Source organism: Streptomyces johnsoniae, from assembly GCF_031845565.1.
Lineage (GTDB): Bacteria > Actinomycetota > Actinomycetes > Streptomycetales > Streptomycetaceae > Streptomyces > Streptomyces johnsoniae.
On sequence record NZ_JAVREV010000022.1, the window covers coordinates 1 to 115,343 of the forward strand.

A 115,343-nucleotide genomic window follows, 5' to 3' on the forward strand; every position below is an offset into this window, starting at 1 on the left:
GGGGGGGGGAGCCCTGATCACTCGCTGATCCGAACGACCGGGCCTAGCCGTCCTGGAGCCGGACCGCCGCGCGCCCGGACGCCGGGTCGCGCTCCAGCACCACGTACCGGCTGAGGGCGGCGAGAGCGACGAGGCAGCCGCTCATCTCCATACCCTCCTCCACGATCGTTCCCAGCACGAGCACGATGCTGTAACCGTTCCCTTGTGCCCAGCCGTTGAACGCCTCGGTCAGCAGCGCCCCGCCCAGATACACCGCCAGCGCGCCCAGCAGCCCGTTCCGCAGGTCACTCGGGAGCTTCCGTGCCCACAGCACGGCGCACACGGTGCCCGCCGCCGCGAGGATGGCGCCCGGCAGGACCCAGGCGTGCGTGGGCAGCGAGACGCCGGCCCACTCCTTCCACGACCGGCCGACCTCGCCGAGGCGTTCATGCAACGAGATGGTCTCGTCGATGCTGAGCAGTGCGGTCGCGGCGGCAAGACCCAGCCAGGACAGCCGCCCGGGGCGCGTGCCGGGCCCGCTGAGCAGCGCGGCGGTCAGCGCCATGCCCGCCACGGCCAGCAGCAGTGTGCTGTTCCACCAGGTGGCCAGGTTGGCCTCGAAGTCGACGTTCACCAACCAGCGGACGGTCGGGATGGGGTCGTAACGGTTGTATGCGCGCGTGGCGAGGTCGGCGACGAGTATGGCTGCGGTGGCGCCCGCGGCGAGCCACAGGATGCGGCGGGCCGGCGGTCTCGCCAGCTCACCCGCGAGCCGGTCGCGGGTTTGAGGATCGGTCATACGCACGGAGGGTAGCGGTCTGATCAAAGGACGAAGTGCTCGGGGCGCCCGTATGGTGCTCCTTGCGACAGACTTCCTGCGACCGTGCGAACGCGGCGAATTCGGCCCGGACTCCTGGGCTGAAGCGCGCTCGCGACGGCTACCTGGAGTGCGGCGGCAGCCGCGCTCACCCGTGCCACACGGCAACTTCCCTGTCATCCCGAACGAGCCGACCAGCACGGACCGACTCGACCGACTCGACCGGCACTGCCGGCCCGTCCGTTCCGCGCTTCGGACAGCGGTCGGAAGTTCGTCGCGGCCGGGATCGGGATGGAACAGGACGACTTCCCCGCCCTCTCGACGTTCATCGTGATCGTGGCCCCCACCCACGCTTCGCCGCGGAGTTCCGAACCGTAGGAGGCCTGGTCGCACGCCGATGACGGCATGGCCGCCACCATCGCCGCCGCCCATCACGTCTCCAGCCGTCACGTGCGGCGTCTCTTCCGGCAGCAGGGAACGGTGTGGCGGCGTACATCCGCCACCAGCGCCTGGAACGCGCCATCGCCGCGCGCGGGGGTCCCTCCGTCCCGAGGTTTTTCACCCCGCTGAGCACACGCCGTCCCTGTCGCGGCGGCGGGCGGCCACCGACCACGGTCGGTGCGGCACGGACCGGCGGTTCGTGGGGTTCCGCGAGCCCGGCGAGCATCCGGGGCGATCCGCCGCAGCACCCGCTCGGCCAAATGCCCCTACGTGCCGCGTCCCACCTCGTTTGTGCGTTGTGTGCGCGTCATATGTTCGGCAAGCACAGCAAGGGGCGGATCTCCTGCGCCTACCGGCCCGGGCGTGGATACGCCGGCCATCCCGAAGCGGTGTGAGTCCGCCCCCATGGCAGCCGGGACCGAACCGTGAACATTCAGGTGGCCATCAGTGGAGCCCTGGCCACCCGTGTGGCGGAGATCACCACCACGGCGGGGGTTTCGGCCGCCCCGGGGTCGTCGACCAGCCCTCTGCATGGTGCCCCCGGCAGGACTCGAACCTGCGGCCAAGTGCTTAGAAGGCACCTGCTCTATCCACTGAGCTACGGGGGCCGGTCATGGTCATGGCGTGGGACGGTGGCCCCTCAGTGACCTCGCCGCGCACAGGATAGAGCTTCGAGGGGTTCGTCCCGGTTGCTTCACGGCAACACCCACGTGTGGAGATCCAGTGAAGCAGCCCTGATAATCGCAGGCGAGTGCGATACGCGCAGCGATTTTGGTGGCCTCCGCGAGGGGTGTTGCGCACTCGTTATGCCGGAGCCGCGGCGCCGGGTGCCCGGTTTGGGGCGCGTTCGGCGGAATATGCTTTTGAAACTGCTCGAAATTAGGCATTCTGCGCATGTGGCGATCTTGGACGCACGGCCCGAACTGCTGGACGCGCTGACCGTACTGCGGGAGCGTCTCGCTGCCGTGCGCTTCCCGCTTGAACTGCCTGGGGCCGAGCGCGCCAGGCGCTCGGCGGCGGAGCTGCTGGCCCAGCTCGACGGCTACCTGCTGCCGCGGCTGCGCCGGCCGGAGGCGCCGCTGCTCGCCGTCGTCGGGGGCTCGACCGGGGCGGGCAAGTCGACGCTCGTGAACTCGCTCGTCGGGCGGCGCGTCACCGAGGCCGGGGTACTGCGGCCCACCACCAGGATGCCGGTGCTCGTCTGCCACCCGGACGACCAGCGGTGGTTCGACGGGCGCCGCGTTCTGCCGCAGCTGGGCCGGGTGTGCGGCCCGCGGCAGGAGAGCGACGGGCAGACCGCGCTCTCCGTCGTCACCACCCGCGCCCTGCCCGCAGGGCTCGCCCTGCTGGACGCCCCGGACATCGACTCGCTTGTCGCCGGCAACCGCGACCTGGCAGCCGATCTCATCTGCGCCGCGGACATCTGGGTGCTCGTCACCACCGCGGCCCGCTACGCCGACGCCGTTCCCTGGCACCTGCTGCGCAGCGCGCAGGAGTACGACGTCACCCTCGCCACCGTGCTCGACCGGGTGCCGCACCAGATCGCCGCCGAGGTCTCGCGGCACTACGGGGCGCTCCTGGAACGTGCCGGGCTCGGGGCGGTGCCGCGGTTCACCGTTCCCGAACTCCCGGAGTCCGCGGGCAACTCGGGGCTTCTGCCCGCCACCGCCGTCGCCGGGCTGCGCGAGTGGCTCGGCCGCCGCGCCCAGGACCCGGAGGCGCGCGCCGCCGCCGCCGCGCGCACCGCCGCGGGGGCGCTGGCCTCGCTGCGCGGACGCGTCGCCGACCTCGCCGGGGGGTGCGCCGCTCAGTACGCGGCGGCCGTGCGCCTCGACCAGCGGCTCGCCGACGCCTACGCCGAGGCGGACCGCCGCGTGCGTGCCTGCCTGTCCGGCGGCGGGCTGCTGACCGGTCAGGCGCGGGCGCACTGGCTGGCGTTCCCCGAGGACGCCAGCGCCGAGGAACTGATGGACGCCCTCACGCAGGCCCTGACCGGGCTGCTGGTCGAGGCGGTGTCCGCGGCCGACGAGCACACCGGCGCCGCCTGGCACCGCGAGCCGGGCGCCCCCGAGGGCGGCGAGGACTGCGCGGAGGCGGTCTCCGAGCGCACCGGCGTTCTCGTGCGGCGGCTGCGGCGCTGCCTGGAGGAGCTGGCCGAGGAGGCCAGGGCGGCCGTCGGGACGGCGCGCGGCGAGCCGGGCGACGAGGGCGAGACCGCCGCGCTGCTCGCGGCGGCCCTGCTGGGCGGCAAGACCGGCGGCGTCGCGCAGCAGTCGCTGGCCGGCATCCTCGGCTCCCGGCACGCGGCGCGGCTGAAGGACCAGGGGGCCGCCGAGCTGCGCCGGTGCCTGGACCGGGTGCTGACGGCGGAACGGCTGCGGCGCGGCGCGGCGCTGCACCGGCTGGCGATCACCGCGGAACCGCAGGTCGAGCTGATCGCCGCGCTTTCGTCCGTGACCGAACTGTCGTCCGCGACCGATCGATGAATCGATGAGGAGACAAGCCATGGCGGAGACGGAAACGGCGACAGGGGACGACGGTGCGCTGCGCGTCCGGCTCGGCGCGCTGCGGGAGTTGGTCGGGCTCTCCCGTACCCGGCTCGACGACGACGTGCTGGCCGAGGCCGGCCGGGTGCTCGACGAGGCGTCCGCGCGCGAACGGCTGCCCAGGACGTACACCACGGTCGCCATCGCGGGGGCGACCGGCAGCGGCAAGTCGACCTTGTTCAACGCGCTGGCGGGCGCCCAGCTCTCCGAGGCGGGCGTGCGCCGCCCCACGACCGCGACCGCCGTGTCCTGCACCTGGGACGCCGGGCGCGAACAGGGCCCCGACGGCCTGCTCGAACGGCTCGGCATCCCGGCCAGGGCCCGCCGCAGGGCGCACGTCGTCGACACCGGCCTGCGCGGGCTGATCCTGCTCGACCTGCCCGACCACGACTCGGTGGACACCGCGCACCGGGACCAGGTGGACCGGCTGCTGGCCCTGGTGGACGCCGTCATCTGGGTCGTCGACCCGGAGAAGTACGCGGACGCCGTGCTGCACGAACGCTACCTGCGGGCGTTCGCCGGGCACGCCGACGTGTCGCTGATCGTGCTCAACCAGACGGACCGGCTCTCCGGCGAGGCCGTGGACGCGGTCCTCGACGACCTGCGGCGGCTGCTCGACGAACGCGGCGTCGCCCTCGGCGAGCACGGCGAGCCGGGCGCCGGGGTACTGGCCGTCTCCGCGCTCACCGGCGACGGCGTCGCCGAACTGCGCCGCCAGGTGGGGGAGCTGGTCACCGCCAGAACGGCGGCCGGGCGGCGCCTCGCGGCGGACGTGGACGGCGTGGCGCGCCGCCTGGGCCCGGTGTACATCGCCGACGCCGCCGAGGCGCCGCCCGGGCTGACCACGCACGCCAGGGAGGACTTCGAGGACGGCCTCGCCGTCGCCGTCGGCGCCCAGGCCGGCGGGCAGGCAGCGGAACGCGGCTGGCTGCGCCGCGCCGACCGGGCCTGCGGCACGCCGTGGGGGCAGGTGCTGCGGCGGCTCGCCGCGCACCAGGCCGAACGCCGCGGCGAGCCGCCGGCGCTCGCCGCGAAGCGGCTGCGCGCCGCGGGCCCGCCGGTGGTGGCCAGGGCCCAGGTGGAACAGGCGGTGCGGCAGCTGGCGGCGGACGCGTCGGACGGGCTGCCCGAGCCGTGGGCCAAAGCGGTGCGGGACGCGGCGGGGCACGGCGCGGCGGGCCTGCCGAGGGCGCTGGAGAGCGCGCTGGAGGCGAACCCGGCGGCGCCACAGCCCCGCCCGCGCTGGTGGTCGGCCGCCGCGGCCGGGCAGGCGGTGCTCCTGGCCGCCCAGTTCCTCGGCCTCTGCTGGCTGGTGACCGCGTTCGTCGGGCAGCCGGTCGTGGGCCGCTGGCTGCCGCTCGCCCTGCTGCTCGGCGGCTCGGTCGGCGGGCCGCTGCTCGCCTGGGGCTGCCGCATCGCGGCCCGCGGCCCGGCGCGCGCCTGGGGGCAGCAGGAGGAGTGGCGGCTGCGGCGGCTCGCGGCGGACCGCGGGCACAGCCAGGTGCTCGAACCGGTGGCCGCGGAACTCCTGCGCTACCGCGAGGTGCGCGAACGTTACGTCATCGCGGCGTCCGCGGACGGGGGAACAGGGGTGTCCGTGCCCATCGGCTGATACCCGTCATGTCCGGCCAGGAACGGCACCCCAAGGTAACGATTCGCCCTCGGAATGTGTAAGTCGCGGGCCCGGTGGGGACATTGCCGCTTTGCCTCTCTACGATCCCCGTACGCACGGGGATGTTGATGAGCGTGCGGCCGTTCGAGACGGCTGCTGCGCCCTGTGATTCCGTGGAGGGGACTTTCACATGATTTCTGCGCCCAGGCGGGTCGCCCCCCGCCTTGCGGCCACCGCCGTCGCCACCGGCCTGATCGCGGCCGGCGTGGCCGCGACCGCCGGTCCTGCGGTCGCGGACGAGAACCCGCGCAGTGGCGGCGCCACCGCGACCCTGGACGGCCTTGAGGTCAGCGACCGGGTCGAGGTCACTCACGACGGCAGGACCGAGACCTACGGGGCCGGCCTGTTCTACCTGACCGCCGAGGACGGCGGCCAGCTGAAGACGTACTGCATCGACTTCGCCACCGGAGCCCAGGACGGCGCCCGTTACAAGGAAACGGGCTGGGAGTCCTCCACGCTGCACGGGAATCCGGACGCCGGCAAGATCAACTGGATTCTCCAGAACTCCTACCCGGTGATCGACGACCTCAACGCGCTGGCCGACCAGGCCGGTGCCGAGTCGCTCACCGCCGAGCAGGCCGCGGCCGGTACCCAGGCGGCGATCTGGGAGTTCTCCGACGGCGTCGAGGCCGTTCCGGAGAACGAGAACGCCCGCATCCTCGCCGACTGGCTCGCCGGGAACGCCGCCGACATCGCCGAGCCGGGCGCCTCGCTCGAACTCAACCCGCCGCAGGTCTCCGGCCAGCCCGGCGAGATCGTCGGCCCGGTGACCGTCAGCACCAGCGCGGACGCCGTCCACGTCACCCCCGACACGGCCGCGGCCGAGCAGGGCGTGACCATCGTCGACGTCAACGGCGAGTACATCACCGAGGACCAGGCGGTCACCGACGGCACCGAGCTGTACTTCTCGGTGCCCGAGGACGCCGCGGACGGCGTGGCCGGGCTGACCGCCACCGCCACCTCGCAGGTGCCCGTCGGACGCGCCTTCACCGGCATCGACACCCGCACCCAGACCATGATCCTGGCCGGCTCCTCCGAGTCGTCCGTCAGCGCTTCCGCCTCGGTGAACTGGGCCGCCCCCGGCCAGCCCTCCGTCGCGGTGAACGCGGTCGAGAAGTGCACCGAGGGCGGGGTGGAGGTCACCGCGAGCAACACCGGTGACGTTCCGTTCACCTTCGAGCTGGACGGCGAGCAGTACGAGGTCGCCCCCGGTGAGTCCACCCCGATCGTCGTCCCGGTCGAGAACGGCCAGGAGTACGAGATCACGATCGCCAACCCCGTCGAGGGCGAGGAGAACTGGGTCTTCACCGGGGTCCTGGACTGCGAGACCGGCGATGACGGCGGTCAGGAGCCGATCGACGAGAACGAGCCCGCTCCGGCCAGCACCGGTGGCGCGGGTGACGACGGCGCCGACCTGGCCGAGACCGGCAGCAGCACCAACCCGGGCATGATCGCGGGCATCGCGGTCGTCCTGCTGCTCGTCGGCGGCGGCGCGGTGTTCTTCATCCGCCGCAGGTCCGCGGGCGCTGCCGCGCAGGACTGAGCACCACACGCCGGGCGGCTTCGGCCGCACCGTTGAACGCACAGGGGCGGGCCCGCGCGGGCCCGCCCCTTCGCGTGCCCCGGCCGCGCCCCTGCCGTGCCCTGCCGCGCCCCCTCACCCCCGCCGGAGCGAAGGCCGCCGGTTTCCGCCGCGGCAGGGGGATGCGGCAGGATGGGAGCACACGTGCCCGATGCCTGACCCACTGACTGATCTGCCGGACGGTTTCTCTTGGCTGAGTACATCTACACCATGCGCAAGGCGCGGAAGGCGCACGGCGACAAGGTGATCCTCGACAACGTCACCCTGAGCTTCCTGCCCGGGGCGAAGATCGGCGTCGTCGGTCCGAACGGCGCCGGCAAGTCCACCGTGCTGAAGATCATGGCGGGTCTTGAGCACCCCTCGAACGGTGACGCCTTCCTCACCCCCGGCTACACCGTCGGCATCCTGCTCCAGGAGCCGCCGCTCGACGAGTCCAAGACGGTCCTGGAGAACGTGCAGAAGGGCGTCGCCGAGACCAAGGGCAAGCTCGACCGGTTCAACGAGATCGCCGAGCAGATGGCGACCGAGTACACCGACGCGCTGATGGAGGAGATGGGCCGCCTCCAGGAGCAGCTGGACCACGCCGGGGCCTGGGACCTCGACGCGCAGCTGGAGCAGGCCATGGACGCGCTGGGCTGCCCGCCCGGCGACTGGTCCGTGACCAAGCTGTCCGGTGGCGAGAAGCGCCGCGTGGCGCTGTGCAGGCTGCTGCTCGAACAGCCGGACCTGCTGCTGCTCGACGAGCCGACCAACCACCTGGACGCCGAGTCCGTGCAGTGGCTGGAGCAGCACCTGGCCAAGTACCCGGGCACCGTCGTCGCCATCACCCACGACCGGTACTTCCTGGACAACGTGGCGGAGTGGATTCTGGAGCTGGACCGGGGCCGCGCCTACGTGTACGAGGGCAACTACTCGAAGTACCTGGAGACCAAGCAGACCCGCCTCAAGGTCGAGGGCCAGAAGGACGCCAAGCGCGCCAAGCGGCTCAAGGAGGAGCTGGAGTGGGTCCGCTCCAACGCCAAGGGGCGGCAGGCCAAGTCCCGTGCGCGTCTGGCGCGTTACGAGGAGATGGCCGCGGAGGCCGAGAAGACGAGGAAGCTGGACTTCGAGGAGATCCAGATTCCGCCTGGGCCGCGCCTCGGCAACGTGGTGGTGGAGGCCGACGACCTGCGGAAGGCGTTCGGCGACAAGGTGCTGGTGGACGGCCTGTCGTTCACGCTGCCGCGCAACGGCATCGTCGGCGTCATCGGGCCGAACGGCGCGGGCAAGACCACGCTGTTCAAGATGATCCTCGGCCTTGAGCCGGTGGACTCGGGCGGGGTGCGCGTCGGTGACACCGTGCAGATCTCCTACGTCGACCAGTCCCGCGCCAACATCGACCCGAAGAAGACGCTGTGGGAGGTCGTCTCGGACGGTCTCGACCACATCAACGTCGGGCAGGTCGAGATGCCGTCCCGCGCCTACGTCAGCGCGTTCGGCTTCAAGGGCCCGGACCAGCAGAAGCCGGCCGGCGTGCTGTCCGGCGGCGAGCGCAACCGGCTGAATCTGGCGCTCACCCTCAAGCAGGGCGGCAATCTGCTGCTGCTCGACGAGCCGACGAACGACCTGGACGTCGAGACGCTGTCCTCGCTGGAGAACGCGCTGCTCGAGTTCCCCGGCTGCGCCGTCGTCGTCTCGCACGACCGCTGGTTCCTCGACCGCGTCGCCACGCACATCCTGGCGTACGAGGGCGACTCGCGGTGGTTCTGGTTCGAGGGCAACTTCGAGTCCTACGAGAAGAACAAGCTCGATCGCCTCGGCCCGGAGGCCGCGCGCCCGCACCGCGCCACGTACAAAAAGCTGACGCGGGGCTGAGGACCGTGCGGCACGTCTTCCGGTGCGCACTGCGCTGGTCGGACATGGACTCCTTCGGGCACGTCAACAACGTTGTCTTCCTGCGGTACTTGGAGGAGGCGCGGATCGACTTCATGTTCCGGCTGGCGCGGCAGGCCGCCTCCGGCGCGTTCACCGGCGGGTCGGTCGTGGCGCGGCACGAGATCGACTACCTGCGCCCGCTGGTGCACCGGCACGAGCCGCTGACGGTCGAGACCTGGATCACCAAGATCGGCGGCGCCTCGGCCACGGTCGCCTACGAGATCAAGGACGACGAGACGCTGTACGCCCGTGCCGCCACCGTCGTCGTGCCCTACGACCTGGAGCGGGGCCGGCCGCGGCGGCTGAGCGCCGAGGAGCGGACGTTCCTGGAGGTCTACCTCGACGACGAGGCGGGGGGCACAGCCTGCGCATGACCGGCCACCGGATGATCCTCGCCGCCCGGGACGAGGCGGCGGATCTCGCCGCGTTCCTCGGCCGCCAGCTGCGCTGGGACAAGACCGCGGCGGCGCGGCTCCAGGCGGACGGCGAGGTGGTGGCCGTCTTCACCAGGCCCGCGCGGTTCGACGTGCTCGCGGTGCGGCCGTGCCGCCTGGACGAGCCAGCCGAGCTGGACGTGACGGTCGCGGTCGGCGCGCTGCTCGAAACCATCGACGAGGAACGGGGCGCGCTGACCGTTCCCGAGCCGGTGACGGGCCCCTCGTGGGCCGGGCTGCTGCCGCCGCGCGGCGGCTGGCGCCCGGTGGCCGAGCTGCCGCACGAGCAGGTGCGCCGGGCGGCGGCGGCCGTCGTCGCCGAGTTCAGGACGAGGACCGAGGAGCTGGCGCCGGCGGACCGCACGCGGGCCGCGCTCGACGCCATCGCCGAGGAGATCTGGTCCCGCACGCTGCCCGGCACCCCGCTGCCGCTGCGCGCCGTGCACGCCGCCCACGCGCTGGGCTTCCTGCGCGCGCCGGCGCCCGTCACGCTGCTGGACGGCGGCGCGTGGCTGCGGATGCGCACCCCGCTCGGCTCGATGGCGGCACGGCGCGGCGGTCGCCTGCCCGGCCTCGGCGTCACGCCCCTGTGATCACGCCCGGCCCCGGCCCCGGCCTCTGCCTCGGCGGTCTCTTCAACCCGGCAGCCGCCGCACCGGGAACCAGCGCGGGGGCGCCGACGGCGTGCGCCGGTTCACGACGGCCGCCGCCTGCACGGTCTCCTGGACGCGGTCGGAGGGCACCCACAAGGCCCCGTCCGCCGGGTCGGGTACGCGGCACAGCTCCAGGTGCGGGCTGCCGCCGTCGAGCGAGGCCGCGGTGAAGGCCGTGAACCGGATCGTGCCGTGCGGGCTGTTGGTGGCGGTCTCGTACAGCAGCCCGATCTCCCCGGTGAGCAGCTCCGCCAGGTCCGAGTAGCCGGCCCGCGCCGAGTTGATGGTCTTGGCCGTGGCCTGCCACGTCCCGCCCTCGTCGTAGGAGGTGCGGATCGTCATGGCGCGGCGGCGGGTCGCGACGTCGGGCACCGGCCGGGCCGGGGCCGACAGCAGCAGCCGGTTGCGCGGGTCGCCCTCGTCGGTGGCGCGCAGCCGCAGCATCGAGCCGTAGACGGGCGGGGCGGCCAGGCCCGGCACGGGCGTGAAGCCGGCCGGGTCGAACGTCTCGCCGCCGTCGTCGCTCCGCGCCTCAAGACGGTGCAGGCCGGGGCCCGGGTGCGAGCTGCGGGCGTTGACGTACAGGGCGCCCGACACCAGCTCGACGACGGTCAGTTCGCCCGGGTGCGGCAGCTCCTTCACCGTCTCCCAGACGGCGCCGAGCCGCCAGGTGAGGCCGCCGTCGTCGCTGTAGTACAGCTGCGCGCCGGACGTGCCGTCCTCGGTGTCGTGGTCGCCGGGGACGATCAGCCGCCCGGCGTGCGGCCCGCGCCGCAACTGCACGCCGTGGCCGGGGCCGACGGACACCCACGTCCAGTGCGCGGGCTTCAGCGGCCCGAGCACGCCGCCCGTGGTCCAGGTCAGCCCGCCGTCGTCGCTGTACACGCTGTGCAGGCTGCGGCCGCCCCTGGCCCGTTCGCCGTCCTTGTGCGCCCAGCCGTTGTAGGCGAACAGCACGGAGACCCGGCCGGTGGCGTCGTCCACCACCGGCACCGGGTTGCCGAAGCCGCCGGAGGTGCCGGTGCCGCGCAGCACGGTCAGGTCGCTCCACGTGTGGCCGCCGTCGAGGGACCGCTTCATCACCAGGTCGATGTTCCCCACGTCACTGCAGTCGGTGACGCGGGCCTCGGCGAACGCGAGCAGCGTGCCGTCCGGCGTGGTGACGAGGGCGGGGATGCGGAAGCAGGCATATCCCTCCGTGTGGTGCTCGAACGGGGTGGACAGGGCCTGTTCCGGCGGCGTCGGCGGCTCCGCCGGGGCCGCGGCCCCGGCGGACGGCGCGGTGGCCAGGACGGCCCACGCGACGGTGGCGAGAACGGCCGTCCAGGATGTCACGGGCGCCCACCGGCGGGCGCTCTTCCTGCGGGCCGGCATGTCCGGACCGTACAACAGCAGGACCACGGGCGGGCGGCGCGCGGTGAACGCCACGGTGGACGGCAAGTAACGGCCCCCGGCCCCCGGCAGCTACGCGGTGCGGCGCCCGGAACGCCGCTCGGGCCAGGGCCACGTCAAGGTGAGCGGCTCGCCGACGGCCAGCGAGTGCCAACGGTGCGCGCTCTCGTCCAGCCGGTCGAGGACCCCGATGACGTCGGTCTCCTTGACGCCGGCCTCCTCAAGTGCCGCCCCTGCGTTCTCCGGCATGGGGAGGCGGCCGGTGTGCACCATCCATGCGGTCAGCGCGACGCCTGCCAGTTTCTCGGACAGGGCGATGTCGCCTCCGGACATACGGTTCCTGCGGGCGCTGCGGCGCACCTGCCGCCGCGCCTGCCGCCGGTCACGGGCCTGATCGGCGAGTTCGAAGGTCTTCGCGTCGCCGCCGGCCGCCAGCTGGCCGAAAATGCCGTCCTGGAGCCCCCAATGGCCTTCCACGATGAAGTGGAGAAGGTCGTGCGGGAGATAGGGGTCGTAACCGGGGGCGGGGTCCATCACCAACGACGGTGCCATGTCGCGGTCGACTCTCACGCGGTAGCGACGTTCAGCGGTACGGGTGAAGGTGACCTGCATGCCGGGAGGCTAACGGTTTCGGTCCTGGCGAAGCACTCCATTTCCCCGGCGCCGATCCGCGGGCGACCGCGCTGGGCCGGGGACGCCGGCCGGCAGGCCCACGGCCGACGGGGCATGAGCCCGGCCGCCGGGCGGCACGGCGCGGTCTGCGACCATGGAGGGGTGACCGAGGAGCAGCAGACGTTCTATGACCAGGTCGGGGGCGAGGAGACTTTCCGCAGGCTCGTCCGCCGCTTCTACCAGGGCGTCGCCGAGGACCCGGTGCTGCGGCCGATGTACCCCGAGGAGGATCTCGGGCCCGCCGAGGAGCGGCTGGTCCTCTTCCTCATGCAGTACTGGGGCGGCCCCCGCACCTACAGCGACAGCCGGGGCCACCCGCGGCTGCGGATGCGGCACGCGCCGTTCACCGTGAACCGCGCGGCTCACGACGCGTGGCTCGCGCACATGCGGGACGCGGTGGACGGGCTCGGCCTCGCGCCCGAGCACGAACGGCAGCTGTGGGACTACCTGGTGTACGCCGCCGCGTCCATGGTCAACACCCCGGGGTAAGGCCCCTGCTACGCGCTGTCCCAGCGGAACAGGCGGGCGGCGACGGCGGTGACCACGGCGGTGAACAGCAGCAGGCCGCCCATCACCGGCAGGGCATCGCCCCAGCCGCCGCCGCGGGACAGGACGTCCTGGAGCGAGGTGTTCAGGTGCGCCAGCGGCAGGAAGTCGGCGACCGTGGAGAGCCAGCCCGGCATGTCGTCGGTCGGGAAGAAGGAGCCGGACAGGAACGCCATCGGCATGATGACGACCTGGAGCGCGCCGTTGGCCGCCTCGTCCGACTTCGCCCAGGCGCCGATCAGCAGGCCGATCGACATGAACGACAAGGTGCCGCAGGCGACGAGCGGCAGGGACAGCCACCAGTTGCCGGTCAGCTTCAGCCCGTAGTACGGCATGGTCGCCACCGCGAGGAAGATCGCGACCTGCGCGAAGGAGAACGCGAGGCTCACCCCGATACGGGCGCTGATCACCGTGCCGGGGCCGACGGGGGCCAGCCACAGCCGCCGCAGGATGCGCTTGCGGCGCCACTGGACCAGCGTGAACGCGGACATGAACGACGCACCCATGGCGATGGCCCAGCCCAGCAGGCCGGGCGTGAGGTACTGGATCGCCTTGACCGACTTGTCCTCGACCTGGTCGGTGGACAGTTCGTAGGTGGCGGGCAGCCCGGTGGCGGCCAGGTTGGCGCCCTGCACGACGGACTGCATCAGGCCCTGCACGGTGCCCGCGCGGGCCGCGTCGGCGGCGGAGTAGCGCAGCTGGACCCGGCCGTCCTCCTCCCAGACGGCCGCGTCGACGTCGCCGTCGCGCACCTCTTCCAGGGCGCGTTCGCGGTCGGCGGTCTTCTCGATGCTCAGCGCGTCGGACAGGGCGGCGAACTCCGCCTCGGGCAGATCGTCAAGGACCGCGACGTCCCCGACCTGCACGATGGCGGAACGGCTCGTCGACTCGTTCTGGAACAGCGCGCCGAACAGCGCGAGGAACATCAGCGGAAAGATCAGCATGAAGAAGACCGCGGTGCGGTCCCGCAGCAGCCCCAGGGTCATCGCCCACGAAAGGCTTCGGAACGCGCTCACTCGCGGTACTCCCGTCCGGTCAGCTGGAGGAAGACGTCCTCCAGGTTGTTCGCGCCCAGTTCGCGGATGAGGTCGGCGGGCGGCCCGACCCGGAGTATGCGGCCGGCGTCCATGATCGCGACGCGGTCGCACAGCAGCTCGGCCTCGTCCATGTAGTGCGTGGTGAGCACGACGGTGCGGCCCGTGGAGTTGATGCCGCGCAGCAGGTCCCACAGGTTGCGCCTGGCCTGCGGGTCGAGGCCGGTGGTCGGCTCGTCGAGGAAGACCAGCTCCGGGTCGTGGACCAGTGCGCAGGCGATGGAGAGCCGCTGTGCCTGGCCGCCGGACAGCTTGTCGTCGCGGACGTTCCGCTTCTCGGTCAGCCCGACCGTGTCCAGCATCGCGTCGGCCCGCTCCCGGGACGCGCCGTAGAGCGCGGCGAAGGTGTGGATCTGCTCGCGCGCGGTGAGCTTCTCGAAGAACGCGGACGCCTGGAGTTGCACCCCGATGCGGCGCAGCAGCCGCGTGCTGCGCGGCCACGAGGGCTCGCCGAGGAGGTGCGCACTGCCCTCGTCCGGCTGGCGCAGGCCCTCCACGAGCTCGAGCGTGGTGGTCTTGCCCGCGCCGTTGGGCCCGAGGATGCCGTAGAACTCTCCCCGGGCCACCTGGAACGTCACGCCGTCGACGGCCTGCACGTCCCCGTAGCGTTTGCGAAGATCCCGGGCGTCGATGGCGGCAGTGTTGTCGATCACCCGGCGAATAGTAGTACCGGGGGTGGCGTCAGCCGCGATAGAGAGTCAGCGTCGTCCAGGCACCAATATGGATACGGTCGCCTTCCTGGAGCGGCACGGGGACGAACGGCTGGATCGGGTCCTCCGCCCCGTTCACCGTGGTGCCGTTCGTCGAGTCCTGGTCCACCACGGCCCAGGTGCCGTCCTGTTGCTGGACGAGGAGGGCGTGCTGGTGGGAGACGCCCGGGTCCTCCGGCGGGTGCGACAGGTCGATGTCGGGCGCCTCGCCCGTGGACTGGCGGCGGCGGCCGATCGTCACCTGAGGGCCGCCGAGCGGCAGCCGCTGCTCCGGCGCGTAGGCGGGCAGCGTCAACTGCGCGGCCTCGGGCCCGGAGCGGCGCATCATCGCCGAGAAGTACTCCGGGTCGGGGCCGATGCTGACCAGCCAGCCCGCGGCCTGCTGTTGCGCCGGCGCCCCCGGATAGCCGGGCGGGCCGGCCGCCGGCTGCCCCGGCGGCGGCAGCATCCAGTCGCCGCTCTGCTGCGGCGGCGCCTGGGCGGGCTGCGGGAACCCGTATCCGGGCTGGCGCTGCCCGGGGACCGGCTGCGGCTGTCCCGGCGGCTGGGGCTGTCCCGGCGGCTGGGGCGCCGGGGGAGTGGGCGGTATATACGTGGTCGGCGAGTTGGTCAGGAAGTTGTACCGGCAGCCCTCGCAGAACGGCGCCTGCGCCTCGCGCGGGGTGCGGCACACCGGGCACACCTCGGCCTGCGGGATCGGCGCGGTGGCCGGCCCGCCGGGGCCGCCCGGGTAGCCGGGCGGGCTGCTGCTCTCCTGCCCGGGGAACGGCGGACGCTGGGCGCCGGTATCGCGTCCCGGGAACGGTGGCGGTGGGCCGCCTTGGTCGTGCTGTCCCGGGAACGGCGGGGGTGGGCCGCCTTGGTCGTGCTGTCCCGGGAACGGCGGGGGTGGGCCGCCTTGGTCGTGCTGTCCCGGGAACGGCGGGGGCGGGCCGCCTTGGTCGTGCTGTCCCGGGAACGGCGGGGGTGGGCCGCCTTGGTCGTGCTGTCCCGGGAACGGCGGGGGCGGGCCGCCTTGGTCGTGCTGTCCCGGGAACGGCGGGGGCGGGCGGCCCTGGTCGTGCTGTCCCGGGAACGGCGGCGGTTGCGGGGGGCCGCCGGGGGCACCGGGGAAGCCGGGGGGCGGCGGAGGCGGAGGCGCCGCGGCGGGTGCCAGCATGCGGTGACCGCACACTTCGCACCAGTCGTCGGCCACCGACTGGTGGCCGTTCGGGCAAGTCGGCATGTTACTGCCTCCCCCTCACGTCACGGGTATCTCTCGTCTTCGCTCGGCTTCTTCTTCACCCGGACCGTCTTCGTCGACCGCGTCTCCAGGGTCATCTCGTCGGCCTCGGCGATTCTGGCTTTCAGTCGAACAGTACCTGCCGCGGCATCCTCCACGTCCACCACCTTTGCGAGCAGTTTCGCCGTCTCCTCGTTACCCGAACCGTGCGCCAGTTGTACCGCGCGCCCGAGCCGGGTCGTCGCACCGGCCTCGTCGCCGCGCTTGCGCAACTCGAGTCCCTCCTTGATCACGGAGGCCAGCTCGGCCTGTCCCGTGTAGTGCGCGACCTGCGGATTGATCGTCGTCGCGGCTACGAGATCGTCCGTCCACACGGCCCTGACCAGGCCGTTCCCCAGAATCTGCGCGGGCGGGCCGCCCGGCTCCGCCGGATCGCGGACGATCAGCGCGACGCGGGCGGCGAGCATCTCGTGGCCGACGGCGGGCGCCGGAACCTCCACACAGACGTGGTAGTCGCGCGACTCGTCGCCCCACGATCCGGTGGGGTAGTCGCCGGAACGCGGCGGGGCCTCGGTGCGCCGGGCAGTGAGATCTTCCACGGTCGGTGCAACCTGCTTGACGAATCGCACGGCTGCCCCCTGCGGCGTCCACAGCCGCAGGCGGACGTCGCCGATCTCCTTGCCCATCGCCGACTCCATCATGGCGGTGAAGTCGGCCGCCAGCGCCTCCGGCTCCGCCACGATGTCCGCGGTGCCCAGCAGCGCCGACGCGATGCCGGTGACCTCCTCGACCTCCCAGTCGGTGCCCACGCCCCGCGCGTCGCACGTGAACCGGCCGGCGCAGGCGTCCAGCGCCAGGCGCAGCTCCTCCGGCTTTTCGTGCTCGTTGCGGCCGTCGGTCAGCAGGATGCCGTGCCTGATCGCGGCGGGCACGGTGCGCAGCAGCCGGTCGGCCAGCGACAGCCAGCTGCCTATCGCGGTGCCGCCGGCCGCGCGCAGGTGGCGCAGCGCGGTCCTGGCCGCGGCCCTGGTGCTGTCATCGGCGATGGCGAGCCGCCCGCCGCCGGGGTAGACCTCGGCCGCCTGGTGGGTGCCGGCGATGACGGCGAACGCGACCCCGTCCCTGAGCGTGTCGATCGCCGCCCCCGTGGCGCGGCGGGCGCCGTGCATCTTGGCGGGCGGGTAGTCCATCGAGCCGGAGCAGTCGACCATGACGACCACCGCCGCCCGCGGACCGTCGGCCGGGACCGGCAGCCCGCCGCTGCCGGTCGCGGTGACCGTCACGATCGCGTTCACCTCCTGCGCGTCCTGCGGGAGATACGCGTTCTGGTAGACGTCGACGGCGAACCGCGGCGCGTGCGACTTGACGAAGTCGGCCATGTCCTGCCTGCCCCTCCTGCGGTCGTGTCCCGCGGTCGTGCTCTCCCGAGTGAACGACCGCGGATCACGCCGTCTGAGCCCGGTCCGGCTCGGCGGGGAACGGGATGACCGCGACGGTCACGTTGTCGTGGCCGCCCGAGTCGAGGGCGTGCCGGACGAGGTGCTGGGCGCTGGGCAGCGGTGCCGAACGCGCCTTGCCGGGTACGACGTGGGCCATCTGCTCGGCGGTTTCCGCGTAGTTCCACAGGCCGTCGGTGCAGACGATGACGACGCCCGGCCGGTCCGGCTCGAACAGGCGGGTGTGCGGCTCCACTTCCACCGCGTCCGCGCCCAGCCACGCGGTGATGGCGTGCGCGCGGTGGTCGGCCATCGCCTCCGCCTCGCTGAGCAGCCCGGCGGCGACCATCTGCGCGGCCCACGAGTCGTCCTGGGTCAGCCGCGCCGGCGCGGCGCCCTCCTCCTCCGGTACCCAGTAGGCGCGGCTGTCGCCGATCCAGCCGACGACGAGGGTGCCGCCGGTGGTGACGGCGCCGACGATCGTGCACGCCGGGGAGTTGCGGCCCGGCTCGGGCTCGGTGCCGTCCTCGGCCAGCGCGTTGACCGCGTCGGCCGCGGCGAGCAGCGCGTCGTGCATGGCCTGCTTGCCGTCCGCGCCGCGCGGCAGCCGGTCGAGCAGAAACTCCTGCGCGGCCTCGGCCGCCGCCGCGGACGCCTCGTCCGGGCGGCTGGAGGAGGACACGCCGTCGCAGACGACCGCGATGACGGCGGGCGAGCCGTCGGGCAGCGCGGTCGCGGAGACGGTGAACGCGTCCTCGTTGCGGTGGTGGCGCAGGCCGAGGTCGCTGACGGCGGCCACGCCGCCGAGCGCGCGTTCCACGTGGTCGCGCTCGCCAGGCTGGGCGCGCCCGCAGCTCGCGCAGTAGCCGTCGGCGGCCACCCAGCCGTCCGGGCACACCGCGCACGGGGTCGGCGCGGGCTCCTCGGCGGCCGGGACCGGGGCCGGGGGCGCGGGGGCGTCCGCGCGCGGGTCGGCGCCGTGCGGCGTCCGCGGGTCCGCCGCCGCGGGCGGGGCGGGCGGCGCGGCGGGCGGCGGCCCGGCCGGGGCGGGGGGCGGTGCCGTGCGCGGGTCGGCGGCCCGCGGGTCGGCCGGCGGGGCGGGCGGCGCGGCGGGGGCAGGCGGCGGGGGAGGCGCGAGCGGCGGCGGGGGCGCCTGGCGCAGCGGCGGCGGCAGGGTGAAGTCGCCCTCGGTGGCGGGTCCTGAGGCGCCGGCGGCGTCGGCGGCATCATCCGCGGGCGCGGGCCCGGACGCGGGCCCGGACGCGGCGGTGCCCGCCTGCTGCTGCCTGGCGGCCGCACGCAAATCCGTACCGCAGACCCCGCAGAAGCGATCGTCGTCCTCCAACGGCTCACCGCAGCCGGGGCAGGCGGAGAGTTGGTCGAGCTGCGGCATCGTCACACCCATGTCCTGGGGCGGAAGCGATTGGCCGCCTCCACCAGTTCGGTCCGTTCAGTGCTGGTTTGCGCCAGCCGGGCGAGTCGCCGGTAGGAGCGTTCGAGACCAAGTCTGATACCCGTCTCGTCCAGCTGCGCACCCAGGAGTCGCCATTGCGGGTCGGTTTGCTGTCGGGACTGTCCGGAAGGAGGGGACAGCACCCAGTCGAGCGCGGAACCCAGCACCTCACAGGACAGCTGTTCACCTAGCCATGGTTCCAGTCCGGCGGCACGCAAACGCGTAACCTGGTCGCCCGCCGCGAGCAGGTCGGGCAGCAGGTCGTCGGCCGGTGCCCGCTGTCGCAGCCGCGCGCGCACGGCCGCGACGCGCGCCGCGGTGTAGTGCGCCGAGGTCTCCGGCACCGATTCGAGCGCCGCGACGGCCCGCGCCCGTTCCCCGGCCGCCAGCCGCACCCGCGCCAGGCCGAAGCCGGCGCTGACGTGGCTCGGGTCGGCCGTCCACACCAACTCGTAGTAGTCCGCCGCGTTGTCGAGCTGGCCGAGCACCTCGGCGCACACCGCGAGGGCCAGCTTCGGCACGACCTCGCCTGGGAACGCGTCGTACACCGCGTCGAAGGCGGGCGCCGCCGTCCGGAAGTCCCCGGCGGCCAGCGCGGCGAGCCCGCGGTACCAGACCACCCGCCAGTCCGTCGCATGCCGGTCGGCCAGCGCCGCGAGGGCCCGCTGCGCGGCCAGGTCCGCCTCCTCGCCGGTCATCTCCAGGTAGGCCCGCAGCTCCCGTACTCGCAGCTCGACCGACTCCGCCGGCGCGGAGCGCAGCGCCACCACCAGGTCGGCCGGTGCGGTCGCCATCAGCCCGGCCAGGAAGCCCGCGTTCGGGTCGCCCGAGTCGACCCGCGGCACCGGCAGCGCCAGCACGATCTGCCGCACGTCGGGCGGCACGGTCTGTGGCGCGGCTCGTGGAACGGCAGGCGGAACGGCCGGCGGCGCGGGGGCGGCCCCCGCCTGCGGCGGGGCGGCGCGCTGCCGCGGCAGGCGGGCGCCGCGCTGCGCGCCGCGCCGCCCGAGCCGCGAGACGGGGCCCTCCGCGGGCGGCACCAACTCGGTGTCGACCACCCGCAGTTCGGGGCCGAACAGTGGCGAGAGCGCGGGCTGCGGCTGCCCGGTGCGCAGCGCGACGATCTCCCGCAGCACGCCCGTCAGCTGCTCGGCCATCTCCTGCGCCGAGGCGAACCTGCGCCGCGGATCGGGGTCGGTGGCCCGCACCAGGAAGCGGTAGAACGACTCGTACTCCTGGAAGACCTCGATGTTCTCCGGCTCGGGCAGGCTGTCCGCGAACACGTTGGTGTAGCCCTGGAAGTCGAACGTCAGCACCGCCAGGGTCCTGGCCACGGTGTACAGGTCGGAGGCGACGGACGGGCCGATCTCGGCCACCTCGGGCGCCTGGTAGCCGATGGTGCCGTAGATGGCGGACTCGTCGTCGTCCATCCGCCGCACCGCGCCCATGTCGATCAGCTTCAGCTGGTCGTCCTGCTGGATGGCGTTGTCCACCTTGAAGTCGCAGTACAGCAGGTTGCGGCTGTGGAGGTAGCCCAGCGCGTCCAGGGCCTCGATGCCGTAGGCGCACGCCTGCTCCACCGGCAGCGGGTCGCGCCTGCCCTCCGGCGTACGCCGGGAGTTGGCGATCTCCTTCAGCGATTTGCCGCCGACGTACTCCATGACGATGTAACCGTCCATGGAGCCGGTGCGGCGGTCGAGGTGCTCGACGAAGTTGTAGATGCGGACGATGCTGGAGTGCTCGATCTCGGCGAGGAAGCGCCGTTCGGAGATGGCCGCCGCCATGGCGTCCTCGTCGCCGGTGTCCAGCAGGCCCTTCAGCACCACCCAGCGGTCGGACACCGCCCGGTCGATGGCCAGGTAGATCCAGCCCAGACCGCCGTGCGCGAGGCAGCCGGCGATCTCGTACTGGTCCTTGACGACATCGCCCGGCTGGAGCTTCGGGACGAACGAGTACGGGTGGCCGCACGCGGTGCAGAACCCCTCGGTGCGCCCCGGCCGCCCGCCCCGGGAACGGCCCACCGGCGCGGCGCAGTCGCTGTTCCCGCAGAACCGCTTCCGTTCCGGTACCTCCGCGTACTCCAGCACGGCGGACAGCGGATCGGGCCGCGGCACCTGCGGCATCGTCACCAGACCGGCCCCGAGCCTGGCCCGCCCCGAGGTGCCGGTGCTCGACCTGGAGCTGCGCACGGACACGGAACGGCCCGCGAGCCCCGCCGCACCGGAACGGGACAGGCGGCCGGATACCGACCTGCGCGAGAACTGCGAACGCGAGGACGCCGCGCTCCTGCTGCCCGACGTCCCGCCGGAGCGGGAATCGGAACCGGAGCCGGAGCCGGAACGGGAGCTAGAGCCGGAGCCCGCCGAGCCGGAGCTGGAGCCGGAGCCCGCCGAGCCGGAGCCCGAACTCCCTCGCGCCGCCGCGGTGTTCCCCGTCACCCCCGTCGGCGCGCCGCCGATCATCCCCTCGGCCGACACCACGGGCGCGAGACCGCAGATGCCGCAGTAAAGTTCGCCGCCGCCGACGTCCTCGTAAGCGCCGTCGCAGCCCGGCCGCTGGCACGTACGGCCGGCCGCACCCAGCTCGGTCACCGCTCAGCCCTCCCGTCCGCCCCGCCCGGGTCGGGCACCAGCACCTCGGCCGCCGCCTGCTGGTAGCGCAGCACCGCGTACTCCGCGGCCCGCAGATCGCACGGGGCGGTCCACAACAGGCGGCGGGCCACGTCGTAGCGCTCCACCAGCATCGGCTCCTCCGCCTTGCCGAGGCGCGCGGCCTTCGCCTTGTACGCGTCCAGCCGCCCGCGCAGCTCCGCCCGCACCGCCAGCGGCTCGGTGACGGCCGAGAGCGAGGCGCGGGCCCGTTCCAGCTCCTCGTCGGCCCGCTCCTCCAGCGATTCCAGCAGCGGCGACAGCCGGTGCCACTGGGCGCGCCTGCGGAAGCCGGCCGCGGCGGCGAGCTGTTCGTGCAGGATGCCCGAGGGGCCGCTGACCGCCGGCACCTCGGAGGCGGCGATCTTCGCCAGCACCTCGGTGCGGGCGGTGCGCGCCTCGGCGAGCGTGCGGTCGGCGCGCGACAGTACGTCGCGCAGCCGGATCAGCCGGTCCTCGGCGTCCTTGCGCACCCCGATGACGGCGTCGACCTCGCGCCTGATGTCGTCCAGGGCGCGGGCGGCCCGGTCATAGCGCACTGTGTCCGGCCGCCCGCCGCCGGGCGCGCTGCTGCCGCCGGCCGGCACCCAGAACGCGATCGGGTCGGAGATCACCTGCGCCCGCAGGTCCTTCAATTCCTCCGTGACCCGGTGCAGGTCGTCGCCCGCCGGGTGGCCGCCCGGCCTGACCCCGACGGAGTGGGCCAGCTCCCGCAGCCGGTGCAGCTCGGCGGCCAGCAGGTCGATCCGGGCGGGCAGCGCCGACCACACCGCGTCCGCCGCGGCGACCAGGTCGAGCACCTCGGCGTAGCCGGCGTTCATGCGCTCGACCAGCTCGGCCCAGCTCAGGTGCTCGGCCAGCCGGGCGCCGCCCGACACCGTCAGGTTCTCACCGTCCAGCAGCATGCTCAGGTGCAACAGCTCGTCCCGGCTGGGGAAACGGCGCCGCGCCCGGACCTCCCGCGCGGTGTCGAGCGCCTCCGTGCACGTGTCGAAGTAGGACCAGAGCCGGGTCACCGTCTCCGCGGCCCGTGCCCATCGCTCCCGGGTGACCCCGGTCAGGTCGGCCCCTTCGAGCAGTCTGCGGCCCGCGTGGTCCTGGAGGGCGAGCAGGGAGGACTCGATCGCCTCGTGCTCGGCGCCGAACCGCGCCAGGGCGCGGTCCACCTCCTCCCGGCTCAGCACTTTCCCGCCGGAATCCGGGGCCATCGCTCTCCCCCCTGTGGGTCCTGACCTGTCGGTCCTCGTGTCGGTCGCGGTACCGGTCCCGCCGGTACCCGGCCGGATTCCTTCCCCGGTCGGGGCCCGGTCACGGATCAGTCCCGGTACTGCGGTTGCGGCGGGGCGGGCGGCGGCTCCCCCTGCGGGTACAGGTAGCCCTGGAGCCAGCGGTCGGCCGCCTGTGCCCAGCGGCTCTGCGAGCCGCCGTCGCGGTAATCTTCCAGCACGGCGTTGACCCAGCGCACCAGGTCGACGTCGTTCAGATTCATCGCCACGCCGTAGGACTCCACGGTCAGCGGCTCGCCGATCAGCCGCATCGACGGGTCCTGCGCGATATGCCCGGCCGCCAGCGCGCTGTCGGTCATCAGGGCGTCGGCCAGGCCGAGTTGCACGTGAACGAGACAGTCCAGGTGGTTGGGCGCCGCGACCAGCTCCGCGCCGTGGCTCTCGTGTTCGAGCCAGGTCTCGGCCGTGGAACCGGCCGCGCTGCACACCGTCTTGCCCGCCAGGGACGCGTCGTAGCCGTCGATCGGCGAGTTGCGCGGTACGAGGAGCTGCTGGCCGGTCTCGAAGTAGGCCGTGGAGAACGCGACTTCCTCCCAGCGGTCGCACGTGATGGACATGGCGCGCACCACCATGTCCACCTCCTGGTCCCCGATCGCCCGGGTCCGCTGGTCGGTGGGGATCGCCAGGTACTTGACCGGGTTCTCCACGTCCTCATCGAGCACGCCTTCCTCGACCAAATCGTCTGCGATGGCCTGCACGAGGTCCAGGTCGAAGCCGACGATCTCGCCGGTCTCCGGCGAACGGTAGCCCCACAGGTAGCTGTTCTGGTCGACGCCGACGATCAGTTGGCCGCGGTCCCTGATGCGCTCCACCGCGTCGCCCGCCAGGCGCTCGGCGCGGTAACTCTCGGCCGGGTCACGGCCGTCCGCGCACGGCTCCGGCTCGGCCGCGGGCGCGATGCCGTCCTCGGCGGGCTCCGCGATCGCGTGCCCCGGCGACTTGTGCGGTTCGTCGCCCCGCGGCCCGCCGGACACCGAGCCGGCCAGCACGGCTCCGGCCAGCGTGAGGCCGGCCGCGGCGAGCAGCAGCGCCCGCCGGTCCGTGGCCCGCCGGGCACGGGCGGACGCCGGTCCCCTCCGCGCCGCACGCTTCGCACGTTCCGAACGCTCCGCACGTTCCGAACGCTCCGCACGTTCCGCCCGATCCGGCATCGTCCGCTCCCTCCGCGTCCTCACCGGTACTCCGACAATCGGCGGCCGATGCCGAGCACCGCGCCGAGCGCGCCGAGCAGCGCGAGCAGCACGGCCCCGGCGGGCAGGCCGCCGAACGCGCCGTGGCCGTCGTCGGCAGCGGCCGTGAACTCGGCCTGCTCATGCTCCACGGCCTCGCGCAGCGAGGCGTCGACCCGGTCGAAGCTCTGTCCCGTGGAGTCCTCGGAGCCGATGACGAGATCCACGGCCTCCTCGTACTCGCCGGCCTGCTCGCTCGCCCTGGCCGCCTCGTGCCGCTCCGCCCACTCGGCCGAGGCCCCGGCCGCCGCCTCGACGGGCGAACGGCCCTCGACGTCCTCCGCCAGGCCGTGCGCCTCGTCGAGCGCGCCGCCCTCCCCGCCGGCCAGCCGGCCCATGTGCTCGGCGTAGCTGTCCTCGAACTCGCTGCCGGCGCCCCGCATCACCAGCGTCATGCTCTCGTCGCCGCGCGCCCGGAGCGCCTCGACCCACGCCTCGTTCAGCACGCCGAGCGACTGCGCCGCGTCGCGGTCGGCCTCGTGCAGCGCGCCGCGGGCCAGCGTGTGCGACCCGGCCAGCCAGGCCAGCAGAACGACGGCGGCGGCCGTGGCCGCGAGCAGTCCGCGGTTGAACACCCGGTTGGTGCGCAGGAAGTGCCGGCGCTGGGCCCAGCCGAGTACGGCGAGCGCGACCGCCCCCGCGGCCAGCGCAAGCCACGGCCAGTCGCGGGCGTTCGCCAGGTCGCTCCTGAACCGTTCCGTCTCAAGCGCGTACAGGTCCTCCGCGGCGCGCAGCAGCGTCTCGTGCATCTGCTGGTCGGCGTGGCGCAGGTAGGCGCCGCCCAGCGGGTGGCCCTGCCGGTTGTTGGTGCGGGCGGTCTCCACCAGGCCGGTGTACTCGGGCAGGTGGAGACCGAGGATGCGGATGTACTCCGCGGCCTCGGCGGACTGCGAGCTGCGGGCGGCGGCCGAGGCGAGGAGCCCGGCCGCGTGGTCGATCTGCCGCTCGTAGCGCTCGCGCACCTCGGCGTCCTCGTCCGCCCCGGCCAGGAAGCCGACGGCCGCCGTGGTGTTGGCGTCGGCCAGCGAACGGTAGATCTCGGAGGCGTCCTCGCTCAGCCGCTGGCTGCTGTCCCGCACGGTGCTCGCGGCGTCCGCTCGGTCGGTGATCTCGTAGAACGTCAGCGCCCCGAACAGCAGCAGCAGTCCCGCGACGACGGCGCCGATCGTGCGCAGCCTGCCGGGCTCGGTGCGGGCCGCGGCGCGCAGCCGGGTGACCGCTTCCGCGAACGCGGTGCGGCGCGGGGGCTCGGCCGGGGGCGGCGCCGGCACCGCCGGCTGCGGCGGGGCAACGGGCGGTGCGCTCGGCGGGTGAGTCACGTTCCGGGCCCTCCCCCTCACGTTTCGGCACGGGCCACGGCCAGCAGTATGCCGGTTACGTCCGGCTGCGACACAGCCCTTGCCGGGATCTTGTTGTATTCGCGATGTACTTCGCGAGGCACGGAGCCACCGGCCCGCCGCGCGGGCGCCTCCCCGTTATCACGCGGGGGGCGCCCGCGCGGTTCCCGGTCAGAGCCGCTGGGCGAAGTGGAGGACGTCGCCGTCGCCCCGCCGAGGCAGCAGGGTGAGCCCGATGCGTTCGTAGAACAGGCGGGCGCCGGTGTTGGCCGGGCTCATGCCCAGGTGGACCCCGGGCACCCCGCGGTCCCGCAGCGCGTCGAAGAGGGTGGTGATCAGGCGGCGCCCCAGACCCTGCCGCTGGCCTTCGGGCAGCAGGTCGATGTGCAGGTGGGCCGGATACTCGGCGGCTATCTCGGGGTCGAGCATCGTCTCGGCGTGGTGCAGCAGATACCGCACGACCTCCTCCGGGCCCTCGGGCGCTCCCGCCGGCTCGGGGAACCGGTCGGCGACCCGCGGCAGCCAGCGGCTGCGGAAGGCGGCGAAGAACGCGGTGCTGTCGGCGGCGCCCACCACGTACCCGATGGCCCGTTCCCCGTTGTCCGCGACGAACGCGAGCTCCGGCTCCAGCTCGGCGTACGGCTCGGCGAAGACCGCGGGCAGCACCTGCGGATCGCGGTAGTGCGGGGTGGCGTCCTTGCCGTACAGGCCGGTTTTGACGCAGATGTCCCGCAGGGCATCGAGGTCGTCCGGCCGGTAGGGGCGGATGGTGACGGGTGAAGTCGCGGTCATGGCGGTCATTCTCACGCATGCCACCGCGCCGGCGCCCGTGAGATTCCCCCGGGGCGGGGGAGGCGGGCGGGGAGGCCCGCGGGGCGGGCGGGGCTTGCGGGGCGCCGGCCAGGGCCGCTCAGCCCTCTGCGGGTCCCGGCAGGGCGACCCCGGCGCCGCTCCCGTGCGGCCCCGCGCCGTTCCCGCCGGCCGCGCCCGCGCCGCCCGCGATGCCCGCGGCGTCGAGGGCGCGTTTGAGCCGCCAGCGCAGCTCCCGTGCCACCCGCGCCGCCTGCCCCGGCTGCGTTCTGGCCGACACCTTGAGCACCATCTCCTCGGCCGAGACCGACTCGACGCCCAGGACCTCCACGCCGTTCTCCCACAGCAGCTCGTCCCACGGCGTCTCGCCGGACAGCTCCTCGCCGGCCGCGTGCACGACCTCGCGCACCCGCTCCAGGTCGGCGTCCGCGGGCACCGACAGGTCGACCTCCGCCGTGGCCCAGCCCTGGCTGAGGTTGCCGACGCGGGCGATCTCCCCGTTGCGCACGTACCAGGTGGCGCCGCCCTCGCCGCGCAGCGTCGTCACGCGCAGCCCGATCTCCAGAACCGTGCCCGTCGCCTCGCCGACGTCGATGCTGTCGCCGACCCCGTACTGGTCCTCCAGCAGCATGAAAAGACCGGCGAGCACGTCGGCGACGACGCTGCGCGCGCCGAAGCCGATCGCCACCCCGGCGATCCCCGCGCTGGCCATCAGCGGGCCCAGCTGCACGCCCAGCTCGGAGAGCACCATCAGCGCCGCCGTGCCGAGCACCAGCACCGAGGCGGTGCTGCGCAGCACCGAGCCGATGGTCTCCGAACGCTGCCTGCGCCGCTCCGGCCCGGCCAGCAGCCCGCCGAGCGAGGGCGTGCGCCGCCCGACCCTGTCCTCCCGGTTCAGCCGCGCGATCAGCCGGGTGATGGCCCGGCGGACGACGAAGCGCACGACCAGCGCGATGACCACGATCAGCACGATGCGCAGCCCGGAGGCGAGCCAGGCTTCCCAGTTCTGTCCCATTCCGCTTCCGCTCTCTTCCGTAACCGTCCACGGTAGTCGGCGCGGGGGGCGGGGAAGGAGGGGCGGAGGAGGGCCCTGTGGCGAACGACACAATCAGTACATTTCGCGATCGTGGTGGCGCAGGCGGCCGTACGCACGACACACTGAGGGAGATCGTCCCGGCGCGAGCCACGTGCCGCCGACGGAAACGGAGGGCGTTCGTGCCACACGTCTTGGTCCTCAACGCGTCGTACGAGCCGCTGGGTGTCGTACCGGTACGCCGCGCACTGATCCTGCTGCTCAACGACAAGGCGGTGAGCCTGGAGGACTCCGGCGCGCTGATGCGGAGCTCCACGCACGCCATACCCGCCCCGAGCGTCGTGCGGCTCAAGCGCTTCGTCCGGGTCCCCTACCGCACCGCGGTCCCGCTCACCCGCCGCGCCCTGTTCGCCCGCGACGGCGGCCGGTGCGCCTACTGCGGCGGGGTCGCCACCAGCGTGGACCACGTCGTGCCGCGCAGCAGGGGCGGCCAGCACGCCTGGGAGAACGTGGTGGCGGCCTGCCGCAGCTGCAACCACATCAAGGCCGACCGGCACGTCGCCGAGCTGGGCTGGCGGCTCCGACATACGCCCGGCCCGCCCTCCGGGCTGGCCTGGCGCATCATCGGCACCGGTCACCGCGACCCGCGCTGGCTGCCGTACCTGCGCCCCTACGGAGCCGACGACGCCCTCGCGCGGATCGAGGGCAGATCGGCCTGAGCACGTTCCCGAGCACGTTCCTGAGCACGTTCCCGAGCGCGTTCCTGAGCACGATCTTGGTGCGACCCTGAGCGCGGCGCGTTCCCCGCAATATCTGGGACCCGCACCGGCTCCCGCGGAAAATTCTTCGCCGCAGGCGGCGTGAAGTGCGTCGCTTTCCCGTCGCGGGGACGGATGCGGTGGCGTTCACTGGGTAGAGCAGTACCGAGCCCACCGCCGTCAGTGAACGGAGTGACCCGTGGCCCCAGCAGCCCGGATCGAAGAAAAAATCGACGATATCGTCGACGACAGGCTGGATATTTCCGCGCTCATCCCCACGCCCGCCCCGACCTCCGCCCGCGAGGTCCCCCTGACCAGCGAGCCGCCCCTGGGCGACCTGACGCCGCTCACCGCCGAGCAGCCGCTGGCTGTCGAGCCGCCCCTGACCGCCGAGCCCAACGGGCACGGTGGCGCGGAGGCCGTCGAAGCCTGATGGAGCGGCTGTCGCGCCTCGCCGCGGCGCACGGCGTCGCGACCTCCTACGCGCCGTCCGCCGACCGCCGCGTCGACGTTCCCGAGGACACCGTACTCGCCGTACTCGCCGCACTCGGCGTGGACGCCGAGCACCCGGCGCCGCCCGGGGAAGCCCCGCTGCTGCCGCCGACCGTCGTGCGCCGCCCCGGCGGCCCGCCGCCCGAGGTGCCCGCGGGCACCGAGCTGCGCGTGGACACCGAGGACGGCGAGACCCGCGCCTACGGCGGCGCGCCGATCCCCGCCGGCTACCACACGCTGCACGCCAGCGCCCCCGACGGCCGCACCGGCCGGGCCGCGCTGATCGTCCCCCCGCCGCGCCTGCCCGGGCCGCCGGGCCGCACCCTCGGCCTCCTCGTCCAGCTGTACTCCGTGCTGTCCGCCCGCTCCTGGGGCATGGGCGATCTGGTGGACCTGGCCGACCTCGCCAGCTGGGCCGGGCACACGCTCGGCGCCGGGTTCATCCAGCTCAACCCGCTGCACGCGGCCGTGCCCGGCGCCCAGGGCGCCCCCACCGACCCGTCCCCCTACCGGCCGGGCACCCGGCGCTTCGCCGACCCGGTGCACCTGCGGATCGAGGACATCCCCGAGTACGCCTACCTCGGCCCCGAGGCCCGCCGCAGGACCGACGAGCTGCTGACCCGCGCCGCCGGGTTGCGGTCCGCCGTACTCTCCGAACGCCGGCCCATCGACCGGGACGCCGTCTGGGCGCTGAAACGGGAGGCGCTCGACGTCCTCAGACAGGTGCCGCTCGGCCCCGGCAGGCACGCCGCCTACTGCGCGTTCCTCGCCCGCGAGGGGCAGGCCCTGGAGGACCACGCCACCTGGTGCGCGCTGGCCGAGCTGCACGGTCCCGACTGGCGGAGCTGGCCGGCCGGGCTGCGCGACCCGCGTTCGCCCGCCACCGCCCGCGCCCGCGGCGACCACCTGGCGCGCATCGACTTCCACAGCTGGCTGGCCTGGCTCACCGACACCCAGCTCGCGCGCGCCCAGCGCGTCGCGCGCGCCGCCGGCATGCCCATCGGCCTCGTGCACGACCTGGCGCTCGGCGTCCACCCGCACGGTTCGGACGCCTGGGCCCAGCAGGACGTGCTGGCCACCGGCATCTCCGCGGGCGCGCCGCCCGACGCGTTCAACGAACGCGGCCAGGACTGGGGCCTGCCGCCCTGGCGGCCGGACGCGCTCGCCGAACGCGGCTACGCGCCCTACCGGGAGCTGCTCGACGGCCTGCTGCGGCATGCGGGGGCGCTGCGCGTGGACCACGTGATGGGGCAGTTCCGGCTGTGGTGGATTCCCGAGGGCATGCCGCCCGACCGCGGTACCTACGTCTCCTACGACGCCGAGGCCATGCTCGCCGTGCTCTCGCTCGCCGCCCACCGCGCGGGCGCGGTGCTGGTGGGCGAGGACCTGGGCACGGTCGAGCCCGGCGTGCGGGAAGATCTGGCGGAGCGCGGCATCGCCGGCACCTCCGTGCTGTGGTTCGAGCGGCACTGGGAACGCCGCGGGCAGCCGCCGCTCGCCCCCGCCGAGTGGCGCCGGGACTGCCTGGCCACGGTCACCACCCACGATCTGCCGTCCACCGCCGCGCGGTTCGACGGCGAACACGTGCTGCTGCGGCAGCGCCTCGGGCTGCTGCCGGCGGAGGACGTCGCGGACGCGCTGCGCGCCGCGCTGTCCGAGAGCGCCGAGTGGCTGGACACGTTCGCCCGGCTCGGGCTGCTGTCGCGGGCCGCGGGGGACGAGGAACGGATCGCCGCCGCCTACCGCTACCTGGCCCGCACCCCGGCCGGCATGCTCGGCATCTGGCTGCCCGACCTGGTCGGTGACCGGCGCCCGCAGAACCTGCCGGGGACCTGGCAGGAGTACCCGAACTGGCGGCTGCCGGTCGCGGACGGCACCGGGCGGCCCGTCGCGCTCGAAGAGCTGGCGGCCTCGGCGCGGGCCGCCCGGCTGGTGCGGGCCGTGCGGGAGGAGATGGCGGGGCCGTGAGGGGGCGGCGCGGTGGCATTCGTTACTGTGGGGGCGTGGTCAACGTGAAGAACAAGAAGCGTGGCGCCCGCGCCGTGGCGGTCTCGGCCGGCGCGCTGCTGCTGACGCTGATGGCATCCCCGGCCGCCCAGGCTCTCCAGCGCGACGACGGCGACGACCCGGGCAGCGGGCTGAGCGTCGCCGAGACGCTCGGCTACTTCGTGGTGGCCCCCATCGCGCTGTTCGCGGTGATCGCCGGCCTCGTGGTCCTGGGCGACCGCAAGCGCTGACCTCCCGTTCCGCACCGCGCGGTTCCTCACCGCCGCGCGATGAGGAGTTGCGGCGACAGCGTCTTCAGCATGGTGTCGGCCCAGCCCGCCTGCCGGCCGGCCCGCGACAGGCAGGCGCCGGACAGCTCGATGAGCCGCGCCTCGTGCGTGGCCCGCGCCGCCTGCCCGAGCATCTCCCAGTACAGCGCGTTCCCGGTGGCGGCGAGGTGGAGGCGGCGCAGGTCCGCGAGCAGCGGCGGCACGTCACCGGCCTCGTCCGTTCCCGCGCCCGCTCCCGTTCCCGCGCCCACGCCCGTTTCCGCGCCCACGCCCGTTTCCGTTGCCGTGCCCGCGAGGTCGGCGCCGTAGTGCGGCCCGGTCTCGGCCAGCAGTCCGGCGTGCCGGCGCGACCAGCCGGCGAGGTCGGTGGCCACGTGGTGGACCTCGTGTTCCGCCCGGTGCCGCGCGGCCGTGGCGAGCAGATCCGCCGCCAGTCCGGTCTCTCCGCGGTACAGAACGTTCAGCAGACCGGTCATTCCGTTCACCGTCGGGCTCCTTCCGTTCCGGCGCCGGGCTCGGCGCGCGCGACGCGCGCCGCCGCGGTCTTGAACAGTGGCTGTTTGGACACCGGGTCCCAGTCGGTGACGGTGGTCTCGTTCGCCGCCCGCCCCGGCTCGCCGGCCGGCGGCCGGTGCCCCTCCGGGGTGTCCCAGTAGCCGTAGTGGAACGGCAGGAAGACCGTCCCCCGCCGCATCTCCGCGATCCGCAGCGTGCCGCGGGCGCTTCCGCGCGGCGTGGTGACCTCCACGAGCTCGCCCTCCGCGAGGCCGTGCTCCGCGGCGTCCGCCGCCGACAGTTCGACCCACATCTTCGGTGCGGCGGCGTTCAGTTCGGGAACGCGGCCGGTTTTGGTGCGGGTATGGAAGTGGTAGATGGTGCGGCCGGTGGTCAGCCGGAGCGGGAAGTCCGCCGACGGCTCCTCGTGCGGCGGCAGGTACTCGGCCGCCTTCAGCACGGCCCGCCCCCGCGGGTTCATGGCCCGGTAGGCGTTCGCGCCGACCGAGCCGCCGGTGACGAGGTCACGGCCGTACGTCTCGCACACCTCCGGCGCCGCCCAGCTGATGCCGTTCGTGTAAAGGCGCTCCGTCCCGTCCGGCGCCCCGGGGCCGCACGGCCACGGAATGCCGCCCTCCGCGCGCAGGCGGTCGTAGTCGAGGCCCGTGTAGTCGCACGGGCGCCCGGCGCTGCACCGCTGCCACGCGGCGAACGCGGTTCGCGGGTCGTGCCAGGTGATCAGCGGGCCGCCGGTGCGGTCGCGGAAGTCCATGCGGCGTGCGTAGTCGAGGAAGATGTCCAGGTCGCCGCGCGCCTCGCCGGGCGGCTCGACGGCCTGTTCCGACAGGTGCACGGTGCGGTCCGCGTTGGTGAACGTGCCGGTCTTCTCGCCCCACGTCGCCGCGGGCAGGACCACGTCGGCCAGTTGGGCCGTTTCGGTCAGGAACAGGTCCTGCACGACCGTGAACAGCCTTTCCTGCGCAAGGATCGACCGGATGCGTGCGAGTTCGGGCAGGGAGACGGCCGGGTTGGTGCCGCTGATCCACAGCATGCGCAGCGAGCCCTGCTCCGCGTACCGGAAGATCTGCATGGCCGGGGTCGGCGGCGCCCAGTGCGGAATCGTCTCGGGGTCCACGTTCCACACGCGGGCCAGATCGGCGACGTGCTCCGGGTTCTCCCAGTTGCGGAAGCCCGGCAGATCGCCGTTGGCGCCGCACTCGCGCGTGTTCTGCGCGGTGGGCTGCCCGTTCATCTGGAGGACTCCCGCGCCGGGGCGGCCGATCATGCCCAGCAGCAGGTTGAGGTTGTTGACCTGCACCGAGGCCGCCGTGGCCTGGTGCGACTGGTAGAAGCCCTGGAGCACGGTGGACAGCAGCCGCCGCGCGCCGCCGAGCAGCCGGGCCGCCTCGGCGATGTCCGCGGCCGGAACGTCGCAGACGCCCGCCGCCCACGCGGGCGTGCAGTCGGCGACCGCGGCACGCAACTCCTCGAAGCCGACGGTGTGTTCGTCGACCCAGCGGCGGTCGACGCGGCCGGTGCGGATGATCTCGTGCAGCAGCGCGTTCAGCAGGGCCAGGTTGGTGCCCGGCCGGGGCGCGAGATGGACGTCGGCGCGCCGTGCGACCGGCGTGGTCCGCGGGTCCACGCACAGCAGCCGCGGCGGGTCGGCGCCTTCGAGCCGGTCGAGCATCCGCATCCACAGCACGGGCTGCGTCTCGGCCACGTTGTGCCCGAACAGGGCGATCGTGTCGGCGTGGTCCACGTCGGCGTAACTGCCCGGCTGGCCGTCGCAGCCGAACGTCTCCTTCAGTGCCTCCGCCGAGGTGGCCGTGCACAGCCGGGTGTTGCCGTCCAGGTGGTTGGTGCCGATGCCCGCGCGGGCGAGGACCGCGAGAGTGTAGGTCTCCTCCAGGAACAGCTGTCCCGTGGTGTAGAAGCCGATCGACGCCGCGCCGCGTTCGGCCAGCAACTCCGCTGACCGTTCGGCGACAAGACCCATCGCCGTGTCCCAGTCCGTCTCCACGAGCCGGCCCCCGCGGCGCACCAGCGGCCGGGTGAGCCGGTCGGGGGAGGCGTTGGCCTGCCACCCGTACAGGTCCTTGGGGCCGAGCCGCCCTCGGTTCACCCGATCGAGTGATCGTCCGCGGACCCCGACGATGCGGCCCTCGCGTACCGCGATGTCCATGGCGTCGCCGTTGGAGTGCAGCAGCGAAGCCGAGGGCACCCACCGCTCCACCGCGTCCTCGTCCACCCCGGGCGCCAGCCGGGTGTCCACCCGCACCGGCCATGCGGTGCCCGCCGCGTAGGGGGTGCGCGCACCCCACGGGTCAGCGATCCGATCCTCCTGCGCCGTCATACCGCAAACCTCCGCCGTCGACTCCCGCGCCCGCCGCCGTCCGGCCGGGCCGCGGGCCGGTTACCCGCCCGCGGTGCCATCGAAAACCGGCGGGCGCCTCCCGGGCCGCCGACGGGCGGGCGGCCCGGCGCGGACCACCCGGAAGGCGGCGGGGCCACCGGACGGGCCGGGGGAGCGGCTAAAACGCGGGGGAGTGCTGACGTACGGCGCAACGGCAGCTAGCCTGCCCTGAGTTGATCTACGCGAGTGGAGGGTTTTGATGGGCGCGGTGAGTGGCGAAAGCCCGGTGGAGCCGGCGGATCTGCGGACGGACCAGCCGCATTCGGCCCGTATGTACGACTACCTGCTCGGCGGCAAGGATCATTACGCCATCGACGGCCAGGCCGCGGAGAAGGCACTCGCGTCGTTCCCGCTGCTGCGGACCGCCGCGCGGGAGAACCGCAAGTTCCTCGGGCGCGCGGTGCGGCACCTGGTCAGGGAGGCGGGGATACGGCAGTTCATCGACCTCGGCTCCGGGCTGCCGACCGCGGAGAACGTTCACCAGGTCGCCCAGGCGGAGGACCCGGACGCGCGGGTCGTGTACGTCGACAACGACCCGATCGTCCTCGTCTACGGCGGTGCGCTGCTGGCCAGGGACGCCCGCACCGCCGTGATCCAGGGCGACATCCGCGACCCGCGCGCGGTGCTCGACCACGCCGAGACGCGCCGGCTGATCGACTTCGACCAGCCGGTCGGCGTGCTGGCCGTCGCCGTGCTCCACTTCGTCGGCGACGACGAGGACCCGGCGGGCATCGTGCGCGTCCTGCGCGAAGCGGTGCCCGCGGGCAGCCACTTCATCCTGTCGCACGCCACCGCCGACATCGCCCCCGAAGCGGCGCTGGGCGTGCAGACCGCCTACCGCGCGCAGGGCGTTCCGCTGACGCTGCGCGGCAAGGACGAGTTCGCCGCGTTCTTCGACGGCCTGGAACAGGTGGAACCCGGCATCCAGGTGGTCTCCGACTGGCAGGCCACCACCCCGGAAGCCGAACGCCCCGACCACGCGGACGTCTCCTGGTACGGCGGCATCGGCCGCCTCCCGTCCTGAAGCCCCCGCCCCCCGCCCCCTGCCCCCGGCGGCCCGCCCGTGTGCGGACGGACCGCCGTACGCTCTCTCCAGCAGGGCGGTCGGCCCGGGGGCGATCCGCACCAGCGCGGTGTGATGGTTGTTGCGGATCGCCTGTCGCAGGGCTGGTGATGCCGGGCGCCACGACAGGCGCGCCGTTTCTCCCCGCCGTCTTCGCGGATCTGTGCCGGTCGCGCGGTGGTGTCACGTTCTCCTGTCATTTTCCGCCGTTGCCGTGAGCGGACACACGCTCGGTCATGAGTGACTACTCCCCGGGGTGGGAAGCTCCGGAGAGTCAGCCTCAGCTGGCTCATCGGGGAGTCCGGCCGCGGGGCACTGATTGGCGGAGGGGCAGATGGCGTTGAGGTTCATCGGGAAGGACCCTGAGTCGGGCGATCATGGTTCGCCGGCCGTGTGGGTGGAGGAGACCACGCTCGATCTCTTGCTCCAAGGGGTGGAGGTGGACGGAGCGACCGCGGCCGCATGCGGCGCGGATGTCTCATTGCCGAAGCATGAGACGATCGTGCGGGTTCCGCAGCGGATGTTCCCGCTGCTTCGGGAGGCGCTGGATGTCGCAGAGCATCGATGACTTCGCCACGCTGCTTCGCTCGGCGAAGCGCTCAGCGGTGCACTTGGAACTGCGCGATGTCTACGACATCGGCAACGAGACGGAGGGGTTCCGAGCCTGGCGTGAGGGCCACCGTCTCGACCCGGAAGACCAGGAGAACTGGTGGCGGCCGTGGCTCGACCTGGTGCAGGAGGTCACCAACCAAGGCGTGCTCATGCGTCGGGGCAGGGTCGTCTCCGAGCCGCCGTCCGAGTACATCCGCTACGAGCACAGCTTCACCTTCACCAACGTGACTGCCGGCGAGGCCGTTCGTTGGCTTCCGCGCCGGGACGCCTGCGACCTGCTACTGCCGGGGAACGACTTCTGGTTGTTCGATGACCGGCTGGTCCAGTTCAACATTTTCGATGGCGACGGGCGTTGGACGGCCACCGAGCAGACGGAGGAGCCGGGGGTGGTGAGCGCTTGCTCCGCCGCCTTCGAGGCGGTGTGGCAGCGAGCCGTCCCGCACTTGAAGTACCACATCTAGCCAACTGATCAGCCAGGTCATGCCGTCATCGCCGTTGTCCAGCGCTCGGGCTGCCCGCGCCGAGATCGCGCAGCGCCTGTCTCAACTCCGGCAGGACGCCGGCCTGACCGGTGTTGACCTGGCTGGTCGCTGCGGTTGGTCGAAGTCGAAATCCTCTCGGATTGGCCGGGGCATTACGCCTCCCTCAGATGTCGATATCCGGGCCTGGTGCGCGGCGTGCGGTGCGGAGGACCAGGCAGAGGACATCATCGCTGCCTCGCGCTCCGCCGAGTCGATGTACACGCACTGGCAGCAGTTGCATCGTCGTGGGATGCGGCACGTACATCAGAAGACGATGCCGCTTTACCAGCGAACGCGATACTTCCGGGTCTATGCGTCAAACCTCATGCCTGGCCTGCTCCAGACCAGGGAGTATGCCGCAGGAGTCCTCCGTTCCATCACTGATTTCCAGCAGACGCCCGACGATGTGGATCAGGCAGCTGAAGCCAGGATCACCCGTTCACGGGTCGTGTACGAGGGGAATCATCGATTCGCTCTGTTGATCGAGGAGGGTGTCCTCCATCATCTTGTCTGCGATGCTGACGTCTTGGCGGATCAGTTGAGAACCCTTTTGGTGCTCATGAAGCGTCCGAACGTTTCATTGGGGATTATTCCCATGCGGACGCGCCGTGTCTTGTGGCCTTTGGAAGCCTTCTATGACTTCGACGAATCACTCGTTGCTGTTGAGACGTTGACCGCTGAGATCAACGTCATCCGCCCCAGGCGAGGTGCAAACGTATCTGAAAGCCTTCGCCCGTCTGTCTCAAGGGGCGGTCAGGGGGGCGGACGCTCGCGCCCGGATCTGCGAGGCGATTCGCCTGCTGGGCTGAAGCCGTGCAACCAGATGCAACTTCGTCGCACAACGTCCTCGTGTAGTCCTACCTTGGTGATGGCGCCGGAAGTAGCTGGACCGGCCGGCGCTTTCCTGCACGGAAGGTAATTCCGTGATGCTCGCTGCCCAAGGAGGATGATGCGATGAGCAACCTCTATGGCGTTCCCCTGGATGCGGGAGCGTTGTTCACGAATTACTGCGGCGGAAATCTCGGTGGTGAACACGAGACATGTGTCGAAATCACCCAGATCCCCGGCGCGTCCATCGGCTACGTCCTACGTGATGGGAAGCCGGAAGGCGTCGGCCGAGAACTCCGCTTCTTTGCCGATGAGCTGGACGACTTCGTTCGCGGGTACGCCCGCGAACGCGGTTTGACGCTCTAGCCCGCGAAGTTTCACGCAGAGGCGCCGCCCCAGGAGCATCCTGAGGCGGCGCACATCCATACGAGGACACCAGCATGAACTGGGCAGGGCATTGGCGCGGCTATGGTCCATGGGTCGGCAGCCGTGACACCTACGGCAAAGAACACTTCCGACGACCCGGTCTTCTTCCCCATGACGAGCAGAGCCGAGCATTCCTCGCGCAGGCGATCCCGCCCATGATGACCGGGCACTGGCTGCTGCGCCGTGAGGAGACTGCGGCCGAACGCACCTGGACCGACGCCGACCTCGCCGTTAGATGGTTGAACAAGCTATATGTGGAATACCCGCCCTTTTCACGGGACGACGGCAAACGTGCCTACACGGATTTGAAGACCAAGCTTGACTACGCCCGCGACGCCCTTCCCAGGGGCGTTGACGTGGCATGGGTGCACTACAACCGGTTGAGCAACCTTGTCTCGTTCTCGGTGGTCTGCTGCCCGAACCACTTCCATCCGGGTATCCCGTGCCCTCGCCCCCTGCACTAGTGCAAGGAGGAGCTGTGTCGCTGCGACTGTTACTGAGCGACGATCCGGCCGAGCTTCTGCGAGCCTGGCCGCATGACCCGATCCTCTATCGGCGAGGACGGACAGAGCTGGACGACACCGTCACGCTGCCGTTGCTCTACACCTACATCGACCACGCGCTCCTCGACCCCCGGTACGTGGCCGCGCTGAAGGACGGTCTCGCCGTCCACCCGGGGCGGTACACCCGGGACGGTCAACTGCTTCCCGCTAAATTGCGGGCGCTCCACGAGGGTGGGCACACCGTCAACCTCCGTGAGGTCCAGCGGGCCATCCCCTACCTGGCGGAGCTCTCGGCGAACCTTCGCCGGGAGACCGGATACCCCAACAACGTCAGTGCCATCATCACGCCCCCGGGCAGTCAGGGCCTCACGCACCACTGGGATCAGTTCACCGGCATCATCACGCAACTCGTCGGCCGTAAGAGATGGCCCCTTTGGCGCCCGGTGGTGGACCGACCTACAGGCGATTACCAGGCATCGCCCAGCACGTGGACCCCTGAACTGCAAAAACGCCTGGAGCAGTCACAAGCCGATCTGGCCTTCACTCTCACTCCCGGCGACACACTCGTCGTTCCCCGCGGGTGGCTCCACAGCCCTCATGCTATCGACCTCGATGAGGTGAGCTTCCACCTCACCTTCGCCATCCACGAGAGAACCAACCTGTGGCTGGCCCAACAACTCATCGGCCTAGCGATTGAGCACGCGGGATTCCGCTCTGCGATTCCTCCGGATCTCGCAAACTTGAAAAAGACGGTGAGCGAGGTACGGGAGGAAGCTATCGGCTTTCTCCGGTCGCTGGACCCCGTCTACGCGGCTGAACGCCTGGCAAGAGCCGTGGCTGAGTGAAGACGGAAGGCGTGAGAACAGCCGGACGGTAGTGCGGAAGCGCGATCAACCGTCCGGCCTCCTCCTGCCCGGGAAGCGCCCAATCCTTGCGGCTAGGAACCGTATCTCTGCCGACGAGGCGCGCACGGTCTATCCTGGGGCATGTCCTGGTCGGTACGGCTTCCGTTTCGTCTGGCGAGGGTCGATGCGGCGGGCGGCCCACAGGGTGGTCCCGGCGCACATGGTGAAAGATTCGCCGGCGCCGAAGTCCAGGCGTTTCCTCCCGTTGGCGAGGGCCGTGAGGTCGCGGACGGTGAACGCCCTCGCGCCGATCATCAGCTGGTCGCCGCGGCGCACGGTCACGGCGTTGATCTCCAGGGAGACGAGCACTCCGCCGCTCATCGGAGCATCACCGCCAGGGCCAGCACGACGACGAGCGCGCAGCCGACGGCCATCTGGGCGATGATCTCGGCGCGGCCCGGTGGCTGTTGTTGGTGGGGGTGGTGTACGGCTCCGCAGGAATGTGTGGGCAGGCCGGGCGGCTCGGCGTGCAGCGGGGTGAAGTCCATGATGATGAACGGGCGGTCGTGGATGGCGAGGACGTCGTCGCGGCGCGCGGTCGCGGCGCTTTGAGGCGTGCCGGTGGTCGTCAAGCTCATTCCTCTTGTTGTGGCTGTGCGTCGCCGAAAAGGCGCCGCGTCAACTCCTGTTCCGAGGGCAACACCCGCAGGGGCGGGCAGCCCGGGTGCATGGCCGCGACTTCCGGTTCGGGGCGGAGGGCCGTCTTGGCCCGGGTGCGCGGCAGCCGCGCGACCGCGAGGGCCACGGCTGCGATCAGCAGGGCCGCGGGCCACCGGCGGCCGGTCACGGTCCCTCCTGGGACAGCACGCACGAGAACCAGACGATCTTGCCGCGCCGTCGGTGCGTCACCTCGCAGCCCATCCGGTCGGCCATCTCCCGCAGCAGCCACAGTCCGCGCCCGGCCTCGCCCTCCCAGTCCGGCTCGGTGATCACCGGCAGAGTCCGCGAACGGTCGTGGACCTGAACGACCGCTTCCGGGCCGATCCGGAGAAGGCGCAGGTAACACCGCCCGGTCCCGGCGTGCTTGGCCACGTTGGTCAGCAGCTCGGAGACGCCGAGCCGGGCCACGTCGACGCAGTGGGGCGGAGCGTCCCAGCGCTCGAAGACCGTCACCACGGCCCGGCGCCAGAACTCGATCTCACTGTCGCGGACCGTTAACGCCCACTCGTACGTGGGCCTACTGACGACTGGTCGTACCGGAACGGTCATGGCACCTCCAAGGACGCACCTGTGCGCACCCGGTCCACGGCATGAGGAGGCACATGGAGTCACTGCCCGGCTGCGCAGCGTCGCACCACTAGGTTGGCCCCAACGTGCCGGATTTGCAACACTGGAAAAAGACAACGTTGTTCCTCGGCATCGAGGGACGGTTGGTAGCCTCGGCCCTCGTGGATCAGATGGGTGGCTGAGGAGTGGGTTACGTGTCTGCACAAGCTCGACCGACCGTGCGTCTACGGCGACTTGGCGCCAAACTTCGACGCCTTCGGGAGGCGGCCGGGATCAAGATGGACGCGGCGGCCCAACGGATCGACGGTGACAAGCCCAAGATCAGCCGGATCGAGAACGGGCGCATGTCCATCCGGCGCCTGGAGCTGGAGGCCCTTCTGGAGTTGTACGGCGTCACCGACCAGAGCACGGTGGCGGCGCTGAGCACCATGCTGAAGCAGACCCGTAGAAAGGGCTGGTGGCACCAGTACAGCCAGGATCTCGATCCCGACTTCGAGGAGCGGCTGGACCTGGAGGACGACGCCGTGCGCATCCTGGCCTTCCAGCCGTTGCTGGTCCCCGGCCTGCTCCAGACCGAGGAGTACGCCGAGGCGGTGATCCGCAGCGCGGAACGGTCCGCGTCGGACGGCGAGATCGGCAAGTGGGTGTCGATGCGGATGGCCCGGCAGGCCATCCTGACTCGTGAGGAGGCGCCGCAGCTGGTCTGTGTGGTCGATGAAGCCGTTCTCCACCGTCAGATCGGCGGCCCGGCGGCGCTCGCCGGCCAGTTGCGGAGGCTCTGTGACGTGAGCGCACCACCAGAGCTGTCGATCCAGGTCGTCCCGTTCGGACAGGGCTGGCACGCCGGCCTGGACGGCGGGTTCAGCGTCTACTCGTACCCCGACCCCCTGCACTTGGACGTCGTGACCGTTGACTACCTGGACGGAGCTCTCTACCTGGAGGACGATTCCAGTGTCGAGAGGTACCGGCGAGCCTTTGACCAGGTAAGAGCATCGGCCCTATCGTCACGGCAATCCATGTCACTGATCTCGCGGCTGGCGCGGGATCTGGAACGTCAAGTGTGAGGCTCCCCCATGATTCGGCACCATCTGCCCGAAGACCAGTGGCGCAGGTCGTCCTACAGCGCAGACAACGGGGGCCAGTGCGTCGAGGTTCAGGCCGTCGGAGGAGCGTTCGTCGCGGTGGGCGACAGCAAGGATCGAAGGCGCGGGGCGTTCGTCTTCGAACCGGACGCCTGGTCGTCCTTCGTTGACGCCGTCAAGGGGCCACACCTGCTTGCTTGACCGGCCGCCCCCCGACGGCCCGTGTGGGCCGCCGGGGACGGCGGGAGAAGGCTCAGGCCGAGGCTGCGTCCGCGGCCTGGGCGGTCAGGGCTCGTTCGACGCCTGCGCGGGATTCGGTGACCAGGCGGCGCAGTGCGGCCGAGGGGTCGGCCGTCACCAGCCAGGCGTCCGTGACCTCCAGGGTCTCCCGCGAGACCTGGATCAACGGGTAGAGCCCGACCGCGATCTGCTGCGCCATCTCGTGGCTGCGGCTGTCCCACACGTCTTTCAGCGCCGCGAAGTACTTCTCCGTGTACGGCGCGAGCAGCTCGCGCTGGTCGATCTGCACGAAGCCGACGATGACCGCCTCCTGGAGTGCGTTCGGCAGCTTGTCGCCCTCCACTACCGACGCCCACGCCTCGGCCTTCGCCTCGGGGGTGGGGCGTGCCGCGCGGGCCGCCGCGGCGTGCCGTTCGCCGGCCGAGGTGGCGTCGCGGGCCAGCTCGGCGGCGATGGCGGCCTCGTCCGCGCGCCCGGTGGCCGCGAGCCGCTGCACCAGGGCCCAGCGCAGGTCGGTGTCGACGGCCAGGCCCTCGAACGACTCGGTGCCGTCCAGCAGCCCGGCGAGCACGCCGAGTTGCGCGTCGGTGCGCGCGGTGGCGGCGAAGGCCCGTGCCCAGGCGAGCTGGTGGTCGCTGCCGGGCGCGGCGCCGCGCAGCCGTTCCAGGGTTGCCTCGGACCAGGTGGCCAGGCCGGTCTCGCGCCAGTCGGGCGCCGCGTACAGGTCGAGGGCCAGCTTGACCTGCCGGTGCAGGGTCTGCACCACGCCGATGTCGGTCTCCTTGCCGATCCCGGCCAGCACCAGCGCCAGGTAGTCGCGGGCGGCCATCTCGCCGTCGCGCGTCATGTCCCAGGCGGACGCCCAGCACAGGGCGCGCGGCAGCGATTCGGTGAAGTCGCCCAGGTGCGCGGTGACCGTCGCCATCGAGTCGGGGTCGAGCCGCACCTTCGCGTACGACAGGTCGTCGTCGTTGAGCAGGAGAACGTCGGGGCGCGGGCGGCCGGTCAGTTCCGGTACCTGCGTCAGCTCGCCTTCGACGTCCAGCTCGATCCGGTCGGTGCGCACCAGGGCGCCGTCGCGCAGCTCGTACAGGCCGATGGCGATGCGGTGCGGGCGCAGCACGGCCTCACCGGTGGCGCCCGCCGGCAGCGGCGGCGCCTCCTGGCGGACGGCGAACGCGGTGATGGTGCCCGCCGCGTCGACGGTGAGGTCGGGGCGCAGCACATTGATGCCCGCGGTCTCAAGCCAGGCTTGTGACCACGTCTTCAGGTCGCGTCCGCTGGTCTCCTCCAGCGCCGTCAGCAGGTCGGTCAGCCGGGTGTTGCCCCAGGCGTGGCGCTTGAAGTAGGTCTGGACGCCGCGGAAGAACGCGTCCTGCCCGACGTACGCGACGAGCTGCTTGAGGACGGAAGCGCCCTTGGCGTAGGTGATGCCGTCGAAGTTGACCAGGACGTCGTCAAGGTCGCGGATCTCGGCCATGATCGGGTGGGTGGATGGCAGCTGGTCCTGCCGGTAGGCCCAGGTCTTCATCTGGTTGGCGAACGAGGTCCAGGCGTGCGGCCACCGGCTGCCGGGCGCGTGGGCCTGGCAGGCGATCGAGGTGTAGGTGGCGAACGACTCGTTCAGCCACAGGTCGTTCCACCACTCCATGGTGACCAGGTCGCCGAACCACATGTGGGCCAGCTCGTGCAGGATGGTCTCGGCCCGCATCTCGTAGGCCGCGTCCGTCACCTTGGAACGGAAGACGTACTGGTCGCGGATGGTGACCGCGCCGGCGTTCTCCATGGCGCCCGCGTTGAACTCGGGGACGAACAGCTGGTCGTACTTGGCGAACGGGTACGGGTGGTCGAACTTCTCCTCGAACCAGTCGAAGCCCTGCCGCGTGACCTCGAACAGCGCCTCCGCGTCGAGGTGCTCGGCCAGCGAGGGCCGGCAGTAGATGCCCAGCGGAACGGTCCGGCCCTCGCCTTCCCAGCTGCTGTGCACCGAGTGGTAGGGGCCGGCGATCAGCGCCGTGATGTAGGTGGAGACGCGCGGGGTCGGCTCGAAGCGCCAGACGCCGTTCTCCGGCCTGGGGGTGGGCGAGTTGGAGATGACCGTCCAGCCCTCGGGCGCGGTGACGGTGAAGCGGAACGTGCCCTTGAGGTCCGGTTGTTCAAAGCAGGCGAAGACGCGGCGGGCGTCCGGCACCTCGAACTGGGTGTAGAGGTACACCTGCTGGTCGACCGGGTCGACGGAGCGGTGCAGTCCCTCGCCGGTGTTGGTGTAGGCGCAGTCGGCGACCACCCGCAGCTCGTTGTGCCCCGCCACGACGGCGGGCAGCGCGATGCGGGAGTCGGCGAACACCTCGGCCGGGTCCAGGGCGGTGCCGTTGAGCACCACCTCGTGGACCGCGGGGGCGATCAGGTCGGCGAAGGTGGCTCCCGCGGACCGCGCCGTGAAGTGCACGGTCGTCTCGGAGCGGAAGGTACCCCCCTCCGGGGCGCCGGAGAGATCGAGGGTGATCTCGTAGCCGTCCACGCCGAGCAGCCGCGCCCGCTCCTGCGCCTCTTGCCGGGTCAGATTCGTGCCAGGCACCTGGTGATCTCCTTCGTCGTGCGTCGTGCTGCGCATCCTTCCACGCCACGCCTCGGCGTGCCGGGGCAGACGAACGCGGAGCGCGATCGCGGAGCGCGAACGCGGCAGGCGAACGCCGCGGGGGCGGGCGAACGGCGCGCCCGCCGTCCGCCCGCCCCCGCGGGTGTGGAGCCGCCGTCGTTACGGCGTCACGTGGTGGATGGCGAGGTGACCCGTCCCGGTGAGGGTGCCGGCCGCGTTGAGCAGCCTGACCTCGCCGAAGATCTGACGGCCGTGGCCCGCGTCGGCCGCCGCCGCGGTGGCGGTGATCTCGGCGGGGAGGGACGTGGTCGCGCCGGTGTCCAGCTCGATCACGCGTTCCTCGTCCACCGTGACCGTGCCGAGCGCCGGGCTGAGGTAGGCGTCCCGGTGGGTGTAGGTGGTGCTGCCCTGCGGCACCGAGTAGCCGTGCACCTCGACGGTGTACGTGCCGGCCGCCGGCTCGGGGAGGCTGATGGTCTCCTCGGAGCCGGAGCTGGTGGAACTGCCGACCAGCTCGCCGTCGCGGTACACGAACAGGTCCAGGTCGGCCCCCGGATCGGCGGGCGCGCCGATCGTCGCGGTGAACGAGGAGACGTCCTCGCCGAGGTCGACGGTGCTCGTCACGTACTCGCCGTGCGCGATGGTCGGGGTGGCGTTCAGCGCCGAGCCCAGCTCGCCGGACTCCGCGGTGCCGGTCAGCGGCGCGAAGTCGTTGGTGACGCCCCAGGCGACCGAGGCGGGGACGCCCGCGTCGACGTGGCCGAGTTCGAGGGTCTCGGGGTTGAACGTGGTGCCCAGCGCCGTCGCCGTCAGCTCGTACGGGTTGTTCAGCAGCGGCGAGGTGCGCCGTGACTCGACCTCGATCTCCCACACGCCCGGCGTGGGGTCGGCGTAGGAACGCAGGTCGGGGCGGCAGGTGTTGTCCGGGTTGTCGTAGTTGGGGTAGCAGAGCGTGCTGGAGGAGTCGTCGGCCGGGGTGCCCCACGGAGTGATGGCGATCCACCGGGTCTGGCTGCCCTCGGCCAGGCCGTTCAGCGCGACCTCCAGGGTCCGCGTGCCCTCGGGCACGGTGACGAAGTAGGAGGTGGTGTCATTGCGCCGGGCGGTGTCCGACTCGGTGACCGAGAAGTCGGGCCCGGACAGCTCCTGCGGCACGACGACGGTGGCCAGGATCTGGTGGTCCGTGCCCTGCGTGCGCTGGTCGTCCACTTCGAGGATCGCGCTGTGCGCGCCGAGCGAACGCGGCCTGGCCTGCACGGTGACGGTCACCGGCTCGTCCAGCGGCAGCCACACCGTGGAGCGCCCGTCGATGCGGAACGTGCGGTCGTGGTTGTTCGCCAGGTCGAGGCGGTGCCGCACGGGGCGGTCGGGCCCGGTGGTGCGGGTGATGGTGACCTCGTAGCGCTCCGACTCGCCGACGGCCGGGGCGGATTCACGGTCGTAGATGCCGGTGCCGACGCCCGGGGTCGCCAGGAACTCGGCCATGTCGTGGTCCACCGGGGCCTCGACGGTGTAGCCGTGCGCGGTCGCGCCGCGGGTGATCAGCCGCCAGGCGCCCTCGGTGTCGACGAGCCCTGCGCCCTGCTCGTGCGCCTGGACGCCGCGGATCGGGTCGGCCGAGCTGGTCAGCGCGGTGCGCAGGTCGGCGGCCGACAGCTCGATGCCGCGCTGTTCCGCAGCGGAGAGCAGCAGCGCCGCGGCGCCGGCGACCTGCGGCGAGGACATCGACGTGCCCTGGAGCATGCCGTAGCCCGGCGGCAGGTCGTAGCCGGCCTCGGCGACGGGGCTGCCGGGCTGCCAGGTGGGGATGGTGTTGATGGAGGCGCCGGGCCCGGTGACGGTGGGCTTGAAGCCGCCGTCGTCGCGCGGCCCCGCGGAGGAGAACGGCAGCATCGCGTAGGACGTGCGCACGCCGGAGCCGTAGTTGGCGGCCCAGGTCTCGCGGGAGATGGACGCGCCGACGCTGACGACCTTCTCGGCGACGGACGGGTCGCCGACCGTGTTGGTGCCCGGGCCGTCGTTCCCCGCGGAGATGAACAGCTGGACGTCGTGGGTGTCGATCAGCTCGTTGTACAGGTGGGCGCGGGCGTTGTTGCCGTCGTTGAGCGCCGGCAGGCCGCCGATCGACACGTTGACGAGGTCGACGTCGCGGTTGACGACGAGGTCGATCATGCCCTCGAACAGCGCGGTGTAGGTGCAGCCACCGCCGAAGACGCAGGCGCGCGCGGACACGATCTGCGCGCCGGGCGCTGCGCCGTTCATGTCGCCGCCGAACAGTCCGTTGGCCGCGGTGATGCCCGCGACGTGGGTGCCGTGGCGGCCGGAGACGATGCCTATGTTGACGAAGTCCCGGGTCTGGCCGATCCAGTCCCCGCCGTAGGGGTCCATGGGGACGTTCTCGCGGATCTCGACGACGAACGGCAGGGACTCGGCGATCTCCGTCTCCGGGTCGTCGGTGCCGAAGTGGCCGATGTCGTGGTTCTCGCGGTGGGGCGCCATCTCGGCGTCGTCGGCGAAGTCACCGTTGTCGTTCAGGTCCACCCGGACGGTGCCGGCGGCCGGGTCGTAGAGCACGCCCCAGGAGTCCTCGGTGTCACCGTCCCGGTTCACGTCCCCGCCGATCTCGCCGACGGCGACGTTCTCGCGGAAGACGTTGATCAGGTAGTCGCCCTCGGGCGCGGTGTACTCGCGGTCCTCGTAGGTGAACGAGGGCCCGGCAACGCCGGTGAGCATCGGGCGCCAGGAGGCGTCGTTGTCGATGATCGGGTCGGTCGCGGTCACCGAGTCCACGATCTTGCGCTCGCCGGTGGTGGTCTCCTGGAGCGCGGGGTGGCCGAGGTCGACGCCGGTGTCGAGCACGCCGATGGTGATGCCGCGGCCGTCGTACCTGCGGTGGTCGTCGACGAACTCGACCGCGCCGGTCTCGTGGGAGGGCTGGTACGGGTTCTCCGCGCGGGTGTCCTCGTCGGGCCCGTCGTAGGACCGTTCGGCCGAGAACGTCTCGGCGCCGCTGCCGGGCGCGGGCAGCGGGTCGGGCACCCGTATCTCGTCGTTCAGGTCGATGGCGCGCACCGCGTCCAGGCCGGTGGCCTCGTCGATCGCGGTGTCGGCGCGGCCGGTGGGCACGGTCGCGCGGACGTAGCCGATGCTGTCCTCGGTGAAGCCGACGGAGGCGCCGGGGACGGCGTCGAGCTGGTCGGCGACCTCTTCGGTCGCGCCGGGCTCGGTGGCGAGCAGCAGGGTGACGAACGGCTCGTCCGCGTTCTTGGCCTCGGCGAGCAGGGCGGCGTCCTGGGTGCCGAACTTCTCGCCGATCGGCTTGTCCGCCATCGGCTGCCCGGCCTCGTCCTCGGCCAGGGCGGGGGCGGCCCCGGCGAGGGAGAGGGCGGCAACGAGGCCGGCGGCGAGCACCGTGCGGTGCACACGCCGTCGGCCGGGAGTCGTGGGGTGGGAACCGGGTCTCAGTGACATGGGCATCCTTGTTCGGTTCTGGAAGGATGACCGGCCATCCTACGGAAATGATCACTTGCCGGGCGGAGTTGCCGAAAAGTTGTCGCATTCCTGTCATCAAGGTTTGGCGCCGCGGGCCGCAGCGGGCCCCGGCGCGGCTCAGCGTGGCAGAACCACGACAGAGCCCGCCCGCGGCGCCCGCCCGGCGGCGCGCAACGCGGCGCGCACCGCGTCGGCCTGCGCCCCGGGGGAGTCGACGAGGCCGCGAGGGGTGAGGCGGACGACGGTGACGCCGAGTCCGGTCAGCGTCTGGTGGCGGCGCGTGGTCTCGGCCCGGTCGGGGGAGCCGCCGCGCTGCCGCGGCGCCCGGGCGTCGATGTCCACCGCGACGGCCCGCTCCGGCCAGTAGGCGTCCACGTTGCACAGGAAAGGACCGCCCGGCAGCCACAGGCCGACGTTCCAGCACGGCACGGGCAGCCCGCCCTCGTGCACCACCGTCAGCAGCCGCTGCTCCGCGAGCGCGCGGCCCTCCGCGACCAGCGCGTCGACCGCCACCGTCAGGTGCGGCCGGCCCGGGAGCCTGGCCCTGGCCAACTCCCGCAGGATCTCGTGCGGTTCGCAGTGGCCGCCGCGAACGGCCTCGGCCAGCAGCCGGTGCACGGTCGCCTCGTCCGGCAGCCGGCCCACCGCGTCCACCAGGGCCCGCGGCACCGGGGCGACCGGGAAGCCGTGCCGCGGCACCGGCTCCGGCAGGCGGTGGGTACGCACGATCCGCACGCAGCCCACGGAACGCAGCCGCCGCACGCGCGGCACCAGCACGTCCACGCGGTCGAGCGCGGCCGGCGGCGGCGCGCCCGTGAAGCCGTGCAGGTCGAGGGCGGCCAGGCCGCTGATCACCGCCTGCCCCTGGGGACCGCCGGTGTAACGCAGCACGGCGTGCAGGGTTTCCGCCCCGGTCAGCGGCCCGTTGTGCAGCACGAAGACGCCGGGCAGCGGCATCTGCCAGGGCCCGCCTGGCCGGCACCGCTCGTGGGCGGCGGCCGGGGGCACCCCGTGCCGACGCAGTTCGGCCGCGGTCATCACCGGGGGCGACCCGTCCGCGAGCCGGTGCAGGGGGCGCGGGGTGAGGGGCGTGTTGTCGGTCATGCTGCGGCGATTCCCGCCCGCGGGTACGTTCCCCACCTCTGTTACAGAGCCGTCGGAAAACAGGGACAACTCCGCCCCAATGCACAGATGTTCGGCATTCGGCCGGGTGCGCGGCCGGCGCCGCAGGCGCAGCGCGTGCGGCTGCCGCGGCGCGTGCGCCAGGCGCGGCACCCGGCCGGGGAGCCGTCGGCCGCTACCGCGGCGGGCCGTCCGCGGCCCGCGCGCGCAGCGCCCGCGCCAGGTCGTCGCGTTCCTCAAGGACCATGCGGCGCAGCGCGGGCGCCGCGTCCTGGTGGCCGGCCAGCCAGGCGTCCGTGGCATCCAGCACGGACTGGTCGCCGTGGCCGGGGAACAGGCCGTGCACCAGGGCGATGGCGGTCTCGATGGACCGTTCCTCCCACACCCCCAGCAGCGCGGCGAAGTACCGCGACACGTAAGGCGCGAGCAGGTCGGGCCGCCCCGGGCGGGCGAAGCCCGCGATCGTCGCCTCGGTCAGCGCGTTGGACAGCCGGTCGGACTCCACGACGTCCCGCCAGGCCGCGGCCTTCACCTCGGCCGAGGGGCGCGCGGCCAGGCAGCGCACCTGGTGGCGCCGGCCGGACGCGGTGTCGTCCCGCGCCAGCTCCGCGGCGATGACGTCCTCCCCCGCGTAGCCGCCGGCGGCCAGCGGTTCGAGGAACGCCCAGCGCAGCTCCTGGTCCACGTCGAGGCCGTCGATCCGCGCGGTGCCGTCCAGCAGCCCGGTCAGCAGCTGCGCGTCCGCGTCCGATGCGGCGCAGACGGCCAGGAAACGGGCCCACGCCAGCTGGTGGTCGCTGCCGGGCGTGGCCCGCCGCAGCTCGCCGACGGCCGCCGCGGCCAGCTCGGCGCGGGCCGTCTCGCGCCGCTCGGGCGCCGTGTAGTGCAGCTGCGCGGTGCGCGCCCAGGCGTGCACCATCTGGAGCACGCCCACCTGCGTCTCGTACCCGCCGAACTGCTCGACCAGCGCCAGGAATTCACTGGCGGGCAGCAGACCGTCCCGGGTCAGGTTCCACAGGGCGGACCAGCACAGGGCGCGGGCCAGCGGGTCGGCGACGGCCCCGAGGCCCGCCCGCAGCCCGTCGAGCGACCGCTCGTCGAAGCGCGTCTTGCAGTACGTCAGGTCGTCGTCGTTGACGAGCACGAACGCGGGCGCCGGCTGCCCCGCCAGCTCGGGAACGGGCGTGCTCGGCCCGGACACGTCCACCTCGGCGCGGGCGTACCGTTCGATCGGGCCGCCCGGCTCCGCGGCCCCGTAGAGCCCGACGGCGACGCGGTGCGGGCGCAGCGTCGGGTGTGCGGCGGGCGCCTCCTGGAGCACGGTGAGGCCGGTGAGGCGCCCGTCCGCGCCGTAGGTGGGCCGCGGGGTCAGCGCGTTGACGCCGGTGGTCTCCAGCCAGGCCCGCGACCAGGCGTGCATGTCGCGGCCCGAGGTCTCGGCGAGCACCGCCAGCAGGTCGTCGAGGCGCGTGTTGCCGTAGGCGTGCCGCCTGAAGTAGCGGCGCGCGCCTTCGAGGAACGCCTCCCGGCCGGCGTAGGCGACCAGCTGCTTGAGCACCGAGGCGCCCTTGGCGTAGGTGATGCCGTCGAAGTTGAGCTTGGCATCCTCAAGGTCACGGATGTCGGCCGTGATCGGGTGGGTGGAGGGCAACTGGTCGGCCCGGTAGGCCCACGCCTTGCGGCGGTTGGCGAAGGCGATCCAGCCCTCGTCGAAGCGGGTGGCCTCCACCAGCGAGAACGCGCCCATGAAGTCGGCGAAGGACTCCTTCAGCCACAGGTCGTCCCACCACTCCATGGTGACCAGGTCGCCGAACCACATGTGCGCCATCTCGTGGAGCAGCGTGTTGGCCCGGCCCTGGTAGGCGGCGCGCGTGGTCCTGCCGCGGAAGACGTACTCCTCGCGGAACGTGACGAGGCCCGGGTTCTCCATGGCCCCGATGTTGTACTCGGGCACGAACGCCTGGTCGTAGGTGCCGAACGGGTAGGGGAAGGCGAAGTGCTCGTGGAAGAAGTCGAGGCCCTGCTTGGTGAGCGTGAAGATCTCCTCGGCGTCGAAGTGCCGGGCCAGGCCCTTGCGGCACAGCGCCCCGAGCGGAATCTCCAGCACCGTGCCGTCGGGCAGCTCGCGCGTGTAGTGGTCGCGCACGTAGTGGTAGGGGCCCGCGACGACCGCGGTGATGTACGTGGAGATGGGGCGGGTGGTGGCGAACGTCCAGGTCGCCGCGGCCGGGCCGGGCTGGGACAGCTGCTCGCGCCCGGCCTCCGCGCCGTTGCTGAGCACCGTCCAGTCCGCGGGCGCGGTGACGCGGAAGGTGAACGGCGCCTTCAGGTCCGGCTGTTCGAAGTTGGCGAACACCCGGCGGGCGTCGGCGGGCTCGTACTGGGTGTAGAGGTAGGTCTCGCCGTCCTCCGGGTCCGCGAAGTGGTGCAGGCCCTCGCCGGTGCGGCTGTAGGCGCAGGCCGCGTCCACCACCAGCTCGTTCTCCGCGGCGAGCCCCGCGAGCGCGATGCGGGTGCCGTCGAAGACCTGGTCCACGACCAGCGGCTCGCCGTTGAGCGTCACGGAGTGCACGTGCGGCGCCAGCAGGTCGGCGAAGGAGGCGGCGCCCTCCTCGGCGCAGGAGAAGCGGATGGTGGTGGTCGAGCGGAACGTGCGCGGCCCGGCGGCCGGTGCGGGCTCGGTCGCGGACCTGACGTCGAGCGCCACCTCGTACCCGTGAACGGTGAGCAGCCGGGCCCGCTCGCGGGCCTCGTCACGGGTCAGGTTCTCTCCGGGCACGTGCGCCTCCCCATCTCCGGCTTCCCTATCCGGTTTACTCCCATTGCATGCGCGAGCCAGCATGTCACGGGCCCCCGGAAGGCGCACGGCGGAATGTGTCGCGCGGCGCGGGTGTTAGGCGCGAGGATCGTCACAGTTGCCGAACGCCGGACAGGAGAGCCTTATGCCCGAAAAGACCCCCGCAGACTTCTGGTTCGACCCGCTGTGCCCCTGGGCGTGGATGACGTCCCGGTGGATGCTCGAGGTCGAGAAGGTGCGCCCGGTCGAGGTCCGCTGGCACGTGATGAGCCTGTCCGTGCTCAACGAGCCCAAGATGGACGAACTGCCGGAGCGCTACCGCGAGATGCTGCACGCCGGCTGGGGGCCGGTGCGCGTGTGCATCGCCGCGGAGCAGGAGCACGGCAGCGAGGTGCTCGGCCGGCTCTACACCGAGCTGGGCAACCGCTTCCACCCGCAGGGCCGTGAGCAGAGCCGCGAGACGATCGCCGAGGCGCTCGTGGCGGCGGGGCTGCCGGAGAAGCTGGCCGACGCGGCGGACTCGGACGCCTACGACGCCGAGCTGCGGGCCTCCCACAAGGCCGGGATCGACCTGGTCGGCCAGGACGTGGGCACGCCGGTGATCGCCGTACCGGGTGCCGACGGCGGGCAGATCGCGTTCTTCGGCCCCGTCGTCACCCCGGCGCCGAAGGGCGAGGCGGCGGCCCGGCTGTGGGACGGCACGCTGCTGGTGGCCGCCACGCCAGGCTTCTACGAGATCAAGCGGACCCGCGACGCGGAGCCCCAGTTCGACTGATCCGCGCCGCACGACGACGGCCCCCGCGCGGGATGTACGCGCGGGGGCCGTTCCCTTGTCCGGCCGCCTGCCCGGTGAAGGGGATGAGAAGACGATCAGGCGGCCGGGGGGCCTGTGCGGGACTCCGGATGGCTTCAGGGGGCGAGCAGCAGCGTGTTGGCCCGCTGCTTGGCGGCGGTGTAACGGGCCGCGACGTCCTGCCAGTTCACCACGCGCCACATCGCCTCGACGAAGTCCACCTTCTGGTTGCGGTACTGGAGGTAGAAGGCGTGCTCCCAGGCGTCGAAGACGAGGATCGGCACCGAGCCCTGCCCGACGTTCCCCTGGTGGTCGTAGATCTGCTCGACGACCAGGCGCCCGCTGACCGGCTCGTAGGCCAGCACGCCCCAGCCCGAGCCCTGGGTGGTGGCGGCGGCCTTGGACAGCTGCGCCTTGAAGCGGGCGAAGGAGCCGAAGGACTCGGCCACGGCGTCGGCCAGCTCGCCCGTCCCGTCGCGCTCCAGCGGCTCGCCGCCGCCGTCGCCCGTCATGTTGTGCCAGTAGATGGAGTGCAGGATGTGGCCGGAGAGGTGGAACGCCAGGTTTTTCTCCAGGCCGTTGATCGTCCCCCACTGGTCCGTCTCCCGCGCCTGGGCGAGCTGCTCCAGCGTGTCGTTCGCACCCTTGACGTAGCCGGCGTGGTGCTTGTCGTGGTGCAGCTCGATGATCTCGCCGCTGATGACCGGCTCCAGGGCGGAGTAGTCGTACGGGAGGTCGGGGAGGGTGTACGTGGCCATGCCGTTGCCCATCTCCACTAATTGCCTGTCAACTCTTATTGCATCTGACTTGCAAGAGCACGCTATCAGCACCAGGCTTCCCGCGCCCGGGTGTCATCAAGCTCACGCCGTGCGGCGGCACCCGTTCGGCTAGCGTCGTGCGCGTCCCCTTGACCGGCGCGTCCCGACCGGCGCGTTCCGACCGCCTCGTCCCGACCGCCTCGTCCCCGAAGGAGCCCGTCCATGAGCACCGCCGTTCTCGCCGACCTGCTGCCCGCCTCCACCGTCCCCAGGGCCCGGCTGCGCGACGTGGCCCTCGTGACCGGCGGCGCCGTTCTCACGGGCATCGCCGCCCAGATCGCCGTGCCCGTGCCGGGATCGCCCGTTCCGGTCACCGGGCAGACGTTCGCCGCCCTGCTCATCGGCGCCTCCTTCGGACCCGGCCGCGCCCTGGCCTCCCTGCTGCTCTACACGCTGGCCGGGATGGCGGGCATGCCCTGGTTCTCCGAGGGCACCTCCGGCTGGGGCATGCCGTCCTTCGGCTACGTCCTCGGCATGACGGCCGCCGCCGCCCTCGTCGGCGCCCTGGCCCGCCGCGGCGGCGACCGCACCCTGCTGCGGACCGCGGGCACCATGGCCGCGGGCACGGCCCTCACCTACGCCGTCGGCGTTCCCTACCTCGCCCTGGCCACCGGGATGTCCGCGGCCGAGGCCGTCGACGCCGGCCTCGTCCCGTTCCTGCTGGGCGACGCCCTCAAGGCCGCGCTCGCCATGGGCGCGCTCCCCGCCGCCTGGTACGTCCTCGGGCGCGGGGGCCGGGACTGACCGACGGCCGGCGGGCGGACCGTGCCAGACTCCTCCCCATGCGTGTCTACCTCGGCTCCGACCACGCCGGCTACGAACTCAAGGCCCACCTCACCGACTGGCTGAAGGGCCACGGTCACGACCCGGTGGACTGCGGCCCGCACCAGTTCGACGCCCAGGACGACTACCCGCCGTTCTGCCTGCGCGCCGCCGAGCGCGCCGCCGCAGAACCGGGCGCCCTGGGCATCGTCATCGGCGGCTCGGGCAACGGCGAGGCCATCGCCGCCAACAAGGTGGCCGGGGTGCGCTGCGCCCTCGCCTGGAGCGAGGAGACCGCACGCCTCGGTCGCCAGCACAACGACGCCAACGTGCTGAGCATCGGCTCCCGCATGCACAGCACGGACGAGGCCACGTCGTTCGTCGCCGTCTTCCTCGCCACCCCCTACTCCGGCGAGGAACGGCACAGCCGCCGCATCGGCATGCTCACCGCCTACGAGGCGGACGGCACCCTGCCGCCCCTGCCGGGCCGGGACTGAGCCCGCGGTGCCGGAGGGGCACACCGTTCACCGGCTGGCCGCCGAGTACGGCCGCAGGTTCCGCGGCAGTCGTCCCGTGCACGCCGCCAGCCCGCAGGGGAAGTTCGCCGACGCCGCCGCGCTGCTCGACGGGCAGCCGATGACCGCGGCGGAGGCGCACGGCAAGCACCTGTTCCTCGGGTTCGCGGGCCTCGGCTGGGTCCACATCCACCTCGGCCTGTACGGCAAGGTCGCCTTCGGCGACGGGCCCGCGCCCGCGCCGGCCGGCCAGATCCGGCTGCGGCTGGCCGGTCCTGGCGGCTGGGCCGACCTGCGCGGCCCCAACACCTGCACGCTGATCGGCGATCCGGAGAAGCAGGCCGTCACCGACCGCCTCGGCCCCGACCCGCTGCGGCCCGACGCCGACCCCGAACGGGCCTGGCGCCGCGTCTCAGCGGCCCGCAGCGCCATCGCGGGGCTACTGATGGACCAGAGCGTCGTCGCGGGACCCGGCAACATCTACCGCGCCGAGGTGCTGTTCCGGCGCGGCATCGGCCCCTACCGGCCGGGCCGCGACCTCGACCGCGAGGAATGGGACGGCATCTGGGCCGACCTCGTCGCCCTCATGCGGGAGGGCGTGCGCACCGGGCGCATCGACACCGTCCGCCCCGAGCACATGCCCGAGGCCATGGGCCGCCCGCCGCGCCGGGACGACCACGGCGGCGAGGTCTACGTGTACCGCCGCGCCGGCGCGGACTGCCACGTCTGCGGCGGCGAGGTCCGCAGCGCGGAGCTGGCCGCCCGCAACCTCTTCTGGTGCCAGGGCTGCCAGCCCCATCTGCCCGGCGCCCGCTGAAGGACTCCCGGCCGCCGCCCCCGCGCCGTATCCTCGGCCTCCACGGCACCGGGCGGGAGGGCGCATGGGGTCAGAAGCCGTGGGGGAGCCACGGGGCGACGGTGCTGCCGAAGGCGGTCGCGGCGGCCCCGAGCGCGCCCGTGCGCAGCTCCTCGACGCGGCCCGCCGCGGCGAGCGAGCGCAGCGAGGTCCCGCCCAGATACGCCGCCCCGAGCGCCGCCACCGGCAGCGCCAGGTCCGCGGCGTCCGCCGTCCGTTCGCACACCGCGCCCCCCGGGCCGCCGGACAGCCGCCAACGCCCCTCGTTCCATGGGCAGAAGCCGTCGGACACCTCCAGCACCACATCCACGTCCGTGGCATAGGTGCGCCCCGCCAGCGCCGCGCCCAGGTCCACCGGGCGCAGGTACAGCCGGTCCGTGACGCGAAGTCGTGCGCGCCGCACATCGGACACCATGTGGAGGAACGGGTCGTCCACCGGCCGGTTGTCCAGCGTGAGCGTGCTCATCAGGTCGATCCCGTGCAGGTAGCGCAGCAGCGCGCCGTAGGCCGCCGGCTCGGCCGCGTCCAGGTCCCGCACCAGGACCGTGCCCCTGGGCCCCGCCGGCTCCCACTCCGGCTTCAGCGCGTACCGCGCGTACCCGAGCAGCTCCCCGTCCCGCTCGGCCAGCACACACCGCCGCGCCGAGGCGCCCGCGCGGTCCTGGCGCGGGTCGAGCAGCGGCAGCCGCTCCCAGCCGGGGCCGCGCGCGAGCATCCCCGGCCTGGTGGGAACGAGCCGCGCGTACAGCGCCTCGCAGCGTTCCGCCTCGTCGGCCGGGTCCACCACGCGCAGCGTGATGTTGTCGGCGCCCGGCGGCAGACCGAGCGTCACACGGTGGATATCGATGTCCGCGGACAGCCGCTGGCTGGCGGCGCCGTAGCCGAAGCGCCCGTAGATCGCCGGCTCGGAGGCCGTCAGCGCCGCCAGCGGCTCACCCGACTCCCGGTAGGTCTCCAGGGCCCGGCGCATCATCGTGCGCAGGATGCCCTGCCGCCGGTGCGTGGCGGCGACGCTCACCATCGTGACGCCCGCGACGGGCAGCACGGCGCCGCCCGGCACCGAGACGGCCATGGTCAGCGTGCCGAGCGTGCCCACCGGCTGCCCGGCGTCCCACACGCCGTACGAACGGCCGAAGTCGGTGAGGTCGCGCCACAGCTTCTGCTCTTCCTGCGACTCGGGGAGCCCGCCGAAGGCCCAGTCCAGGGTGGTCCACCAGGCGGTCCATTCGGAGTCGGCAAGCACGCGCAGCTCGTTCGTCATATGGACATCTCTATCAACGTGCCCGACACCGGGCGACACATTAACTTCACCGACGGTGGCCCGAAGGGCCCGCGGCCCGTGGCAAGGGTTCGACGCACCGCCGAACGGGTGGATAAGGTCCGAGGTCATGGCGCGCGGCACTGACAAGGCACCCTGGGCGGTCAGGCGGGTCCGGGCCCACAAGGCGGCCCACCGCCTGCGCACCGGCCTGCGCCGGGCGGCGGTCGACTACTTCCGCGGCGACGGCTCCGACTGGATCGCGTTCGCCGCGCTGCTGCTCACCGTTCCGCTGCTCGGCGGCGCCACCGTGGTCTGGCCCGAGTGGTGCCCGCCCGAGGCGCTGGTGCTGCCGCTGGTCGCCGGCGGCCTGCTGCTCCGCCCGGCCAGCCTGATCGGTCTTTACGCCGTCGCGGCCACCGCGCTGGTGCTGGAGACCGTGTTCATCGACGCCCGCCGCTCCGCGCCCGACCCGGTCACTCCCGGCAGCATCCTCGTCGTCGCCTCGGTTGCGCTGTTCGGGCTGCTCATCGCCCAGTTCCGCAGCCGCGTCGGCGTGCCCTGGCGGCGCGGCGGCACCATGCTGTTCGACCTGCGGGAGCGCATCCGCGCCCAGAGCGCCCTGCCCGCGCTGCCCCGCGGCTGGCACCGCGAGATGTCGCTGCGCCCGGCAGGCGGCCAGTCGTTCTCCGGCGACTTCGTCGTGGCGGCCCGCACCGGGCCCGAGGGGCGCACCCTGGAGGTCGTGCTCACCGACGTCTCGGGCAAGGGCATGGACGCCGCGTCCCGTTCGCTGCTGCTCTCCGGCGCGTTCGGCGGGCTGCTCGGCTCGCTGCCGCCGCACTCCTTCCTGCCCGCCGCGAACGGCTACCTGCTCCGGCAGAGCTGGGACGAGGGCTTCGCGACCTCCGTGCACCTCGTGCTCGACCTCGACACCGGCGACTACGAGCTGCTGTCCGCCGGGCACCTGCCCGGCGTCCAGCTGAACGCGGGGACCGGCCACTGGCAGCAGATCGCGGGCGAGGGCGCGCTGCTCGGCGTCTACGACGGCGCCGAGTTCTTCCCCGCCAAGGGAACGCTGCGCCGCGGCGACGTGCTCATGCTGTTCACCGACGGCCTGGTGGAACGTTCCGACCGGGACCTCTCGGAGGGCATCGACCGCCTCACCGGGGAGGCCGACCGCTACGTCACCACCGGGTTCCGCGGCGCCGCCTGGCACCTGATCGAGTCGGTCGCCAAGGACGTCAACGACGACCGTGCGCTGCTCCTGATCAGCCGGGAGTGACCCCCGGGAGTGATCACCCGGCGGGGCGGAATGCTCCCGGCCGCGACCGGCGTCGCGGCTGACCGGCGTGAGCTGGGCCGATGCGGCGGCGCACGACCCGCCGCATGTCCGCCGATCGGCGGTGCGCGCGGGCGGCGGGCGGATGCGCGGGCGCCCGCCGTGTTTTTGGCTCGGTGTCATGAACCACACGCGAAGCACCGCCACCGGAAATCCCGCGCCGGGCAGGCCCGCCGCCGCGCGCCGCAGGACAACTTCCGCCCGGCTGGCCCGCCGTGCCGTCGGCTGCACGCTGCTGGGCTCGCTGGTGATAACGGGACCGTGGACGGTGCCCGCCGTCGGTCACGAGGACGCGTTCGCCGGAACGCAGGACGCGGCACCGTACTTCTGGCCGGCCGCGGGCGGCGTGCCGGGGCCCTGGGCGGCCGGCCTGTACGACATCCCCTTCGGCCCGCTCCCCGAGGCCGCCGACTTCTTCCCCGCCCGCCCCGAGGCCGCCGACGTCGCCCCCGCCCGCCCGGCGGTGGCGGCCGAGCGCTGGACGGAGCCGGTGACGGGCCACCCGGTGTCGGCCTCCTACGGCATCCCTGGCGGCTGGGCGGCCGGGTACCACACGGGCATCGACTGGGCGACGCCGGTCGGCACCCCCGTCCGTTCCGTCGGCCCGGGCACGGTGGTCCTCGCCGAGTACGCGGGGGACTACGGAAACGCCGTGGTCGTGGAGATGCCGGACGGCTACTTCACGCTGTACGCGCACCTGTCGGAGATCTCGGTGCGCACCGGCCAGGACGTGAACGGCGGCACCGCCGTCGGGGACAGCGGCGACACCGGGCGCAGCACCGGCCCGCACCTGCACTTCGAGGTACGGGCCGACCGCACGTACGGCACGGACGTCGACCCCGTGGCCTACCTGGCCCGGCACGGCGTCCGGGTGTAGCGGCCGAAGCTCAACTCCCGGTTCTGGCCGGGCGGCGGCCGCCGGTGCCGGTGTCCTTGCCGCCGGTGCCGGTGCCGGTGCCGGTGCCGGTGCCGGTGTCCTTGCGGAACGCCCAGTCCATGGACGGCTCCACCAGGACGCGGAACGCCCGCCGCACCGGCGCCGTGCACAGCACGGTGACCACGGCGGCGCCGATCACCGTCACCACCACCCGGCCGCCGGGGGAGTTGACCCAGTCCGCCGCGTACCAGTCCCACCAGCGCGACGCCTTGGCGACGAAGCCGTGCAGCAGGTAGCCGTAGATCGTGCCGGCGCCGAGCGCCGTGAACCACATGCGGCGTTCCGGCACGAACGCCAGGAAGCAGGCGGTGAGCAGCAGACCGCAGCCGAAGAGGGCGGGCGTCATCACCACGCCTGCCCACCACTCCGCGCCCATGTCCTGGGCGCTGTTGGTGCGGTAGAACCAGCTGTGCTCCATCCGCGGCACCGCCCACCAGGCGACGACGAGGGCGGTCAGCACCGCGGGCACGGCGAGCAGTTGCACCCAGCGCTCGCGTACCCAGTGGAAGTGCTCGCGGCGCAGGTGGAGCCCGATGACGAAGAACGGCAGGAGCTGGAGCACCCGCTGGAGGTTCAGGTCGTTGCCGATGTGGGGGGACACGGACGCGAGGACCGCGATGGCGAGCGAGACCGGCACCGGCCAGCGGACGATCCGCCAGACCGGCGCGGTCAGCCGCCAGATGAACAGGGCGACCAGGAACCAGGTGACGTAGTAGGGGTCGAGCAGGCTGAACGGTGCGGCGGGGTTGTCGGTGCCCCAGCGCTTGAACAGGACGTACCCGGCCTCGAAGATCAGGTACGGCACCCCGACACCGGTGATCAGGCGCTTCAGCTGGTCCGGCCTGCCGGTGTAGTTGCGGGAGAAGTAGCCGGCGATGAGGATGAACGCCGGCATGTGGAAGGTGTAGACGAAGAGGTAGAGGGCCGAGGCGGTCCGTGAGTCGTCCCGCAGCGGCGTCCAGGCGTGGCCCACGGCCACCAGGAGGATCGCCAGGTACTTGGCGTTGTCGAAGTAGGGGTCGCGCGGCTTCACCCGTGCCGAGCCGTCCGTGACTGTCGGTGGGGGGTCAGCCGCCTCGGCCCGTGCCGTGGGCAAAGGGGCTCGTTGATTACGGACGTGCAACATTGTCCGCACGATAGCGGGCCCGCGGGGGGTCCGTAAATTGTGTGGACATCATGGCCGGTGGATTATGCGGTGGCACGTCGTGAATCGGGCGACTGAGCGCGCATGGATCGATCCGACGTCCGAAATGGCATGAATTGACCGGCTTAAATGCGGCGTATCACCGCGTGCGAGCCTGCCGGCCGCGCGCCGGTCCGCGCGCCGGCCGCAGCGGAACGGCCGCGCGGCGACCCAATCCCGCGCCGCCCGCGAGAGCCGGGGAATTACCCGTGGAAATGATCGTCGAAGCTAACGGGACGATAACGTGACACCTTGGTACGCAGGACATGGGGGAGGTGTACAGGTCGACCGGACGGTGCGTCACCGCTCTCCACGGCACCTCTCGTTGATGGCACGATGGTGCCTGCGGGGGTGCGGCGGCCGTGGTCAAGCCCCTGACGGAGCAGAGGCGAACCTTCCGAAGGTGTGATCAGTTGTGGTTATTTCGTTCTCTCTGGCCCTGCTGTTCGGCGTGATCATGTTCTTCATGATCCGCGGCGGGGTGATCAAGTGGGGACCGGCCATCGTGGCGATCCTCTTCGGCTTCTCCCTCGCGTCCACCGGCGCGGCCGACCCCATAGAGGACTTCCTGAACGGGGTCACCGACGCGGTCGACAATGTGGACGACTCCATCAACGACTCGGGCGGCGAGTGACCCGACACACAAGGCCCGGCACCCCGAGGGGGGCCGGGCCCTGCAACACGGAGCGGGCGACGGGAATCGAACCCGCGTAGCTGGTTTGGAAGACCAGGGCTCTACCATTGAGCTACGCCCGCGACGGTGTGCATCGTAGCAGTGCCCCTGTGTCGTGCGGGCGGGCCGGGGTGCCGCCGGTCCCGGGGAAACCTCACCGCGTGCGGCCCTGTACGCTACGTGTCGCGTCGTGAGCCTCTGCGGGGTGTGGCGCAGCTTGGCAGCGCGTCCGCTTTGGGAGCGGAAGGCCGTCGGTTCGAATCCGGCCACCCCGACCACGTACTATGAATGACCCGCGCGCCTGTCGTGTGTCCGCGTAAGGGGCTCCTTCAGAAAATCGCGCCAGCCCTCTTGATGCCAGCCCCAAGGAGACCGACCGTGAAGAGCGCCGTGGAGACCCTGAACCCCACCCGGGTTCGGCTCACTGTCGAGGTGCCCTTCGAGGAGCTCAAGCCCAGCCTCGACGCGGCGTACCGGAAGATCAACCAGCAGGTGCAGGTGCCGGGCTTCCGCAAGGGCAAGATCCCGGCCCGCATCATCGACCAGCGTTTCGGCCGCGGCGCGGTGCTGGAAGAGGCGGTGAACGAAGCGCTTCCGAAGTTCTACAGCGAAGCGATCACCGAGGGCGAGATCAGCCCGCTCGGCCAGCCCGAGGTGGACATCACCGAGCTGAAGGACAACGAGCTGCTGACGTTCACCGCCGAGGTGGACATCCGTCCGGAGATCGAGATTCCGGACTACTCCGGCATCGAGGTCACCGTCGACGCCGTCGAGGTCAGCGACGAGGACATCGACTCCGCCGTCGAGCGGCTGCGCGAGCGCTTCGCCTCCTCCACCGTCGTCGAGCGGGCCGCCGCCGAGGGCGACGAGGTCAAGATCGACCTGGAGGCCCGCGTCGACGGCGAGGTCCTGGAGGACGGCGTCGCCTCCGGTGTGAGCTACACCATCGGCTCGGGTCAGATGCTGGACGGCCTGGACGAGGCCGTCACCGGCCTGGAGGCCGGCGGCACCGCCACGTTCACCAGCGAGCTGAAGGGCGGCTCCCGCGCCGGCAGCGAGGCCGAGGTCTCGGTCAAGGTCGAGTCGGTTTCCAGTCGCGAACTGCCTGAGCTGGACGACGAGTTCGCCCAGCTCGCGAGCGAGTTCGACACGCTGGAGGAGCTGCGTGAGGACAGCCGCAAGCGGCTGGCCGACGAGAAGAAGTACCAGCAGGCCACCGAGGCCCAGGAGAAGGTGCTGGACGCGCTGCTCGAGCTGGTCGAGGTCCCGATCCCGCAGAAGCTGCTCGCGGACGAGGTCGAGACCCGCAAGCACAATCTGGAGCACCACCAGCTCGGCCAGCTGGGGATGGACCTGGACGCCTACCTGGCGCTCCAGGAGAAGTCCCTTGAGGAGTTCGAGGCCGAGCTGAAGGAGCAGGCCGAGAAGGGCATCCGCACCCAGTTCGTGCTGGACGAGGTCGCCAAGCAGGAGAAGCTCAGCGTCAGCCAGGAGGAGCTGACCGAGCACCTGATGCGCCGCGCGCAGTCCTCGGGCATGGGCCCCGACCAGTTCGCCAAGGCCGTCGTCGAGGGCGGCCAGGTGCAGATGCTGGTCGGCGAGGTCCGCCGGGGCAAGGCGCTGGCCGCCGTCGTCGAGTCCGTCACCGTGAACGACAGCAACGGCGAGCCGGTCCACCTCGACGAGGACGAGGACGCGGACGCGGACGAGGCGGGCCAGGACGCGACGGCCGAGGCCGGGGACGCCGCTGCCGAGGGCACCGCTGCCGAGGGCACCGCGAAGGCCGACGACTGACCTGCGCTCACAGCGAACAGTTCCCAGGTCGGGATGGGTCGGTCGGGACAGCGCGTTAGGGTCCGTAGGTACAACGCAGATGTCAAGCGACGGCCGGGCGTACGCGTGGCCGTCCGAGAATGAGCAGGTGGATACGTGACGCTCTTGATGCCTTCCGCCATGGCGGAGCCGAAGAATGGCAGCCTCGGCGATCAGGTTTACAACCGGCTGCTCGACGAGCGGATCATCTTCCTGGGACAGCCGGTCGACGATGACATCGCCAACCGGATCACCGCGCAGCTGCTGCTTCTGGCCGCCGATCCGGACAAGGACATCTTCCTCTACATCAACAGCCCCGGCGGCTCCATCCAGGCCGGCATGGCGATCTACGACACCATGCAGTACATCAAGAACGACGTGGTCACCATCGCCATGGGCCTGGCCGCCTCGATGGGCCAGTTCCTGCTGACGGCCGGCGCCCCGGGCAAGCGCTACGCGCTGCCCAACGCCGACATCCTGATCCACCAGCCCTCCGCCGGCCTGGCCGGCTCCGCGTCGGACATCAAGATCCACGCGGAGCAGCTGCTGCGCACCAAGGCCAAGATGGCCAAGCTCTCCGCCGAGCACTCGGGTGTGAGCATCGAGCAGTGGGAGCGGGACGCCGACCGGGACCGCTGGTTCACCGTCGAGGAGGCCCGTGACTACGGCCTGATCGACCGGGTCATCACCAGCGCGGCCGACATCGCGGGCGGCGGCGGCACGGGCGCCTGAGCCCGCCCTGCCCGCCCCGCAGCCCCGATCGAAAGCCAACGACCAAGGCGGTACACAACCGATGAACTCCTTCCCCGGCTCCGGCCTCTACGACCGGCTCCCCGCCGAGTCCCGCTACGTCATTCCGCGCTTCGTCGAGCGGACCTCGCAGGGTGTGCGGGAGTACGACCCGTACGCCAAGCTGTTCGAGGAGCGCGTGATCTTCCTCGGCGTCCAGATCGACGACGCCTCGGCCAACGACGTGATGGCGCAGCTGCTGTGCCTGGAGTCGATGGACCCGGACCGCGACATCCAGATCTACATCAACAGCCCCGGCGGCTCGTTCACCGCGCTGACCGCGATCTACGACACGATGGAGTTCGTGAAGCCGGAGATCCAGACGGTGTGCATGGGCCAGGCGGCCTCCGCCGCGGCCGTGCTGCTCGCGGCCGGCACGCGCGGCAAGCGCATGGCCCTGCCGAACGCGCGGGTGCTCATCCACCAGCCCTACTCCGAGACCGGGCGCGGGCAGGTCTCCGACCTGGAGATCGCGGCGCGCGAGGTGCAGCGGATGCGCGTGCAGCTGGAGGAGATGCTGGCCAAGCACTCCACCCAGCCGATCGAGCAGATCCGCGACGACATCGAGCGCGACAAGATCCTCACCGCTGAGGAATCGGTGGCGTACGGCCTGATCGACCAGATCGTGACCACGCGCACCACGACGGCCGTCTGAGCCGTCACCGGCACCACTCGACAGGACAACGCAAGAGGACGACTGGCCACCCCTTATTGACGGGAAGGCCCCGTGGAGGGGGATTCCCGTCAAGGGGGGCCATTCCACCGCGGCGACAAGGTACCGTCGTCTTCAGAAAGCATGAGTGCACCGTCTCCCCGGCGGTGCGCAGGCGAAGGGGAAGCACCTCGTGGCACGCATCGGTGATGGCGGCGATCTGCTCAAGTGCTCGTTCTGCGGCAAGAGCCAGAAACAGGTGAAGAAGCTCATCGCGGGTCCGGGGGTCTACATCTGCGACGAGTGCATCGATCTCTGCAACGAGATCATCGAGGAGGAGCTGGCCGAGTCGCCCGACTCGGACCTCAGCGAGCTCCCGAAGCCGCGCGAGATCTTCGATTTCCTGGAAAGTTATGTGGTCGGCCAGGAAGACGCCAAGAAGGCGCTCTCGGTTGCCGTGTACAACCACTACAAGCGCGTGCGGGCGAGCGAGGCGGACTCGGGCTCGCGCGACGAGGAGATCGAGCTGGCCAAGTCCAACATCCTGCTCCTGGGCCCGACCGGCTCGGGCAAGACCCTGTTGGCGCAGACACTGGCCCGCATGCTCAACGTTCCGTTCGCCATCACGGACGCCACCGCGCTGACGGAGGCGGGCTACGTCGGCGAGGACGTGGAAAACATCCTGCTCAAGCTCATCCAGGCCGCGGACTACGACATCAAGAAGGCCGAGCAGGGCATCATCTACATCGACGAGATCGACAAGGTCGCCCGCAAGAGCGAAAACCCGTCGATCACCCGCGACGTCTCCGGGGAGGGCGTCCAGCAGGCCCTGCTGAAGATCCTTGAGGGCACCACGGCGGCGGTGCCGCCGCAGGGCGGGCGCAAGCACCCGCACCAGGAGTTCCTCCAGATCGACACCTCCAACGTGCTGTTCATCGTGGGCGGGGCCTTCGCGGGCCTGGACGAGATCATCCGGGCCCGTTCTGGCGCCCGGGGCATCGGCTTCGGCGCCGACATCCGGTCGAAGCGCGACCGGAACACCGCGCAGCTGCTGACGGACGCGCTGCCCGAGGACATGGTGAAGTACGGCATGATCCCGGAGTTCATCGGCCGTCTCCCCGTGATCACCTCGGTGCACAATCTGGACCGCGAGGCGCTGCTGCGCATCCTCGTCGAGCCGCGCAACGCGCTGGTCAAGCAGTACCAGCGGCTGTTCGAGCTGGACGGGGTGGAGCTGGAGTTCGATCTGCCCGCGTTGGAGGCGATCGCCGACCAGGCCATTCTGCGGGGCACCGGCGCCCGTGGCCTGCGCGCGATCATGGAGGAAGTCCTCGAATCCGTGATGTACGAGGTGCCCTCCCGGCAGGACGTGGGCCAGGTCCTGGTCACCGAAGAGGTGGTGCGGTCCAACGTCAATCCGACGCTGGTCCCGCGTTCCCGGCTGAGCAAGCAGCAGCGCGGCGGTGCCGTTCCGCCGCAGGAGAAGACGGCCTAGAGTTCTCGGCCCGCAGGAATCAGGAGCGGGGCCGGACCGCGCGCTCGCGGTCCGGCCCCGTCGTTCGTGTCCGCCCCGGGCGGCTCACGCCTCCTGGAGCGAGTTCGTGCGGAACTCCTTGGTGATGTCCGCGCTCTCCTGAAGGGCGATCGGCTCGGGCGCGCTCAGCTCCGGCATCTCGGTCGCGTTCGGGTCGAAGTCCGCCGGGAGGTCGGGCGTCGGCGTGAGGATCACGATGCCCATGGTGCTGTAGTCCGCCCAGACGCACACCGACGCCTCGGCCCGGTAGCCGAGGTCGGGGTCGTTCTCCAGGCCGCGCGCCGCCTGGCACTTGACGTACGCCTGGTCGTCGCTGAAGTCGCTGGGGCTGTCGACCAGCTCCATCTCGGTGTCGCCCGACGCCTCCTCGGCGGCCAGGGCGAACAGCGCGTCGACGCCGGCCTCGGGGTCGGGCACCTCGCCCCACATGCCGCCGACGATGGAGACCACGCTGCCGGGCGGGGGGATGTCCTCGGGCTGGAAGGTGGCGTACGTACCGCTGTCGCCCTCCATTCCGGACAGGCCCAGCTCGGCCTGCTCCTGCTCGTCCGGCATCTGCATGCCGCCCTGGTCGGGGGCCCGCTGGAAGTCGCCGCTGGTCTCGGGAAGGCTCAGCGTGTAGGCGGTGCCGTCGTCGGAGGGGGCGCCGGTCGCGCCGCCCTCGTCGTCACCGCCGAGGACGAAGAACGCGCCGCCGCCGATCACCGCGAGCGCGGCGACCACGGCGATGACGACGAGCGTCGTCTTGTTCTTCCCGCCGCCCGGCGCCCCGCCGCCCGGCGCCCCGCCGGGCGGCGGGGGACCCTGCCCGTACGGCGGCGGGCCCTGCGGCGGCTGCTGGCCGTAGGGGCCGGGCGGCTGCGGCTGCCCGTACCCGCCGGGCGCCCCGGGGGGCGGGCCCGGCTGACCCGGCACGCCCGGCGCGCCGGGGGGCGGGGCGGGCTGACCTGGCTGCTGGGGGAAGCCGTAGCCACCGCCGGGCGGCGGTCCGCCCGGGGCGCCGCCCTGTCCGTACGGCCCGCCGCCCGGCGGCGGGCCCTGCGGTGGCTGCGCCCCGTACGGTCCTGGCTGTCCTGGCGGCGGGCCCTGCGGGGGTTGCTGGCCGTACGGGCCCGGCTGGTTATGACTCATGGCGCTTCCCCTTTAGGAGCTGTCTGCTGCGCAGTTGTTCGTACGCGATACCTCCGACCATCCTGTCTGACGAGATGCCTTCCTGTACATTCGCGGCCCCCGGGCTTCTCGGAAGCCGCCGCCGTGGGCGGGGCCCCGGCGTCAAAGGGCCGCCGAGCGCAACCGATTCGAATTCGGGACATGGCTCCTCATAGACTTGACCCGTGACCGAGAACACCCAGCCGCCCGCCGACGGGCCCCGCAGCGCCCCTGCCGATCTGCCGACGCAGTACACGCCGGCCGACGTAGAGGAGAGGCTGTACGAACGCTGGGTTGAGCGCGGGTACTTCACGGCGGACGCCGCCAGCGGCAAGGACGCGTACACCATCGTCATCCCCCCGCCGAACGTGTACGGGAGTCTGCACATCGGGCACGCCTTCGAGCACACGCTGATCGACGCCCTCACGCGCCGGAAGCGGATGCAGGGCTTCGAGACGCTGTGGCAGCCGGGCATGGACCACGCGGGCATCGCCACGCAGAATGCGGTCGAGCGGCAGCTCGCCGCGGAGGGCGCCTCCCGGCACGACCTCGGGCGCGACGCCTTCGTGGAGCGCGTCTGGCGGTGGAAGGCGGAGTCCGGCGGCCAGATCCAGGGCCAGATGCGGCGGCTCGGCGACGGCGTCGACTGGTCGCGCGACCGGTTCACCATGGACGAGGGGCTGTCCCGCGCCGTTCAGACGATCTTCAAGCGGCTGTACGACGACGGGCTGATCTACCGGGCCGAGCGCATCATCAACTGGTGTCCGCGCTGCCTGACCGCCATCTCCGACATCGAGGTGGCGTACCAGGAGGACGACGGCGAGCTGGTCTCCATCCGCTACGGCGAGGGCGAGGACTCGGTCGTGGTCGCGACCACCCGCGCCGAGACGATGCTCGGCGACACCGCCGTGGCCGTGCACCCGGACGACGAGCGGTACGCGCACCTGATCGGCAGGACGGTCGAACTGCCGCTGACCGGCCGCTCGATCCCGGTGGTCGCCGACGAGCACGTCGACCCCGAGTTCGGGACCGGCGCGGTCAAGGTCACCCCGGCCCACGATCCGAACGACTTCGAGATCGGCCGCCGGCACGGCCTGCCGCAGCTGACGGTCATGGACGAGCGCGCCGTGATCACCGCGCCGGGGCCGTTCCAGGGCCTCGACCGGCTGGAGGCCAGGTCCGCGGTCGTCGGGGCGTTGCGCGCCGAGGGGCGCATCGTTGCCGAGAAGCGCCCGTATCAGCACTCCGTCGGGCACTGCTCGCGCTGCCAGACCACCATCGAGCCGCGGCTGTCCATGCAGTGGTGGGTGAAGGTCGGCCCGCTGGCCAAGGAGGCGGGGGACGCCGTCCGCGACGGGCGGGTCGCCATCCACCCCAAGGAGATGTCCTCCCGGTACTTCGAGTGGGTGGACAATCTGCACGACTGGTGCATTTCCCGCCAGTTGTGGTGGGGGCACCGCATCCCCGTCTGGTACGGCCCCGGCGGCGAGGTCCGCTGCGTCGGCCCGGACGAGGAGCCGCCGTCCGGCCCCGGCTGGCACCAGGACACCGACGTGCTGGACACCTGGTTCTCCTCGGGACTGTGGCCGTTCTCCACCCTCGGCTGGCCGGAGCGCACCGCGAGCCTGGAGAAGTTCTATCCGAACTCGGTGCTGGTCACCGGCTACGACATCCTCTTCTTCTGGGTCGCCAGGATGATGATGTTCGGCCTCTACGCGATGGACGGCGCCCCGCCGTTCCGTACGATCGCCCTCCACGGCATGGTCCGCGACCAGTTCGGCAAGAAGATGTCGCGGTCGTTCGGCAATGTGATCAATCCGCTGGAGTGGATGGACGCCTACGGGTCCGACGCCGTCCGCTTCACGCTGGCCCGCGGGGCCAACCCCGGCGTCGACGTGCCCGTCGGTGAGGACTGGGTGCAGGCTTCGCGCAATTTCGCCAACAAAGTGTGGAACGCGACGCGTTTCGCCCTGCTCAACGGCGCCACCGTCGAAGGGCCGCTGCCCGGCGCGGAGGAGCTGTCCGCGACCGACCGGTGGGTCCTCTCGCGGCTCAACGCGACGATCGCCGAGGTCGACGCCTACTACGACGACTACCAGTTCGCCAAGCTCAGCGATGCCCTCTTCCACTTCGCCTGGGACGAGGTCTTCGACTGGTACGTCGAGCTGAGCAAGACGACCTTCGCCGCCGGCGGGCGCCCCGCCGAGGTCTCCCGGCGCGTGCTCGGCGAGGTCCTCGACGTCACGCTGCGGCTGCTGCACCCGGTGATGCCGTTCGTCACCGAGGAGTTGTGGACCACGCTCACCGGCGGCGAGTCGGTCGTCGTCGCCGACTGGCCCGCCGACACCGGCTTCCGCGACCTGGCCGCGGAGGAGGAGATCGACGCCGTGCGGCAGTTGGTCACCGAGGTCCGCAGGTTCCGCGCCGACCAGGGCCTCCAGCCCGGCCAGCGCGTTCCGGCCGCCCTCGACCTCGCGGGCACCCGGCTCGGCGCGCACGAGGAGGCGGTGCGCGCCCTGCTGCGCCTCCAGCCGGCCGGCGAGGGCTTCCACGCGACCGCCACGCTGCCGGTGGCGGGCGCCACCGTCGCGCTCGACCTGTCCGGGGCCATCGACTTCGAGGCCGAGCGCAAGCGCCTGGCCAAGGACCTGGCCGCCGCGGAGAAGGAGCTGGCGCAGACCACGGCCAAGCTCGGCAACGAGAGCTTCCTGGCCAAGGCGCCCGCGCCCGTGATCGACAAGATCCGCGTGCGCCAGGACACCGCACGCGCCGACATCGAGCGCATCCGCACCCAGCTGGCGGGCCTCCCGTGACCGCGGGGCTGTCTGCGGACGTCCGTAGACTGGCCGTGTGAGCGACACACCCGCGCCGGACACGCCCGACTCCGGCGGTCCCCTGGAAGAGTTCGAAGACATCGTGGCCGCCGAGGGGGCCCGCGACCCCGACCTCGCGGTGATCGAGGCGGGCAGCCGCACCCTGCGCACCCAGGCCGGTGCTTCGCGGGAGGCGGACCTGCCGGGCCGCCCCGCCGACCCGGAGACCGACCGGGCGCTGCGCGAGGTCGAGACCGAGCTGTCCAAGCGCTGGCCGGAGACCAAGCTGGACCCCTCGGTGGTCCGCATCCGCGCGCTGATGGATGTGCTCGGCGAGCCGCAGCGCGCGTACCCGGCCATCCACGTCACGGGGACGAACGGCAAGACGAGTACCGCTCGCATGATCGAGACGCTGCTCACCGCGTTCGAGCTGCGCACCGGCCGCTTCAGCAGCCCGCACGTCCAGTCCATCACCGAGCGCATCAGCCTGGACGGGGCGCCGGTGCCGGCCGAGCGCTTCGTCGCCGCCTACGAGGACGTCAAGCCCTACGTCGAGCTGGTCGATGCCCGGGAGGACTACCGGCTGTCGTTCTTCGAGGTGCTCACGGGCATGGCGTACGCGACGTTCGCCGACGCGCCGGTGGACGTGGCGATCGTCGAGGTCGGCATGGGCGGCACCTGGGACGCGACCAATGTCATCGACGGCCAGGTCGCGGTGGTCACCCCCATCGGCCTCGACCACACCGAGCGGCTGGGCGACACGCCCGAGAAGATCGCGGTCGAGAAGGCCGGGATCATCAAGGCCGACGCCCGCGTGGTGCTCGCCCAGCAGCCGATCGACGCCGCCTCCGTGATCCTGCGACGCGCCGTCGAGGAAAACGCGACGGTGGCCAGGGAGGGCCTCGAATTCGGCGTCCTCGCACGGGAGATGGCCGTCGGCGGGCAGCTGCTGACGCTGCGCGGGCTCGGTGGCGAGTACCCGGAGCTCTTCCTCCCGCTGTACGGGGAGCACATGGCGCACAACGCGGCCGTCGCCCTCGCGGCGGTCGAGGCGTTCTTCGGCGTCGGCGCCGCCGTGGGCGCCGGGGGAGAGGCCAGGACCCTGGACGTGGACGTGGTGCGCGAGGCGTTCGCGGCCGTGACCTCGCCCGGGCGGCTCGAAGTGGTGCGCAGCAGCCCCACCGTTCTGCTCGACGCGGCGCACAATCCGCCCGGGGCGCAGGCCGCCGCGGCGGCGGTCACCGAGGCGTTCGGCTTCAGCCGCCTCATCGGCGTCGTCGGCGCGAGCGAGGGCAAGGACGTGCGCGGCCTGCTGGAGGCGTTCGAGCCGATCCTGACCGAGGTGGTGATCACGCAGAACGGGAGCCACCGCGCGCTGGACGCCGACCGGCTGGCCGGGGTGGCGGTCGAGGTCTTCGGCGAGGAGCGCGTCGTCGTCGAGCCGCGCCTCGACGAGGCGCTGGACGCGGCGATCGCGCTGGCCGAGGAGGAGCACGAGTACGCGGGCGCGGGCGTGCTCGTCACGGGCTCGGTGATCACGGTCGGGGAAGCCAGGCTGCTGCTCGGGGGGTCCCGCTGATGCGCACGCTCTGCGCCGGCACGCTCGTCGGGGAGTTCGTCGTGATCGGCCTCGCGGGTCTGGTGGCCATGCGGATTTCCGACGTGCCCACGGGCACCCTCTGGGCGGTCAGCGGCACGGCCATGGTGCTGTGCCTGCTGCTGTGCGGCATGCTCGGCCGCCCGGCCGGCGTGCATCTGGGCTGGGCGCTCCAGGCGGGCCTGATCGCCTCCGGTTTCGTGCTGCCCGTGATGTTCCTGCTGGGCGGGGCGTTCGCCGGTCTGTGGTGGGCGTCGGTCCACTTCGGCCGCGAGGTGGACCGGCTGAAGGCGGCCCGCGCGGCGGCCTGAGGCCGCCCCCGGCCGCCACGGGCGGGACCGGCGTCGGGCCGCGGGCGCGGGCCCGGTACCCTCATGCTGGCCTCGCTCGCCCCTCTTCCCCCGGAGCTGCCCGATATGAGCCAGCGCACTCTTGTCATCCTCAAGCCTGACGCGGTCGCCAGGGGCCTGATCGGAGAGATCATCGGCCGGATCGAGCGCAAGGCGGGCTGGACGATTACCGCGATCGAGCTGCGCACGCTGGACCGGGACACGCTTCAGACGCATTATGCGGAGCACGTCGGCCGCCCCTTCTACGCGCCGCTGCTCGATTTCATGTCCGCCGCCCCCAGCGTCGTGCTGGTCGTCGAGGGCGAACGGGTCATCGAGGGCCTGCGGACGCTGGCGGGCCCGACGGACCCGATCGCCGCCGCGCCCGGGTCGATCCGCGGCGACTTCGGCACGATCGTGCGCGAGAACCTGATTCACGCCTCGGACTCGGAGGAGTCCGCCGAACGCGAGCTGAAGATCTTTTTCCCCGGCCTCGTCTGAACGCGCTCCGCGGCCGGTGGCGGCAGCGCACCGCGCGACCTGCGAAGTTCGCCTGAATGCAGTCTTCCATTCCGCTGGGTACAGTCGAACGAGGGAACCCGCCCCCCGAACACGCCGTCACCATGATGGAGGGTGGGCCACGTTCCGCCGACAATGGCGAAACCGGCGCTCCGGCGCTCCGTGTTCGACCGGCCGTGGATACGATGGCATCGCCGCCGCTTTCCCCGCGCAAGCGGGGAGGCCCGCAGGCGCACCGCTCATCGCACTCACGCCGACCTCCTTGCACAAATCGCTCCAGCTGGAAGGCCAGATGTATCCCTATGGCGAACAATATGTCGTTCATCGGACGTGACATGGCAGTCGACCTCGGGACCGCCAACACGCTGGTGTACGTCAGAGGTCGCGGGATTGTCCTCAACGAGCCGTCGGTCGTCGCCATCAACACCAACACCGGTGGCATTCTCGCGGTGGGCGCCGAGGCGAAGAAGATGATCGGCCGGACCCCCGGCAACATCGTGGCGGTCCGCCCGCTGAAGGACGGCGTCATCGCCGACTTCGAGATCACCGAGCGGATGCTCCGCTACTTCATTCTGAAAATCCACAAGCGCCGCTATCTGGCCCGCCCCCGGGTCGTCGTGTGCGTGCCCTCGGGGATCACCGGCGTGGAGCGGCGTGCCGTCATCGAGGCGTCCACGCAGGCCGGCGCGCGGCAGGTGCACATCATCGAGGAGCCGATGGCGGCGGCGATCGGTTCGGGCCTGCCGGTCCACGAGGCGACAGGCAACATGGTGGTGGACATCGGCGGCGGCACCACCGAGGTCGCGGTGATCTCGCTGGGCGGCATCGTGACGGCGCAGTCGATCCGCACCGCGGGCGATGAGCTGGACAATGCGATCATCCAGCACATCAAGAAGGAATACAGCCTCCTGCTTGGCGAGCGATCGGCGGAGAGCATCAAGATCACCATTGGTTCGGCGCACGACATGGACCAGGACGAGCACACGGAGATCCGCGGGCGCGACCTGGTGAGCGGTCTGCCGAAGACCGTGGTCATCTCCTCCGCGGAGGTGCGCAAGGCCATGGAGGAGCCGGTCAACGCGATCGTGGACGCGGTCAAGACGACGCTGGACAAGTGCCCGCCCGAGCTGTCAGGCGACATCATGGACCGCGGCATCGTCCTCACCGGCGGCGGCGCCCTGCTGCGCGGCCTTGACGAACGGTTGCGCAAGGAAACGGGCATGCCGATCCACATCGCCGAGGACCCGCTGGACTCGGTGGCGCTCGGCTCGGGCAAGTGCGTCGAGGAGTTCGAGGCGCTGCAGCAGGTCCTGGACGCGCAGCCCCGGCGGTGACCGCCGGGCGCGCCACGCCCGCTTCGGTCCGCCGCGTGGAGGGACACCAATCCGCGTGGCGGATCGTTGGCCCAGTGACCGACGATTCCCCTGACCGACCAGAAAGGCACGGCCGCCGCACGTGAGGGACACCCGAGAGAGCCGGCTGCTACTCGTTCTGCTGGTCTCCGTCGCCTTCGCCCTGATCACCATGGACATCCGCAGCGGTGACAACTCCCCGCTGGACGGCGCCAGAGAGGCCGCCGCCTCCGTGTTCGGGCCGGTCGAGGAGGGTGTCGCCGGCGCGGTTGACCCGGTCGCCAACGCGATCTCGGCCGTCCGGGAGTCCGGCGACCGCCGGACGCGCATCAGCGAGCTGGAGCGCGAGAACGCGGAGCTGCGGCAGCAGTTGGGCAGCGAGGAGCACCGCGATTCGCGGATAGAGCAGCTGGACGAGATGCTGCGCACCGCGGGCGCCGGGCAGTACGGCATCGTCGGAGCCCAGGTCATCGCGATCGGCGCCGCGCAGGGCTTCTCCTGGACCGTGACGATCGACGCGGGCAGCGAGGACGGCCTCACCCGCGACATGACCGTGCTGAACGGGGACGGGCTCGTCGGCCGCGTCACCACCGTCGGCCCCGGCACCGCCACGGTGCTGCTGGCCAACGACCCCGGTTTCACCGTCGGCACGCGCCTGGAGGGCAGCGAGGAGCTGGGCCTCGCGACGGGCCGCGGCGACAACACGCTGGACGTGCAGCTGATCAACCAGCAGGCCCGGGTCCAGGAGGGCGACCGCATGGTGACCTTCGGCTCCGAGGAGAACCGGCCGTTCGTGCCGGGCGTTCCGGTCGGCGAGGTCGTCAACGTCGAGCGTTCGACGGGCGATCTGACCAGGACGGTCCAGGTCCAGCCGTACGTGGCGTTCACGCAGCTCGACCTCGTGGGCGTCGTCGTCGAGCCGCCCCGCGACAATCCGCGCGACTCGGTGCTGCCGCCGCGCCCGGAGGACGAGGCGCGCAACGAGGAGCAGGAGCGGGACGGCGACGCGGGCGCCGACGCCGACGCGGACGCGGACGCAGGAGCCGCCGACGGCGGCGGGGAAGACGACGACCCGGCGACCAGGAGCTGACCGATGCGAGTCTCCCGCGCGCTGCTCGCGCTCATCCTCGTGGTCGTGGCCCTGATGCTCCAGGTCAGCGTCCTGGCCCGGCTCCAACTGCCCGGCGCGGTCCCCGACCTGCTGCTGCTCACGGTGCTCGGCCTCGCCCTGGTGTACGGGCACGTCGGCGGCTGCCTCACCGGCTTCGCCGCCGGGCTGCTCGCCGACCTCGCGCCGCCCGCCGACCACGCGGTCGGCCGTTACGCCCTGGTGCTGTGCGTCATCGGGTACGCGGCCGGGCTCACCAAGCCGGAGACGGGCCAGCACCGTTCCGCCACCGTGCCGATGCTGGTGGTCGCGGCGGGCGCCGTGACGTCGACCCTGCTGTACGCGGGCGTCGGCGCGCTCGTCGGGGACACCGCGGCGCGCGGCGTCGGGCTCACCGACCTGCTGGTCACCGCCACCATCTACGATCTGCTGCTCGCGCCGTTCGCGGTGCCGCTGGTGATGAGCCTCGCGCGCCGCCTGGAGAGCGACCCGCTCGCCGGGGACGGCGGCTCCGGCGCCTCCGGCGGCGGCGACACGGCCGTCAGATGGCTGGGCGGCGGCGGTGGCGGGCCGCGCGGCCGCACGCCGCGCCGCACCCGCTACGGGAAGGCCGCCAGGCTCGGGGCGCGGCGACCCACGCTGCTCGGCCGGTCGGCCCGCAACCGGGCCGGGCGCATCAAGGGAGTGAAGCGCCTGTGAGGCGGCAGGAATCGACCGGGTCCGCCCGCGGGGAGGTGCTGTGACCAACATCCCGGAGACCGGGCGCACATCGCGCGTCACGATCAGGCTGGTCGTCATCCAGATACTGGTGTTCTCGCTGCTGCTCACGCTCGGCGGACGCCTGTGGTATCTCCAGATCCGGCAGGGCGACGAGTTCGCGGCCGAGGCGGCCGGCAACCACGTGCAGCAGGTGGTGCAGCCCGCGGTGCGCGGCGCCATCCTCGACGCGCGGGGCGTGCCCATCGCCGACAACGAGACGCGGCTCGTCGTCTCCGTCGACCGCTCCAAGCTCAGCCGGCTGCCGGACGACGGCGAGGCGGTGCTCGCCCGCCTCGCCGAGCTGCTCGGCATGTCGATGGAGGACATCACCAACCAGGTGCGGCTGTGCGACGCCGAGACGCCGCAGCCCTGCTGGAACGGGTCGCCCTACCAGCCCATCCCCATCACCGACGAGGCCACCACCCAGCAGGCCCTCCAGATCCGCGAGCGCGCCGAGGACTTCCCCGGCGTGAGCGCCGAGCCGAGCGCCGTGCGTCGCTACCCCGCGCCCGAGGGCGCGAACACCGCGCAGGTCCTCGGCTACCTCTCGCCGGTCACCGACGACGAGGTCCAGGAGACGGAGGACACCGACGCGCCGCTGCTGCGGTCCGACCAGATCGGGCGTTCCGGCCTCGAACGGACGTATGACAGCTATTTGCGCGGCGACGCGGGCGTTACCCGTTACGAGGTGGACAAGTTCGGCCGCGTGCTCGGCGAGGCCGAGAGCCGGCACGCCGAGGCCGGCGCCAACGTGGTCACCACGATCGACTCCCGGGTCCAGGCCGTGGTCGAGCGTGAGCTGGTCGGCGCCATGGAGGCCGCGCGGCAGGAGTACGACGACATCTCGGGGCGCAACTACGAGGCGGACGCCGGCTCGGCCGTCGTCATCGAGAACGACACGGGCCGCGTGGTCTCGATGGCCTCGGCCCCCGACTACGACCCCAACGTCTGGGTCGGCGGCATCTCCAGCGGCGACTACGCCGCCCTGACCGACGAGGACGCCAACGACCCGCTGCTGAACCGGGCCATCCAGGGCCAGGGCCCGCCCGGGTCGACGTTCAAGGTGGTGACGACCGCCGCGGCCGTCCAGGCCGGGTACGACTTCGACGGCCGGTACAACTGCTCCTCCTCGTACGACGTCGGCGGGCAGACGTTCCGCAACTTCGAGTCCTCCTCCTACGGGCCGATCAGCCTCGGCCGCGCCATCGAGGTCTCCTGCAACACGGTGTTCTACGGCATCGCCCACCGCGAGTGGCAGAACGACGGCGGTATCGACCCCGTCGACGATCCCGACGACTGGCTGTTCCGCACCGCGCACGACTTCGGCCTCGGCGCCCCCACCGGCATCGACCTGCCGAACGAGGCGCCCGGCCGCATTCCGGACCGGGAGTGGAAGCAGGAGTACTGGGAGCTGAACGAGGAATCGTGGTGCGAGATCGCCGATTCCGACCGCGACGACTACGCCGCGCAGATCGCCCGTGAGAACTGCACCGAGGGCATGAAGATGCGCGCCGGTGACATGCTCAACTTCAGCATCGGCCAGGGCGACGTGCTGGTCACCCCGATCCAGCTGGCCTCCATCTACGCGGCCCTGGGCAACGGGGGCACCCTCTACACCCCGCAGGTGGGCCGCGCGGTGATCGCCGCGGACGGCGAGGTCGTCGAGGAGTTCGAGCCGCAGGCGGCGGGCGAGCTGCCCGTGGACGAGGCGACGATGGAAGACCTGCGGGACGCCACCGCGGGCGTCGTCACCGGCGACGGCAGCGCCGCCTGGCGCTTCGGCGGGTGGCCGCAGAACGAGATTCCGCTGCGGGCCAAGACCGGCACCGCGGAGGCGTCGGGGGACAGGCAGACCACGTCGTGGCTGGCCACCTACTCCGAGGACTACACGGTGGTCATGACCATCGCCCAGGCCGGCACCGGCTCGGGCGCCTCGGGCCCGGCCGTGCGGAACATCTGGGAGGCGATCTACGGCGTCTCCGGCGGTTCCGTCAACGAGGACGCGGCCCTCCTCCCCGAGCCGCACCGCGACCTGCCGCCGATCGACGAGACCGGCGCCATCGTTCCCGAGCAGGACGAGAACGAAGGCGAGGGCGCGGGCGAGGGCGCGGACGAGGGCGCGGACGAGGAGGCGGCAGGCGGCGAAGGGGCCGACCAGGCCGGCGACCCCGCCGCGGAGCCGGGCCAGGACGTGCGGCAGGGCGGCGTGCAGGGCTCGCCGCCGCCGGGAGAGCCGCAGGACGCCGTCGAAGGACCCGTGGGGGCGGTGACGGAGGACCTGCCGCCCGAAGTGCCGGGCAGCCCGGCGGGGGAGGCACCGCCGGGCCTGCCGCCCGACCGGCGGCAGAACGAGTGACGGGCCGCACCACGGCAGGACGAACGGATATCCGGTGAGTGTTCACACCCTGACCCTCGGCGGGCCGGCCGCGCGCAAGAGCACGTGGCGCCGGCTCGCCGCCCGCGACTCGGTGGCCCGCCGCGTCGACTGGATACTGCTGCTCGCCGCGCTGGCGCTGTCCGTGCTCGGCGCGGTGCTGGTGTGGTCGGCGACGCGCAACCGCACCGAGATAAACGGCGGCGACCCCCAGTTCTTCCTGGTCAGACAGGGCATAAACCTGGCCGTCGGCATCGCGCTCGCCATCGGCGTCATGTGGCTGGGGCACCAGCGGCTGCGCAGCGCCGTGCCGTTGCTCTACACCTTCTCGCTGGGCGCGATGCTGCTGGTGTTCAGCCCGCTGGGCACGGAGATCAACGGGCAGCGGGCCTGGCTCTCGCTCGGCGGGTACACCCTCCAGCCCGGCGAGTTCGCCAAGGTCGCCGTCGTGCTCGGCATGGCGCTGATACTCGCGGCCCAGGTGGACGCGGGGGACCGCGACTACCCGGGCAGCCGTGCCGTGTTGCAGGCGCTCGCGCTGGCCGGGGCGCCGCTGGCCATCGTCGTCATCGACGACATGGGCATGGCCATGATCCTCGGCATGATCGTCCTCGGCGCACTCCTGGCCTCCGGCGCGCCGCTGCGGTGGTCGATCGGCCTCGTCCTGGCCGGGATAGCCGCGGCGGTGCTGGTCTGGGCGCTGGGGGTGCTCGACCAGTACCAGCTCGACCGATTCGCCGCGTTCGCCGACCCGTCCCGGGACCCGGCGGGCGTGGGCTACAACACCAACCAGGCGAGAATCGCCATCGGGTCGGGCGGCCTCGACGGCAAGGGCCTCTTCCAGGGCACCCAGACCACCGGCCAGTTCGTGCCCGAACAGCACACCGACTTCATCTTCACCGTCGCCGCCGAGGAGCTCGGCTTCATCGGGGCGGGCGGGATCATCGTGCTGATAGGCATAGTCCTGTGGCGGGCGCTGCGCATCGCCCGCGGCGCCACCGACCTGTACAGCACCATCATCGCGGCCGGCATCGTCGCCTGGCTCGCGTTCCAGTGCTTCGAGAACATCGGCATGGCCCTGGGCATCATGCCCGTCGCGGGCCTGCCGCTGCCGTTCCTCTCCTATGGCGGCACGTCGATGTTCGCCGTGTGGGTCGCGATCGGGCTCCTCCAGTCGGTCCGCATGAAACGCCCGCTCTCCGCCGCCTGAAACGTCCGTTTGCGCCGGGCGTCTCCTGCCTACTCGTAGGGCTCGTTGGGACGGGACAGCACGCGACGGACGAGGACGGGCATGACGACGGAACAGGGAATCAGCAGCACGAAGGAAACCGAGCGCAAGTACGAAGGGCCGGTGCCGCTGCCCGAGCTGGCGGGCACCGGGCCGGTGCACACCACACGCGACCCCGGCGGCCTGCTCCTGGACGCCGTGTACTACGACACCGTCGACCGGCGCCTCGCCGCCGGCGGCGTCACACTGCGCCGCCGCACCGGCGGCGCCGACGACGGCTGGCACCTGAAACTGCCGCTGGGCGGCTCCTCGCGCGAGGAGATCAGAGCCCCGCTCACCGACCGGCTGCCCGACTCGCTGCTCGCGCTGGTGCGCTCCCGCGTCCGCCGGGAGCCGATCGGCGCAATCGTCAGCCTGCACACCGACCGCCGCCGGCGGCTCCTCCTCGACGCGGAGGGCACCGCTCTCGGCGAGGTGGCCGTCGACATGGTCACCGCCCGGCGCGACGGGCGCACCGCCGAGTGGACCGAGATCGAGGTCGAACTGGCCGACGGCGCCGACCCGGCCGTCCTGGACGCGGTGGAGGAACGGCTGGCCGCCGCCGGTCTCCGACCCTCGGGCAGCGCCTCCAAGCTGGCCCGCGCCCTCGCCGAGACCGCCGAGGCCACCGCCTGGGCGGCGCCCGACGCCGCGGGCGGCACCGCGGGCGGCGACGTCCTTGCCTACGCCCGCCGCCAGTGGGAGATCCTCGTCGGCCTCGACCCCGCGGTGCGCCGCGAACAGCCCGACGCCGTTCACCGCATGCGGGTCGCCACCCGGCGGCTGCGCAGCTGCCTGCGCAGCCACGGCAAGACCCTGGACCGCGCGGCGACGAAGCCGCTCGGGGAGGAACTGCGCTGGCTCGCGGGCGAACTCGGCGTCGACCGCGACCGCGAGGTGCTCGCGGAGCGCCTCGGGACGCGGCTGGCCGAGTTGCCGCCAGAGCTGGTGCGCGGCCCGGTGCCACTGCGCCTGGCCCGCCGCGACGGCATCGCGCGGCAGGCGTCCAGGGCCCGCGTCACCGCGGCCCTGGACAGCCCGCGGTACCTGTCGCTGCTCGACACCCTCGACCTGCTGCTCGGGACCTCGCCGCCCCTGACCGACGCGGCGGGGCGGCCGGCCGCCAAGGCCATGGCGAAAACGCTGCGCCGCGAGGGCGACCGCCTGGCGCGGCGGCTCGACGCTGCCCTGGCCGCCGAGCCGGGGCCCGGCCGCGATGCCGCCCTGCACCGGGCCCGCAAGGCCGCCAAACGCGCCAGGTACGCGGCGGAGGCGGCGCGGCCCGCGCTGGGCAAGAAGGCCCGCCGGACGGGCAAGCGGTTCAAGCGCGTGCAGCGGGTGCTCGGCGACCACCACGACAGCGTGGTCGCCAGGGCCGCACTGCGCCAGGTCGCGGCGGAGGCCGAGGCGGCGGGCGAGCCCTCGTTCACCTACGGGGCCCTGCACGGCCGGGAGACCGCGCTGGCCGCGGCCGGGGAACGGGCGGCGGACCGCTTGCGGGTACGCTGAATGATCCAGCCCACAACCGTCACCGCCCTGCCAGAAGGACGCGAGCCCATGCCTGTCGAGTCGGTCTTCCCGCGCCTGGAGGCCCTCCTCCCGCACGTTCAGAAGCCGATCCAGTACGTCGGTGGTGAGCTGAACTCCACCGTCAAGGACTGGGACGCCTGCGACGTCCGCTGGTCGCTGATGTACCCCGACGCGTACGAGGTGGGGCTGCCCAACCAGGGCGTCATGATCCTCTACGAGGTGCTGAACGAGCAGGAGGGCGTCCTCGCGGAGCGCACCTACAGCGTGTGGCCCGACCTTGAGGAGCTGATGCGCGAGCACGGCGTCCCGCAGTTCACGGTGGACGGGCACCGGCCGGTCTCCGCGTTCGACCTGCTGGGCGTGTCCTTCTCGACGGAGCTGGGCTACACCAACCTGCTGGCCGCCCTCGACTTGGCCGGGATTCCGCTGTCGGCGCGGGAGCGCACCACCGACCACCCGGTGGTGGTGGCCGGTGGGCACGCCGCGTTCAACCCGGAGCCCATCGCCGAGTTCATCGACTGCGCGGTCGTCGGCGACGGCGAGCAGGCCGTCCTGGACATCACCCGCATCGTGCGCGCCTGGAAGGCCGAAGGCCGCCCGGGCGGGCGCGAGGAGCTGCTACTGCGCCTCGCGCGCGGCGGCGGGGTGTACGTGCCGGGCTTCTACGACGTGGAGTACCTGCCGGACGGCCGGATCTCCCGCGTGGTGCCCAACCGGCCGGGGGTGCCCTGGCGCGTCGCCAAGCACACCGTGATGGACCTCGACGAGTGGCCGTACCCCAAGCAGCCGCTGGTGCCGTTGGCGGAGACCGTGCACGAGCGGATGTCGGTGGAGATCTTCCGCGGCTGCACGCGCGGCTGCCGGTTCTGCCAGGCGGGCATGATCACGCGGCCGGTGCGCGAGCGTTCGATCACCGGCATCGGCGACATGGTGGACAAGGGCCTTGAGGCCACCGGTTTCGAGGAGGTCGGCCTGCTGTCGCTGTCCTCGGCCGACCACAGCGAGATCGCCGACATCGCCAAGGGCCTCGCCGACCGGTACGAAGAGGACAAGATCGGCCTCTCGCTGCCGTCCACCCGCGTCGACGCGTTCAACATCGACCTCGCCAACGAGCTGACCCGCAACGGGCGCCGCTCCGGGCTCACGTTCGCCCCCGAGGGCGGCAGCGAGCGGATTCGCAAGGTGATCAACAAAATGGTCTCCGAGGAGGACCTGATCCGCACTGTCGCCACCGCCTATGGCAACGGTTGGCGGCAGGTGAAGCTGTACTTCATGTGCGGGCTGCCCACCGAGACCGACGAGGACGTGCTCCAGATCGCCGAGATGGCGACCAGGGTCATCGCCAAGGGCCGCGAGGTCTCCGGGTCCAACGACATCCGCTGCACCGTCTCCATCGGCGGCTTCGTGCCCAAGCCGCACACCCCGTTCCAGTGGGCCCCGCAGCTCTCGGCGCCGGAGACCGACGCCCGGCTGGCCAAGCTGCGCGACGCGATCCGCGCCGACAAGCGGTACGGCCGTTCCATCGGCTTCCGCTACCACGACGGCAAGCCCGGCACCGTCGAGGGACTGCTCTCGCGCGGCGACCGGCGCGTCGGCGCGGTGATCCGCGCGGTGTACGAGGCGGGCGGCCGGTTCGACGGCTGGCGGGAGTTCTTCTCCTACGACCAGTGGATGGCCTGCGCCGAGGGGGCCCTGACCCCGCAGGGCGTCGACGTCGCCTGGTACACGACGCGCGAGCGCGGCTACGAGGAGGTCCTGCCGTGGGACCACCTCGACTCCGGCCTGGACAAGGACTGGCTGTGGGAGGACTGGCAGGACGCACTGGACGAGACCGAGGTCGAGGACTGCCGCTGGACCCCCTGCTTCGACTGCGGCGTGTGCCCGCAGATGGACACAGCCACACAAATCGGACCCACAGGCAAGAAGCTGCTGCCGTTGCAGGTGGTGAAGTCGGGCGCTGGCCAGGGGAAATAGGTCGAGGGGCTGTTGAGGGCGAGTGTGAGGGACGTCACGTACCCGTCGGAGGCCGCATCGGCCATTCGGGTGACGGCGGCCCTCCTCTGCTTCCGTCCATTCTTCCGGCCGCCGCGCAGGCTCGCACGTCGGCGCCGTTCACGGCGGTCGTGTCTCCTGGCGAGCCCCGATCTTGGTCTTCAGGGCCTCGATGCGGTTCTTGGTCTCACCCCGGAGGGAAACGGGTGGCTTTCACGCCCTGGCCGGCAGGGGCGTCCGAAGGCCGTTCGGGGTGCTTCTCTCCGGGGAGATGGGCAGGCGTTGCCGCAGGACGTCTTCATGGCCTTCGGTGGTGAGCACCATGGGTTGCTCGGCGATGATGTCGATGCCGACCTTTCGAAGCCGCCCCCACATGACTTCCGCAGACACGGTGGACCGGGACGTCGGCCTCGGGGTATCTCGCCACACAACGCATCACTGCTGTTCAGAGCGCTGCCCGAGAGGTAGATCACCTGAGAGGGGCATGGACGGGGGCGCGTTCTGGTCGGGCACGAACGGAATGGTGACGCGTGGTGGCAGTCGGCTGCCACCCCGCGTCGTCGCGCGGGCAGTGTCTCGGGCTCAGGGCCTGGTGCCTTCCCAGTAGTCCGCCTTGTCCGCGTCCCGGTGCTGTTCGCGGCCGAGGGTGGTCTCGGTGGCCGGTTCGACGGTGATGACCGGGGAGAAGCCGTCCAGCGTCAGCGGCTCGGCCGCGACCAGGGTGGTGTCCATACGTGTGCCTCCAGCACGGTGTGATCCGGATGAAACCGGGGCCCGGTGGCAGTGCTCGCCGCCGGGCCGGGCCGGGTGACGCACCACCAACAGTGCGCGCCGCATCACACAGCGCGGAACGGCCCGGGCGTCCCCACGCGTGCCCACCCCGTACCCACGCGTGCCCACGCTGCTCGGCGCGGGGGTGGGGTTCAGGCTGTGCGGCTGAGGAAGTCGCGCACTACCGCGGTGTCGCGGTGGGCGGCGAGTTGGGTGCGCAGGTCGCCGAGGGTGGAGGTGCTGCGGGCGGAGGTGACGCCGCCGAGGTGGTCGATGGCGTGGTGTGCGGTGGCCACGGCGGCGTCGAGGTCGCCGAGGGCGATGTGGGCCTCGGCGGTGCGGGCCAGGCGGAGGGCAGCGGCGCGGGGGAAGGCGGCGGGGTCGTGGCCCTCGTCGCGCTGGGCTGCGGGGATGGCCTCGAAATGGCCCAGTGCGCGGGCGGGTTCGCCGAGGTTCATGGCGTTGGTCGCGGCCCAGCTTTCCAGTTCGCCGAGGCTGACCCAGTAGACGGCGTCCGGCTCGTCGTCGGGTGCGCGCTCGCGGGTGCGGTCGTAGGCGGTGAACGCCGCCTCCTGGGCGCGGGCGGCGGCGCGGTGGTCGCCGGCTTTGGCGTGGGCGCGGGCGCGGCGGGCGTGCAGGACGGCTTCCAGCCGGGGGGAGTCGAACTTCCCGGTGTGGCGGAGCGCTTCCTCGGCGAGGGCGACGGCGCCGTACGGGTCGCCGTTCGAGTAGCGGGTGATGGCCCAGAACGCCAGGGTGTTGGCGGTGGTCACCGGGTCATCGGCCGAGGTGGCGGCTCGCAGGGAGAGAACGTAGAACTCCTCGGCGAGCGCGTGGTGGCCGGAATCGTGGGCGGTCCAGCCGCAGCTGCGGGCGGCTTCGGCTGCTGCCGCGTAGAGGCGCCGGCCGGTGGCCTCGGTGTACGAGGCGCCTGTGAGGGTGTCGGTGATGAGGCGGAGCTGGGTGCGGGCGGAGGCGTGGACCTGTCCGGAGCCGAGTTGGTCGTCCTGGCGGCGCAGCACTGCCAGGCCCTGTTCGAACAGGTCGGGTGTCGCGGCGCTGATTCTGCGGCCGTGGTGGCGGGCGGCTGCCGGCTGGGCGGCGGCGGCCTGTGCGAGAACGGGTGTGACTCCGGTGACGACAAGGAATGCTCTGCGGTCCATCGGTCCTCCTGCGGCGATGCGGTCGAGCAGTTCGGCGGTGGCCTGGGCGTTCCACTCGGCCTGGAGCAGGTCCCGATCCCGCAGGCAGGCCAGACGCAGCCAGTCGGGCCAGGGGCGGGCGGTGATCTCTTCCTCGGGGATCTGGTGCAGGTGGGCCATGGCCCGCCGGATACCTTCCTCGGGCGTGACGCCGCCCCTGATCCATCGGCTGACCCGCTTGCGTTCCCGCGTGTAGATGCGGCCGTAGCCGAGGCGTTGGTGAATGGGGTCCAACCGCGCGAGGTAGTTGGTCGCCGACCAGCCCTTGTGGTGGAGCAGCCAGGCCAACGGGTGCTCATCTAATTCCACATGGTGATGGTGCCCAGTTTGGGCCGCGGTGGACATCGCCCGGCCGGCCCTCGCCCGGCATGGGTACGCGTGGGTACGGGGTGGGCACGCGTGGGGACGGCCGCGCCGTTCCGCGCTGTGTGATGCGGCGCGCACTGTTGGTGGTGCGTCACCTGGTCCGGTGACAGTCATCGCCGCCGGGCCGGGCATCATCCGGATCACACCGTGCTGGAGGCACACGCATGGACACCACCCTGGTCGCGGCCGAGCCGCTGACGCTGGACGGCTTCTCGCCGGTCGTCACCGCCGAGTCGGCCACCGAGACCACCCTCGGCCGGCAGAACGCCAACGACTCCGACAAGTCGAACTACTTCGAGAGCGCCTGATCTGTCCCGCCCTCGGGGGGTTCTACCCGTGGCGGGTTTCGGGGGCGGGGCGACGCGGGTCGTCTCCGCCCCCTTTCTTCGTCTCACCAGGAGGTTGAGGATGCTCAGCGAGTTGAACGGTGAGTGGGTTGTCGGCGGCTGCGGGTGGCGGGGGCAGCCGCCGCCGGCCGCGATGTCCGTGCCCGGGGTCAGCGCAGTGTGGTGTTCGGCGGCGGTGCCGGTGCGGGCGGTGAGCGTGCTGGGTGCGGGCGAGCTCGTGCTGCTGGGGGCGTGTCCGGCTGGGGAGGAGGAGTTGCGGGCTGCCCTGGTGGCCGCGGGGCGCGGCCGGTGGGCAGCACTCACGGCCTTGCCGGGCTCGTACTGGTGCGTGGCCGAACTGGACTCGGGCGGGCGGCAGTTCGTGTGCGGGGACCTGGCGGGCTTGCGCGGAGTATTCCGCACCAGCACCGAGGGCCCGGACGCGATGGTGTGGGCGAGCCGGGCCGGGATGCTGGCCGGCCGCACCGGTTCAGGGGTCGACTGGCACCAGGTCGCTGCCGAGTTGGTGAGCGGGGCGGGGCACTGGCCGACCGCGACTTCCTACGAGGGCGTCGCCGCTGTCGCCGGGGGATCGGGGCTGGTCTGGCACCCGCGCGACGGTCGCGTGAGCGGCACGGTGAACACGCGGCCCCGCTGCGGCGAACTCCCTCTCGAAGACGGGGCGGAGGCGTTCGGCGAGGCACTGGGCGGGGCCGTCGCGTGGCGGGCGGAAGCGTCCGGCGGAGACCTGGGGGCTGACCTGTCCGGCGGCCTGGACTCCTCCACCGCCGTGCTGCTGGCCGCCGAACGCGCACGCGGCCTGGTGGCGGTCACCTACGGCGGTCCCCTGGCCAGCGCGGAGGACACCGCCACCGCCCGGCGGGTGGCCGACCACGCTGGCGTCCGGCACCACGTGGCCACCGAGCCCACGTGGCACTTCCAGACCCTCCCCGCCACAGCAACGGAGGCGCCGGTGCTCGCCTCGTCCACCGCCGCGCTGGACGCCGCCTACCTCGCCCCGGCCGCCGGGCGCCGGATGCACCTGACCGGGCACGGCGGCGACGTGGTGCTGGATGCTTCCAGCGCGGTGTGGCCCGACCTCATCGCCCGCGGCCAGCGGCGCGCGGCCCACCGTGGCCTCGCCGCCACGGCCCGTCGCCGGAACACCGCGCCGGGCCCGCTGTGGCGCCACGCCCGCGAACAGGCCGCCCTCACCCGCCCGCAGGCGTTGAACGTGGCCGCCGACCAAGTGGCCGCCGGGACGGCGGCGTCGGCGTCGGCGTCGACCGGCTGGTCGTGGGTCCATCTCGGCGCAGCCGCCGCGTGGCTCACCCCGGCCGGACGGGAGGCGGTCGCCGGGCGGCTGCGCCAGGCCGCGGACGTCGCGTCGGCCGCCGGACTGCCGGGCGCGTTCGACGACTGGGCCGCGCTGCACGCCACCGCGGCCGAGTGCCGCGCCCACCACCCCCTTTACACCGCCCTCGGCGCGAACCTCACCCACCCGTTCCTGGACAACACCGTCGTCCGCGCCGCCTTCGACATCCCCGCCCACCGCCGGCACGTTCCCGGCCGTCCGAAGGTACTGCTCGGTGCGGCGCTTCCCGGGCTGCCGCGCTGGCTCACTTCCCGGTCGTCGAAAGGGAGTTTCGCCCCGATGCTGCTGACCGGGCTGCGGCGGGAGCGTGCCCGTCTGCACCAACTGATCGTCTCGCACCCGCTGGTGGGGGCCGGGCTGATCGACCCGCACCGGGCGCGGGCGACGCTGGACGCGGTCGCCGACGGCCGGGAAGGCAGAGGAGCGGGCGGCGGCCTGGCCGCCGTGCACCACCTCCTGGTCATCGGCCAGTGGGCCACCGTCCGTCCGGCGGAGGTGGCCTGATGGCGCCGGCTCATCCGCTGACGAACGCCGCGCGGCTGCTGGATGGCACGATCGCCGCGCTCGACGTGACCCGCGACCGCTGGATCTGGCTCACGCCGGACGCGGCACGGGTCCTGGACACCGTTCTCCTGCACGGCACCACCGCCCCGCTCGCCGAAGCTTTGAGCGCGAACGGCGCGGACGGCGCGGACGAGCGCCGGGTGCACGCCGTTCTGCGACGCGCGGAGAACGCGCTGGCCGCCGACGGGCTGCTGCCGCCCCCGCCCGGCACCGTGCCGCTGCCCGAAGCCGAGCCTGCCACCGGCCCGCCCGCGGGGACCGGCCGGCCGCGGTGGCGGCATCGGCTGCCGGCCGCCGTCGGCCTCGCGCTCGCCGTGGCCGCGGTGAAGCTGCTGCCGCTGCGGTGGCTGCTGACGGTTCTCGCCACGGTCCGGCTGCTGCCGCCCGCGCGGCCCGACCGCGCCGCCGCGCTGCACGACGCCGTCCTGTCCACCCGCCCCGGGTGGTGGCCGGGACGGCTGGCCTGCCTGGAGGTCGCAACCGCGACCGTGACCGCCTGCGCGCTGACCGGCCGCCGCGTTCACCTGGTCCTCGGCGCCCGGCCGCTGCCGAACGAGGCACACGCCTGGACGATGACCCCGGCCGGTGAGGCGTTCGGCGCGCACGACCCGGACCGCCCCTGGACCCCGATCCACACCACCCCTCGGCTCCCCACTCACGCGGTCACTCGGACGGGTGAATTCCGAGTCGCGGAGAGTTGACGTCATGTGGATCTGAGCAGCGGGAACAGCGGCCGGTGCGGGCAAAACGCGTTGCCCGGGCCGGCTGCCTCCGGGGCTGATGGGACGCATGACCACACCAACTCCCCGGTCGGCGCCTCAACTGGCCGCCGGTGCGCATCATCAGCGGGTGGTGGAGATGACGACCCGTGCGGTGGCCGCCCGCCTGCCGACCACCCTGCGCCGAGCCGCTGCCGTCGCGTGGAAGGCGGACCGCCGCGCTGTCATCGTCATCGCCACCGGCCAACTCGTCGCCGCCGTGGCGGCGGCCATCGGTCTGCTGGCCGTCTCCGGCGCGCTGGAGCAGCTGCTCGACCAGGGCCCGGCCGGGGAGCGGGCCCGCGCCGCGGCGCCGACGCTGGCCGTCATCGCCGTCGCTCTCACGGTGCGGTACGCGGCGAATGCCGCCGCGCGGCTGGCTGCCGCCCGTATCGCACCCAAGTGCGTGCGCGAGGCGGACCTTGCCGTCCTGGCCGCGGCGACCGGTCTGGAGCTGGCCGCCTACGAGGAACCGGGCGTTGAGGACGCGCTGCAAGCGGCCGGCGACGGCGCGCAGGCCATGACCGAACTGGTCGAAGACGCTCAGGCAGCTCTGGCCGCGCTCGCGCAGATCGCCGCGGCGGCCACCGTGCTCACCGCCCTGCACCCGGTGCTCATCCCGCTGCTGGTGGCCGCCGCCGTGCCGCGCGCCGTGGCGGCCGTGCGTGCGGCCCGCATCGAACACGCCGCCACCCACCGCACCGTCTCCGACCGGCGCCTGCGCGGCACGCTGCGTGGCTACATCACCGACCGCAACACCGGCGCCGAGGTCCGCACCGCGACCATGGCCGGCTTCCTCACCGGCCGCTACCGCGAGATCTCCCTGCGCCTGGAAGCCGAGGCCCTGACCGCCGTCCGCCACGGCGAACGCGTCCGCGTCGCCGGCGACCTCGCCGCGGCCGGCGCCCAGCTCGCCGGCTGGGCCGCGCTCGCGGCCCTGGCCGCCACCGGACGCCTCGACCTGGCGGCGGCCGGCTCCGCCGTGGTCGCCCTCCGCCTGGCCAACACCACCCTCACCGCCGCGATGCACACCGCCGCCCGGCTGTTCCGCACCAGCCTCTACCTGGACGACTGGTACCACTTCACCGCCCTCGCCCACCGGCACGCCGCCCGCCGCGGCACCACACCGATCCCGGGCGGCGGCCCGCAGCGCATCACGCTGGACCACGTCAGCTACACCTATCCAGGCACCGACCGGCCCGCCCTGGACGACATCTGCCTGACCATCGAGCGCGGCGAGGTCATCGCGCTGGTCGGCGAGAACGGCTCGGGCAAGACCACCCTGACCCAACTCCTCACCGGGCTCTACCTCCCGGATACCGGCGCCGTTCGCTGGAACGACGTCGATCTGGCCGACGCCGACCCCGCCAGCGTGTGGGCGTGTGTCGCCCTGGTCCCGCAGGAGTACACCCGCTGGCCGCTGACCGCCCGGGAGAACATCCACCTCGGCACCCCCCGCACGGACGGCGACGCGGCCATCCACGCCGCCGCCGCGGCGGCCCGCGCCGACGCCGTGCTCGCCGCCCTCCCCGACGGGCTCGACACCTCACTGGCCCGCTCCTGGTGGGGCGGACACGATCTCTCCGGCGGCCAGTGGCAACGCATCGCCCTGGCCCGCGCCTTCCACCGTGATGCCACTCTGCTCGTCATGGACGAGCCCACCGCCGCCCTCGACGCCCGCGCCGAGGCCGCCCTGTTCGCCTCCATGCGGCAGCTCGCGGCCGGGCGGACCACCGTGCTGGTGACGCACCGCCTGGCCAGCACCCGCCACGCCGACCGCGTCATCGTCCTGCACCACGGACGCATCCTGGAACAGGGCACATTCGCCGAACTGGCCGCCCGCCCCGGCTCGGCCTTCGCCGAACTCCTCGCCCTCCAGGAAGGCCAACGGCCTGCCACCCCGGTTCTGGCCGGTCCGTAGCAGCCAGGACGAGGTCCCAGCTGGCCCGCTCCGCCGCTCCCGCCGGAGCGGGCCACCACACTGCGCGGCCCGCCCGAAGCCCGCGGCAGCCGGATCGTCGTCGCTCAGCCGGGGTCGAAGCCCACGTCCAGCTTCGGGTCCTGGTCAGCAGCAGCGCATCAGCCGAGTGCGGGCGGCCCACCGCCCGCACGCTCGCCATCCGTCATGGTTGGGAACTGATTACCAACGGCCGTGTGTTTGCTTTTGGCCGTGGCCCTCGGCCGCCGTGGCTGGTTCGACCACGAACGCGGGCGTTGAGCACGTCAGGGGGTTCGGCCTCGGCCTGCGTGCTCGATGCTGATGACCAGCGGCTTACTGCTTGCGATCTTGTAGAGCACTCGGTAGAAGCCGATGCGCATGCGGAACTGGTCACCTCCGTAGGGGTGCGCGCCTGCGGGGCGCGGGTTCCTGAGGAGGAGGTTGATGCTGTCCAGTACCTGGTCGACGCCTTCCGGGTCGGCTTTGCGTAACCGAGTCAGCGAGCGTTCCGCCTCCGGGGTGTACTGCACACGCTCCCGGCTCATTCGCCACGCCTCAGTCTGGCCACCAACTCCTCGTGCGGGATCGGCTCCTTCCCGTCCCGCCGGTCGATCTCATTGCGCGCGACAGCGAGATCGTCCTCCAGATCCTCCAGCTTCGAGGGACTGATGACGACGGCGACGATGGTGCCTTCTTCGTCGGTCAGCGCGATCTCCTCACGGGAGTCGGCCACCCGTCGGGCGAGAACGGCCAACTGCTCCCCGGCCGCGGAAACCGGGATGGCGTCCCAGGGGCCGAGTCTTGTCAGGCCGCGCAACGGAGCGTACTCACTCATGTGCGACAGGGTACCGAGACCGCCGGGTCACATACCCGGCCTGCTCGGACGGCCGGCGCGAGGTCGGCTGCTTGCCCCCGTCGGGGGCGACGCTCAACGATTCTTTCGCGTTCTTTCGAAACTGTCGGTGTGGGCGCGCGACCGTCGGAGAATTGGTGCGTCAACTTCTACGGGCACCGTGAACGAATGGGAGGGCAGGCGTTGTGCCTCGTGGGAATATGCGCATGTATTCGTTCGTGTATGGGGATTCTGGTGCGCCCTGATCGTTCATTCTTCTGCCTGGTTGATTCTCTTATGCATTTCTGTGGCAGGAGGAAGTGCCTGTCGAGGGAAAGTCTCCAACTCGTGGAGCATGCCGCGGAATCCGTGGGCGGCCTACGTGGCGCGTTGTTGGCCGTCTGCGGGTGCGTGCGGATGCGTGAGGAATTGGCTGGCTACGGGGGAGGGGCGGCCGGGGCGGGGCGAAGTGGGAGAGGACGCGAGGTGCGTGCGGGGCTGGGCGCCGTCCCGGCGTGGTCGGGGGCGCAGGCCGGTGTCTACGGTGATGACGGGCCGTTGGGCGTTGGGGCCAAGGATGCAGCTGCTGCCGCTCCCCTAATTGATGCCGTGGGCACGGCCGGGCGCCACTGTTATTGCTATTCCCGGTGACGCCCGCAAGGCTTCCGCAATCACTCGCTTTCGGATGCCATATGCAGCGGGAAGAAGCCGAAAATTGACATGTGGCGAATGGGTGAATCCATTTCCATGCGGGCAGGGGGAATGGGTAGAATTACTTGTGTCGGCACCGGTTGGCCCCGGGGGCGGCAAAGGCGAATCATGCACTATTCAAAGGAAAGGCGTGCAGTCTCATGAATTTCTTGCGTACCTCGGAGGGCGTCATCCCGCCTTTCGCTCTGGGCGTCGATGTCGACCGGTCGTCGGTGTCCCGTGCCGAGGCGGTCGAGCGGGGGGAGCTGGTTCCGGTAGGCCGGGCGTTGGCGCGTGATGCGGGTTTCATCGTGCCGGTCGCGTTGACCGCTGCGGCGCATGCCGACTGTGTGGCCTGGAGCAATTAGGACAGTGACCGCAAGGGCGTGTGCCAGGACGAAACGGGGCGGCTGTGGGATGTGCTGTGCATGGCCCGGTTCGCTCTGCGGCGTGCTGAGCACGGGGCGCAGGAGTGCGTCGTCAAGGTCGCCCGTGTCCCCCGCTGCGGACTGGTCCAGACGCCTCGTCCGGCCGTGCTGATCGCCCGGGTCGGTCCCGGGGACGGCGGCGAAGTCGTGCTCACGTTGCGGCTGCGCGGCGAGTAGCCACCCGCTTTGCGGGCGGGGCGGCAGTTGGCCCTGCCGCCCCGCCCGCGGTGAACCACCCACCCTCATTCCGCCGAGGAAGGAACTCTCTGTGATGAGCACCGCTACGGAAGCGCGCGCTGCGCGCACTTGCGCGAACCCGGAAACCGTTCGTCATGACATCGGGCGCCTGGAGTACCTGGACCCGCACGCGCTGACGATCGACCCGTTCAACCACCGCAAGAAGCGGGAGACGGGGGACGCCACCGAGCCGGACCCCGAGTTGATCGCCAGCGTGCGTGCCAAGGGCGTGCAGGTCCCGCTGCTCGTCCGCCCCCAGCCCGCGGGCGGGGCGCTGGGGGTGGTCTGGGGTCAGCGGCGCCTGCGTGCCGCGCTGGCCGTCGCCGCCGAGGCCAAGCGCAGGAAGCAGCCGTACGCGCTCGTTCCGTGCCTGGTCCGCGAGGACCTGGCCGGAGCGGATGACGAAGCGTTGGTGGCCAGCATGCTGGAGAACACTCAGCGCACGGCCGCCAGCCGCCGGGACGACGTCGAGGCGCTGGCGCAGCTCGCGCTCATGGAGCTCAGCGACGCCCAGCGCACCGCCCATGCCCGCACCCTGGGGTACCGGCCAGCGGAGATCCGGGCCGCGAACAAGGCCGCCACGCTTGGAGACGAAAGCCTGGAGGAAGCCGCCGCCTACGACTTCGATCTGATCGACCTGGCCGACTACGCCGACGTCGTCGACGTACCGGGCGCGCTCTACCAGCTCTCCCAAGCCAGGCAGGCGGACCGGGCCGCGGGCAACGCCGGGCGCGGTCACTGGGCACACGCCCTGCAACGCCTCCGGCAGGAACGGGACGAGCAGGCCAAGCAGACGTCCGTGAAGGCCGAGCTGACGGCCGCGCATGTCCCGGTCATCGCCTACCCGTTCGACTGGCGAGGCGACGCGCGCCCGTTGACGGATCTACGCACGCCGCTGGGCAACCCGCTCACCACGGAGCGGCACGCGGCCGACTGCCCCGGCCACGCCGCCACGCTGCACCCGGAAACGTACGAGCCGGTGTTCCTGTGCACCGCGTGGAAGCGGCACGGCCACCAGCTCGACCAGAACGCCGAGACGGCCGGGAACGAGCCCCCGGCCGACCGGGCCGAGCAGGCAGCCGCACGCAAACACGTCATCGCCCACAACCGCGCCTGGCGCGCCGCCCGCGAAGTGCGCCACCGGTTCATCACCGAACTGTGCGCGCGCAAGACGGCCTCGGATGCCGCCTGGACGTTCCTGCTGTCCCTGATCACCAGCGGCGGCGACGCCTACGCCCGGTACGCGCGCAGGCCGCGGCCGACGCTGGTCGCCGCCTTCCTGAACGTCCCCGAACCGACCGACACCGGCAGCCCGTTCGCCCCGGTGATCGCACGCACCGGCAGGGCCCGGCGCTGGCGCCTGCTCCTCGCCCACGCGGCAGCCGCCATGGAGACCGAGATCATGCACGACCAGGCCTGGCGGAGCCCGAACGATGACGTGCGCGGATGGCTGCGTTTCCTCATCGCCGAGGGCTACACACCCAGCGAGATCGAACGCGGGCACTGCCCCGCGGAAGGCGGAGAACTCATCGCTTCGGAGTCGGCGAAGAGCGATTGAGCCGAGCTGGGGGCCGGCGGCCGTCCGCCGCGCGGGCGGACCTCGAACGAGGCTGGCCCGGCCGCCGGTCCTGGCGAACCACGCACACTCCCGCACAGGGAGGCACGCAGAACAACCAGCGTACCGCCCCATGAAACGGGGCCCCGGCCGACGCGGCCCGGAAGGCGTCAGCTCACCGGCGTCGGCTCGTCCGCCCGGGGCGCCACCACGGTGGCGCGTTCCGTCTGCCGGTGCAGCCGCTGGAACGCCCGGATCTCCCGCACGTCGAACGGCGTCAGGTCTGCCAGCGCCTCGTTCGACGGGAAGACCTCTCCTGCGCGCGCCACGGCGGCGGCGACCGCGGCCCGCGCGTCCTCCAGCCGCGCCACCGCGGTGTCGATCTCGCTGAGCGCCGCCTTCTGTGCCTGCTGGCGCCGCCGTACTTCCTTGCGTTCGTGTTCCTGCCGTTCCCGCAGGCGGCGCCGCCGTTCCTGTGTGGCGATGTCGTGTCGTGAAGCCATGCGCTCACCGTGAGCCGCGCGCCGGGCGGGCACAACGCGCCTCGCCGGACGGGCCGCGCGGAAGTCCGACAAGATCACCGAATCGATCGAAGAACGACCACACCCATCACCAGAAGAGGCACGAGCACGACCAGTCCATGTCAGTGACCAGCGACGACGATCAGGGACTCACCGTTTTTCACGTTCACCCATAAGCACACCGTTTGCACTCCGGAGATGACCCTCTGATTTCGTATGCTCGCTCGCAGTGATCACCTTGCATCCCATCAGCGCCGGTTCCGGCATCGACTACCTACTGCGCACGGTCGTCGCCGGTGACGTGACGCTGGGCCGACGCGAGGCCGCCGCCTACTGGGCCTCGGGCGGTGACACGCCGGGCCAGTGGCTCGGTCGCCAGGCGACGGCACTCGGGCTGAACGGGCAGGTGGCCCAGGCAGATGCCGATGCGCTGTTCAAGGACGGCACCGACCCGGTCTCCGGGCATGCGCTCGGGCGTCCCTGGCCGCGGTATCCGACCGCCGGGGAGCACTACGCCACGCTGCTGGCCGCCGAGCCGAACGCATCCCCGGCCCGCCGTGAGCAGCTGCGCGAGCAGGCGGAGAAGATCGGCAACCGGACGGCCCGTTCGGGGTGGGAGATGGTGTGCTCGCCGGTCAAGAGTTTCGCGGTGCTGTGGGGGACGGCCGACGACGCGACCCGGGCGCGGCTGGAGGAGGTGGAGCGGGCGGCGTTCCGGAAGGTGTTCGACCGTCTGGAGCGCGAGGTGTGCTGGACGCGGACCGGCCCTGGCGGGGTGGTGCAGCAGCGCGGGCAGGGTCTGATTGCGGCCGGTTTCGAGCACCGTTCCAGCCGGGCCGGGGACCCGGACTGGCACCGGCATCTCGCCATTTCGGCGAAGGTGCGGACGGCGGACGGGCGGTGGCTGGCGCTGGACGCGCGGCACCTGCACCGGCTGGTCGTCTCCCTGTCCGCGCAGTACACGGCCGAGGTCGAACGCGGCATGTACGAGACCTTCGGCGTGCTGGCCGCGCCGCGCACCGACACGATCCGGCCGGACAAGCGGCCGGTGCGCGAATTCCTCGGCGTTCCGGACGCCGTGGTCCGCGCGTTCTCCGCCCGGCGGGTCCAGACGGAGACACACCTGGCGGCGTTCCTCACGGAGTTCCGGGAGGTCCACAGGCGTGAACCGTCGCGGGCGGAGGAGTACGAACTGGCGCAGCGAGCGGCGCTGACCGCCCGCCCCGGCAAGCACGCCCACACCGTTGACGGCGAACGCCGGCAGTGGCGGGCCAGGGCGAAGAAGCTCGGCATCCGACGCCCGGCGCGCTGGCTGGAACGCGCCCGTCGCACCTCGCGCGCCGCGGCCCGCGACCACCGGCCGGGCCCGCTCGCGGAGGTCGTCGACCGCGTCGTCGCGACCCTGGAAGGCGAACGCGCATCCTGGACCCGAGCGAACGCGGAGGCGGAGACCTACCGCCAGCTGGTGGCCGCCGGCCTGCACCTCCAGCCGGGCTGGGACGGGCTTGTCGACCGGGTCGTGGAACAGGTCCTGCACCCGGACCGGTGCGAGCTGATCTCGCCACCGGAACCCGTTCCTGTGCCGGACCGTTACCGGCGCGCGGACGGCACCCCGGTGTTCGTCCAGTACGGCGCCGCCCGCTACACCAGCCACACCCTCAAGACGATGGAAGCCGACCTCGTCCAGGCCGCGCGGCGCCCCGCTCAGGTCGCCCGGTTCTCCCGGGATCAGGTCGACGCGGCGCTGGAGGCGGGCGAGGCGCGGCGCGGGTTCGTGCCGTCCGCCGAGCAGCGCCGGATCGTGCACGGCGTGTTCACCGGCGACCGCCGCGTGCAGGCGATTACCGGCCGGGCCGGGACCGGCAAGACGACCATCATGGCCCTCGTACGAGAGGTCGCCGACGCGCACGGCCTGCCCGTTCTCGGGCTGGCCCAAGGCCAGGTGCAGGCGGACAACCTGGCCGAACAAGCGGGCATCCGGGCCGAGAATCTGGCGCGCTGGCGGTTCATGTCGGAAACGTACGCGCCCGGCACCCCGGAATGGACACTGCCGCCCGGCGTGCTCGTCATCGTCGACGAGGCCGGGCAGGCCGACACCGGCACGCTGCACGCGATTCTGCGGCAGGTCGAGGCGGCCGGTGGACGCATGCTGCCCATCGGCGACCCGCGCCAGCTCGGCTCGCCCGGCGCGGGCGGCGCCCTCGATCTCATCGCCGCCGAGGCCGGCTGCCTGCGGCTGACCGAAGTACGCCGGTTCCGCAACGCGGACGGAACGCCGCGCCGCTGGGAGATCGACGCCGCCGATGCCCTCTCCCGCGGCGACGGCGAAACGTCCTGGCGCGCCTACCACGACCGGGGCCGCCTCCACGAAGGGACCGAGGAAGCGCTGCTGCACCAGGCGTTCACCGCCTGGCGGCAGGACAGTGCCGAAGGGCTCACCAGCATCCTCATCGCCCCCACCAACGCCCTCGCCGCCCGCCTCTCCCACACCGCCCGAGCCGCCCGCGTCGCCGAGGGAACGGTCGACGACCAGGCCACCGCCGAACTGTCCGACGGTAACCGCGCCGGAGCCGGCGACCAGCTCGTCACCCGCACCAACGACCGCCGCCTCACCTGCCACAACCGCCCCCGCCAATACGTGCGCAACGGCGACATCTGGACCGTCACCGCCGTCACCGAGGACGGGGGCCTCGACGTTCGGCACGCCCGCACCGGCGGCAGGCTCACTCTGCCCCGCGGCTACTGCACCACCAGCGCCGAACTCGGCTACGCCCTCACCCACACCCGCGCCCAGGGCATCACCGTCCACACCGGACACGCGCTCATCGTGCCGGGCATGGACCGCAACGGCGCCTACCCCGCCCTCACCCGCGGCTCCCTGGAAAACCACGCCTACCTCGTCACCCGTAACCCCACCGACCCCGAGACCGGTCAGCCCGGCACCGACCTCACCGGGCGGCAGTTGTGGGCGTCCGTCGTCGCCCGCGACGGCACCGCACGCTCGGCCACCGCACGCCGGCAAGCCGCCTTCGAAGAAGCCGAAGCCCTCCGCACGCACGAGCCGCGGCTGCGGCAGGTCCTCCGCGACATCGCCGAAACCGACACCATCCACGCGCTGGACCGCCTGCTCGGCCCGGCCGCCGCCCACCAGCTCTCCACCGCACCGGCCTGGCCCGCCCTGCGCGACCAGCTCCAACGCCTCGCCGACGTCGGCATCGACACCGACCGCCTGCTGCGCCGCACCTACCACCAGCGCGACTTCCACACCCCCCAGGGCGAACCCGTCTCCGACCCGGCCGCCATCCTCCACGCACGCAACCGCCGCGCCCTCGACCCGGACCAGGGCGGCGACCCGATCCCGTTCCGCCTGCCCACCGACACCGGGCGCCCGGCCACCGCGGCCACCTACGAGACCGACCCGACAGCAGACACGAACGACCTGCTGACCGCTCTGGGTCTGCGCCTGCCCACCGCCGACCCCCACGACGACCGCCGCACCTACGCCCACGCCCTCGCCCGCCAACTCGCCGAACGCGCCACCGCCCTCGCCGAACGGGCCCGGCACGACGCCCGAACCGGACACGGCTGGGCCGCCGCCCACGGCCCCGAACCGGCCAACCTCGCCGACGCCGTCGCCTGGCGCGACCGCATCGCCGCCGCAGCCGCCTACCGCGACCTCACCGACTACCACGGCACCGACCACCCCACCGGCCCAGCACCGCCGCCCGAACACAGCCACCACCGCGCCCTGTGGCGAGCCGCCCAGCACAGCTTGAACGCGGCCCGCGCCGTCGCCACCTACCGGCACCTGTGGGAGTACGGCGCCGAGAACGACGCGATCGGCCCGCGGCCGGCCGAGCCGGTACAGGCTGCCGACCACGACCGCGCGGCTCGGGCGATCGCACGCTGGCGAGGCGCCGTTCCGAAGGGCCCGGAGCCTTCGCCGCAGCCGCGCCTGCCGGAGAATCGTTGGCGCACCGCCGAACGATCCGCCGCCCGCGCCGTGCGCCAGGCCCAGGACGCGGCGAACCGTGCCGCCGTCGCGGCGGCCGGGGCACATGCCTCCGACCTCGCGCAGCTCGCGGCCGAAGCGCGCGAACGCGCCGTCGAAGCCGCGGCAGAGGCCGCCAGCGCTCGCGCCGAATACCTCGCCCACGCGCAGCGGCCCGTGGAGGCCGACCTGCGTGACGCCTATGCGCCGCCCGCATCACCGCGGCGCCCGCCGCACCCCAACCGCCGGCAAGCCCCCCGCATCTGACTGACGAAGGATGGATTCATGGCCACCCCGCCCGCCTCACTCGATGACCTGCGCCCTGCCCTAGAGAGCACCTCGGCCACCGAAGTCCTGCACGCCAGCTGGGAGGCGTTCGACCTCTCGCTGCGCGTCGCCGACGCCGTGACCTGGCTCGACGGTGTCGACGAGCTGCGCGCCCTGGCCGCGGCCCGTTCCTGTGCCGCGGGCAGGGCGCTGCTGCCCCTGCCGCAGAGCGGCCGGCCACTGCCCCTTCCGGAGCATCCCGCAGCCCACACCGACTCGTGCGCGGGTGTGCTCCGCGACGTTCACCGTGCCCTGACCGACCTCGCCCGAGCACACCCCACCCCTGATGCCGACGACGAAGTGTTGCTCGATGCCGCGGCCCTGGCCGCGGATGCCGCGACGGCCCTCGACGGGCTGGGGGTGGTGTGACGTGCCGTACACGCTCGGAGCAGCGTTCGACGACGCGGTCGCCGAGCTGCGGGCCGCCACCCGCGCGCTCCCGGACATCGCCCGGCCCGGACAGGTGCGCACATTGCTGTTCGAAGTGCGGTCGTTCTTCGGCGTTCTCCGGAGCTACCCCGACACCTTCGCGCGGGATGCCACAAGCGTGCCCGGATCGACGACGACGATGGGGCGCGCCCTCGCCGACATCCGTACCTGCTTCTCGTCCGCCGAACTGAGTCTCGCCGAGGCTCACCGGCAGTCGGTCGCCCTCAGCGGACCTGCCGGGGAACCGGGCCACCAGCTGCAACGGGCCGAAATTTCTCTCCGCGTGTCGCAGGATTTGCTCAACAGCCACCGTGGCCCCGACGGCGAACCGCTCAGCCCTTACCTCCACGTGCTCGCCACCGCGCAGGCACAGCGGTACGTATTCCGTCGCCTCACCGACCTGGCCTGGGAGACGGGCCACCTGACCGAGGCACTGTCCAGGCGGAGCGACAACCCGGGCGTGGCGGCCGCGTTGTCCGACGCGCGGCGAGCGATGCACCAAGGGGTGGTGCTCGGCAGACAGGCGAACCAGGGCGTGATGCCCGAGTTCGGTGAACTGCCTCTGCTGCCGCCCCTGACCGTAGGGCCCACGGAGCCGATCGAGTCGATGACCGTTCCCGAGCGAATCGCCCAGGACTGCGACCGGTTGGTGCGCGCGATCTTCGAGACAGCGCGCGGCAACGGTCCGGTTCTGAGCGGTTCCGATCTCCAACAGATCGGAACGAGCTTCGCCTTCTCGCACCTCGCGACCGGCCGGACGCTCCTGCACGTGGCCGGGGAACTGCCCGACACGATGCAACAGCAGCTCCGCCGAACGGCCGGGGCCCTGCGTGAGGCCGCACAGCGCTGGCAGCACACCACGCACTCGTTCCACCGGATCGTCGACATCGCCGACCCCCGCGAACGCCCCGCCCTTCCGCGCTACACCTCGACCGACGTCCGCGCCGGCCGGGCCAACCCCATGCCCAGAGCCGAACGCCACCGGGCAACGTCCATCGCCGAACGCCTGAGCACGAGCCTCGGCCACCTGCTCTACGGCGAACAGTGGCAACCCAGCGCCCCACGGCCCACGCCGCGCACCGCCCGCGAAATCACCTCGGAGATCGGCGGCACCGGCGCCCTGATCCGAGCCCTGCACCAGCCGCTGTCCGTCGCGCAGTACCTCACCGACGCAGGGCCCCACCTTCTGGAACGCGCCAGGCACACCCTTGTCACCGATTCCGCCGACCACCGCCCGCCGGCCCCAGCACGCCGCCAACGCTGGTACCCCGCCAGCGAGCGCCAACTGGACCTCCTGCTCGACGCCATCCACAGCATCACCCCGGCAGTGGACACGGCCGCAGCCGCACTGATCGGCGACGCCCGCACGTTCGGCACCGACCTCCCCCGGGCTCGCCTCGACGCCACCACCCGCCGGCTCTACCGCCCGGGTCCACCGGAACGCACGGTCCCTCAGGTCGCGGGAATCAACGCCCCCGCGGAAGGCAAGCCCTCACGGCCGACCGAGCCGCGCCACCGACAGCGCCGAATCCGCCGCGACATCGACGCCGAACTCGTCGCCGCCCTCCAACGCCCCCGGCGCCCCGAACCCGCCGCCCGTCCACGCTCCATTGCCCTGGACCGCTGACCGCATGGGCCCCGCCGGCCTCCTCGTTCTCATCGCCGACCGGACCGTCCCGGCAACCGCCGCCCGCGAAAGCCCCGGCCGGTACGCGCGGCTGCTCGGCCGTGCGAAGACCGAGGTCGGCCACGCCGCCTGCCTGTGCCGCACCCCGCCCCTCCGGCTGGTCATCCGCGTCCGCTCCGGCCGCCATCACCTGGCCGGCTGGCCCGGAGAAGGACACGAGCACGCGCCCTCCTGCCCCTTCCACAAGATGCACCCCACGCTTTCCGGCCGGTCCCACTACGCCGAAGAAGCCATCCGGGAGAACGAGGAAGGCACCGCCGTCCGTCTCGCCACCCCCCTGCTGACTCGACAGGACGCGCGCCGCAAACCGTCCGCGCCCTCCCCAACCACCACGGACTCCGGCGCATCAAGCTCCCGCCGAACGGTCGGGCTTCTCGGCCTCATGCACCACCTCTGGGAATCGGCAGGGCTCACCCATTGGCAGCCGACCTGGCACCGCACCTGGCCGACATGCCACGCGCGGCTACGAGAACAAACGGACGGCTGCACGGTGAACGGCCAACGCGACGTCCTGTACGTCGTCCCCCCGTACCGCCCCGCGAACGCCGCGACCAACGCCGCTTCCTTCGCCGCGTTCCACAACCGCCTCGGCCGACGCCGCACCCACGAGCGCCGCGGGCTCATCCTGGGAGAGATCAGGGAAATCACGAAGACCCGGCAGGGCGAACGCCTCGCCTTGTGCCACCTCCGCGGTGGCCTCTTCTCCTCGGCACGGCTCGCCGAACGCACTCGGCGTTCCTACCGCGCGGCGTTCGCCGGCACGCCGGCCGAGCGCGCCGAGCATTCCGCGCGGCGGATCGTTCTCGCCGTGGTCACCCGAAGTACCAAGGGCTACCTCGTGGTCGAGGACATTGCGGTGATGCTGACCACAACCCGCTATATCCCGGCGGACTCATCCCACGAGGTACGGATGGCCGATGCGCTGACCGCCGCGGGCCACAGCTTCGTGAAACCTCTCCGCTACGACGTGCGGGCCGACGTCTTCCCCGACTTCGTCGTCACGACCAATCCGCGACGTCCGGTCTACGTCGAGGTCTACGGCATGGCCGGCCTGGCCTCCTACCGCGAGCGCAAGCGCACCAAGCAGGCGCACTACCGGGCGCGGGGCATCCCGGTGCTCGAGTGGGACACGACGGAGCCGATGCCACGGCTCACCCGATGACGGGGCGGCCGGCGCACCACCTCGCCGGATCAGGGCAGCAGCAGGTTGCCCTGTCCCTTCTGGATGGCCCCGGTGAACGCCCGGTAGTCGTCCTCGGACAGGACGAGAACCTGAGCTTCAGGATCGCCGACGTCCTTCGAATCGCGCAGGGCGACGACTCCGTCGACGAAGGCCACCTGGAGGCAGTTGTTCGTTCCGTTGCTCAGCTCGCTCTTGACCCATACCGCTTGCGAAAGGTCGACCTTCGCGATCATCTTGACTTTCCCCAGATTCGAGCGTGCGGGCGTCTGGACCCGTCCCCCATGCGGCGGACCGCCTCGCCACCCCGGCGGGCATCCGTACTGACGTTCCAGAGACTATGTGCCCCGGCCACCCAGCGCTGACGCACGCCCCCGAGGTCAGTCGCACATGGCGAAGCGTTCCCCCACTCCACCGCCTCAGAGCTGCTGCATCAGCTCGCCGATGAACTCGCGCGAACGCTCCCGGCTGAGCGCCAGCTCGCGCATGCGCCCGAAGCTGGTGTCGTACGGCAGCAGATCATAGTCCTCTTCGAGATACGCCATGCGGGTCATCGACTCGACAGTGACGATCGGATCTCCGGCGTCGAACTGGAAGATGGTGAACTGCCCGTCGACTCCGGGATGAGCTCCGGCGCTCGTCGGGATGACACGGAAGTCGAGGTTCGGGAGCTCATCCATCGCCGTGCAGACGGCATGCAGTTGCCGGCGAAGGGGCTCGGCGCCGCCGACCGGGCGGCGGAGCGCACCCTCCTCGACGATGCACTCGACGGCGAGCGGATTCTCCCGCCGCAGAACGCGCTGCCGTTCCATGCGCAGTTCGACGAACGAGCGCACCTGGCGCGCACTCTGGTGCATCACCCCGGCGGTGATCAGCGCTTGGGCGTACTCCTCCGTCTGCAACAGCCCCGGGACCACCTGCGCCGTGAAGATGCTGGCACGAGCGGCGATCTCCTCCAGTTCGAGGTAGCCGACGAACGGGTCGTCGATCGCGTCGGAGTACTGCGTCAGCAGCGTGCTGCGCCCTTCCGAAGACGCGAGCGCGGCCAGCTTCTTGACCTCGTCCGCCTTGGCCCCGGTGAGTTTGTAGGCCGCCAGGTAGTCATCGAGCTTGTCCGCGGGGATCGGCCCCTTGCCCAGCTCGATCCTGCTCAAGGTCGCCGTCGAGACGTCCACCTGACCGGCGGCGGTCGTGAGCGTCAGGCCCGCTCTCTTCCGAGCCGCACGAAGGGTTAACCCCAGCCTCCGACGCATGAGGTTGGGCTGCGCCATAGGTGATCACTTCCTCTCAGCGGAGACTCTACAACCACGCCTGGGTGAAAATTTTCATGAGACTTGTCATGAGAGATCGCGGCGGCCATGCTGATTCCGACACGCCCCGCAGCCTTCGAGTTACGGGTGGTGAGTGTCGTTGCTGCCGTGCGCCACAGCGCCGACGTGGGCAAGGAGGTTCGATGTCTGTCACCGGACGGATGGTTGACGACCTGGACGTACGCGCCTGGGCCTTAACGGCCAGCGCCCACGAGGTCGGGCGGTGGCGCCGCGTCGTCGGCGAGGTGCTTGTCGAATGGGGGGCGACGGACCCAGCGGTCGAGTTGGCCAAGCTGGGCGTGTCGGAACTGCTGACGAACGTCGTGACGCACGTCGATTCGGCGTTCTGCTGCCTCGTGGTGGCCAGAGCCGAGCGCGAGGCCATCGTTCAAGTCCAGGACTTCTCGCCCACGATGCCGCGGATCGTCGAGCCCGACTGGACCCGGGAGTCAGGGCGCGGGCTATGGCTGTTGCGGCAGTTGGCCTGCCGGTTCGGCGCTCAGCGGACGTGCATCGGCAAGATCATCTGGTTCGGCTGTGAACTCGCACGTCAGGAGGACGCGGTCCGGTGATTCGCCCCCAGAGCATTGACCGAGCCGTGGCCGGGGCCGAACGACGAAACGATCGGCAACCGATACCCCATCGCCGCAGAGGAGTGAAACCAATGACGGCCGATACGCACATGAGCGTCGCGCGGGCCCCGGAAACCCCCGCTCCCTTACCGACCAAAGAACCGGCGGGAGTTGGCTCACCCCAGGGCGCCGCCAGGCCGATGTCCTGCATTCCTCACGGCACTGCCCGGGTCGGGTTCGTCATCGGAGAACCCCGCGGCATCGACGAGCACCCACCCCTGCCCAGCCGGGCTGAGATCGTCGCGCAAGTCCTCGTCGGCTGTGCCCTCATCCTGTCTCTGGCCTTGGCGGTGGTGCTGCGATGAACGGCCGCGTTCTCGTTTCTGTGGAGATCGACGTGCGGGAAGTGCGTGTCGGCGATCAACTCATGATCGGCGGCCAACCTTTCACCGTCCGGGACATCACATCCCTGGCCGCCGGCCGCAAAAAGGTCGACTTCGCGAGCGGCGAATCCCTCATCATGCTCCCCACCACCATCCTGTGGGCCGCCCGGCACATCGACCCCCGCATTACCCGTCGACGCCGCTCGCACCCCGGCGCAAGGTGAGACGAGCCAATTCGTGGCGACGCCGCCTATCCCCGAGAAGGCCGTTGGGGTATTCCGCGCGTGGACGTCGATGCGGCCGGAGGCGCGGGCGGTACGTTCTCGTGCGAACCTCTGGTGTTGGTGCCCGCAGGCAATGAATGACTTGCCCGCCCGCTCGCCCGCCTGGCCGTACGACTCGTTGCGCAACTGTGCTACCTGGTCCAGCCGGAGCCAGACAGGCTTCTCGGCATCCGGCGGCAAAGAGAGGGGCTGGCGCCTCGTCGGTGGTCTCGGCGAACGCCCGGAACGAGTGCGCTTTCGCTCCGGATGAGGAATTGCAGGGCCAGGGCTGGCGGTAACGCAGCGACGGGCTGTGCATGCCGCCCAGGCCTCGCCCGCGTGTACCACGCTGCCTTCAAGGCCCACCGCCCAGCACGTCTCCGGAGTACCCGGGCTTCTCGAACTCGTTCACTGCCAAGGGGAACCGGGCACGGTTCGGCATACTGGTATGCGCGGAGCGGTGCATGCCTCGTGCCGCGGGCGCCCCGGGATCAGCCTGTCGCGCATATGCGGGGCGGCGTTACGCTGGCTCGCGGAGGCTGACAGTTCGGGGGCATGCGTGGCGCGGTTGGTTCGTCAGCAGTCGTTGGAGCCGAGGATTGAATACTACGGCTTGTGCTTCCAGGAGGAGGACGATGCGCTGTCGCCCGCGTTGTATCCCGAAGGTGTGACCCACGGGGACGGATTTGTCACCGCTTGCGAAGGTCGGGTGGACATTCGCAGCGCTGGCCATACACACACCGCAGCGATGATGGTGGAGGTGTGGGACGGCTGCCCTCCCCTGGAGGAGCGTGCCCGGGAGGAAGTCGCCGTCCGTGCAGCGCTGGAAGGACCGGTCAGGGGAGTGGAGCAGTACACGGTGCGGCTGTGGCCCACGGAGTGACGGACCGGCGCGAGCCCTGAAGGAACCCGCGCCGCCCGGGCGGTCAGGTGATCTCTACGTCGAAGCCGTCATCAGGCCTGTCGATCACCCGGTTCTTGTCGTAGAACTGCGCGAGGAGCGTGCCCGCATTGCCGTCCTCAGTTCTCAAGAGAGGGCGGCCTGAGCAGTCGGCGGTGGGACGGACGGGTCGTAGTTCGCCATCGCCGTGATGACGCCACAATGATGCCGCGGGTTTCCACCGCGGAGATGGCCTGCGTGAGCTGACCGCACACGACGCACTCGTCCGAGCCGCAATGATGCCGCGGGTTTCCACCGCGGAGATGGGCTCGCCGCTGATCGCGACCGTCCTGGGCGGCAACCGGCCGCAATGATGCCGCGGGTTTCCACCACGGAGATGGCTCCAGCCCTTCGGCGGAGAGGACCATCGACCCCGCGCCGCAATGATGCCGCGGGTTTCCACCGCGGAGATGGCGTCGCGTACCGAGGCCGGGCCGGCCGACGCGGTAGCCGCAATGATGCCGCGGGTTTCCACCGCGGAGATGGCTGGACACCCAGGAGGCGCGCCGGCTCACCGAGGACGCCGCAATGATGCCGCGGGTTTCCACCGCGGAGATGGACGGGACGCTTCCGGGGACGCGATTCACGATCAAGCCGCAATGATGCCGCGAATTTCCACCGCGGAGATGGGCCGACGAGCACGACGAGGTGGCCGCCGACCTGTGGGCCGCAATGATGCCGCGGGTTTCCACCGCGGAGATGGTTCTTTCCTTCTCATGTTGGCCACCAACCATAAGCCGCCGCAATGATGCCGCGGGTTTCCACCGCGGAGATGGGCCGTCGTCGGAGCCGCAGGCGGCGCGGATGGTGTGGCCGCAATGATGCCGCGGGTTTCCACCGCGGAGATTGGGCATTTGACCTGGGGGTATCGCGCTGGGTGACGGTGGTTCGCGCTGCTTGTCGGCCCCATAGTCGGTCATCTCCGGCATTTTCCTTCGGTGCGGTCCGGGGTTTCTGTGTGTGCTTGGGGTTCGGAGGCAGTCGGGGGCCAGGTGCGGTGGGCGGGTTGGAGGGGGCCTTGGGATTTGCTGAGTTGGGTGCGGTGGGTGGTGTAGATGGCGGTGATGCCGAGGTTGGTGAGGTGGGTGTGAGGTGGGTTGGGGTGGTGGAGGAGGGGGTGTTCGAGGAGGGTGGTGATGGCGGTGGTGCGGAGGGGTGGGTGCCAGGTGGGCCAGGTGAGGGTGGGGCCTTGGGGGGTGGTGGTCCAGGCGGTGGTGTTGCTGTGGTGGCCGTTGCCGGTGAGGCGGAAGTGGGCGAAGGCGTGGAGGGCGAGCCAGGTGGCTCCGGGGACGCCGTGTTGGGCTGGTTGGCCGTCGGTGTGGAGGTGGGCGGGGCCGTGGGAGTGGTGGTCGAGGCTGGCGCCGGCGTAGTCGGGAACGCGGGCCCAGGCAGTGAGGGCGGCTTTGAGGTGGTGTGGGTCATCGGTGCAGTGGGCGGCGGCCTTGGCCCAGTTCTGGCGCAGGGTCATGCGGCCGGATGGAGCGAACAGGGGGGTGATGGTGGTGTAGTGGTGGCCGTTCTTCTCGTCGGTGTGGCACTGGTTGGTCAGGGCGGTGAACCAGCGGGCCTGGGGGGCGGCGGTGTCGCGTTCGGTCTGGGTGTAGTGGGCGAGTTGGTGGTGGGCTTCGTGGGCGGGGATGCGCAGGGGTTCATTGGGGGAGCTGCGGTTGGGGCGGGTGCGGGAAAGGATGCCGGGGGCGAGGGGGAGGGGCTCGTTTTCGGGGTCGTTGGGGAGTTGTTGTTGGAGGTGGTGGGCGAGTTGGTCGTGGGTGAGGGGGTGTGTGGTGTGGAGGATGGCGGGTTGGGCGGGGCCGTGCCAGGAGAGGCCGGTGGCGGGGTCGAGGGTGTGGGTGGTCAGTTCGAGGATGCCGAGGGCGGCGAGGAAGCCGAGTGCGCTGTCGGCGCGGAGGGCGGGGAGGGTGAGTTGGTGCATGGCGGGGTCAGGTGCCTTCTTCTGAGCAGGCCATGTCGGCGAGGCGGAGGATGGTTTCCAGCAGGGCCAGGCCCCAGGGGCCGTAGCGGTGGTTGAGGGTGGTGAACCGGTGGTGGCCGGCCCAGTCGGTTCCCATGGCGCTGGTGTTGACGGTGACGGTGCGGCCGTCGGGCATGGTGCAGGTGACGTCTAGGGGTTCGGGGTCGGTCACTGGAGGGAGGAGGGGGCGGGAGTGGCCGTGGTGGGCGGCGACGAGGTGGGTGATCAGGTCGTGGTCGGTGTCGGCGGCCGCAGGTGGGTGGCTGGTGAGCCAGGTGTGGACGGCGGCAGCGCTGAGCGCTTCATGTCGTAGCTGGGTGGGCCAGTTCGCCAGGCGGGCTGCGCGCCGGCGGGCAGCGCGGTCGGCGGGGTCCATGCCGGACTTGGCCAGGGGCCGGTCGAGGGACTCGGCGAGGAGGGAATCGCCGCCGCAGAGCATGCACTGGAATCTCGGGTGCGTCTTCCCGATGTCGTGGGCAGATCCGGCGGTTTCCATAGCGGTGATCAGCGACGGGGGGAGATTCAGGGCGCTGGCGAATTCGCCGGTGCGGTCGGCGACCGCGGCGCTATGGGTGGGCAGGTCGACCGTGCGGGTCAAAGAGCTGGCGTCGGCGTCGTCATCACCGAGGCCGACTTGGGGTTCGCGTCGGCCAGCTGGCGGGCGGGGCGGGGCGAGAATGAGGCGGTCGTCGGCATCGATGACGATCCTGCCCGCGCCCTGGGGCATCCGTGGCCGGGAAATCTCCCAGGCCGAGACGTCCCTGAGGAACTCCAGACGGTCGGTGAGCAGGTGGGTGAACCGCGCCTCGGGACCCGGGGCGGCGGCGAGATCGTGCAGTCGGTTCAGCAGGGCGTGCACGTGAGCGCCGGGTGACAGCGGTTCCTCCGCCACGTCCTCGGTCGGCTGTCCCTGTTGTTGTGCCGGTTCGTCGGGGTTGCCCCGGAGGCGGCGGATGGCGGTGGTGATGGCTGAATGGGCGGTGTCCTGGCCTGTGGTGTCGAGGTCGAGCAGTGAGGCGAGGACGCGGGCGTCCAGGCGGGTGGCTGCCGTGGTGGAGTGGTGTGGGAAGTCGCCGAGGTCGGGCACTTTCTGTTCGCCGGGCCGGCCGGTGAATCCGTAGGCGTCGTGGCCGCCCAGGGCGGCGGGAAGCAGGTAGATGCCGCCGGGGACGATGCCGGCCGCGTCCGTGATCAACTCCCACGGCCGGGCAGGGTCGTCGCGGGTGTCGGGCGGGTTCCACCGGACCAGGCGGGTGGTGAGCGTGCCCGGTGTCGGCTGCTCGTCGGCGTGGGTGTCCATGTCGCTGAGCGCGGGCGCTGTGCGCTCGGCGCCCACCAGGCGGCGCAGGTGGGCGGCGGGCAGAGCGAGGAGTTCCCGTGCGTGGGGCCCGGGCATCGCCGACTGGTTCGGGTCACCGTGGGTGGGAAGGTCGGCGCGCCAGGCGATCTGTACGTCTGGCGGTGCGGTGGCCAGTCCGTGCAGGAACGGCTCCAGTTCCTGGTCGAAGGGGGTGTAGGGGGCGGGCTGGGTGCGTGCCCAGGAGTCCAGGAGGGTGGCGTGGATGCGGGGGATCTTCGGCGCCGCAGCAGTCAGCTCCTGTGGGTCTCGTTCTTTGAGGAGGGCTGGGAGAGTTGCGGGGTTGACCTCCAGGCCGCCGGCGAGGGCGTGGTCGAGGTCTTCGGCCGTGGTGTCGGCGAGGCGTAGGGGCTGGTGGTGGTGGGTGAGCCAGGTCCAGGTGTGTGCGGCGGCGGCGCCGTAGACGGGGATGTCGTCTTCTTCGCCGGGTTCGGGTGCGTGGCTGCGGACGACGGCCGCGGGGGCGTGGTCGAGGTGGCCTTTGCGGTTGAGGCGTCCGAGTCTTTGGACGAATGCATCCAAGGACGCTGTTTCGGTGCACAGGGCGGCGAAGGAGATGTCCCAACCCACTTCGACGGTCTGGGTGGCCACGACGACCAGCGGCCGTTGCCGGTGCGGTGCGGTGCCCGTCATGAGCTCGTTGAGCAGGGGACCGGCGAGGAGTTCGTCACGTTCGGCAGGTCGGCAGCGGCCGGTGAGCAGGACGGTGTCCAGGTCGGCGCGGGCGGCCAGCCGCTGGTGGGTGGCGCGGGCGGTGGCGATCGTGTTGGCGATCACGCCGATCACCGGATGCCGGGCCGCGGCGAGGAGGGGATCGAGGAGCTGCTCCGCACTGCGGGCGAATGCTTCCGTCGGTGTCTTGGCCGTGCCCGTGGCCTCGATCGTGGTGATCCTGCGTGCGGCGTGCAGCCGTGCGCGGGCGATGGGGTGGTGCCAGTCGGCGTCCGGAAGGGTGAAACGCGGCCGGGCGGAGGCGGCCTGGGCGGTGGCGGAGAGACTGACGACCCGCACCGCCCGCCCGGCCAGGGCCGGAACGGTGGCGGTGGCCTGGTAGGCGGCGCAATCGGTGGCGGTGGTCAGCAGCGGCAGGGCGATGTGGGCCTCGTCCACTGCGAGGAGCGCGTCCATCCCGCACAGCGCGGCGTCGACCGGCCGCATCGTCGGGCTGGTGTGGTAGCCGCGGAACAGCAGGCGGCTGCCGTACTGGTCCACGGTCGCGGTCACCACCGCCGGCTGGGCCGGGGACGCCAGCCAGCGCGAGGCCCAGTCCACCCCGCCCCGCATCCGCACCACCTGAAGCGGCGCGCCGCCCTTCAAGGAGTTCAGCGCTTCGGCCACCGCGGCCAGCGCACTGCCCTGCTTCGCGGTGGTCAGGCGGGCGGCGAGGCGCTGAGCGTGGTCGTGCGCCTGGTCGACGACCAGGCGCCGGTCGACGACGAAGAACAGCCGCAACGGCACTGTGCGCGGACGGCCGTTGGACTGCTGCCAGGCCAGCAGAAACGCCCACATGTCGATCAGGCTGGTCTTGCCCAGCCCGGTCGGAATATCCAGGTCCAGCCAACTACCGCCGTCCGCGACGTGCCTGACGTATTCGCGCTGCCAGGCGAACGCCGACGGCTGCTCCGGGTGCTCATTGCACGGCTCAGCGCACGTGGCGGTGCAGGGGGTGTTCGCCTCGTAGAAGAAGTCCGCGAACTTCGACAGCTCCAGGCTCACCGCGCCACCTCCTCTCCCGCTCCCGCGGGCAGGCACAGGCCCAGGCCGAAGTTCCGCTTGCTGCCCAGCACCACCGGTCCGGACAGCGGCCGCTCGAACCGCAACCGCACATGCCGGCCCGGCAGCGGCGGCTCCCCCGCCTTGCGGCGCAGCGCCGATCCGGGGAAGTCCCGCGCCCCTGCCACCAGCGCGCCCGTGCGCATCACCTCCACCTCCACCGGCTGCGGCAACCCCGCCAGGCGGCAACTCGTGGCGACCGAGGCTTCGATGCCACGCCCGTTGCGCTTGGGGAAGCGGTCCAGCACCATCGGCAACGCGGTCGACCACACCCGCGAGGCCCGGGTCCACGTCCCCGGGCGCACCGTCCAGCGCGCCACATCCCGCCCCGCCGCCGGCCCCACATAGGTCAGCGCCACCGGCCGCGGCATGCCCGGGACCGCCAGCTTCGTCAGCCCGCCCCCGGCGCGCAGCAGAACCGCCAGCACCGCCCGCCGCTGTCCCGGCTCAAGGCCCCGGGGAAGAGCCACCCCAACGCCCCGCAACCGGCCGTCCGACCGGGGCTGTCCGACGAACGGCAACGCCAGATACGCCACCGGCCGCACGTTCTTGTCGTCGGTATGGCCGTGCACAGCCGTCATCGCCCGCACATCGTGCCCGCATGCGTCCAGCGTGCCCATCACCTTCTCCCGCAGCGACCCGGCCACCCCCATCGTCACCACCGGGTCCAGCGACACCCCTGGGCCGAACGCGAACGTCACCAGATCCGAGAACGGCCCCTCCACCGCCTCCTCCACCACGTCAGCCACCCGGGCGTCGCCGCGGGGAACGTAACGGACGGAACCGGCTGGCTGCTGCCAGGACGGCTGCCCCGCCTCGAACGCAGCCCGCAGCCCGGCGAGATACCCCGGACAGGGCACCCGCAACTCCACCGAGCCAAAGGCTGGAGCCGCTCCTGGGGTCGGCTCCCACACCTGCCACTCCTCGCCCGCCTCCAAGTCGCCAGCCGCGGCCACCGTCGCGTTCAGCAGCACGGCCCCCGACGCGCGGCCCAGATACGGCACCGCCCGGGCCAGCGCCTCCAGCACCGCCCGCACCCCACCCGGCGGCTCCGCCTCCCACATGAATGCCAACTCCGGCCGTTCCAGCGTCCGCTGCGGCCACGTCTTCGCCTCCGCGCCATTCGTCCGCCCCGGCAGAAACGCGTGGGAAGGCACCAAGTCCTTCTTCGTCACGGCTGCATTCGTCGGCACCCACGCAGCCCGCGGCGAATCCGCCTCCGCGCTCTGCGCCGGAACACGCACCACCGGCGGAGGCTGTGCCTCCAGCCAGCCCAACGCCGCACCCTGCACCGGATCCTTCGGATCGGCCACGGACACCAGCGCGCAGAACAACCGCGCCGGATGCGGCGGCCGCTCCGCACGCTCCCTGCCAATGGCGGCTGCCTGATAAGTCGCCTCCAGCAAATGCGCCCCGATCACGAAAGGCACCGCTACTCGCCCTCCGCCTCGCCGGCCCCCGCCAGCACGAACGACTTCACGATGGCTTTGTGCAACTCTGCGTTGGGGTGCACGACGAACGGCTCGGACGGCCACTCAAGCCCCACCGCCCGCGCCCGCTCCAGCGCGATCCCGAACAACTCCAGCGCCTCCTGCTGCGTGACGACCTCCAGCGGCTCGGTCGCCGGCCGGCCGTCCCGCCCCCGCATCACCCACTCCAGCCGCTCCGAAGCCAGCACCAGATCACACCCCGACCGCAACCGGATCGCCGGAGCAGCGAACGCCAGCCGATCCCCCAACAACGCCAGCGCCCCCAGCAACGCCCGCCCCGCCGCCGCGAACTCCTGCGTGACATCACCGAACCGCAGCGCCGCCAGCTGCGCCATGCTCACCGTCGCCGACCGCCGCACCCCCGTCACCGTCACTCCTCCGATGCCCTCAGACGGCGGGATCATCCCGTGCCCCAGAGCCGACATCTTCACGATCTTCGCGCCCTTGGGGGCCTTCTCCCCGTTCAGCGAAGCCCAGCCGCCCTCCGGCGTCAGCCGCACCGTCTCCCCTGCCAGGTTCAGCGCATCCACCCGCCCCGCACCGCGCACCGAATCAAGTGGCGCCACCCCCACCATCTCCGAGGCGTAAGCCCGCGGCACCTTCACCTGAATCCGCCGCTTCCGGTGCGAATCCCACACCCCGTACACCAAATCCGAAGGCACCCACCGCAGATACGCACCCACATCCCGCGCACTCGCCGTCCGCAGGGCCACTCCCGGCTCCGTGTCATCGAACGCGCAATCCGAACCATCCACCGCGTCACGGAAATACGCATCCCGGGAACGGTGCGGCGCATCCAGATTCGACACCCGCACCGCCACCCCCTCCGCCTCCGTCACCAGCACCAGATGCGGCACGAACACCTCCCCCCGCTCCACCGCCCCCAACAACGCCGTCTCACACCGGTTCGCCTGTGACTGCCGCTGATCCAGCAACACCACCTGCGTCGGCTCCCCCTCCAGCCAACGCTTCTCCCGCAGATACCCCGCCGCATCCGTCGCCGCCAGCTTCACCGTCGGCGGAAACACCGGAGTCCCCGCCCCCGCGACCGGCTCGTACTCCGCGGAGATGCGTACCGCACCATCCCCCGACCGAAGACTCGCCGCGGCCAACAACCGCTCATAGACGTCCTTCATGGAACCCTCCCGAGCTCAGCGCACCCAACTGGATGCGAGCAGTAGATCAACCACCACTGACAGTCTCCGCACGGGCGATTCGGCAATGCCCCCGACCAGCACCAACGGGACGGAGCGCGTGAGTGCGCGAAATGGCGACACGGCGTGGGAGCCCTCAGAGGTACAGCAGGGTGCCCCCACGATTCGAGGGGGCGGGTCGGCGTTACAACCGCGCCGGGTCAATCGCGAGTTGACCAGTGGTCGCCAGCGCCGACTGCATAGAACAATTGGACGAGCCGCCGCAGGTCCCTGCCTTCCAGACGCAGCGCAGGGGCCTCACCCGCAGGTGAGGCCATGAAGACAGATCCGGCGCAAAGCAGGCACGGCCACCTGTATCGCCCAGCGATAAAGCCGAGGTCAGTGACCGAGGAGATTATGTTGCGCGTGGTGACCGCCAAGCTATCGCCGCCACCGCAATAAAGCCGTGGCCCGCGGCCACGGAGACAGCGCAGAGCTGACCTGGTTGTGGGGTCAGGCACTGCACGCCGCAATGAAGCCGTGGCCCGCGGCCACGGAGACAGAGGCTGCGTTCGGGCAGTGGCCCGTGCTGGGCCAGGCCGCAATGAAGCCGTGGCCCGCGGCCACGGAGACAGCCCTTCCGACCAGGCGCTTTCCCAATGCTGGCGCAGGTTCCTCCCGGCAACCTCGGAGCAAATGCTTGCAAATTGGACATTATCCTTCGGTGCGCCTCGGCGTGTCTTGGCTCACTTGGGGTTCCGAAGCGCTGCACGACGCCAGGATCTCAGCCAGCACTGACAGAGTGTCGCCCGTCGGAGCTGCTCCACAGCCAAGAGGAGGTCGGCCGCACGAGCACGCGTGCAGGTCCTTCCCCAGAGAATACGCGGAGAAAATTCTTGGCCCATGGCTGACGATGCCGAGTTCATACAGATCAACACGGGGTCAGCGAGTGATAGGACGTGTGTCTTCTCAAAGCGTGTCCTATGTGGTCAGGCGGAGTAGGTGTTCGTAGCAGCACAGAAACGCGGCGAGGCCGAGAAGGGCCAGGTAGTTGCGGGGGTCGTGCTCGTAGCGGGTGAGAGGCGGCGGTGGCCGGATAGCCAGGACGTGGTCGCTCTATCGCCCGTCGGTGACGTTCCAGGCGCTGACTGGAGTCGACTCCCTGGTGCGAGAGGCGGACCGCCCGGCCGCTGGCCTCGCATCCTTACTGCACAGATCAGGGCGGTGGCAAGCCTTGTCGGCGTGGACCTTGCCTGGCCGGTGGTGCCGGTCGCGATCGGGGTCGTTTCTCGATTGGAGACCGGCCAGGAGCGGCTTGGGGCCCTCGCTGTCGTGGACGTTGCCATGACAGGCAGCCCGCTGCGGTCGGACAGGTCGTGCATCCTGGAACTCGACTCATCCCGGTCCGCGGGGCTCGGACCTGTGTGTCCGCCCGTTTTTCGCCTGCGCGTGGGCGGTGGTCAGCATCACGGAGGTCCCGTAATCCTCGGCCGGCTTGTCGAGCACGGCCTGGTGCGATCGTGCCAGACCCCGGTCCTGGCCCAGATCAGGAGCCGGCGGTGGGCTGCGGACTTGGACATGCCAAAGCAGGGCGGCAGTTGCCGCCGGGCATACCCGCTGGACAGCACGTAAAGGATCGCGGCGAGCATCGCCTGATCAGGGCTGTTGCGGACGTGCACGGGAAGACGGCAGCAACGGCCGCACCAACGTTCACAGCCCTTCCGGGACGATTCGACCGCACTGGCCGCTGCCCATGCACCGACAACAACCAACTCCTCACACCGGACATGGTCTCAGTGCTTCAGGGAAACGGTTCTACATTCCTCAGCTGCCCGCGCATCAACTGCGCTCGCTGATTGATCGGTTGGCTGTGGTGGCTGTGTAGCGCGGGGGGAGTTGGTTGTGGTGGCCGCGGTGGCAGGGGGAGTTGGGGCCGAGGGTGGTGGTCATTCTGCGGTGGAAGTGTTCCATGTCGTCGTGCCAGCGGCCGATGTAGGCGGGGGTGGTGGCGGTGTAGACGTCGATGCGGGTGAAGGCGAGGGCGGCGAGTTCGTAGGCGATGCCTTCGTGTTGGTGCCAGCAGGCGGGGATGACTTGTTCGTCGGTCCAGCCGTAGGTCCAGTTGAGCCATTGGGCGACTTGGTCGAGCCAGAGCCAGACGGTGTCCTCGATCGTCGGCGGGAGGGAGCACAGGTCCCAGGGGCGGGGTGTGTCGGGGAACGGCTCTTCCGGTGGCTGTTCCAGCAGTTCGTGTACCGCGTCCGGGAGCGGGGGCCAGGGGCGGAGCCTGGTCACGGTGTGCTCCGTTGCCAGGTGTGGTGGTGGCGTTGGCGGGTGGTTCGGCGGGCTCGCTGTGTTCGTGTCCGGGTGCGGTCGGCGAGTGCGCGGATCTCGGTGATTTCGTCGGTGATGCGGGGCCAGTCCGGGTGGGACGACAGGGCAGGTAGTTCGACGAGTACGGGGGGCAGGTTCCCGGCGAGGAGGAGGGCTTGGCCGGCGGCGATGTCGAGGTGCTGGATTTCGTGGGTGCGCAGGACGGGTTCGCGGTCCAGGTTCAGGGATCGGCTGGTGCCGGTGGTGCGGCGCCCGGTGGTCTCCTTGTTGACGGTGGTCGAGGTTTTGAAGACTTCTGCTGTTCCGCAGAGTTCCTGGAGGTCTTTGAGGAGGGTGACGTCGTGGGAGCCGCCGAGGATGAGGGTGTTGTTGGTGATGGCGGCGAGTTCTTTGGCGACATCGCGTCCGAAGCGGGATTCGGCTGAGGCCCAGCCCTGGAGGAGGTAGATGATGCACAGGCCGCGGCCCCGGCCGTCGGCGACGCGTTGGCGCAGGGAGGGCAGGGGGGCGATGTTGGGTGCTTCGTCGAGGGCGACGATGAGTGGGGGGTCGAGGCGGCGGTGGGGTTTGGTGACGGCGAGGTGTTCGGCGCGGTCGAGGACGTCTTCGGTGATGGCGGTGACGAGGGGGGAGATGGTGGAGTGCGCGGAGTCCTTGCCGAGGAGGTAGAGCGTTCCGTCGGCGTTGAGGAGTTGTTCGATGTCGGTGGCGTGTTCGGGTGGGATGTCGACGGCGTCGATGACGGGTTGGTGGGCGAAGGCGGCCAGGGCGTGGGCGAGGGTGGAGCGGGTGTTGCCGATGGCGCGTTCGTCGCCGGTGGTGGCGTCCAGGAGGCTTTCGGCCCATTGGGGTCCGGCGCCGGGGTGGTGTTCGAGGATGCGGCGGGGGGCGGGGTCGGCGGGGCGTTTGGCCCAGCGCAGGACGTGGCGCCAGGTGGCGCCGTCCAGGGCGGCGGCGTGGATGAGGCAGGAGAGCCAGGTGCCGGCGAGGTGGCGGTAGTGGGCGGCGCCTTCGTCCTGGGCCCCGGAAGTGGTGGTGGTGCGTGTGCCGGCGATGAAGGCGCGTCCGCGGAGTTCGGCGGTGATCGTGTCCTGGGCGCCGTGGAGGGGTGACCAGCGCAAGGGCGGTTGTCCGGGGGCGAGTTCTTGGGGGTCGAGGGTGAGGA

General features: G+C 71.9%; 98 protein-coding genes, 3 tRNA genes and 1 pseudogene (1 of these 102 running past the window's edge). 58 read left to right on the forward strand and 44 right to left on the reverse strand.

Annotated elements, in window-relative coordinates; translation table 11 throughout:
• Positions 1-43: 43 nt before the first annotated feature.
• Positions 44-778 carry a hypothetical protein gene (locus RM779_RS29625; protein ID WP_311620875.1) on the reverse strand — a complete coding sequence of 245 codons (735 nt, stop codon included), beginning with the start codon at positions 776-778 and terminating at the stop codon, positions 44-46.
• Positions 779-1,769: 991 nt separating this feature from the next.
• Positions 1,770-1,845 (reverse strand) — tRNA-Arg (locus tag RM779_RS29630).
• Positions 1,846-2,142: 297 nt separating this feature from the next.
• On the opposite strand from RM779_RS29630, the gene RM779_RS29635 reads away from it, so the two are divergent.
• The 6 genes from RM779_RS29635 to RM779_RS29660 all read left to right on the forward strand — a co-directional run bounded on the left by RM779_RS29635 (position 2,143) and on the right by RM779_RS29660 (position 9,978).
• Positions 2,143-3,723, forward strand: a complete 1,581-nt coding sequence (locus tag RM779_RS29635) for a dynamin family protein (RefSeq protein ID WP_311620982.1) — start codon at positions 2,143-2,145, stop codon at positions 3,721-3,723.
• A gap of 19 nt (positions 3,724-3,742) precedes the next feature.
• Positions 3,743-5,395 (forward strand): GTPase, encoded by a 1,653-nt coding sequence (locus tag RM779_RS29640; protein WP_311620876.1) that lies wholly within the window; start codon positions 3,743-3,745, stop codon positions 5,393-5,395.
• A 190-nt stretch (positions 5,396-5,585) separates the two neighbouring features.
• Positions 5,586-6,998 (forward strand): thioester domain-containing protein, encoded by a 1,413-nt coding sequence (locus RM779_RS29645; protein WP_311620877.1) that lies wholly within the window; start codon positions 5,586-5,588, stop codon positions 6,996-6,998.
• A gap of 228 nt (positions 6,999-7,226) precedes the next feature.
• On the forward strand, positions 7,227-8,891 hold the full coding sequence (gene ettA / locus RM779_RS29650) for an energy-dependent translational throttle protein EttA (RefSeq protein WP_311620878.1): 1,665 nt from the start codon (positions 7,227-7,229) through the stop codon (positions 8,889-8,891).
• 5 nt (positions 8,892-8,896) lie between these two features.
• Complete coding sequence (locus RM779_RS29655; RefSeq protein ID WP_394813420.1) at positions 8,897-9,325, forward strand: acyl-CoA thioesterase; 429 nt, start codon at positions 8,897-8,899, stop codon at positions 9,323-9,325.
• Positions 9,322-9,978, forward strand: a complete 657-nt coding sequence (locus tag RM779_RS29660; protein WP_311620879.1) for a hypothetical protein — start codon at positions 9,322-9,324, stop codon at positions 9,976-9,978. Before RM779_RS29655 ends, RM779_RS29660 begins: the two co-directional genes overlap by 4 nt.
• A gap of 42 nt (positions 9,979-10,020) precedes the next feature.
• Here RM779_RS29660 and RM779_RS29665 read toward each other — a convergent pair whose 3' ends face one another.
• Together RM779_RS29665 and RM779_RS29670 are read right to left on the reverse strand one after the other, a co-directional pair.
• The gene (locus RM779_RS29665; RefSeq protein ID WP_311620880.1) at positions 10,021-11,373 is read right to left on the reverse strand and encodes a sialidase family protein; all 1,353 of its coding nucleotides are present in this window, start codon (positions 11,371-11,373) and stop codon (positions 10,021-10,023) included.
• 129 nt (positions 11,374-11,502) lie between these two features.
• The gene (locus tag RM779_RS29670; RefSeq protein ID WP_311620881.1) at positions 11,503-12,042 is read right to left on the reverse strand and encodes a hypothetical protein; all 540 of its coding nucleotides are present in this window, start codon (positions 12,040-12,042) and stop codon (positions 11,503-11,505) included.
• 114 nt (positions 12,043-12,156) lie between these two features.
• Here RM779_RS29670 and RM779_RS29675 point away from each other — a divergent pair, with 114 nt between their 5' ends.
• Complete coding sequence (locus RM779_RS29675; RefSeq protein ID WP_311620882.1) at positions 12,157-12,591, forward strand: globin; 435 nt, start codon at positions 12,157-12,159, stop codon at positions 12,589-12,591.
• Positions 12,592-12,599: 8 nt separating this feature from the next.
• Here the strand turns inward: RM779_RS29675 and RM779_RS29680 are convergent, their stop codons facing one another.
• From RM779_RS29680 to RM779_RS29705, 6 genes are all read right to left on the reverse strand, one after another.
• A complete protein-coding gene (locus RM779_RS29680; protein ID WP_311620883.1) occupies positions 12,600-13,664 on the reverse strand; it encodes an ABC transporter permease in 1,065 nt (354 codons plus the stop codon).
• The gene (locus RM779_RS29685) at positions 13,661-14,395 is read right to left on the reverse strand and encodes an ABC transporter ATP-binding protein (RefSeq protein WP_311620884.1); all 735 of its coding nucleotides are present in this window, start codon (positions 14,393-14,395) and stop codon (positions 13,661-13,663) included. Before RM779_RS29685 ends, RM779_RS29680 begins: the two co-directional genes overlap by 4 nt.
• 28 nt (positions 14,396-14,423) lie before the next feature.
• Positions 14,424-15,677, reverse strand: a complete 1,254-nt coding sequence (locus RM779_RS29690) for an FHA domain-containing protein (RefSeq protein ID WP_311620885.1) — start codon at positions 15,675-15,677, stop codon at positions 14,424-14,426.
• A gap of 20 nt (positions 15,678-15,697) precedes the next feature.
• A complete protein-coding gene (locus tag RM779_RS29695; protein ID WP_311620886.1) occupies positions 15,698-17,053 on the reverse strand; it encodes a vWA domain-containing protein in 1,356 nt (451 codons plus the stop codon).
• Positions 17,054-17,117: 64 nt separating this feature from the next.
• Positions 17,118-18,503: a protein phosphatase 2C domain-containing protein gene (locus RM779_RS29700; RefSeq protein WP_311620984.1), complete on the reverse strand. Its 1,386-nt coding sequence runs from the start codon at positions 18,501-18,503 to the stop codon at positions 17,118-17,120.
• Positions 18,504-18,505: 2 nt separating this feature from the next.
• Positions 18,506-20,752: a tetratricopeptide repeat protein gene (locus RM779_RS29705; RefSeq protein ID WP_449657313.1), complete on the reverse strand. Its 2,247-nt coding sequence runs from the start codon at positions 20,750-20,752 to the stop codon at positions 18,506-18,508.
• Between RM779_RS29705 and RM779_RS33905 the strand changes: the two genes are divergently transcribed.
• Positions 20,730-21,071: a hypothetical protein gene (locus RM779_RS33905; protein WP_449657314.1), complete on the forward strand. Its 342-nt coding sequence runs from the start codon at positions 20,730-20,732 to the stop codon at positions 21,069-21,071. The two genes, RM779_RS29705 and RM779_RS33905, sit on opposite strands and share 23 nt — an antisense overlap.
• Before the next feature lie 79 nt (positions 21,072-21,150).
• Here the strand turns inward: RM779_RS33905 and RM779_RS29710 are convergent, their stop codons facing one another.
• The 5 genes from RM779_RS29710 to RM779_RS29730 form a co-directional block, all read right to left on the reverse strand.
• Positions 21,151-22,419 carry a coiled-coil domain-containing protein gene (locus RM779_RS29710; protein WP_311620887.1) on the reverse strand — a complete coding sequence of 423 codons (1,269 nt, stop codon included), beginning with the start codon at positions 22,417-22,419 and terminating at the stop codon, positions 21,151-21,153.
• A gap of 107 nt (positions 22,420-22,526) precedes the next feature.
• Complete coding sequence (locus tag RM779_RS29715; protein WP_311620888.1) at positions 22,527-23,648, reverse strand: glutamate ABC transporter substrate-binding protein; 1,122 nt, start codon at positions 23,646-23,648, stop codon at positions 22,527-22,529.
• A 20-nt stretch (positions 23,649-23,668) separates the two neighbouring features.
• Positions 23,669-25,045: a hypothetical protein gene (locus tag RM779_RS29720; protein ID WP_311620889.1), complete on the reverse strand. Its 1,377-nt coding sequence runs from the start codon at positions 25,043-25,045 to the stop codon at positions 23,669-23,671.
• Between the two features lie 189 nt (positions 25,046-25,234).
• The gene (locus RM779_RS29725; protein WP_311620890.1) at positions 25,235-25,855 is read right to left on the reverse strand and encodes a GNAT family N-acetyltransferase; all 621 of its coding nucleotides are present in this window, start codon (positions 25,853-25,855) and stop codon (positions 25,235-25,237) included.
• Between the two features lie 118 nt (positions 25,856-25,973).
• Complete coding sequence (locus RM779_RS29730; RefSeq protein ID WP_311620891.1) at positions 25,974-26,888, reverse strand: mechanosensitive ion channel family protein; 915 nt, start codon at positions 26,886-26,888, stop codon at positions 25,974-25,976.
• Positions 26,889-27,088: 200 nt separating this feature from the next.
• On the opposite strand from RM779_RS29730, the gene RM779_RS29735 reads away from it, so the two are divergent.
• From RM779_RS29735 to RM779_RS29750, 4 genes are all read left to right on the forward strand, one after another.
• On the forward strand, positions 27,089-27,625 hold the full coding sequence (locus tag RM779_RS29735; RefSeq protein ID WP_077061351.1) for an HNH endonuclease: 537 nt from the start codon (positions 27,089-27,091) through the stop codon (positions 27,623-27,625).
• Positions 27,626-27,863: 238 nt separating this feature from the next.
• Positions 27,864-28,097 (forward strand): hypothetical protein, encoded by a 234-nt coding sequence (locus RM779_RS29740; protein WP_079252147.1) that lies wholly within the window; start codon positions 27,864-27,866, stop codon positions 28,095-28,097.
• Positions 28,097-30,124 carry a 4-alpha-glucanotransferase gene (gene malQ, locus RM779_RS29745; RefSeq protein WP_311620892.1) on the forward strand — a complete coding sequence of 676 codons (2,028 nt, stop codon included), beginning with the start codon at positions 28,097-28,099 and terminating at the stop codon, positions 30,122-30,124. The genes RM779_RS29740 and malQ overlap by 1 nt, the downstream gene beginning before the upstream one ends.
• A 44-nt stretch (positions 30,125-30,168) precedes the next feature.
• On the forward strand, positions 30,169-30,393 hold the full coding sequence (locus tag RM779_RS29750; protein WP_449657315.1) for a hypothetical protein: 225 nt from the start codon (positions 30,169-30,171) through the stop codon (positions 30,391-30,393).
• Positions 30,394-30,419: 26 nt separating this feature from the next.
• On the opposite strand, the gene RM779_RS29755 is transcribed toward RM779_RS29750, so the two are convergent.
• The gene (locus RM779_RS29755) at positions 30,420-30,908 is read right to left on the reverse strand and encodes a hypothetical protein (RefSeq protein WP_311620986.1); all 489 of its coding nucleotides are present in this window, start codon (positions 30,906-30,908) and stop codon (positions 30,420-30,422) included.
• A gap of 5 nt (positions 30,909-30,913) precedes the next feature.
• Entirely contained in the window at positions 30,914-33,283 is a 2,370-nt protein-coding gene (locus tag RM779_RS29760; protein WP_311620894.1) for a molybdopterin oxidoreductase family protein, read from the reverse strand.
• Between the two features lie 268 nt (positions 33,284-33,551).
• On the opposite strand from RM779_RS29760, the gene RM779_RS29765 reads away from it, so the two are divergent.
• The 7 genes from RM779_RS29765 (at position 33,552) to RM779_RS29795 (ending at position 38,141) form a co-directional block, all read left to right on the forward strand.
• On the forward strand, positions 33,552-34,367 hold the full coding sequence (locus tag RM779_RS29765; protein WP_311620895.1) for an SAM-dependent methyltransferase: 816 nt from the start codon (positions 33,552-33,554) through the stop codon (positions 34,365-34,367).
• Positions 34,368-34,740: 373 nt separating this feature from the next.
• A complete protein-coding gene (locus RM779_RS29770) occupies positions 34,741-34,974 on the forward strand; it encodes a hypothetical protein (protein WP_311620896.1) in 234 nt (77 codons plus the stop codon).
• Complete coding sequence (locus tag RM779_RS29775; RefSeq protein ID WP_311620897.1) at positions 34,955-35,479, forward strand: DUF6879 family protein; 525 nt, start codon at positions 34,955-34,957, stop codon at positions 35,477-35,479. The genes RM779_RS29770 and RM779_RS29775 overlap by 20 nt, the downstream gene beginning before the upstream one ends.
• A 19-nt stretch (positions 35,480-35,498) precedes the next feature.
• Positions 35,499-36,458 (forward strand): helix-turn-helix domain-containing protein, encoded by a 960-nt coding sequence (locus RM779_RS29780; RefSeq protein WP_311620898.1) that lies wholly within the window; start codon positions 35,499-35,501, stop codon positions 36,456-36,458.
• Between the two features lie 35 nt (positions 36,459-36,493).
• Positions 36,494-36,733: a DUF397 domain-containing protein gene (locus RM779_RS29785; RefSeq protein WP_311620899.1), complete on the forward strand. Its 240-nt coding sequence runs from the start codon at positions 36,494-36,496 to the stop codon at positions 36,731-36,733.
• A 74-nt stretch (positions 36,734-36,807) separates the two neighbouring features.
• A complete protein-coding gene (locus RM779_RS29790; RefSeq protein ID WP_311620900.1) occupies positions 36,808-37,257 on the forward strand; it encodes a hypothetical protein in 450 nt (149 codons plus the stop codon).
• A gap of 14 nt (positions 37,258-37,271) precedes the next feature.
• A complete protein-coding gene (locus tag RM779_RS29795; RefSeq protein WP_311620901.1) occupies positions 37,272-38,141 on the forward strand; it encodes a JmjC domain-containing protein in 870 nt (289 codons plus the stop codon).
• 129 nt (positions 38,142-38,270) lie between these two features.
• Here RM779_RS29795 and RM779_RS29800 read toward each other — a convergent pair whose 3' ends face one another.
• Genes RM779_RS29800 through RM779_RS29815 form a run of 4 tightly spaced genes read right to left on the reverse strand, consistent with a single transcriptional unit; the run spans position 38,271 to position 39,410 of the window.
• Complete coding sequence (locus tag RM779_RS29800) at positions 38,271-38,522, reverse strand: hypothetical protein (protein ID WP_311620902.1); 252 nt, start codon at positions 38,520-38,522, stop codon at positions 38,271-38,273.
• A complete protein-coding gene (locus RM779_RS29805; protein WP_311620903.1) occupies positions 38,519-38,779 on the reverse strand; it encodes a hypothetical protein in 261 nt (86 codons plus the stop codon). Before RM779_RS29805 ends, RM779_RS29800 begins: the two co-directional genes overlap by 4 nt.
• Positions 38,776-38,988 carry a hypothetical protein gene (locus RM779_RS29810; RefSeq protein WP_311620904.1) on the reverse strand — a complete coding sequence of 71 codons (213 nt, stop codon included), beginning with the start codon at positions 38,986-38,988 and terminating at the stop codon, positions 38,776-38,778. Before RM779_RS29810 ends, RM779_RS29805 begins: the two co-directional genes overlap by 4 nt.
• Positions 38,985-39,410 (reverse strand): ATP-binding protein, encoded by a 426-nt coding sequence (locus RM779_RS29815; RefSeq protein WP_311620905.1) that lies wholly within the window; start codon positions 39,408-39,410, stop codon positions 38,985-38,987. Before RM779_RS29815 ends, RM779_RS29810 begins: the two co-directional genes overlap by 4 nt.
• A 236-nt stretch (positions 39,411-39,646) precedes the next feature.
• On the opposite strand from RM779_RS29815, the gene RM779_RS29820 reads away from it, so the two are divergent.
• Positions 39,647-40,492 carry a helix-turn-helix domain-containing protein gene (locus RM779_RS29820; protein ID WP_311620987.1) on the forward strand — a complete coding sequence of 282 codons (846 nt, stop codon included), beginning with the start codon at positions 39,647-39,649 and terminating at the stop codon, positions 40,490-40,492.
• Positions 40,493-40,501: 9 nt separating this feature from the next.
• Positions 40,502-40,711, forward strand: coding sequence for a DUF397 domain-containing protein (locus RM779_RS29825; RefSeq protein WP_311620906.1), 210 nt, complete (start codon positions 40,502-40,504; stop codon positions 40,709-40,711).
• A gap of 52 nt (positions 40,712-40,763) precedes the next feature.
• On the opposite strand, the gene pepN (RM779_RS29830) is transcribed toward RM779_RS29825, so the two are convergent.
• The 4 genes from pepN (RM779_RS29830) to pepN (RM779_RS29845) all read right to left on the reverse strand — a co-directional run bounded on the left by pepN (RM779_RS29830) (position 40,764) and on the right by pepN (RM779_RS29845) (position 50,742).
• Positions 40,764-43,328 carry an aminopeptidase N gene (pepN, locus tag RM779_RS29830; RefSeq protein ID WP_311620907.1) on the reverse strand — a complete coding sequence of 855 codons (2,565 nt, stop codon included), beginning with the start codon at positions 43,326-43,328 and terminating at the stop codon, positions 40,764-40,766.
• A 180-nt stretch (positions 43,329-43,508) separates the two neighbouring features.
• Entirely contained in the window at positions 43,509-46,820 is a 3,312-nt protein-coding gene (locus RM779_RS29835) for a S8 family serine peptidase (RefSeq protein WP_311620908.1), read from the reverse strand.
• A gap of 138 nt (positions 46,821-46,958) precedes the next feature.
• On the reverse strand, positions 46,959-47,945 hold the full coding sequence (locus RM779_RS29840; RefSeq protein ID WP_311620909.1) for a hypothetical protein: 987 nt from the start codon (positions 47,943-47,945) through the stop codon (positions 46,959-46,961).
• A gap of 193 nt (positions 47,946-48,138) precedes the next feature.
• Positions 48,139-50,742, reverse strand: coding sequence for an aminopeptidase N (pepN, locus tag RM779_RS29845; RefSeq protein ID WP_311620910.1), 2,604 nt, complete (start codon positions 50,740-50,742; stop codon positions 48,139-48,141).
• Positions 50,743-50,905: 163 nt separating this feature from the next.
• Between pepN (RM779_RS29845) and RM779_RS29850 the strand changes: the two genes are divergently transcribed.
• Positions 50,906-51,535, forward strand: coding sequence for a mycothiol-dependent nitroreductase Rv2466c family protein (locus RM779_RS29850; protein ID WP_311620911.1), 630 nt, complete (start codon positions 50,906-50,908; stop codon positions 51,533-51,535).
• A 134-nt stretch (positions 51,536-51,669) separates the two neighbouring features.
• Here the strand turns inward: RM779_RS29850 and RM779_RS29855 are convergent, their stop codons facing one another.
• Complete coding sequence (locus RM779_RS29855; protein WP_311620912.1) at positions 51,670-52,311, reverse strand: superoxide dismutase; 642 nt, start codon at positions 52,309-52,311, stop codon at positions 51,670-51,672.
• Positions 52,312-52,533: 222 nt separating this feature from the next.
• Between RM779_RS29855 and RM779_RS29860 the strand changes: the two genes are divergently transcribed.
• Genes RM779_RS29860 through RM779_RS29870 form a run of 3 tightly spaced genes read left to right on the forward strand, consistent with a single transcriptional unit; the run spans position 52,534 to position 54,465 of the window.
• The gene (locus tag RM779_RS29860; protein ID WP_311620913.1) at positions 52,534-53,115 is read left to right on the forward strand and encodes a biotin transporter BioY; all 582 of its coding nucleotides are present in this window, start codon (positions 52,534-52,536) and stop codon (positions 53,113-53,115) included.
• Between the two features lie 38 nt (positions 53,116-53,153).
• On the forward strand, positions 53,154-53,630 hold the full coding sequence (locus tag RM779_RS29865) for a ribose-5-phosphate isomerase (RefSeq protein WP_311620914.1): 477 nt from the start codon (positions 53,154-53,156) through the stop codon (positions 53,628-53,630).
• Positions 53,631-53,637: 7 nt separating this feature from the next.
• Entirely contained in the window at positions 53,638-54,465 is an 828-nt protein-coding gene (locus tag RM779_RS29870) for an Fpg/Nei family DNA glycosylase (RefSeq protein WP_311620915.1), read from the forward strand.
• Between the two features lie 70 nt (positions 54,466-54,535).
• On the opposite strand, the gene RM779_RS29875 is transcribed toward RM779_RS29870, so the two are convergent.
• Positions 54,536-55,765: a GNAT family N-acetyltransferase gene (locus tag RM779_RS29875; protein ID WP_311620916.1), complete on the reverse strand. Its 1,230-nt coding sequence runs from the start codon at positions 55,763-55,765 to the stop codon at positions 54,536-54,538.
• 127 nt (positions 55,766-55,892) lie between these two features.
• Between RM779_RS29875 and RM779_RS29880 the strand changes: the two genes are divergently transcribed.
• Positions 55,893-57,047, forward strand: a complete 1,155-nt coding sequence (locus tag RM779_RS29880; RefSeq protein ID WP_311620917.1) for a PP2C family protein-serine/threonine phosphatase — start codon at positions 55,893-55,895, stop codon at positions 57,045-57,047.
• Between the two features lie 178 nt (positions 57,048-57,225).
• A complete protein-coding gene (locus RM779_RS29885; protein ID WP_311620918.1) occupies positions 57,226-57,981 on the forward strand; it encodes a M23 family metallopeptidase in 756 nt (251 codons plus the stop codon).
• 10 nt (positions 57,982-57,991) lie between these two features.
• Here RM779_RS29885 and RM779_RS29890 read toward each other — a convergent pair whose 3' ends face one another.
• Positions 57,992-59,167, reverse strand: a complete 1,176-nt coding sequence (locus RM779_RS29890) for an acyltransferase family protein (RefSeq protein ID WP_394813422.1) — start codon at positions 59,165-59,167, stop codon at positions 57,992-57,994.
• A gap of 472 nt (positions 59,168-59,639) precedes the next feature.
• On the opposite strand from RM779_RS29890, the gene RM779_RS29895 reads away from it, so the two are divergent.
• Entirely contained in the window at positions 59,640-59,858 is a 219-nt protein-coding gene (locus RM779_RS29895; protein WP_077061373.1) for a hypothetical protein, read from the forward strand.
• A gap of 51 nt (positions 59,859-59,909) precedes the next feature.
• On the opposite strand, the gene RM779_RS29900 is transcribed toward RM779_RS29895, so the two are convergent.
• Positions 59,910-59,980: transfer RNA gene (locus RM779_RS29900), tRNA-Gly, on the reverse strand.
• Positions 59,981-60,098: 118 nt separating this feature from the next.
• On the opposite strand from RM779_RS29900, the gene RM779_RS29905 reads away from it, so the two are divergent.
• The 5 genes from RM779_RS29905 (at position 60,099) to clpX (ending at position 64,645) form a co-directional block, all read left to right on the forward strand.
• Positions 60,099-60,175 (forward strand) — tRNA-Pro (locus tag RM779_RS29905).
• Positions 60,176-60,275: 100 nt separating this feature from the next.
• Complete coding sequence (tig, locus tag RM779_RS29910; protein ID WP_311620920.1) at positions 60,276-61,691, forward strand: trigger factor; 1,416 nt, start codon at positions 60,276-60,278, stop codon at positions 61,689-61,691.
• Positions 61,692-61,826: 135 nt separating this feature from the next.
• Positions 61,827-62,441: an ATP-dependent Clp protease proteolytic subunit gene (locus RM779_RS29915; RefSeq protein ID WP_077061375.1), complete on the forward strand. Its 615-nt coding sequence runs from the start codon at positions 61,827-61,829 to the stop codon at positions 62,439-62,441.
• Positions 62,442-62,502: 61 nt separating this feature from the next.
• Positions 62,503-63,153, forward strand: a complete 651-nt coding sequence (locus tag RM779_RS29920; protein WP_311620921.1) for an ATP-dependent Clp protease proteolytic subunit — start codon at positions 62,503-62,505, stop codon at positions 63,151-63,153.
• 190 nt (positions 63,154-63,343) lie between these two features.
• Entirely contained in the window at positions 63,344-64,645 is a 1,302-nt protein-coding gene (gene clpX, locus RM779_RS29925; protein WP_311620922.1) for an ATP-dependent Clp protease ATP-binding subunit ClpX, read from the forward strand.
• 84 nt (positions 64,646-64,729) lie between these two features.
• Here clpX and RM779_RS29930 read toward each other — a convergent pair whose 3' ends face one another.
• On the reverse strand, positions 64,730-65,815 hold the full coding sequence (locus RM779_RS29930) for a hypothetical protein (RefSeq protein WP_311620923.1): 1,086 nt from the start codon (positions 65,813-65,815) through the stop codon (positions 64,730-64,732).
• Between the two features lie 203 nt (positions 65,816-66,018).
• Between RM779_RS29930 and RM779_RS29935 the strand changes: the two genes are divergently transcribed.
• From RM779_RS29935 to RM779_RS29985, 11 genes are all read left to right on the forward strand, one after another.
• On the forward strand, positions 66,019-68,646 hold the full coding sequence (locus tag RM779_RS29935) for a valine--tRNA ligase (protein ID WP_311620924.1): 2,628 nt from the start codon (positions 66,019-66,021) through the stop codon (positions 68,644-68,646).
• Between the two features lie 37 nt (positions 68,647-68,683).
• Positions 68,684-70,225, forward strand: coding sequence for a bifunctional tetrahydrofolate synthase/dihydrofolate synthase (gene folC / locus RM779_RS29940; RefSeq protein WP_311620925.1), 1,542 nt, complete (start codon positions 68,684-68,686; stop codon positions 70,223-70,225).
• Positions 70,225-70,554: a DUF4233 domain-containing protein gene (locus tag RM779_RS29945; protein ID WP_311620926.1), complete on the forward strand. Its 330-nt coding sequence runs from the start codon at positions 70,225-70,227 to the stop codon at positions 70,552-70,554. Before folC ends, RM779_RS29945 begins: the two co-directional genes overlap by 1 nt.
• Positions 70,555-70,659: 105 nt before the next feature.
• Positions 70,660-71,073: a nucleoside-diphosphate kinase gene (gene ndk, locus RM779_RS29950; protein ID WP_311620927.1), complete on the forward strand. Its 414-nt coding sequence runs from the start codon at positions 70,660-70,662 to the stop codon at positions 71,071-71,073.
• Positions 71,074-71,405: 332 nt separating this feature from the next.
• Positions 71,406-72,425: a rod shape-determining protein gene (locus tag RM779_RS29955; RefSeq protein WP_077063569.1), complete on the forward strand. Its 1,020-nt coding sequence runs from the start codon at positions 71,406-71,408 to the stop codon at positions 72,423-72,425.
• Between the two features lie 121 nt (positions 72,426-72,546).
• Positions 72,547-73,533, forward strand: coding sequence for a rod shape-determining protein MreC (gene mreC, locus RM779_RS29960; protein WP_077061383.1), 987 nt, complete (start codon positions 72,547-72,549; stop codon positions 73,531-73,533).
• A gap of 3 nt (positions 73,534-73,536) precedes the next feature.
• The gene (gene mreD, locus RM779_RS29965) at positions 73,537-74,250 is read left to right on the forward strand and encodes a rod shape-determining protein MreD (protein ID WP_311620928.1); all 714 of its coding nucleotides are present in this window, start codon (positions 73,537-73,539) and stop codon (positions 74,248-74,250) included.
• Between the two features lie 40 nt (positions 74,251-74,290).
• On the forward strand, positions 74,291-76,666 hold the full coding sequence (gene mrdA / locus RM779_RS29970) for a penicillin-binding protein 2 (protein ID WP_311620929.1): 2,376 nt from the start codon (positions 74,291-74,293) through the stop codon (positions 76,664-76,666).
• A 34-nt stretch (positions 76,667-76,700) separates the two neighbouring features.
• Entirely contained in the window at positions 76,701-77,894 is a 1,194-nt protein-coding gene (locus tag RM779_RS29975; protein ID WP_311620930.1) for an FtsW/RodA/SpoVE family cell cycle protein, read from the forward strand.
• An 81-nt stretch (positions 77,895-77,975) separates the two neighbouring features.
• Complete coding sequence (locus RM779_RS29980) at positions 77,976-79,460, forward strand: CYTH and CHAD domain-containing protein (protein ID WP_311620931.1); 1,485 nt, start codon at positions 77,976-77,978, stop codon at positions 79,458-79,460.
• A gap of 48 nt (positions 79,461-79,508) precedes the next feature.
• A complete protein-coding gene (locus tag RM779_RS29985; RefSeq protein WP_311620933.1) occupies positions 79,509-81,455 on the forward strand; it encodes a TIGR03960 family B12-binding radical SAM protein in 1,947 nt (648 codons plus the stop codon).
• A gap of 600 nt (positions 81,456-82,055) precedes the next feature.
• Here RM779_RS29985 and RM779_RS29990 read toward each other — a convergent pair.
• Both RM779_RS29990 and RM779_RS29995 read right to left on the reverse strand, forming a co-directional pair.
• Positions 82,056-82,205 carry a hypothetical protein gene (locus RM779_RS29990; protein WP_311620934.1) on the reverse strand — a complete coding sequence of 50 codons (150 nt, stop codon included), beginning with the start codon at positions 82,203-82,205 and terminating at the stop codon, positions 82,056-82,058.
• A gap of 191 nt (positions 82,206-82,396) precedes the next feature.
• Complete coding sequence (locus RM779_RS29995; protein WP_311620935.1) at positions 82,397-83,755, reverse strand: transcriptional regulator; 1,359 nt, start codon at positions 83,753-83,755, stop codon at positions 82,397-82,399.
• Positions 83,756-83,976: 221 nt separating this feature from the next.
• On the opposite strand from RM779_RS29995, the gene RM779_RS30000 reads away from it, so the two are divergent.
• The 4 genes from RM779_RS30000 (at position 83,977) to RM779_RS30015 (ending at position 88,756) form a co-directional block, all read left to right on the forward strand.
• The gene (locus RM779_RS30000) at positions 83,977-84,120 is read left to right on the forward strand and encodes a hypothetical protein (RefSeq protein ID WP_311620936.1); all 144 of its coding nucleotides are present in this window, start codon (positions 83,977-83,979) and stop codon (positions 84,118-84,120) included.
• A gap of 100 nt (positions 84,121-84,220) precedes the next feature.
• Positions 84,221-86,017, forward strand: coding sequence for an asparagine synthase-related protein (locus RM779_RS30005; RefSeq protein WP_311620937.1), 1,797 nt, complete (start codon positions 84,221-84,223; stop codon positions 86,015-86,017).
• A complete protein-coding gene (locus RM779_RS30010) occupies positions 86,017-86,778 on the forward strand; it encodes a lasso peptide biosynthesis B2 protein (protein WP_311620938.1) in 762 nt (253 codons plus the stop codon). The genes RM779_RS30005 and RM779_RS30010 overlap by 1 nt, the downstream gene beginning before the upstream one ends.
• A 157-nt stretch (positions 86,779-86,935) precedes the next feature.
• The gene (locus tag RM779_RS30015; protein WP_311620988.1) at positions 86,936-88,756 is read left to right on the forward strand and encodes an ATP-binding cassette domain-containing protein; all 1,821 of its coding nucleotides are present in this window, start codon (positions 86,936-86,938) and stop codon (positions 88,754-88,756) included.
• A 302-nt stretch (positions 88,757-89,058) separates the two neighbouring features.
• On the opposite strand, the gene RM779_RS30020 is transcribed toward RM779_RS30015, so the two are convergent.
• A complete protein-coding gene (locus tag RM779_RS30020) occupies positions 89,059-89,304 on the reverse strand; it encodes a type II toxin-antitoxin system RelE family toxin (RefSeq protein WP_311620939.1) in 246 nt (81 codons plus the stop codon).
• 11 nt (positions 89,305-89,315) lie between these two features.
• Complete coding sequence (locus RM779_RS30025) at positions 89,316-89,609, reverse strand: type II toxin-antitoxin system prevent-host-death family antitoxin (RefSeq protein ID WP_311620940.1); 294 nt, start codon at positions 89,607-89,609, stop codon at positions 89,316-89,318.
• Positions 89,610-90,457: 848 nt separating this feature from the next.
• Here RM779_RS30025 and RM779_RS30030 point away from each other — a divergent pair.
• The 3 genes from RM779_RS30030 to RM779_RS30040 all read left to right on the forward strand — a co-directional run bounded on the left by RM779_RS30030 (position 90,458) and on the right by RM779_RS30040 (position 92,519).
• The gene (locus RM779_RS30030; protein ID WP_311620941.1) at positions 90,458-90,664 is read left to right on the forward strand and encodes a hypothetical protein; all 207 of its coding nucleotides are present in this window, start codon (positions 90,458-90,460) and stop codon (positions 90,662-90,664) included.
• A gap of 60 nt (positions 90,665-90,724) precedes the next feature.
• The gene (locus RM779_RS30035) at positions 90,725-90,901 is read left to right on the forward strand and encodes a hypothetical protein (protein WP_311620942.1); all 177 of its coding nucleotides are present in this window, start codon (positions 90,725-90,727) and stop codon (positions 90,899-90,901) included.
• 94 nt (positions 90,902-90,995) lie between these two features.
• Entirely contained in the window at positions 90,996-92,519 is a 1,524-nt protein-coding gene (locus tag RM779_RS30040; protein ID WP_311620943.1) for a ParB/RepB/Spo0J family partition protein, read from the forward strand.
• A 167-nt stretch (positions 92,520-92,686) separates the two neighbouring features.
• Here the strand turns inward: RM779_RS30040 and RM779_RS30045 are convergent, their stop codons facing one another.
• Positions 92,687-93,019: a hypothetical protein gene (locus RM779_RS30045; RefSeq protein ID WP_311620944.1), complete on the reverse strand. Its 333-nt coding sequence runs from the start codon at positions 93,017-93,019 to the stop codon at positions 92,687-92,689.
• Between the two features lie 247 nt (positions 93,020-93,266).
• On the opposite strand from RM779_RS30045, the gene mobF reads away from it, so the two are divergent.
• From mobF to RM779_RS30065, 4 genes are read left to right on the forward strand one after another with little or no spacing between them, the layout of a single operon-like run.
• The gene (gene mobF, locus RM779_RS30050) at positions 93,267-97,295 is read left to right on the forward strand and encodes a MobF family relaxase (RefSeq protein WP_311620945.1); all 4,029 of its coding nucleotides are present in this window, start codon (positions 93,267-93,269) and stop codon (positions 97,293-97,295) included.
• A gap of 18 nt (positions 97,296-97,313) precedes the next feature.
• Entirely contained in the window at positions 97,314-97,724 is a 411-nt protein-coding gene (locus tag RM779_RS30055; protein ID WP_311620946.1) for a hypothetical protein, read from the forward strand.
• 1 nt (position 97,725) lies between these two features.
• Complete coding sequence (locus RM779_RS30060) at positions 97,726-99,411, forward strand: hypothetical protein (protein WP_311620947.1); 1,686 nt, start codon at positions 97,726-97,728, stop codon at positions 99,409-99,411.
• Positions 99,412-99,415: 4 nt separating this feature from the next.
• Positions 99,416-100,633, forward strand: coding sequence for a DUF1173 family protein (locus RM779_RS30065; RefSeq protein ID WP_311620948.1), 1,218 nt, complete (start codon positions 99,416-99,418; stop codon positions 100,631-100,633).
• Between the two features lie 29 nt (positions 100,634-100,662).
• Here the strand turns inward: RM779_RS30065 and RM779_RS30070 are convergent, their stop codons facing one another.
• Together RM779_RS30070 and RM779_RS30075 are read right to left on the reverse strand one after the other, a co-directional pair.
• The gene (locus RM779_RS30070; protein WP_311620949.1) at positions 100,663-100,887 is read right to left on the reverse strand and encodes a DUF397 domain-containing protein; all 225 of its coding nucleotides are present in this window, start codon (positions 100,885-100,887) and stop codon (positions 100,663-100,665) included.
• Positions 100,888-101,070: 183 nt separating this feature from the next.
• A complete protein-coding gene (locus RM779_RS30075; protein ID WP_311620950.1) occupies positions 101,071-101,922 on the reverse strand; it encodes a helix-turn-helix domain-containing protein in 852 nt (283 codons plus the stop codon).
• A 182-nt stretch (positions 101,923-102,104) separates the two neighbouring features.
• Between RM779_RS30075 and RM779_RS30080 the strand changes: the two genes are divergently transcribed.
• The 3 genes from RM779_RS30080 (at position 102,105) to RM779_RS30090 (ending at position 104,062) form a co-directional block, all read left to right on the forward strand.
• Positions 102,105-102,533 (forward strand): ATP-binding protein, encoded by a 429-nt coding sequence (locus RM779_RS30080; protein ID WP_311620951.1) that lies wholly within the window; start codon positions 102,105-102,107, stop codon positions 102,531-102,533.
• A gap of 361 nt (positions 102,534-102,894) precedes the next feature.
• Positions 102,895-103,140, forward strand: a complete 246-nt coding sequence (locus RM779_RS30085) for a hypothetical protein (RefSeq protein WP_311620952.1) — start codon at positions 102,895-102,897, stop codon at positions 103,138-103,140.
• Positions 103,141-103,927: 787 nt separating this feature from the next.
• On the forward strand, positions 103,928-104,062 hold the full coding sequence (locus RM779_RS30090; RefSeq protein ID WP_311620953.1) for a hypothetical protein: 135 nt from the start codon (positions 103,928-103,930) through the stop codon (positions 104,060-104,062).
• 973 nt (positions 104,063-105,035) lie between these two features.
• Here RM779_RS30090 and RM779_RS30095 read toward each other — a convergent pair.
• The 7 genes and pseudogenes from RM779_RS30095 to RM779_RS30125 all read right to left on the reverse strand — a co-directional run.
• Positions 105,036-106,052, reverse strand: coding sequence for a type I-G CRISPR-associated protein, Cas3-extension family (locus tag RM779_RS30095; RefSeq protein WP_311620954.1), 1,017 nt, complete (start codon positions 106,050-106,052; stop codon positions 105,036-105,038).
• Positions 106,053-106,059: 7 nt separating this feature from the next.
• Positions 106,060-109,164 (reverse strand): type I-G CRISPR-associated helicase/endonuclease Cas3g, encoded by a 3,105-nt coding sequence (cas3g, locus tag RM779_RS30100; protein ID WP_311620955.1) that lies wholly within the window; start codon positions 109,162-109,164, stop codon positions 106,060-106,062.
• Positions 109,161-110,651: a type I-G CRISPR-associated protein Csb2 gene (gene csb2, locus RM779_RS30105; protein ID WP_311620956.1), complete on the reverse strand. Its 1,491-nt coding sequence runs from the start codon at positions 110,649-110,651 to the stop codon at positions 109,161-109,163. Before csb2 ends, cas3g begins: the two co-directional genes overlap by 4 nt.
• A 2-nt stretch (positions 110,652-110,653) precedes the next feature.
• The gene (gene cas7g / locus RM779_RS30110) at positions 110,654-111,847 is read right to left on the reverse strand and encodes a type I-G CRISPR-associated RAMP protein Csb1/Cas7g (RefSeq protein ID WP_311620958.1); all 1,194 of its coding nucleotides are present in this window, start codon (positions 111,845-111,847) and stop codon (positions 110,654-110,656) included.
• Positions 111,848-112,825: 978 nt separating this feature from the next.
• Positions 112,826-113,551 (reverse strand): annotated as a pseudogene (locus tag RM779_RS30115) (IS5 family transposase).
• 132 nt (positions 113,552-113,683) lie between these two features.
• Positions 113,684-114,139: a hypothetical protein gene (locus RM779_RS30120; protein ID WP_311620959.1), complete on the reverse strand. Its 456-nt coding sequence runs from the start codon at positions 114,137-114,139 to the stop codon at positions 113,684-113,686.
• A protein-coding gene (locus RM779_RS30125) for a type IV secretory system conjugative DNA transfer family protein (RefSeq protein WP_311620960.1) crosses the window boundary here: on the reverse strand, positions 114,136-115,343 show its 3' portion. The gene runs 253 nt beyond the window's last position; 1,208 of the gene's 1,461 nt are visible here — the last part of the coding sequence; its start codon lies off the right edge, out of view — the gene reads right to left on this strand; the stop codon is at positions 114,136-114,138. The genes RM779_RS30120 and RM779_RS30125 overlap by 4 nt, the downstream gene beginning before the upstream one ends.

Bases quoted from the DNA above. Each gene is read 5' to 3' on its own strand.
- RM779_RS29920 (WP_311620921.1), top strand. From the start codon at position 62,503: ATGAACTCCTTCCCCGGCTCCGGCCTCTACGACCGGCTCCCCGCCGAG.
- RM779_RS29865 (WP_311620914.1), top strand. From the start codon at position 53,154: ATGCGTGTCTACCTCGGCTCCGACCACGCCGGCTACGAACTCAAGGCC.
- RM779_RS29955 (WP_077063569.1), top strand. From the start codon at position 71,406: ATGTCGTTCATCGGACGTGACATGGCAGTCGACCTCGGGACCGCCAAC.
- RM779_RS29790 (WP_311620900.1), top strand. From the start codon at position 36,808: ATGAACTGGGCAGGGCATTGGCGCGGCTATGGTCCATGGGTCGGCAGC.
- RM779_RS30080 (WP_311620951.1), top strand. From the start codon at position 102,105: ATGTCTGTCACCGGACGGATGGTTGACGACCTGGACGTACGCGCCTGG.
- RM779_RS30010 (WP_311620938.1), top strand. From the start codon at position 86,017: ATGGCGCCGGCTCATCCGCTGACGAACGCCGCGCGGCTGCTGGATGGC.
- RM779_RS29990 (WP_311620934.1), bottom strand. From the start codon at position 82,205: ATGGACACCACCCTGGTCGCGGCCGAGCCGCTGACGCTGGACGGCTTC.
- RM779_RS29850 (WP_311620911.1), top strand. From the start codon at position 50,906: ATGCCCGAAAAGACCCCCGCAGACTTCTGGTTCGACCCGCTGTGCCCC.
- RM779_RS29690 (WP_311620885.1), bottom strand. From the start codon at position 15,677: ATGCCGACTTGCCCGAACGGCCACCAGTCGGTGGCCGACGACTGGTGC.
- RM779_RS30055 (WP_311620946.1), top strand. From the start codon at position 97,314: ATGGCCACCCCGCCCGCCTCACTCGATGACCTGCGCCCTGCCCTAGAG.
- RM779_RS29860 (WP_311620913.1), top strand. From the start codon at position 52,534: ATGAGCACCGCCGTTCTCGCCGACCTGCTGCCCGCCTCCACCGTCCCC.
- RM779_RS30025 (WP_311620940.1), bottom strand. From the start codon at position 89,609: ATGAGTGAGTACGCTCCGTTGCGCGGCCTGACAAGACTCGGCCCCTGG.
- RM779_RS30005 (WP_311620937.1), top strand. From the start codon at position 84,221: ATGCTCAGCGAGTTGAACGGTGAGTGGGTTGTCGGCGGCTGCGGGTGG.
- RM779_RS30065 (WP_311620948.1), top strand. From the start codon at position 99,416: ATGGGCCCCGCCGGCCTCCTCGTTCTCATCGCCGACCGGACCGTCCCG.
- RM779_RS29640 (WP_311620876.1), top strand. From the start codon at position 3,743: ATGGCGGAGACGGAAACGGCGACAGGGGACGACGGTGCGCTGCGCGTC.
- RM779_RS29625 (WP_311620875.1), bottom strand. From the start codon at position 778: ATGACCGATCCTCAAACCCGCGACCGGCTCGCGGGTGAGCTGGCGAGA.
- RM779_RS30090 (WP_311620953.1), top strand. From the start codon at position 103,928: ATGATGGTGGAGGTGTGGGACGGCTGCCCTCCCCTGGAGGAGCGTGCC.
- RM779_RS30095 (WP_311620954.1), bottom strand. From the start codon at position 106,052: ATGCACCAACTCACCCTCCCCGCCCTCCGCGCCGACAGCGCACTCGGC.
- RM779_RS29660 (WP_311620879.1), top strand. From the start codon at position 9,322: ATGACCGGCCACCGGATGATCCTCGCCGCCCGGGACGAGGCGGCGGAT.
- RM779_RS29710 (WP_311620887.1), bottom strand. From the start codon at position 22,419: ATGGCCCCGGATTCCGGCGGGAAAGTGCTGAGCCGGGAGGAGGTGGAC.
- RM779_RS29835 (WP_311620908.1), bottom strand. From the start codon at position 46,820: ATGTCACTGAGACCCGGTTCCCACCCCACGACTCCCGGCCGACGGCGT.
- RM779_RS30000 (WP_311620936.1), top strand. From the start codon at position 83,977: ATGGACACCACCCTGGTCGCGGCCGAGCCGCTGACGCTGGACGGCTTC.
- RM779_RS29770 (WP_311620896.1), top strand. From the start codon at position 34,741: ATGGCGTTGAGGTTCATCGGGAAGGACCCTGAGTCGGGCGATCATGGT.
- RM779_RS29775 (WP_311620897.1), top strand. From the start codon at position 34,955: ATGTCGCAGAGCATCGATGACTTCGCCACGCTGCTTCGCTCGGCGAAG.
- RM779_RS29930 (WP_311620923.1), bottom strand. From the start codon at position 65,815: ATGAGTCATAACCAGCCGGGCCCGTACGGCCAGCAACCCCCGCAGGGC.
- RM779_RS30015 (WP_311620988.1), top strand. From the start codon at position 86,936: ATGACGACCCGTGCGGTGGCCGCCCGCCTGCCGACCACCCTGCGCCGA.
- RM779_RS30035 (WP_311620942.1), top strand. From the start codon at position 90,725: ATGGCCCGGTTCGCTCTGCGGCGTGCTGAGCACGGGGCGCAGGAGTGC.
- RM779_RS29675 (WP_311620882.1), top strand. From the start codon at position 12,157: ATGAGCCCGGCCGCCGGGCGGCACGGCGCGGTCTGCGACCATGGAGGG.
- RM779_RS29715 (WP_311620888.1), bottom strand. From the start codon at position 23,648: ATGCCGGATCGGGCGGAACGTGCGGAGCGTTCGGAACGTGCGGAGCGT.
- RM779_RS30075 (WP_311620950.1), bottom strand. From the start codon at position 101,922: ATGGCGCAGCCCAACCTCATGCGTCGGAGGCTGGGGTTAACCCTTCGT.
- RM779_RS29780 (WP_311620898.1), top strand. From the start codon at position 35,499: ATGCCGTCATCGCCGTTGTCCAGCGCTCGGGCTGCCCGCGCCGAGATC.
- RM779_RS30040 (WP_311620943.1), top strand. From the start codon at position 90,996: ATGAGCACCGCTACGGAAGCGCGCGCTGCGCGCACTTGCGCGAACCCG.
- RM779_RS29760 (WP_311620894.1), bottom strand. From the start codon at position 33,283: ATGACGGCGCAGGAGGATCGGATCGCTGACCCGTGGGGTGCGCGCACC.
- RM779_RS30045 (WP_311620944.1), bottom strand. From the start codon at position 93,019: ATGGCTTCACGACACGACATCGCCACACAGGAACGGCGGCGCCGCCTG.
- RM779_RS29815 (WP_311620905.1), bottom strand. From the start codon at position 39,410: ATGACCGTTCCGGTACGACCAGTCGTCAGTAGGCCCACGTACGAGTGG.
- RM779_RS29805 (WP_311620903.1), bottom strand. From the start codon at position 38,779: ATGAGCTTGACGACCACCGGCACGCCTCAAAGCGCCGCGACCGCGCGC.
- RM779_RS29840 (WP_311620909.1), bottom strand. From the start codon at position 47,945: ATGACCGACAACACGCCCCTCACCCCGCGCCCCCTGCACCGGCTCGCG.
- RM779_RS29875 (WP_311620916.1), bottom strand. From the start codon at position 55,765: ATGACGAACGAGCTGCGCGTGCTTGCCGACTCCGAATGGACCGCCTGG.
- RM779_RS29885 (WP_311620918.1), top strand. From the start codon at position 57,226: ATGAACCACACGCGAAGCACCGCCACCGGAAATCCCGCGCCGGGCAGG.
- RM779_RS29670 (WP_311620881.1), bottom strand. From the start codon at position 12,042: ATGCAGGTCACCTTCACCCGTACCGCTGAACGTCGCTACCGCGTGAGA.
- RM779_RS30030 (WP_311620941.1), top strand. From the start codon at position 90,458: ATGAATTTCTTGCGTACCTCGGAGGGCGTCATCCCGCCTTTCGCTCTG.
- RM779_RS29985 (WP_311620933.1), top strand. From the start codon at position 79,509: ATGCCTGTCGAGTCGGTCTTCCCGCGCCTGGAGGCCCTCCTCCCGCAC.
- RM779_RS29825 (WP_311620906.1), top strand. From the start codon at position 40,502: ATGATTCGGCACCATCTGCCCGAAGACCAGTGGCGCAGGTCGTCCTAC.
- cas7g (WP_311620958.1), bottom strand. From the start codon at position 111,847: ATGAAGGACGTCTATGAGCGGTTGTTGGCCGCGGCGAGTCTTCGGTCG.
- RM779_RS29800 (WP_311620902.1), bottom strand. From the start codon at position 38,522: ATGAGCGGCGGAGTGCTCGTCTCCCTGGAGATCAACGCCGTGACCGTG.
- RM779_RS29700 (WP_311620984.1), bottom strand. From the start codon at position 18,503: ATGCCGCAGCTCGACCAACTCTCCGCCTGCCCCGGCTGCGGTGAGCCG.
- RM779_RS29890 (WP_394813422.1), bottom strand. From the start codon at position 59,167: ATGTTGCACGTCCGTAATCAACGAGCCCCTTTGCCCACGGCACGGGCC.
- RM779_RS30085 (WP_311620952.1), top strand. From the start codon at position 102,895: ATGAACGGCCGCGTTCTCGTTTCTGTGGAGATCGACGTGCGGGAAGTG.
- RM779_RS29725 (WP_311620890.1), bottom strand. From the start codon at position 25,855: ATGACCGCGACTTCACCCGTCACCATCCGCCCCTACCGGCCGGACGAC.
- RM779_RS29645 (WP_311620877.1), top strand. From the start codon at position 5,586: ATGATTTCTGCGCCCAGGCGGGTCGCCCCCCGCCTTGCGGCCACCGCC.
- RM779_RS29695 (WP_311620886.1), bottom strand. From the start codon at position 17,053: ATGGCCGACTTCGTCAAGTCGCACGCGCCGCGGTTCGCCGTCGACGTC.
- mreD (WP_311620928.1), top strand. From the start codon at position 73,537: ATGCGAGTCTCCCGCGCGCTGCTCGCGCTCATCCTCGTGGTCGTGGCC.
- malQ (WP_311620892.1), top strand. From the start codon at position 28,097: ATGGAGCGGCTGTCGCGCCTCGCCGCGGCGCACGGCGTCGCGACCTCC.
- RM779_RS29730 (WP_311620891.1), bottom strand. From the start codon at position 26,888: ATGGGACAGAACTGGGAAGCCTGGCTCGCCTCCGGGCTGCGCATCGTG.
- ndk (WP_311620927.1), top strand. From the start codon at position 70,660: ATGAGCCAGCGCACTCTTGTCATCCTCAAGCCTGACGCGGTCGCCAGG.
- RM779_RS29855 (WP_311620912.1), bottom strand. From the start codon at position 52,311: ATGGCCACGTACACCCTCCCCGACCTCCCGTACGACTACTCCGCCCTG.
- RM779_RS29785 (WP_311620899.1), top strand. From the start codon at position 36,494: ATGAGCAACCTCTATGGCGTTCCCCTGGATGCGGGAGCGTTGTTCACG.
- RM779_RS29945 (WP_311620926.1), top strand. From the start codon at position 70,225: ATGCGCACGCTCTGCGCCGGCACGCTCGTCGGGGAGTTCGTCGTGATC.
- RM779_RS30070 (WP_311620949.1), bottom strand. From the start codon at position 100,887: ATGATCGCGAAGGTCGACCTTTCGCAAGCGGTATGGGTCAAGAGCGAG.
- RM779_RS29980 (WP_311620931.1), top strand. From the start codon at position 77,976: ATGACGACGGAACAGGGAATCAGCAGCACGAAGGAAACCGAGCGCAAG.
- RM779_RS29880 (WP_311620917.1), top strand. From the start codon at position 55,893: ATGGCGCGCGGCACTGACAAGGCACCCTGGGCGGTCAGGCGGGTCCGG.
- RM779_RS29755 (WP_311620986.1), bottom strand. From the start codon at position 30,908: ATGACCGGTCTGCTGAACGTTCTGTACCGCGGAGAGACCGGACTGGCG.